Source organism: Vibrio azureus (assembly GCF_002849855.1).
In the GTDB taxonomy this organism is placed as follows: Bacteria; Pseudomonadota; Gammaproteobacteria; order Enterobacterales; family Vibrionaceae; genus Vibrio; species Vibrio azureus.
The window spans coordinates 2074479-2189821 of sequence record NZ_CP018616.1 but is presented as its reverse complement, the minus strand read 5'-3'; the positions used below and the strand labels follow the sequence as shown (position 1 = coordinate 2189821).

Annotated in this window: 118 protein-coding genes and 2 pseudogenes (2 of these 120 cut by a window edge); 97 read left to right on the top strand and 23 right to left on the bottom strand. The window is 43.5% G+C overall.

Translation table 11 applies throughout. From position 1 onward, the window contains the following. The 20 genes from BS333_RS09955 to BS333_RS09860 form a co-directional block, all read left to right on the top strand. Nucleotides 1–476: the 3' portion of a MinD/ParA family protein gene (locus BS333_RS09955; protein WP_033003472.1), read on the top strand. 412 nt of this gene lie to the left of the window's left edge; only the last 476 of its 888 coding nucleotides appear in the window; its start codon lies off the left edge, out of view; its stop codon occupies nt 474–476. Further along, nucleotides 469–1203, top strand: a complete 735-nt coding sequence (locus BS333_RS09950) for an RNA polymerase sigma factor FliA (RefSeq protein WP_021708874.1) — start codon at nt 469–471, stop codon at nt 1201–1203. The genes BS333_RS09955 and BS333_RS09950 overlap by 8 nt, the downstream gene beginning before the upstream one ends. A gap of 45 nt (nt 1204–1248) precedes the next feature. Continuing rightward, complete coding sequence (gene cheY, locus BS333_RS09945; protein WP_033003463.1) at nt 1249–1617, top strand: chemotaxis response regulator CheY; 369 nt, start codon at nt 1249–1251, stop codon at nt 1615–1617. 111 nt (nt 1618–1728) lie between these two features. Then, nucleotides 1729–2469 carry a protein phosphatase CheZ gene (locus tag BS333_RS09940; protein WP_021708872.1) on the top strand — a complete coding sequence of 247 codons (741 nt, stop codon included), beginning with the start codon at nt 1729–1731 and terminating at the stop codon, nt 2467–2469. Nucleotides 2470–2478: 9 nt separating this feature from the next. Next, nucleotides 2479–4704, top strand: coding sequence for a chemotaxis protein CheA (locus BS333_RS09935; protein WP_021708871.1), 2226 nt, complete (start codon nt 2479–2481; stop codon nt 4702–4704). Nucleotides 4705–4740: 36 nt separating this feature from the next. Next, the gene (locus tag BS333_RS09930; RefSeq protein WP_021708870.1) at nt 4741–5871 is read left to right on the top strand and encodes a protein-glutamate methylesterase/protein-glutamine glutaminase; all 1131 of its coding nucleotides are present in this window, start codon (nt 4741–4743) and stop codon (nt 5869–5871) included. A gap of 8 nt (nt 5872–5879) precedes the next feature. Next, nucleotides 5880–6659, top strand: coding sequence for a ParA family protein (locus BS333_RS09925; protein ID WP_021708869.1), 780 nt, complete (start codon nt 5880–5882; stop codon nt 6657–6659). After that, the gene (locus tag BS333_RS09920; RefSeq protein ID WP_021708868.1) at nt 6649–7644 is read left to right on the top strand and encodes a chemotaxis protein CheW; all 996 of its coding nucleotides are present in this window, start codon (nt 6649–6651) and stop codon (nt 7642–7644) included. Before BS333_RS09925 ends, BS333_RS09920 begins: the two co-directional genes overlap by 11 nt. Before the next feature lie 35 nt (nt 7645–7679). Beyond that, nucleotides 7680–8174 (top strand): chemotaxis protein CheW, encoded by a 495-nt coding sequence (locus tag BS333_RS09915; RefSeq protein WP_021708867.1) that lies wholly within the window; start codon nt 7680–7682, stop codon nt 8172–8174. A 14-nt stretch (nt 8175–8188) separates the two neighbouring features. After that, nucleotides 8189–8680, top strand: a complete 492-nt coding sequence (locus BS333_RS09910) for a DUF2802 domain-containing protein (RefSeq protein ID WP_021708866.1) — start codon at nt 8189–8191, stop codon at nt 8678–8680. 336 nt (nt 8681–9016) lie between these two features. After that, entirely contained in the window at nt 9017–9634 is a 618-nt protein-coding gene (gene ccmA, locus BS333_RS09905; RefSeq protein WP_021708865.1) for a cytochrome c biogenesis heme-transporting ATPase CcmA, read from the top strand. Beyond that, nucleotides 9635–10303, top strand: a complete 669-nt coding sequence (gene ccmB / locus BS333_RS09900) for a heme exporter protein CcmB (protein WP_021708864.1) — start codon at nt 9635–9637, stop codon at nt 10301–10303. 108 nt (nt 10304–10411) lie between these two features. Continuing rightward, nucleotides 10412–11155: a heme ABC transporter permease gene (locus BS333_RS09895; protein WP_021708863.1), complete on the top strand. Its 744-nt coding sequence runs from the start codon at nt 10412–10414 to the stop codon at nt 11153–11155. An 11-nt stretch (nt 11156–11166) separates the two neighbouring features. Further along, nucleotides 11167–11373: a heme exporter protein CcmD gene (gene ccmD, locus BS333_RS09890; protein WP_021708862.1), complete on the top strand. Its 207-nt coding sequence runs from the start codon at nt 11167–11169 to the stop codon at nt 11371–11373. Further along, the gene (gene ccmE, locus BS333_RS09885; RefSeq protein WP_021708861.1) at nt 11370–11855 is read left to right on the top strand and encodes a cytochrome c maturation protein CcmE; all 486 of its coding nucleotides are present in this window, start codon (nt 11370–11372) and stop codon (nt 11853–11855) included. Before ccmD ends, ccmE begins: the two co-directional genes overlap by 4 nt. Next, entirely contained in the window at nt 11852–13819 is a 1968-nt protein-coding gene (locus BS333_RS09880; protein WP_021708860.1) for a heme lyase CcmF/NrfE family subunit, read from the top strand. The genes ccmE and BS333_RS09880 overlap by 4 nt, the downstream gene beginning before the upstream one ends. Then, entirely contained in the window at nt 13812–14366 is a 555-nt protein-coding gene (locus tag BS333_RS09875; RefSeq protein ID WP_021708859.1) for a DsbE family thiol:disulfide interchange protein, read from the top strand. Before BS333_RS09880 ends, BS333_RS09875 begins: the two co-directional genes overlap by 8 nt. Then, nucleotides 14363–14851, top strand: coding sequence for a cytochrome c-type biogenesis protein (locus tag BS333_RS09870; RefSeq protein WP_021708858.1), 489 nt, complete (start codon nt 14363–14365; stop codon nt 14849–14851). The genes BS333_RS09875 and BS333_RS09870 overlap by 4 nt, the downstream gene beginning before the upstream one ends. After that, nucleotides 14848–16062 (top strand): c-type cytochrome biogenesis protein CcmI, encoded by a 1215-nt coding sequence (gene ccmI / locus BS333_RS09865; RefSeq protein WP_021708857.1) that lies wholly within the window; start codon nt 14848–14850, stop codon nt 16060–16062. Before BS333_RS09870 ends, ccmI begins: the two co-directional genes overlap by 4 nt. A 195-nt stretch (nt 16063–16257) precedes the next feature. Then, nucleotides 16258–17031, top strand: a complete 774-nt coding sequence (locus BS333_RS09860) for an MlaA family lipoprotein (protein ID WP_021708856.1) — start codon at nt 16258–16260, stop codon at nt 17029–17031. A 73-nt stretch (nt 17032–17104) separates the two neighbouring features. Here BS333_RS09860 and BS333_RS09855 read toward each other — a convergent pair whose 3' ends face one another. Beyond that, entirely contained in the window at nt 17105–18361 is a 1257-nt protein-coding gene (locus BS333_RS09855; RefSeq protein WP_021708855.1) for an outer membrane protein transport protein, read from the bottom strand. A 1133-nt stretch (nt 18362–19494) separates the two neighbouring features. Here BS333_RS09855 and fadI point away from each other — a divergent pair. Together fadI and fadJ are read left to right on the top strand one after the other, a co-directional pair. Next, nucleotides 19495–20802, top strand: a complete 1308-nt coding sequence (gene fadI, locus BS333_RS09850; RefSeq protein ID WP_021708854.1) for an acetyl-CoA C-acyltransferase FadI — start codon at nt 19495–19497, stop codon at nt 20800–20802. Beyond that, entirely contained in the window at nt 20802–22919 is a 2118-nt protein-coding gene (gene fadJ / locus BS333_RS09845) for a fatty acid oxidation complex subunit alpha FadJ (protein WP_021708853.1), read from the top strand. The genes fadI and fadJ overlap by 1 nt, the downstream gene beginning before the upstream one ends. 164 nt (nt 22920–23083) lie before the next feature. On the opposite strand, the gene BS333_RS09840 is transcribed toward fadJ, so the two are convergent. Next, entirely contained in the window at nt 23084–25858 is a 2775-nt protein-coding gene (locus tag BS333_RS09840) for an insulinase family protein (protein WP_021708852.1), read from the bottom strand. A 281-nt stretch (nt 25859–26139) separates the two neighbouring features. Here BS333_RS09840 and sixA point away from each other — a divergent pair, with 281 nt between their 5' ends. After that, nucleotides 26140–26604: a phosphohistidine phosphatase SixA gene (gene sixA / locus BS333_RS09835; RefSeq protein ID WP_021708851.1), complete on the top strand. Its 465-nt coding sequence runs from the start codon at nt 26140–26142 to the stop codon at nt 26602–26604. Nucleotides 26605–26729: 125 nt separating this feature from the next. Here the strand turns inward: sixA and smrB are convergent, their stop codons facing one another. After that, nucleotides 26730–27260, bottom strand: a complete 531-nt coding sequence (smrB, locus tag BS333_RS09830) for an endonuclease SmrB (protein ID WP_021708850.1) — start codon at nt 27258–27260, stop codon at nt 26730–26732. 61 nt (nt 27261–27321) lie between these two features. On the opposite strand from smrB, the gene prmB reads away from it, so the two are divergent. Together prmB and BS333_RS09820 are read left to right on the top strand one after the other, a co-directional pair. Next, nucleotides 27322–28254, top strand: a complete 933-nt coding sequence (prmB, locus tag BS333_RS09825) for a 50S ribosomal protein L3 N(5)-glutamine methyltransferase (RefSeq protein ID WP_021708849.1) — start codon at nt 27322–27324, stop codon at nt 28252–28254. Between the two features lie 339 nt (nt 28255–28593). Then, nucleotides 28594–30390, top strand: coding sequence for a GTP-binding protein (locus tag BS333_RS09820; protein WP_021708848.1), 1797 nt, complete (start codon nt 28594–28596; stop codon nt 30388–30390). Nucleotides 30391–30461: 71 nt separating this feature from the next. Here the strand turns inward: BS333_RS09820 and BS333_RS09815 are convergent, their stop codons facing one another. Further along, nucleotides 30462–30710, bottom strand: coding sequence for a hypothetical protein (locus BS333_RS09815; RefSeq protein ID WP_021708847.1), 249 nt, complete (start codon nt 30708–30710; stop codon nt 30462–30464). Between the two features lie 324 nt (nt 30711–31034). Next, nucleotides 31035–31361, bottom strand: coding sequence for a hypothetical protein (locus tag BS333_RS09805; protein WP_152428697.1), 327 nt, complete (start codon nt 31359–31361; stop codon nt 31035–31037). 418 nt (nt 31362–31779) lie between these two features. Here BS333_RS09805 and aroC point away from each other — a divergent pair, with 418 nt between their 5' ends. Next, nucleotides 31780–32865, top strand: a complete 1086-nt coding sequence (gene aroC, locus BS333_RS09800; RefSeq protein ID WP_021708844.1) for a chorismate synthase — start codon at nt 31780–31782, stop codon at nt 32863–32865. An 85-nt stretch (nt 32866–32950) separates the two neighbouring features. Here the strand turns inward: aroC and BS333_RS09795 are convergent, their stop codons facing one another. Then, complete coding sequence (locus tag BS333_RS09795; RefSeq protein ID WP_021708843.1) at nt 32951–33574, bottom strand: trimeric intracellular cation channel family protein; 624 nt, start codon at nt 33572–33574, stop codon at nt 32951–32953. 309 nt (nt 33575–33883) lie between these two features. On the opposite strand from BS333_RS09795, the gene BS333_RS09790 reads away from it, so the two are divergent. Together BS333_RS09790 and BS333_RS09785 are read left to right on the top strand one after the other, a co-directional pair. Next, nucleotides 33884–34414, top strand: coding sequence for an elongation factor P hydroxylase (locus BS333_RS09790; protein ID WP_021708842.1), 531 nt, complete (start codon nt 33884–33886; stop codon nt 34412–34414). Nucleotides 34415–34445: 31 nt separating this feature from the next. Beyond that, on the top strand, nt 34446–34709 hold the full coding sequence (locus BS333_RS09785; RefSeq protein ID WP_021708841.1) for a YfcL family protein: 264 nt from the start codon (nt 34446–34448) through the stop codon (nt 34707–34709). Nucleotides 34710–34908: 199 nt separating this feature from the next. Here BS333_RS09785 and mnmC read toward each other — a convergent pair whose 3' ends face one another. After that, complete coding sequence (gene mnmC, locus BS333_RS09780; RefSeq protein ID WP_021708840.1) at nt 34909–36927, bottom strand: bifunctional tRNA (5-methylaminomethyl-2-thiouridine)(34)-methyltransferase MnmC2/FAD-dependent 5-carboxymethylaminomethyl-2-thiouridine(34) oxidoreductase MnmC1; 2019 nt, start codon at nt 36925–36927, stop codon at nt 34909–34911. A gap of 128 nt (nt 36928–37055) precedes the next feature. Here mnmC and fabB point away from each other — a divergent pair, with 128 nt between their 5' ends. From fabB to purF, 11 genes and pseudogenes are all read left to right on the top strand, one after another. After that, the gene (gene fabB, locus BS333_RS09775; protein ID WP_021708839.1) at nt 37056–38267 is read left to right on the top strand and encodes a beta-ketoacyl-ACP synthase I; all 1212 of its coding nucleotides are present in this window, start codon (nt 37056–37058) and stop codon (nt 38265–38267) included. Nucleotides 38268–38443: 176 nt separating this feature from the next. After that, nucleotides 38444–39577 carry a 4-phosphoerythronate dehydrogenase gene (locus BS333_RS09770; RefSeq protein ID WP_021708838.1) on the top strand — a complete coding sequence of 378 codons (1134 nt, stop codon included), beginning with the start codon at nt 38444–38446 and terminating at the stop codon, nt 39575–39577. Further along, nucleotides 39574–40587 (top strand): aspartate-semialdehyde dehydrogenase, encoded by a 1014-nt coding sequence (locus BS333_RS09765; RefSeq protein ID WP_021708837.1) that lies wholly within the window; start codon nt 39574–39576, stop codon nt 40585–40587. The genes BS333_RS09770 and BS333_RS09765 overlap by 4 nt, the downstream gene beginning before the upstream one ends. A 278-nt stretch (nt 40588–40865) precedes the next feature. Beyond that, a complete protein-coding gene (locus BS333_RS09760; RefSeq protein WP_021708836.1) occupies nt 40866–44792 on the top strand; it encodes a FimV/HubP family polar landmark protein in 3927 nt (1308 codons plus the stop codon). 158 nt (nt 44793–44950) lie between these two features. Further along, nucleotides 44951–45745: a tRNA pseudouridine(38-40) synthase TruA gene (gene truA, locus BS333_RS09755; RefSeq protein WP_021708835.1), complete on the top strand. Its 795-nt coding sequence runs from the start codon at nt 44951–44953 to the stop codon at nt 45743–45745. A gap of 196 nt (nt 45746–45941) precedes the next feature. Continuing rightward, complete coding sequence (gene accD, locus BS333_RS09745; protein WP_021708833.1) at nt 45942–46868, top strand: acetyl-CoA carboxylase, carboxyltransferase subunit beta; 927 nt, start codon at nt 45942–45944, stop codon at nt 46866–46868. Between the two features lie 43 nt (nt 46869–46911). Then, nucleotides 46912–48174, top strand: a complete 1263-nt coding sequence (gene folC / locus BS333_RS09740; RefSeq protein WP_021708832.1) for a bifunctional tetrahydrofolate synthase/dihydrofolate synthase — start codon at nt 46912–46914, stop codon at nt 48172–48174. Nucleotides 48175–48188: 14 nt separating this feature from the next. Next, nucleotides 48189–48408 (top strand): annotated as a pseudogene (locus BS333_RS22595) (cell division protein DedD); the annotation flags it as partial. Between the two features lie 80 nt (nt 48409–48488). Next, nucleotides 48489–48779 (top strand): annotated as a pseudogene (locus tag BS333_RS22590) (SPOR domain-containing protein); the annotation flags it as partial. 61 nt (nt 48780–48840) lie between these two features. Next, complete coding sequence (locus BS333_RS09730; protein WP_021708830.1) at nt 48841–49332, top strand: CvpA family protein; 492 nt, start codon at nt 48841–48843, stop codon at nt 49330–49332. A 36-nt stretch (nt 49333–49368) separates the two neighbouring features. Beyond that, the gene (purF, locus tag BS333_RS09725) at nt 49369–50883 is read left to right on the top strand and encodes an amidophosphoribosyltransferase (RefSeq protein WP_021708829.1); all 1515 of its coding nucleotides are present in this window, start codon (nt 49369–49371) and stop codon (nt 50881–50883) included. Nucleotides 50884–50990: 107 nt separating this feature from the next. Here purF and BS333_RS09720 read toward each other — a convergent pair whose 3' ends face one another. Further along, nucleotides 50991–51866 carry a LysR family transcriptional regulator gene (locus BS333_RS09720; protein ID WP_033003455.1) on the bottom strand — a complete coding sequence of 292 codons (876 nt, stop codon included), beginning with the start codon at nt 51864–51866 and terminating at the stop codon, nt 50991–50993. A gap of 293 nt (nt 51867–52159) precedes the next feature. Between BS333_RS09720 and BS333_RS09715 the strand changes: the two genes are divergently transcribed. The 7 genes from BS333_RS09715 (at nt 52160) to recR (ending at nt 58014) form a co-directional block, all read left to right on the top strand. Then, nucleotides 52160–53266, top strand: coding sequence for a response regulator (locus tag BS333_RS09715; RefSeq protein ID WP_021708827.1), 1107 nt, complete (start codon nt 52160–52162; stop codon nt 53264–53266). A gap of 308 nt (nt 53267–53574) precedes the next feature. Beyond that, nucleotides 53575–53706: a hypothetical protein gene (locus BS333_RS22495; protein WP_021708826.1), complete on the top strand. Its 132-nt coding sequence runs from the start codon at nt 53575–53577 to the stop codon at nt 53704–53706. Continuing rightward, nucleotides 53670–54125 carry a YbaN family protein gene (locus tag BS333_RS09705; RefSeq protein ID WP_081638496.1) on the top strand — a complete coding sequence of 152 codons (456 nt, stop codon included), beginning with the start codon at nt 53670–53672 and terminating at the stop codon, nt 54123–54125. Before BS333_RS22495 ends, BS333_RS09705 begins: the two co-directional genes overlap by 37 nt. A gap of 167 nt (nt 54126–54292) precedes the next feature. Then, complete coding sequence (apt, locus tag BS333_RS09700) at nt 54293–54838, top strand: adenine phosphoribosyltransferase (protein WP_021708824.1); 546 nt, start codon at nt 54293–54295, stop codon at nt 54836–54838. An 8-nt stretch (nt 54839–54846) separates the two neighbouring features. Next, nucleotides 54847–56973, top strand: a complete 2127-nt coding sequence (gene dnaX / locus BS333_RS09695) for a DNA polymerase III subunit gamma/tau (protein WP_021708823.1) — start codon at nt 54847–54849, stop codon at nt 56971–56973. 81 nt (nt 56974–57054) lie between these two features. Next, nucleotides 57055–57384 (top strand): YbaB/EbfC family nucleoid-associated protein, encoded by a 330-nt coding sequence (locus tag BS333_RS09690; RefSeq protein ID WP_005380618.1) that lies wholly within the window; start codon nt 57055–57057, stop codon nt 57382–57384. A gap of 30 nt (nt 57385–57414) precedes the next feature. After that, a complete protein-coding gene (gene recR / locus BS333_RS09685) occupies nt 57415–58014 on the top strand; it encodes a recombination mediator RecR (protein ID WP_021708822.1) in 600 nt (199 codons plus the stop codon). 68 nt (nt 58015–58082) lie between these two features. On the opposite strand, the gene BS333_RS09680 is transcribed toward recR, so the two are convergent. Continuing rightward, nucleotides 58083–58331 carry a YkgJ family cysteine cluster protein gene (locus tag BS333_RS09680; RefSeq protein WP_021708821.1) on the bottom strand — a complete coding sequence of 83 codons (249 nt, stop codon included), beginning with the start codon at nt 58329–58331 and terminating at the stop codon, nt 58083–58085. Nucleotides 58332–58502: 171 nt separating this feature from the next. Between BS333_RS09680 and BS333_RS09675 the strand changes: the two genes are divergently transcribed. Further along, nucleotides 58503–58943: a YcgN family cysteine cluster protein gene (locus tag BS333_RS09675; RefSeq protein WP_021708820.1), complete on the top strand. Its 441-nt coding sequence runs from the start codon at nt 58503–58505 to the stop codon at nt 58941–58943. A gap of 100 nt (nt 58944–59043) precedes the next feature. Here the strand turns inward: BS333_RS09675 and BS333_RS09670 are convergent, their stop codons facing one another. From BS333_RS09670 to BS333_RS09660, 3 genes are read right to left on the bottom strand one after another with little or no spacing between them, the layout of a single operon-like run. Then, complete coding sequence (locus BS333_RS09670; protein WP_021708819.1) at nt 59044–60078, bottom strand: phage integrase; 1035 nt, start codon at nt 60076–60078, stop codon at nt 59044–59046. Beyond that, nucleotides 60078–60899, bottom strand: coding sequence for a hypothetical protein (locus tag BS333_RS22240; protein WP_021708818.1), 822 nt, complete (start codon nt 60897–60899; stop codon nt 60078–60080). The genes BS333_RS09670 and BS333_RS22240 overlap by 1 nt, the downstream gene beginning before the upstream one ends. 21 nt (nt 60900–60920) lie before the next feature. Further along, nucleotides 60921–61526: a phage repressor protein CI gene (locus BS333_RS09660; protein WP_021708817.1), complete on the bottom strand. Its 606-nt coding sequence runs from the start codon at nt 61524–61526 to the stop codon at nt 60921–60923. A 203-nt stretch (nt 61527–61729) separates the two neighbouring features. On the opposite strand from BS333_RS09660, the gene BS333_RS09655 reads away from it, so the two are divergent. The 9 genes from BS333_RS09655 to BS333_RS09620 all read left to right on the top strand — a co-directional run bounded on the left by BS333_RS09655 (nt 61730) and on the right by BS333_RS09620 (nt 67302). After that, a complete protein-coding gene (locus BS333_RS09655; RefSeq protein WP_021708816.1) occupies nt 61730–61930 on the top strand; it encodes a hypothetical protein in 201 nt (66 codons plus the stop codon). After that, entirely contained in the window at nt 61927–62073 is a 147-nt protein-coding gene (locus BS333_RS22175; protein ID WP_167330399.1) for a hypothetical protein, read from the top strand. The genes BS333_RS09655 and BS333_RS22175 overlap by 4 nt, the downstream gene beginning before the upstream one ends. A 9-nt stretch (nt 62074–62082) precedes the next feature. After that, a complete protein-coding gene (locus tag BS333_RS09650) occupies nt 62083–62622 on the top strand; it encodes a phage regulatory CII family protein (RefSeq protein WP_021708815.1) in 540 nt (179 codons plus the stop codon). 9 nt (nt 62623–62631) lie between these two features. Then, the gene (locus BS333_RS09645) at nt 62632–62961 is read left to right on the top strand and encodes a hypothetical protein (RefSeq protein ID WP_021708814.1); all 330 of its coding nucleotides are present in this window, start codon (nt 62632–62634) and stop codon (nt 62959–62961) included. 62 nt (nt 62962–63023) lie between these two features. Continuing rightward, entirely contained in the window at nt 63024–63578 is a 555-nt protein-coding gene (locus tag BS333_RS09640) for a hypothetical protein (protein ID WP_021708813.1), read from the top strand. Further along, nucleotides 63575–64117 carry a class I SAM-dependent methyltransferase gene (locus tag BS333_RS09635; protein ID WP_021708812.1) on the top strand — a complete coding sequence of 181 codons (543 nt, stop codon included), beginning with the start codon at nt 63575–63577 and terminating at the stop codon, nt 64115–64117. The genes BS333_RS09640 and BS333_RS09635 overlap by 4 nt, the downstream gene beginning before the upstream one ends. Next, nucleotides 64114–64410, top strand: coding sequence for a hypothetical protein (locus tag BS333_RS09630; protein ID WP_021708811.1), 297 nt, complete (start codon nt 64114–64116; stop codon nt 64408–64410). The genes BS333_RS09635 and BS333_RS09630 overlap by 4 nt, the downstream gene beginning before the upstream one ends. Further along, a complete protein-coding gene (locus BS333_RS09625) occupies nt 64407–66989 on the top strand; it encodes a replication endonuclease (RefSeq protein WP_021708810.1) in 2583 nt (860 codons plus the stop codon). The genes BS333_RS09630 and BS333_RS09625 overlap by 4 nt, the downstream gene beginning before the upstream one ends. A 127-nt stretch (nt 66990–67116) precedes the next feature. Then, nucleotides 67117–67302: a hypothetical protein gene (locus tag BS333_RS09620; protein ID WP_021708809.1), complete on the top strand. Its 186-nt coding sequence runs from the start codon at nt 67117–67119 to the stop codon at nt 67300–67302. Here the strand turns inward: BS333_RS09620 and BS333_RS22585 are convergent. The 3 genes from BS333_RS22585 to BS333_RS09605 form a co-directional block, all read right to left on the bottom strand. Next, nucleotides 67299–67739 (bottom strand): ogr/Delta-like zinc finger family protein, encoded by a 441-nt coding sequence (locus tag BS333_RS22585; RefSeq protein ID WP_021708808.1) that lies wholly within the window; start codon nt 67737–67739, stop codon nt 67299–67301. The genes BS333_RS09620 and BS333_RS22585 overlap by 4 nt on opposite strands. 66 nt (nt 67740–67805) lie before the next feature. Continuing rightward, nucleotides 67806–68837 (bottom strand): phage portal protein, encoded by a 1032-nt coding sequence (locus BS333_RS09610; RefSeq protein WP_021708807.1) that lies wholly within the window; start codon nt 68835–68837, stop codon nt 67806–67808. After that, nucleotides 68834–70612 carry a terminase large subunit domain-containing protein gene (locus BS333_RS09605; protein ID WP_021708806.1) on the bottom strand — a complete coding sequence of 593 codons (1779 nt, stop codon included), beginning with the start codon at nt 70610–70612 and terminating at the stop codon, nt 68834–68836. Before BS333_RS09605 ends, BS333_RS09610 begins: the two co-directional genes overlap by 4 nt. Nucleotides 70613–70788: 176 nt before the next feature. Here BS333_RS09605 and BS333_RS09600 point away from each other — a divergent pair, with 176 nt between their 5' ends. From BS333_RS09600 to BS333_RS09440, 36 genes are all read left to right on the top strand, one after another. Further along, entirely contained in the window at nt 70789–71637 is an 849-nt protein-coding gene (locus BS333_RS09600) for a GPO family capsid scaffolding protein (protein WP_021708805.1), read from the top strand. Then, nucleotides 71638–72663 (top strand): phage major capsid protein, P2 family, encoded by a 1026-nt coding sequence (locus tag BS333_RS09595; RefSeq protein WP_021708804.1) that lies wholly within the window; start codon nt 71638–71640, stop codon nt 72661–72663. An 8-nt stretch (nt 72664–72671) separates the two neighbouring features. After that, a complete protein-coding gene (gene gpM, locus BS333_RS09590) occupies nt 72672–73388 on the top strand; it encodes a phage terminase small subunit (RefSeq protein WP_021708803.1) in 717 nt (238 codons plus the stop codon). Nucleotides 73389–73461: 73 nt separating this feature from the next. Then, complete coding sequence (locus tag BS333_RS09585) at nt 73462–73959, top strand: head completion/stabilization protein (protein ID WP_237359101.1); 498 nt, start codon at nt 73462–73464, stop codon at nt 73957–73959. Continuing rightward, nucleotides 73956–74480: a phage tail protein gene (locus tag BS333_RS09580; protein ID WP_101903920.1), complete on the top strand. Its 525-nt coding sequence runs from the start codon at nt 73956–73958 to the stop codon at nt 74478–74480. The genes BS333_RS09585 and BS333_RS09580 overlap by 4 nt, the downstream gene beginning before the upstream one ends. Continuing rightward, entirely contained in the window at nt 74467–74853 is a 387-nt protein-coding gene (locus tag BS333_RS09575) for a phage virion morphogenesis family protein (RefSeq protein WP_033004623.1), read from the top strand. The genes BS333_RS09580 and BS333_RS09575 overlap by 14 nt, the downstream gene beginning before the upstream one ends. After that, the gene (locus BS333_RS09570) at nt 74831–75109 is read left to right on the top strand and encodes a hypothetical protein (protein WP_021711936.1); all 279 of its coding nucleotides are present in this window, start codon (nt 74831–74833) and stop codon (nt 75107–75109) included. The genes BS333_RS09575 and BS333_RS09570 overlap by 23 nt, the downstream gene beginning before the upstream one ends. A 3-nt stretch (nt 75110–75112) precedes the next feature. Next, nucleotides 75113–76222 carry a DUF2586 domain-containing protein gene (locus BS333_RS09565; RefSeq protein WP_101903884.1) on the top strand — a complete coding sequence of 370 codons (1110 nt, stop codon included), beginning with the start codon at nt 75113–75115 and terminating at the stop codon, nt 76220–76222. Continuing rightward, nucleotides 76223–76678, top strand: a complete 456-nt coding sequence (locus tag BS333_RS09560; protein ID WP_021711892.1) for a phage protein — start codon at nt 76223–76225, stop codon at nt 76676–76678. Between the two features lie 11 nt (nt 76679–76689). Further along, a complete protein-coding gene (locus BS333_RS09555) occupies nt 76690–76905 on the top strand; it encodes a TraR/DksA C4-type zinc finger protein (RefSeq protein ID WP_021711893.1) in 216 nt (71 codons plus the stop codon). Then, a complete protein-coding gene (locus tag BS333_RS09550; protein WP_021711894.1) occupies nt 76902–77393 on the top strand; it encodes a hypothetical protein in 492 nt (163 codons plus the stop codon). Before BS333_RS09555 ends, BS333_RS09550 begins: the two co-directional genes overlap by 4 nt. Then, the gene (locus tag BS333_RS09545) at nt 77390–77638 is read left to right on the top strand and encodes a hypothetical protein (RefSeq protein WP_021711895.1); all 249 of its coding nucleotides are present in this window, start codon (nt 77390–77392) and stop codon (nt 77636–77638) included. Before BS333_RS09550 ends, BS333_RS09545 begins: the two co-directional genes overlap by 4 nt. A 2-nt stretch (nt 77639–77640) precedes the next feature. Further along, on the top strand, nt 77641–77886 hold the full coding sequence (locus BS333_RS09540; RefSeq protein ID WP_021711896.1) for a hypothetical protein: 246 nt from the start codon (nt 77641–77643) through the stop codon (nt 77884–77886). After that, nucleotides 77883–78146 carry a putative phage tail assembly chaperone gene (locus BS333_RS09535; RefSeq protein ID WP_021711897.1) on the top strand — a complete coding sequence of 88 codons (264 nt, stop codon included), beginning with the start codon at nt 77883–77885 and terminating at the stop codon, nt 78144–78146. The genes BS333_RS09540 and BS333_RS09535 overlap by 4 nt, the downstream gene beginning before the upstream one ends. A 41-nt stretch (nt 78147–78187) precedes the next feature. Further along, complete coding sequence (locus tag BS333_RS22580) at nt 78188–78325, top strand: DUF6890 family protein (RefSeq protein ID WP_371860810.1); 138 nt, start codon at nt 78188–78190, stop codon at nt 78323–78325. A 5-nt stretch (nt 78326–78330) separates the two neighbouring features. Beyond that, nucleotides 78331–80706, top strand: a complete 2376-nt coding sequence (locus BS333_RS09530) for a phage tail tape measure protein (RefSeq protein ID WP_101903883.1) — start codon at nt 78331–78333, stop codon at nt 80704–80706. After that, on the top strand, nt 80703–81029 hold the full coding sequence (locus tag BS333_RS09525; protein WP_021711890.1) for a DUF2590 family protein: 327 nt from the start codon (nt 80703–80705) through the stop codon (nt 81027–81029). Before BS333_RS09530 ends, BS333_RS09525 begins: the two co-directional genes overlap by 4 nt. Further along, complete coding sequence (locus BS333_RS09520) at nt 81026–82216, top strand: baseplate J/gp47 family protein (RefSeq protein WP_101903882.1); 1191 nt, start codon at nt 81026–81028, stop codon at nt 82214–82216. Before BS333_RS09525 ends, BS333_RS09520 begins: the two co-directional genes overlap by 4 nt. Beyond that, nucleotides 82203–82784 (top strand): phage tail protein, encoded by a 582-nt coding sequence (locus tag BS333_RS09515; RefSeq protein WP_101903881.1) that lies wholly within the window; start codon nt 82203–82205, stop codon nt 82782–82784. Before BS333_RS09520 ends, BS333_RS09515 begins: the two co-directional genes overlap by 14 nt. Before the next feature lie 2 nt (nt 82785–82786). Further along, on the top strand, nt 82787–85432 hold the full coding sequence (locus BS333_RS09510; RefSeq protein WP_021711833.1) for a phage tail-collar fiber domain-containing protein: 2646 nt from the start codon (nt 82787–82789) through the stop codon (nt 85430–85432). After that, entirely contained in the window at nt 85432–85608 is a 177-nt protein-coding gene (locus BS333_RS22045) for a hypothetical protein (protein WP_021711834.1), read from the top strand. Before BS333_RS09510 ends, BS333_RS22045 begins: the two co-directional genes overlap by 1 nt. Further along, nucleotides 85605–86489, top strand: coding sequence for a hypothetical protein (locus BS333_RS09505; protein WP_021711835.1), 885 nt, complete (start codon nt 85605–85607; stop codon nt 86487–86489). The genes BS333_RS22045 and BS333_RS09505 overlap by 4 nt, the downstream gene beginning before the upstream one ends. Then, nucleotides 86486–87034, top strand: coding sequence for a baseplate complex protein (locus BS333_RS09500; RefSeq protein WP_021711836.1), 549 nt, complete (start codon nt 86486–86488; stop codon nt 87032–87034). Before BS333_RS09505 ends, BS333_RS09500 begins: the two co-directional genes overlap by 4 nt. Continuing rightward, nucleotides 87031–88611 (top strand): hypothetical protein, encoded by a 1581-nt coding sequence (locus BS333_RS09495; protein ID WP_021711837.1) that lies wholly within the window; start codon nt 87031–87033, stop codon nt 88609–88611. Before BS333_RS09500 ends, BS333_RS09495 begins: the two co-directional genes overlap by 4 nt. Further along, nucleotides 88611–88808: a hypothetical protein gene (locus tag BS333_RS09490; protein ID WP_021707978.1), complete on the top strand. Its 198-nt coding sequence runs from the start codon at nt 88611–88613 to the stop codon at nt 88806–88808. The genes BS333_RS09495 and BS333_RS09490 overlap by 1 nt, the downstream gene beginning before the upstream one ends. A gap of 293 nt (nt 88809–89101) precedes the next feature. Further along, nucleotides 89102–89908, top strand: a complete 807-nt coding sequence (locus BS333_RS09485; RefSeq protein ID WP_050568065.1) for a protein kinase family protein — start codon at nt 89102–89104, stop codon at nt 89906–89908. Continuing rightward, nucleotides 89909–90652, top strand: a complete 744-nt coding sequence (locus BS333_RS09480) for a PP2C family protein-serine/threonine phosphatase (protein ID WP_021707982.1) — start codon at nt 89909–89911, stop codon at nt 90650–90652. An 884-nt stretch (nt 90653–91536) separates the two neighbouring features. After that, nucleotides 91537–91998, top strand: a complete 462-nt coding sequence (locus BS333_RS22235) for a toll/interleukin-1 receptor domain-containing protein (protein WP_218927351.1) — start codon at nt 91537–91539, stop codon at nt 91996–91998. Nucleotides 91999–92066: 68 nt separating this feature from the next. Beyond that, the gene (locus BS333_RS09475) at nt 92067–94097 is read left to right on the top strand and encodes an NACHT domain-containing protein (protein WP_218927350.1); all 2031 of its coding nucleotides are present in this window, start codon (nt 92067–92069) and stop codon (nt 94095–94097) included. Nucleotides 94098–94621: 524 nt separating this feature from the next. Next, the gene (locus tag BS333_RS09470) at nt 94622–95500 is read left to right on the top strand and encodes a hypothetical protein (protein ID WP_033003105.1); all 879 of its coding nucleotides are present in this window, start codon (nt 94622–94624) and stop codon (nt 95498–95500) included. A gap of 36 nt (nt 95501–95536) precedes the next feature. Continuing rightward, a complete protein-coding gene (locus BS333_RS09465) occupies nt 95537–95704 on the top strand; it encodes a hypothetical protein (protein ID WP_021707979.1) in 168 nt (55 codons plus the stop codon). Beyond that, the gene (locus BS333_RS09460; RefSeq protein WP_021707978.1) at nt 95704–95901 is read left to right on the top strand and encodes a hypothetical protein; all 198 of its coding nucleotides are present in this window, start codon (nt 95704–95706) and stop codon (nt 95899–95901) included. Before BS333_RS09465 ends, BS333_RS09460 begins: the two co-directional genes overlap by 1 nt. A gap of 308 nt (nt 95902–96209) precedes the next feature. Continuing rightward, the gene (locus BS333_RS09455; protein WP_021707977.1) at nt 96210–96737 is read left to right on the top strand and encodes a DUF4765 family protein; all 528 of its coding nucleotides are present in this window, start codon (nt 96210–96212) and stop codon (nt 96735–96737) included. 372 nt (nt 96738–97109) lie between these two features. Beyond that, the gene (locus tag BS333_RS09450; RefSeq protein WP_021707976.1) at nt 97110–97721 is read left to right on the top strand and encodes a hypothetical protein; all 612 of its coding nucleotides are present in this window, start codon (nt 97110–97112) and stop codon (nt 97719–97721) included. Nucleotides 97722–98598: 877 nt separating this feature from the next. Continuing rightward, a complete protein-coding gene (locus tag BS333_RS09445; RefSeq protein WP_152428705.1) occupies nt 98599–98838 on the top strand; it encodes a hypothetical protein in 240 nt (79 codons plus the stop codon). Nucleotides 98839–98879: 41 nt separating this feature from the next. After that, nucleotides 98880–99770 (top strand): cytotoxic necrotizing factor Rho-activating domain-containing protein, encoded by an 891-nt coding sequence (locus BS333_RS09440; RefSeq protein WP_021707974.1) that lies wholly within the window; start codon nt 98880–98882, stop codon nt 99768–99770. Nucleotides 99771–99962: 192 nt separating this feature from the next. Here BS333_RS09440 and BS333_RS09435 read toward each other — a convergent pair whose 3' ends face one another. Continuing rightward, nucleotides 99963–100868: a LysR family transcriptional regulator gene (locus BS333_RS09435; protein ID WP_033003118.1), complete on the bottom strand. Its 906-nt coding sequence runs from the start codon at nt 100866–100868 to the stop codon at nt 99963–99965. A gap of 96 nt (nt 100869–100964) precedes the next feature. Here BS333_RS09435 and accD (BS333_RS09430) point away from each other — a divergent pair, with 96 nt between their 5' ends. The 4 genes from accD (BS333_RS09430) (at nt 100965) to BS333_RS09420 (ending at nt 104104) form a co-directional block, all read left to right on the top strand. After that, nucleotides 100965–101828: an acetyl-CoA carboxylase, carboxyltransferase subunit beta gene (accD, locus tag BS333_RS09430; protein WP_021707972.1), complete on the top strand. Its 864-nt coding sequence runs from the start codon at nt 100965–100967 to the stop codon at nt 101826–101828. Nucleotides 101829–102183: 355 nt separating this feature from the next. Beyond that, nucleotides 102184–102345, top strand: coding sequence for a hypothetical protein (locus tag BS333_RS22170; RefSeq protein ID WP_021707971.1), 162 nt, complete (start codon nt 102184–102186; stop codon nt 102343–102345). A 188-nt stretch (nt 102346–102533) separates the two neighbouring features. Beyond that, on the top strand, nt 102534–103592 hold the full coding sequence (locus tag BS333_RS09425; RefSeq protein ID WP_021707970.1) for a trypsin-like serine peptidase: 1059 nt from the start codon (nt 102534–102536) through the stop codon (nt 103590–103592). Between the two features lie 122 nt (nt 103593–103714). Further along, the gene (locus tag BS333_RS09420; protein WP_021707969.1) at nt 103715–104104 is read left to right on the top strand and encodes a hypothetical protein; all 390 of its coding nucleotides are present in this window, start codon (nt 103715–103717) and stop codon (nt 104102–104104) included. A gap of 69 nt (nt 104105–104173) precedes the next feature. On the opposite strand, the gene BS333_RS09415 is transcribed toward BS333_RS09420, so the two are convergent. The 6 genes from BS333_RS09415 to BS333_RS09390 all read right to left on the bottom strand — a co-directional run bounded on the left by BS333_RS09415 (nt 104174) and on the right by BS333_RS09390 (nt 112323). Then, nucleotides 104174–105241, bottom strand: coding sequence for a hypothetical protein (locus BS333_RS09415; protein ID WP_033003103.1), 1068 nt, complete (start codon nt 105239–105241; stop codon nt 104174–104176). Nucleotides 105242–105373: 132 nt separating this feature from the next. Beyond that, nucleotides 105374–106984, bottom strand: a complete 1611-nt coding sequence (locus BS333_RS09410; RefSeq protein ID WP_021707967.1) for an FAD-binding protein — start codon at nt 106982–106984, stop codon at nt 105374–105376. Between the two features lie 116 nt (nt 106985–107100). Beyond that, nucleotides 107101–108942 (bottom strand): carotenoid oxygenase family protein, encoded by a 1842-nt coding sequence (locus BS333_RS09405; protein ID WP_033003102.1) that lies wholly within the window; start codon nt 108940–108942, stop codon nt 107101–107103. A gap of 260 nt (nt 108943–109202) precedes the next feature. Continuing rightward, nucleotides 109203–109859: a hypothetical protein gene (locus BS333_RS09400; RefSeq protein WP_033003100.1), complete on the bottom strand. Its 657-nt coding sequence runs from the start codon at nt 109857–109859 to the stop codon at nt 109203–109205. Between the two features lie 266 nt (nt 109860–110125). Beyond that, complete coding sequence (sodC, locus tag BS333_RS09395) at nt 110126–110647, bottom strand: superoxide dismutase family protein (RefSeq protein ID WP_021707964.1); 522 nt, start codon at nt 110645–110647, stop codon at nt 110126–110128. A gap of 488 nt (nt 110648–111135) precedes the next feature. Then, nucleotides 111136–112323, bottom strand: a complete 1188-nt coding sequence (locus tag BS333_RS09390) for a hypothetical protein (protein ID WP_021707963.1) — start codon at nt 112321–112323, stop codon at nt 111136–111138. Between the two features lie 532 nt (nt 112324–112855). On the opposite strand from BS333_RS09390, the gene BS333_RS09385 reads away from it, so the two are divergent. Further along, the gene (locus tag BS333_RS09385; protein WP_021707962.1) at nt 112856–113224 is read left to right on the top strand and encodes a hypothetical protein; all 369 of its coding nucleotides are present in this window, start codon (nt 112856–112858) and stop codon (nt 113222–113224) included. A gap of 117 nt (nt 113225–113341) precedes the next feature. Here the strand turns inward: BS333_RS09385 and BS333_RS09380 are convergent, their stop codons facing one another. Then, nucleotides 113342–115343: the 3' portion of an LTA synthase family protein gene (locus tag BS333_RS09380; RefSeq protein ID WP_021707961.1), read on the bottom strand. The gene runs 29 nt beyond the window's last position; 2002 of the gene's 2031 nt are visible here — the last part of the coding sequence; the start codon falls outside the window, past its right edge — the gene reads right to left on this strand; the stop codon is at nt 113342–113344.

Here is a 115343-nt window from a genome sequence, read left to right as displayed (position 1 = left end):
TCGATACGGCTGCGGGTATTTCTGATATGGTTGTCAGTTTTTCGCGTGCAGCTCAAGATGTGGTTGTTGTAGTATGTGATGAGCCGACGTCGATTACCGATGCGTATGCTCTGATTAAGCTTTTGAGCAAAGAGCATCAAGTACAACGCTTTAAAGTCGTCGCGAACATGGTCCGAAGCTACCGAGAAGGTCGAGAGTTATTTGCTAAGTTGACCCTAGTGACAGAGCGTTTTTTAAATGTCAGCCTAGAACTTGTCGCCTGTGTACCATTAGATGACAACGTAAGACAAGCAGTGAAACGTCAAAAAATTGTCGTCGATGCTTTTCCTCGTTCACCAGCCGCTTTAGCGATCAGCTCTTTGGCGAACAAAGCACTGACATGGCCGTTGCCAAAATCGCCTAGTGGTCACTTGGAATTTTTTGTAGAGAGACTGCTTAATCGCACTGAATTCACAGAGGATACATTTGGTGAGTAGCCCGATTACATATGATCAACATGGTAAATTGAATAGCCAGCAAGCCTTTATTCAGCGTTACTCTGTGTTGGTTAAACGTATTGCTCACCATTTGTTGGGTCGTTTACCTCCTAGTGTTCAGGTGGATGATTTAATCCAAGCTGGTATGATTGGCCTTTTAGAAGCTCAACAGAACTATGATGGTTCTAAGGGTGCGAGCTTTGAAACCTACGCTGGGATTAGAATTCGCGGTGCAATGCTGGATGATATTCGCAAGGGTGATTGGGTTCCTCGATCTGTACACAAACACAACCGCGAGGTTAATCAAGCGATTGCTGAATTAGAAAGTCTCTTAAATCGAGACCCGACTGATGCAGAAGTCGCCGCACATCTCGAAATGTCTCTAGAGCAGTACCATAGTGTTCTGACCGACATAAACGGTGCAAAGTTGGTGGGTATTGAAGATTTAGGTGTCTCTGATGATGTAATATCACCAGTAGACGATAGTGATGACAGTAATCCTTTCCAAGGGGTTGCAGATGAATCATTCCGCCAAGCGCTTGTTGATTCGATCAAGCAGCTGCCCGAGAGAGAAGCATTAGTTCTTTCGTTGTACTATGACGAAGAGCTCAATTTAAAGGAAATTGGTGAGGTATTAGGGGTGAGTGAATCTCGAGTAAGCCAGATACTGAGCCAATCAATGCAACGTTTGCGCACCAAGCTGAGTGCGTGGACACAAAATGACTAAATACACTGATTTTACGCTTCAGTGGAGGCAACTTTGAATAAAAACATGAAGATCCTTATTGTTGATGACTTTTCAACAATGCGACGTATTGTAAAAAACCTACTTCGTGACTTGGGTTTCAATAATACCCAAGAGGCGGATGATGGCTTGACGGCATTACCTATGCTGAAAAAGGGCGATTTTGACTTTGTCGTTACGGATTGGAATATGCCAGGAATGCAAGGGATCGACTTACTTAAGCACATTCGTGCAGATGCATCTTTGAAGCACCTTCCAGTTCTAATGATCACCGCAGAAGCGAAACGCGAGCAGATCATTGAAGCTGCCCAAGCTGGGGTTAATGGATATATCGTTAAACCCTTTACAGCTGCGACATTGAAAGAAAAACTAGATAAAGTGTTTGAGCGTTTATAAACCTCAGTTATTAATTTAAAACCTTTTAACTCTGAAGGTATTCAGAGTTTTTTCGTGTCAGCGATATCAAAGTAACAAAGAAAGCAATAAACGTAAAAGGGTCTAACAGGCATGATCTCAATAGAGCAAGCGAGGTCACTCGTTAAAATGCTAGAAAATGGGGAACAAAACCAAGCAAATGCTTTGGTAGCATCGATCTATGAAAGTGATGGGAACCCAATGTTTAATGAAATTGGAGCACTGACTCGAGACCTTCATGATTCATTAAAGCAGTTCAGCATTGATCAGCGTATGAGTGAAATCGCGCAAGCAGAGATCCCCGACGCCAAAGATCGTTTACAGTATGTGATTGATAAAACAGAACAGGCCGCAAATAAAACCATGGATGCGGTCGATTGTTGTTTTCCAATTGCAGACAATTTGCACAACTGTTTGCTGCAAGTCCGTCCTCAGTGGAATTCTCTTATGCATGGCCGTATTGAACTGAATGAGTTTAAAGCACTTTGCCACCGCATCGATGAGTTACTGACTCAGGTCGAAGGGGATAGCACTGAACTACGTGGGCAGCTAACGGATATTCTTATGGCGCAAGATTTTCAAGATCTCACTGGTCAGATTATTCGTCGCGTCATTACTTTGGTTAATGAAGTTGAAGATCGTTTAATTGAGATTTTAACCGTATTCTCTAGCTCAAAGCTGGAATCTAAAGCGCAAACCACGCTTGAACCGTCACAAACAACACTTAAACCCAAAAGCGAAGCAGAAGGGCCAATCCTTAATCCTGAATTAAGGGAAGATGCCGTCTCGTCGCAGGACGAAGTCGACGACTTATTGTCCAGTCTTGGATTTTAAAGGAAACGTATGAGCTACGATTTAGATGAAGATATTCTTCAAGACTTTCTGATAGAAGCAGGAGAAATCCTTGAGCTTCTCTCTGAACAGCTAGTTGAGTTGGAAAATAATCCGGAAGACAAAGATCTCCTCAATGCAATTTTCCGCGGCTTTCATACAGTAAAGGGCGGTGCAGGCTTTTTGTCGTTAGCAGAGTTGGTTGATACCTGTCATGGTGCAGAGAACGTCTTTGATGTACTGCGAAATGGCCAGCGTTCAGTTACCCCAAGCCTAATGGACACAATGCTCAAAGCACTAGATACGGTTAACTTGCAATTCCAGGCGGTACAAGAACAGCAACCACTTGAAGCTGCAGCCCCTGATTTATTGGATGAATTACATCGCTTGTGTAAACCAGAATCTGAGGATGAAGTTGCAACGGTCGTAGAAGCATCAGTCGTCACGCCAGAACCCATTATCGCTGAAACACCATCCGAGCCTGTTGTCGCGCAAACGAGCAGTAGCGTCAGTGCGCTTGATGAGATTACTCAAGACGAATTTGATAAGTTATTAGATGAGTTACATGGTAAAGGCAGTGGACCCATTGGTTCATCGCCCGTTTCACCAAAGCCAACCGAGACGAATATCCCGGCCGAAATTGACAATGGCGATATTACCGATGATGAGTTCGAAAATTTACTCGATGAACTTCATGGCATTGGTAAAAGCCCTTCTAATGCGAATAGCTCACCAGCAGTACCTGTGGATGAACCGAAAAATCATGCAGCACTAGACAGTAGCTCAAGTGATAGTCATTCCGGTGACACTGACTTAATGTCGGACGACGAATTTGAAAAACTGTTAGATGAGTTACATGGCTCAGGTAAAGGGCCATCTGTGGAAGAGTTGGAATTTGCAACCAAGCCAGCATCGGCGAATTTAGCTCCTCAACCTGAACCTAAAACAGAGCTGTCTCAACCCGTTGCAAAAGAAGCGCCTGTCGCTAAGGCTGCGCCTAAAATAGTGGCAGCAAAAGAAGAGGCAAAAGCGACGGCTTCACCAGCGAAGAAAACACAAGCTGAAGCAACGGTTCGTGTTGATACATCAACGCTAGACACAATCATGAATATGGTCGGCGAGCTGGTTTTAGTTCGTAACCGCCTGCTGAGTCTTGGTTTGAACAGCAATGATGAAGAAATGTCTAAAGCAGTGGCCAACCTTGATGTCGTCACGGCGGATCTCCAGGGGGCTGTGATGAAAACACGCATGCAGCCAATCAAAAAGGTATTTGGGCGTTTCCCTCGTGTTGTTCGTGATTTGGCGCGTAACTTAAATAAAGACATTGTTTTAGAAATGCGCGGTGAAGAAACAGACCTAGACAAAAACTTGGTTGAAGCCTTAGCCGATCCCTTGATTCACTTAGTGAGAAACTCTGTCGATCATGGCATTGAAATGCCTGATGACCGCGAAAAAGCAGGCAAATCTCGCACCGGTAAAGTCACGTTATCTGCTTCCCAAGAAGGTGACCATATCGACTTGGCCATTGTTGACGATGGCGGAGGCATGGACCCAGAAAAATTGCGCGGCATTGCAGTGAAACGCGGTATGATGGATGAAGATGCCGCTGCCCGTTTAACCAATAAAGAGTGTTTTAATCTGATCTTTGCACCGGGTTTCTCCAGTAAAGACAAAATCTCAGACATTTCTGGTCGCGGCGTAGGTATGGACGTTGTAAAAACAGCGATCAATACTTTAAATGGCTCGATTGATATTGATTCCGAGTTGGGTAAAGGAACCAAAATCACCATTAAAGTACCACTGACTCTTGCTATTCTACCAACACTTATGGTCGGTGTGGGTGGCAATCCTTTTGCGTTACCACTGGCATCTGTGAATGAAATCTTCCATTTAGACCTCAGTCGAACCAATGTGGTTGATGGGCAGCTAACAATCATTGTGCGCGATAAATCCATACCATTGTTTTATTTACAGAACTGGTTGACTTCTAAGTCGCCTCAAGTAGAAAAACGACAGGGTCATGGCCATGTTGTTATTGTCCAAATCGGCAGTCAACGTGTTGGGTTTGTTGTAGATACATTAATCGGACAGGAAGAAGTCGTTATTAAGCCGTTGGATAATCTTTTACAAGGAACTCCAGGAATGGCTGGAGCAACAATAACCAGTGACGGTCACATCGCATTGATTCTTGATGTGCCAGATTTACTCAAGCAGTACGCTGCAGCTTCGCGCATTTAAGCGAAATCGAAGATTAAAGGTAACAAGAGGACAAAAATGGCGATTAAAGTACTGGTTGTTGATGACTCAAGTTTTTTCCGTCGTCGGGTGAGTGAGATTATTAACTCAGATCCACGCCTTGAGGTGATGGATGTCGCAGTGAATGGCAGAGAAGCGGTAGAAAAAGCCAAGTCACTGAGGCCTGATGTCATTACGATGGACATTGAAATGCCAGTGATGGATGGCATTACTGCTGTACGTGAGATCATGTCATCATCCCCTACGCCTATCTTGATGTTTTCTTCTCTGACACAAGATGGAGCCAAGGCAACGCTAGAAGCCTTAGATGCTGGGGCTTTGGACTTCCTACCCAAGAAGTTCGAAGATATTGCTCGAAACCGTGACGAAGCAACATCGCTGTTACAGCAGCGTGTTACCCAAATCGCAGCGAAACGTGCTTTCATGCGTCGACCAATAGTAAAGCCGACGATTACCACAGAAAAAAGCGCGGTCGACCGCCCAATGATGGAGCGTTCCATACCACGCTCCAGCACAACGCCTGCTGCTACGCCTCATCGTGCAGCGTCGAATAAATTTAGAGCATCAGGTAAAAAATATCGCCTCACTGCCATCGGGACATCAACAGGTGGGCCGGTCGCGTTGCAGAAGATACTGACACGATTGCCAGTCAACTATCCGCACCCTATTTTGCTGGTCCAACATATGCCTGCCACTTTTACTGAGGCGTTTGCGAGCCGTTTGAATTCATTATGTAAGATTCAAGTGAAAGAAGCTTGTGATGGTGACGTGCTTCAAGCCGGTGTTGCCTATTTGGCCCCGGGCGGTAAGCAAATGATGGTCGATGGAAGAGCAGGAGCCGCTCGGCTGCGTATCATCGATGGCGGTGAACGAATGAATTACAAGCCTTGTGTTGATGTGACCTTTGGTTCAGCAGCAAAAGTGTTCGGCGAACATGTCTTGTCGATGGTACTGACTGGTATGGGTGCAGATGGGCGTGAAGGGGCGAGAATGCTAAAAGCAGCAGGCTCGACCATTTGGGCGCAAGATGAAGAAAGCTGTGTTGTGTATGGTATGCCACAAGCTGTAGCGAAAGCTGGGATCTCATCTGAAGATCTACCGCTTGAACGTATTGCTGAGCGTATTTTAGTTGAAGTGGGCTTGGGATAGGACATCGCATGATCGTTTGGAGCGTTGCTAACCAGAAAGGCGGTGTGGGGAAAACCACATCAACGGTGACATTGGCTGGTTTGCTGAGTCAAAAAGGCCATCGTGTTTTGATGGTTGATACTGACCCGCATGCGTCACTGACAACTTACCTTGGTTATGACTCAGATGGTTTAGACTCCAGTTTGTTTGATTTATTTCAACTGACTGTTTTTTCTCGAGATACGGTTAAACCATTGATCATACAAACCGAGTTAGAGGGAATGGACCTGATTCCTGCTCATATGTCACTGGCGACTCTGGACCGTGTGATGGGTAACCGAGGTGGAATGGGGCTTATCTTAAAGCGAGCGCTTGCCGCAGTATCACAAGACTATGATTACGTATTGATTGACTGTCCACCTATTCTTGGAGTGATGATGGTCAATGCATTGGCCGCCAGTGATCGCATTTTGATTCCAGTTCAAACGGAGTTTCTGGCCATGAAAGGGCTGGAGCGAATGATTCGAACGCTAACGATCATGCAAAAATCCCGTCCCAGTGGCTTCAAAGTGACCATTGTGCCAACGATGTATGATAAACGAACCAAAGCATCGTTACAGACATTACTTCAGTTGAAACGTGACTATCCAGAGCAAGTGTGGACGTCAGCTGTTCCAATTGATACTAAATTTAGAGATGCAAGCTTAAAGCGCTTACCGGCCTCACATTTTGCTTCAGGCAGTCGAGGCGTATTTGCCTACAAGCAGTTACTGATCTATTTGCAGAGGTTATCGTTTGATGAACAATAACGATATCCTTTCAAGTGAACAGGCTCTTGATGATTATTTTCATGCCCTATTGGATGAAGAGACAATCATGCAAGAAGAGCTTGACGTGGATGCTCTGCACCAACATGCGCCAGAGCCAGAGCTACAAGAACAACGGCAACATTCTACACTTAACCGGAAGTCATACGATGAAACCTACGCACCTGAAGTAGACCGACCAAACTTAGAAGGTGTGCAGCGTTTACTAAAACAGCTTGAGTCGCAAGACTCTGTGGCTGAAAGTAAAGTGGACAATGTTCCTGTACAAAGCAAGACCGAACTGAAAAGTAAACAGGATGTGGATCTTGTAAGCGTCGCAGAAGAAATCCAAGAATGGGATACGTCGGAGGTTGAGCTTTCGACTGCATCGTTAGTTCAACCTGAAACTTCCACTGTCCAGCATGAGGCTGAGTTAGTCGAAGTAAGCTCGTTGGATTCAGATGACTCAGTTGCGACGACTTTGGAAAAGCAACCGGAAGCACAAGCAACACCCGTTGAAAGCTGGCAAAGTACTCATCGAAGTGAAGATTTTCAAGTCTTGTACTTTGAAGTAAACAGCATCACGTTTGCTGTACCACTCGATGAGTTAGGCGGTATTCACCAGATAACAGAGCTGAGCCACCTTATTGGCCGACCTGCATGGTATTTAGGTCTTCAAACGAGTCGAGAGCAGCAGTTTGATGTTGTCGACACGGCAAAATGGGTCATGGCAGACAAGCTTGTTAATGAAGACTATAAAGATAATTACCAATACATTGTTATGCTCGGTGAGAGCATGTGGGGGTTAGCGAGTCACCAACTTATGGGAACTGAAAAGCTCAGTGCTGATAATGTTCGTTGGCGAGAGAAGGCCGGTAAGCGACCTTGGCTAGCAGGTATGGTGAAAGAAAAAATGTGTGCTTTGATTCATGTTGAAGCACTCATCGACATGCTGAACGCGGGTTTAGATGTCAAAGCAATGAATTAAAATTTGGTCGGGAACGATATTAACGAGGATTAATTATGTCTCAAGCTTTTGAAGTAGAAATGAAGAAAAACGCATCGAATGATGAGGTACTTCAGTGGGTAACGTTCCAACTGGAAGAGGAAACGTACGGTATTAACGTAATGCAAGTTCGGGAAGTACTTCGTTATACTGAAATTGCTCCAGTACCAGGCGCACCAGACTATGTCTTAGGTATCATTAACCTACGTGGCAGCGTAGTGACGGTTATTGACACTCGCTCACGCTTTGGATTGATGGAAGGTGAAGTGACAGATAATACTCGTATTATTGTTATCGAGTCTGAGCGTCAAGTTATTGGTATACTAGTAGACAGCGTTGCTGAAGTTGTTTATCTGCGTTCTTCAGAAATTGACACAACACCATCAGTTGGAACTGATGAAAGTGCTAAGTTTATTCAGGGTGTGAGTAACCGAGATGGCAAACTACTCATCTTAGTTGATTTGAACAAGCTGCTTAGCAATGATGAATGGGATGAAATGGCTCATCTTTAATGGTGTGAAAGATAATGTCTGACTACTCTTCTTTGAATCTACCGTTTATCGTTGGCGGTCTATCATTGGTATTCATCGTGCTCCTTCTATTTATGTTACGCATTAAAGCAGGGCTACGAAAACAGCTAGAGCAGCAGCGTATCAAAGCACAACATAGTGACAAAGAATGCCAGAAGCTGGGTAAACAGCTGTTGGAATTACGTTCTGTCGTTGTGGGGCTCGGCCATAAGATCACAGAACAGCAAAATGAATTGCAGCACCTAAAAGAGCGTACTCGAGAGCTCGAACATGCGGATACAGATGGACGTCTTTATAGCAGAGCTTCCAAAATGGTCCAATTGGGTGCCGACATCAATGAATTGATAGAGGAGTGTGAGCTGCCAAAAGCAGAGGCAGAACTCATGCTTTCTCTTCAAAAGAAATTAGCTGGTGAAGAAAAAATTCCTCCTTTAAGTGGTCAACCTTTTGACGACTCTCCTCGGCGCCCCAGAGGACGACGTAAATAAAAAGAAGCGAAAATTTCTCAGACTGACTGATGACGAACCCTGCTTTTTCAAGTGGGGTTCTTTTTTGTTAGTTACCATTTACCGAATTAATAGGCCCCCAAACGTTGTCTCGCTGAATAAAGTATCTTGAGGTTTCTCGGCTATGAGATTACTTGGGTATGGTTGTATTTTTTATTAAAATTCAGTTTGATATCTGCATGGCATTCATTTGTCTAATTTGTGATGTTGAATGAGCAAAAAGCCATCGTGTCAGTCACTTCCTGACTTTGTTATTCTATTTTGTCTTCATAAAGCTGTGCTAGTATAAGTTCTCGTTCACTTTTTAGTTGAAGTTTTATGTTAGAAGTCTCTAACCTTACCGCGATTCGTGATGAGCGGGTTTTATTTGAAGACCTACAATTTGAAGTTAAACTAGGTGAGTTAATTCAAATTGAAGGACGTAACGGTACAGGCAAAACAACATTATTACGAATCATTGCTGGTTTAGCAGACAGAGATGACGGATTCATCAAGTGGAAAGATGAGCAGATTGAACAATGCCGGGATGTTTTTCATCGAGACTTGCTCTTCTTGGGTCATCAAACCGGTGTTAAGCGAGATTTGACAGCATTAGAAAATTTGAAATTCTATCAAGCCATTCATAATACTCCGACCTCTGATGAATCACTATTTTCCGTATTGGCTCAAGTGGGGCTCGCAGGGCGAGAGGACGTGTTGGTTGGTCAACTTTCTGCAGGCCAACAGCGCCGCGTTGCTTTGGCCAGACTTTGGCTAAGTAATCAGCTTTTATGGATTTTAGACGAGCCTCTTACAGCAATAGATAAACAAGGCGTTCAAGTGTTGGAGTCTCTCTTTGTCGCACATGCGAAGCAAGGAGGAATCGTTATTCTTACTACCCATCAAGATATGTTCGCAGATAACCCTCTTCTTAGAAAAATTAAGCTAGGTGACTAGATGATTTCGTCGATGATGACCATTATTCGGCGCGAATTGCTGATCGCATTTCGTCGTCAAGCCGATATCCTCAATCCTCTGTGGTTTTTTATTATTGTGATCACTCTTTTTCCTCTCGGAGTTGGGCCAGCAAGTGATTTGTTAGCACGTATTGCAGCGGGCATCATTTGGGTTGCAGCCTTGCTATCGGCTTTATTATCATTGGAACGTCTATTTCGAGATGATTTTCAAGACGGCGCATTAGAACAAATGATGCTGATGCCGATCCCTTTACAACTTGTTGTTATTTCAAAGGTGATGGCACATTGGCTGTTGACTGGTTTGCCTTTAATTTTAATCAGTCCACTCATCGCGATTTTATTATCCTTAGATTTCAATACTTGGTTAGCGGTTGTATTGACACTAATGATTGGGACGCCTACGTTGAGCTTCATTGGGGCTATTGGCGTCGCTTTAACCGTGGGCTTACAAAAGGGGGGAGTACTATTGAGTTTACTTATTCTCCCTTTATTCACGCCAATTCTGATCTTTGCGACTGCTGCAATTGATGCCGCTGCATTGGGTATGGCGTATAACGGTCAATTGGCAATTTTAGGTGCGATGTTGGCCGCAGCAGTAACATTGACTCCATTTGCCATCAGTGCAGCATTAAGAATTAGTGTTAACTAGCACGCAAAATGCAAATATATGGTGCTTGATCAAAGAATTATTATCTAAGCACTGCTACGGTCTTTGCCGTCTTAGATTGTATCCCTGAAGTAAAAGCGAGAACTTAACATGTGGAAATGGTTACATCCTTACGCCAAGCCTGAAACCGCTTACCAATTGAGTGGTCAACTCCTCCCTTGGTTTGCTGGATTAGCACTTGTCTGTTTGTCGGTTGGAACTATTTGGGGATTAGCTTTTGCCCCATCAGATTATCAACAGGGTGACAGCTACCGAATTATCTATATCCATGTTCCAGCCGCGATTTGGTCGATGGGAGTTTACTTATCCATGGCCATTGCTGCTTTTATTGGTTTTGTATGGCAAGTACGGCTTGCTGAGTTAGCGGCTTTAGCAATGGCTCCAATTGGTGCAGTGTTTACTTTCATCGCTCTTTTGACGGGAGCGATATGGGGAAAGCCAATGTGGGGAACCTGGTGGGAATGGGATGCTCGCTTAACGTCAGAACTCATACTTCTCTTTCTCTATCTTGGCGTTATTGCTTTGTATCATGCGTTTGATGATCAAAAATCGGCAGCGAAAGCCGCGGGAATTTTAGCGATGGTTGGGGTAATTAATTTACCGATCATTCACTTTTCGGTGGAATGGTGGAATACCCTTCATCAAGGAGCAACGATCACAAAATTTGAGAAACCATCAATTTCACCCAGTATGTTTTGGCCTTTATTACTCAATATTTTTGGCTTTGCTTTCTTCTTTGCCGCTGTCACCATGATTCGCTTCCGCAATGAAATCATTAATAAAGAAAGTCATCGTCCTTGGGTACGTAAACTTGCGATTGAAAAAACTCAGTGAGGTATTACATCATGCATTTTGAATCTCTGAGCGAGCTATTGAGCATGGGAGGGTACGCTGCTTATGTATGGAGTGCATTTGCCATCACCTTTGTATCGATGTTTATTCTAGCGGGTGTGAGTCTTCGTCGCAGTCGCACTTTGCTAAAAGAAGTGAAGGTCAAAATGGATCGTCAAGCGCGTATTGATGCAGCGAAAGATATGGAGAACACGCTATGAACCCAAGGCGCAAAAAACGGTTAGCCATCGCATTAGCGATTATCCTAGGGATAGGAACAACAATTGGCTTGATGCTTTACGCTTTAGGTCAAAATATGGATCTTTTTTACACGCCTAGTGAATTAGTTAACGGCAAACCAGATGGCACCAAGCCACAGGTCGGTCAGCGTTTACGCATTGGAGGCATGGTTGTCGAAGGCTCAGTGCGCCGTGACCCTGAATCACTAAAAGTGAGCTTTGCTCTGCATGATGTCGGCCCTAAAGTAACGATTGTCTATGAGGGCATTCTTCCTGATCTATTTCGTGAGGGGCAAGGTATTGTTGCACAAGGCGTTCTCGAAAACGCCACAACAGTGAAAGCCAGTGAAGTGTTGGCGAAACACGATGAAGAATACATGCCGCCAGAAATAGCGGAAGCGATGCAGAAATCCCATCAGCCGTTGCAATATACTGAAGAACAAAAACAAGGAAGTGATGAATGATTGCTGAAATAGGTCACTTTGCTCTGATTCTTTCTCTAGCGATGGCGGTATTGCTCAGCTTTTTACCTCTATGGGGTGCTGCGAAAAATAACACTATGCTGATGAATACAGCTCGACCGTTGTCTTGGTCGATGTTTCTCATGCTACTCTTCTCTTTTGTGATTTTATCTTGGTGCTTCTACAGTAACGACTTTACAGTCCAGTATGTCGCCAGCAACTCAAACAGCCAATTACCTTGGTACTATCGCTTGACAGCAGTATGGGGGGCGCACGAGGGCTCTCTATTACTTTGGGTGTTGATTCAAGCAGGCTGGACGGTGGCAGTTGCAACGTTTAGCCGCGGGATGCCGCAAGAGTCGGTTGCTCGTGTACTGGCTGTGATGGGGATGATTTCAGTTGGATTCTTGCTGTTTATTATTCTTACGTCTAACCCTTTCTTACGTACCTTACCGTATTTTCCAGTGGATGGCCGTGATTTAAATCCATTGTTGCAAGATCCTGGGCTCATCGTACACCCTCCTATGTTGTATATGGGGTATGTGGGTTTCTCGGTGGCGTTTTCTTTTGCCATTGCTTCATTGATGACAGGTCGCCTTGATACTGCCTGGGCTCGTTGGTCTCGTCCATGGACAACGGCTGCGTGGGTTTTCCTTACTTTAGGCATTGCTCTTGGCTCTTGGTGGGCTTATTACGAATTGGGCTGGGGAGGCTGGTGGTTCTGGGACCCAGTTGAAAATGCTTCCTTTATGCCATGGTTGGCGGGCACAGCTTTGATGCATTCGCTGGCGGTGACAGAAAAACGAGGCACATTCAAAGCGTGGACAGTATTGCTGGCTATTTCAGCATTTTCATTGAGTTTGCTTGGAACCTTCTTGGTGCGTTCCGGTATTTTAGTATCCGTGCACGCGTTTGCTTCTGATCCTTCACGGGGCATGTTCATCCTTGCTTTTCTTGTCTTTGTTATTGGTGGCTCTTTATTGCTGTTTGCCGTGAAGGGGGCATCGATCCGTGTCAGAGGAAACTTTGCTTTGCTCTCACGTGAAAATGCATTGCTTGGCAATAACATCATTCTTATTGCAGCCTTAGTGGTGGTGCTCGTTGGGACACTACTGCCTCTAGTACACAAACAAATTGGGCTGGGTTCTGTTTCTATTGGCGCGCCATTCTTCGACATGCTCTTTGCATGGCTCATGATGCCTTTCGCTTTCCTCATGGGCATTGGGCCATTAATCCGTTGGAAAAGAGATAATTTATCCAAGTTACTCATTCCGATGATGACCTCAGGCATACTGGCCTTTGGTTTAGGGGCCGTGTGCGTCTATCTGTTCGCTGACTTCTTTTCCGTCATGGCTTACATTGGGTGGACGATGGCCATTTGGATCATTGCGATGCATGGCTTTGAGCTGTATGAGCGAGCAACACATAGGCATGATTTTGTCGATGGAGTAAAGAAATTACCACGAAGCCACTGGGCAATGATGCTAGGCCATATTGGATTAGCAGTGACCATTATTGGCATCAGCATGGTGCAAAATTACAGTATTGAGAGAGATGTTCGATTAGCTCCTGGAGAGTATTTCCAAGCTGAAGGCTATCAGTTCTTTTTTGCTGGGGTTCGTGACAAAGACGGTCCTAATTATGACGGCTATATTGCAGATTTTGAAATCAGCCACGACGGCCGTTTTATTAACACGTTACATGCAGAAAAGCGCTTTTATCGCACCGCAAAATCGATGATGACGGAAGCGGCGATTGATCGTGGCGTTACTCGAGATCTCTACATTGCAATGGGAGAAAGGCTTGATGATGGTCGCTCTTGGGCTGTTCGCATTTATTATAAACCTTTTGTCCGTTGGATCTGGGCGGGTGCGCTAATTATGTCTTTGGGAGGAGCTCTGGCCATTTCTGACCGACGCTATCGCTTCCGTAAGCCCGCTAAGCAGGAGGCATTAGCCAATGAGTAAGAAAATATTGTTTATTCCGCTTCTCGCTTTTTTAGTGCTTGCTGGCATTTTTGCGGCACAACTGCTTCGTAATCAAGATGGCGATGATCCAACCAAACTTGAGTCTGTTTTGATCGGAAAAGCGGTCCCTAAGTTTCGTCTGGAAGACTTAGCTGAGCCAGGTAAAGAATATGATCAGGCGATTTTTAAAGGTGAACCTCTATTACTGAATGTTTGGGCCACATGGTGTCCTACCTGTTATGCCGAGCACCAATATCTTAATGATTTAGCTGGTCAAGGGGTTAAGATCATTGGAATGAACTATAAAGATGATCGTAATAAAGCCGTTGGCTGGTTAAATGAGCTAGGCAACCCTTATTTGATTAGCTTGTTTGATGGCAGCGGCATGCTAGGCCTTGACTTGGGAGTGTATGGTGCGCCCGAAACTTTCATTATTGATTCTAATGGTGTGATTCGTTATCGCCACGTTGGGGATGTGAACCCACGGAATTGGTCGGAAACTTTAGAGCCACTTTATAATCAATTGCTTGAGGAGACAAAACAGTGAAAAAGTTCCTCTTAGTCATCTTCACTGCTCTATTCTTGTCTTTCATTGCGCAGGCTGCGATTGAAGTGTATGAGTTTGATACCCTTGAGCAAGAGCAACAGTTTAAGGAATTAGGGCATACTTTGCGTTGTCCTAAATGTCAGAACAACACGATTTCAGATTCGAATGCTGAGCTGGCGCAAGACTTACGCCATAAAGTCTATGAAATGACGAAAAATGGCCAGTCAAAACAAGAAATCGTTGATTATATGATTGCTCGTTACGGTAACTTCGTGACGTATAATCCACCATTTACCTTCGCCACCGCGATCTTATGGTTGGGGCCTCTTATAGTCGTTATAGGCGGCTTTGGACTGATTATATGGCGCAGTCGCCGATCCAAACAGCACAGCAAACCAGATCCCAGCACACAATGGAACGAGGAAAAAGAAGCGCGTTTAAAGTCTTTGCTTGAGGAAGAAAACAACGGAGAATCGAAGTCATGACTCTATTTTGGATTTCTACCGTTTTACTTACGTTGGTTGCTTGTATTTTAGTGGCATTGCCATTCATCAAAAAAAAGAGCAACAATGACGATGTGTTACGTGATGAACTTAACAAAGCACTCTATAAAGACCGTCTATCAGAGTTGGCTGAAGAAACTAACGAAGGCTTAGTTGAGAGTCAAGATGAGCTTATTTCTGACTTGAAGCAGTCATTACTTGATGATATTCCTCATGATAAGCAGCGTAAAGAAATTCATATCTCGCCTAAGGCCGTGCTAATACCTGCATTATTATTAACTGTTTTGATGAGTTACGGTTTGTATTTCCGCTTTGGTGGTGCTCAAGAGGTGGTTCAATGGCAAGAGGTAAACTCGAACTTACCGCAGTTGTCTAAAAAGCTATTATCCTCATCGGCAACGCCTTTGAGTGAGGATGAGCTAGCCGATCTGGCTTTGGCACTTCGCACTCGGCTACATTATCAGCCAAAAGATGCAACGGGGTGGATGTTGCTTGGGCGTGTTGCAATGGCGAATCGTGACGTAACAACTGCGGTAGAAGCGATGAAGAAGTCATACGCGCTAGACTCTGAGAATGCAAATATTCAATTAAGCTATGCTCAGGCTTTGATGTTATCGCAAGATGAGATGGACCGAGATATGGCTCGTTCTGTTCTTGGTCAACTGATCCAGCAAGATTATGTCGACGTAAAGGTATTTTCACTGCTGGCTTTTGATGCGTTTGAGCGACAAGACTTTCCTGCTGCGATTAAGTACTGGAGTCTCATGCAGCAAATGATTGGTGCTGACGATCCTCGTTATCAAATGTTGCAACGCAGTATTGAAAGTGCTCGTAAGCAGATTACCGGTTCAGACTTGAGTGATAAAAGTATTGCTGTCGAAATTAGCGTTTCGCCTCAAGCCCAGTTGAATCCTGATGCTGCATTGATCGTTTCTGTTCATCGAGCCGATGGTTCACCGATGCCTGTTGCGGCAGCTCGATATCCACTGGGATCATTTCCGCGCACCGTTGTCTTAGACGATAGGAATTCCATGCTCGAGGGGCAGAAACTGTCCTCATTAGAGCAGTTTATTATTCGTGTTCGAGCTGACTCGGACGGCAATGTCGCCACCCGTGATCATGACTGGTATGGAGAAAGTGCAGTACTTGAATTTGGTCAACCGGCATCCGTAATGATTGATCAGCAGTATTAATTGGGTACACCACCTCACGTTTACCCAACATTATTCTAACTGCGCTGGTGGTATGCAGCCCCACAATAAAGTAGAATGAAAAATGCCAGTTCAAGTACTGGCATTTTGTTTTCTTACCTAAGTGCTTTTTTGGTCGCAGTGGAATCCGCCAAATAAAGAGTGCTAAGGATATTAACCATCGTTATGGAACGAAGCATGCAGCGCAAATTTACCTCCATTTTTTTGCTGTTTCTTGTTGTTGGGCTAGTGGGTTGTTCCAGTGCTCCTCGACAGACAACAGACGCGGAAGGCAATGTCATTACCTCTGATGTTTATGACCCTTTTGAAGATTTTAACCGCACTATGTGGGATCTTAACTACAATTACCTTGACCCATATTTGGTAAGGCCAGTTGCTCTTACCTACGTTGATTATACCCCAGTGCCTATTCGGGCCGGAATTGCCAACTTTTTATCCAACTTAGATGAACCTTCGAGTATCGTAAATAACCTGTTAATGGGTAACGGTGAAAGAGCCGTCGATCACTTTAACCGTTTCTGGATCAACTCTACATTTGGCTTATTTGGTCTCATTGATATTGCGACAGCCGCAGGCATTTCAAAAGATGGCAACAAAGCATTCAGTGATGCTGTTGGTCACTATGGTGTCGGTAATGGTCCTTATTTCATGCTGCCAGGCTATGGCCCTTATACATTAAGAGAAACGACAGATACGGTAGATGGAATGTACCTGCCTTTATCTTATCTCAATATCTGGGCAGGTTTGGGCAAATGGGCACTAGAAGGGCTAGAAAAGCGAGCGTTAGTGGTTCCTCAAGAAGCACAGTTGCAAACCTCTCCAGATCCATATGTTTTAACGCGTGATGCCTATCTTCAGCGCCAAGATTTTAAAGCGGAGATTGAGTCACCGGACGAAGAAGATGCAGAAGAAGAAGCTTATTTAGATGAGTATTTAGAAGAAGAGTTCTAATCTTCGGAAAATCTTTGAACATAAAAAGGCTGGAGTTCCAGCCTTTTTTATTAGGATTGGTTATATTAACCTCTTAAAAACTGCGGCTGTACTGTAAGCCAAACAGGATAGCATCAGCACGTGTGGTTGCTTCGATAGTGCTGCCTAAGCTTGATGTTTGCTTGACTTTAACGTCTTTGCCCATTAAGTAGGTAAAACCAACATCGATATTTGAAACGTTATCTATGTGGTAGGTTGCTCCAGCGGAAAACCACTGACGTGATGAATCAGGAACCGATACCGAAGTTATAGAATCCTGAGCGCTAGTGTCATACATGTAACCAGTTCGAAGTGTCCAATCTGAGTTCATGTAATAAGTGCCACCGATGGCATAGTGCCACCCATCCTGCCATTTATATTGGTCAAAAGTATACTTCTTGCCATTTACAGTACCGTCAAGGGTCTCGAAGGTATTCCAGCCTATCCATTGGATACTGTAGTGAACAGCAAACTTAGTATTCTCAAGTTTATGGTAACCTGAAAATTCAGCCATATCCGGTAAAGGCAACTTTAATTTACCTCCAGAATCTTTTGGCCCTGCTAGGATATAAGTAATATCGCCATCACCCTCTACCTCTGGACTATGGTGGTAAGATAAGCCAAAACGATTGTTTTGGTCTAACTCGAACACGGCACCCACATTGAATCCTACGCCAAAACCTTCGGCATCAGCATTGAGCAGAGTTGTTCCTTTTGGGGGAAGAGGTATTTGTGGGGGAACATCAAATCCCTGCTTACGTTCTAGTTTTCCGATACCGTAGACAATATCAAGACCAGCACCAAAGCTCCATTGGTCATTTAGCCTATAAGAAGCAGCAACGCCCAAGTTAGCACTTTTCACATCAGTGAGCCCACCGAATTCAGACCAGACTAGATCATTTGAAAATTCAGTTTTTGTACCAAAATTTGTATAAGCATTAACCCCCCATGCGAATTTTTCGTTAACTGGTACTATAAGATGGATATTAGGGGCAACAGATGTACTGCCGATATCATCATGATCAGTATTGTCACTGACTAGGCCTGATAGGGCTGTATATTTGACATTTTTTGCCGATATATCGGTGGTTATTGTTTCGAACCCCAGAGATAACTCCATTTTATCGAAAAGAGCCATGGCGGCAGGGTTTCTTGCCATTACTGAGGCATTATCGGCGATAACGGCATCACCAGCGAAAGCACGACCAAGACCAGTTGCAGACTGAGCATTTAACTGAAATCCTGCTGCCATGGCTTGGCTTGACGCCATGGTAACGGCCACTGCTAAGAGAGTCTTATTAAATAGACGCATTATTTATTCCTTGTTAGTTTTGTCTTTTGGAACGGTAAAATTGGCGTTGGGGTAGTTAACCAATAGTGCGTTGATACTAGTTCATAAAATCTGGCTTGTTAGTCATTTTTTGCTTCAAAATGTAAAAATGCAGGTCAAATTGGCCGAAATGGCAGTTAAATTGCAATATGTAGAGTTTTAGCTCTATTTTTTGATGTGATGATATGGCTTCGATTTCTCCTCTTTTAGCGAGATTTACTTATATGTAAGCAGAGTCTTACATTTTTACCGATTTTCGTACCGATTCTGCTCATTTTCTCGTCGTTTAAACACTGCCTTTCTTCCTGAATACTTCTTTTATCTTTGAATCACTGCGCACTTGAGAATCATTGTCGCACCTGAAAGCTAAGGCCGTCTCGTTGCACACAGAATCTTGAGATTACTTGGGTATATTGAACAGAGTTTACATTGTGTACAGTTTTCACAGTGTACAGAGGTCGGTGGATTGAATTGAATATAAGCTAATGCCGTTAAAATTGATCTATTTCAAAAACTCAATTCGTGAAGCGGTTATAGTCGTCCATGTCATCTCGTTGGTCTAAATAGGCCAGCATGTTGAGCAAGATGACTTTCCTTTTTGAAGGCTGACTTTACTTTCTCTTAATCAGTAATTGATTGTTTTACAATTGGTTTTAAATTAGTTGTTTTATCATGATTTTGACCACACTTAATTGTGTGGTTTTTTTTATCTTATACCCAAGTGACTTCAAGATGCTTGATTCAGAGCGAGGTCACTGAGTCGAATTCAAGGAAGACAACGAAGCGGAATAGTATTCTATTTCCAAGTTGTCTGACGCAAGAAGTCGGCTCAGTGACACGCTCCCAAAGGTCATCTCGCTGAACACAGTATCTTGAGGTTACTTGGGTATAAACTTTCTATTTCCATTTCTCTTTCCCTTTCTCTCGTTTTTATAGGACTGTGCTTTTCTAGATGTCATAAACGAATTTCATTAGATTGCCCAGTCAATACTGTGTGGTTGCTTGACGGTACTGTAAAGCCGCCTACTGTCACGTTTATTTAAACGCATGTTTGAAACCTTTAACATTTTGATTACACTATCTTCAGGTCAGACCTCTTGTTTAAAGGAGAAAATATGGGCAAGCAGGAAGTAAGAACACGTCAAGGTGAGCGTATTGCCATTGTGGCAGGGCTAAGAACCCCTTTTGCTCGTCAAAGTACTGAATTTAGCCAAGTACCTGCAGTCGATCTTGGTAAAATGGTGGTTAATGAGTTGCTTGAGAGAACCGATATCGATCCAAAGTTGATCGATCAAGTTGTGTTTGGTCAAGTGGTACAGATGCCAGAAGCTCCTAATATTGCGCGTGAAATTGTACTAGGAACGGGAATGAACATTCATACCGATGCCTACAGTATCACCAGAGCGTGTGCCACCAGTTTCCAGGCTGCGGTGAACGTAGCAGAAAGCATCATGGCTGGCAGTATAGAAATTGGAATTGCAGGTGGTGCTGACTCTTCTTCTGTTGTGCCTATCGGCGTGTCTAAAAACTTAGCGGCCAACCTTTTAGCTTTGAGTAAGACCAAAACTTTGGGACAGAAGCTAAACCTGTTGAAAAAGTTGAGCTTCAAAGATCTGGTGCCGGTTCCTCCTGCCGTTGCAGAATACTCAACAGGCTTATCAATGGGGCAAACTGCAGAGCAGATGGCCAAATCACATAGTATTAGCCGTACAGATCAAGATGCTTTTGCCCATCGCTCTCATACGTTGGCCTCTCAAGCTTGGCGAGAAGGTAAAATTCAAGATGAAGTGATGACGGCTTTCCCTGAACCTTATAAACAGTGGATCTCTGAAGACAATAATATTCGTCATGATTCGACACTTGAGGGGTATGCAAAACTTCGCCCCGCTTTCGACCGCGAATATGGCAGTGTGACGGCAGCTAATAGTACCCCTTTAACTGATGGCGGTGCCGCTGTTATGCTGATGTCAGAAAGCAAAGCCAAAGCATTAGGCATGGAGGTTTTAGGCTTCATTCGTGGTTATGCATTTTCGGCGATTGGCGTTGAAACAGACATGTTGATGGGCCCAACGTATGCCACGGCAAAAGTACTAAGCAATACTGGCTTAGACTTAGCGGACCTCACCCTCATTGATATGCATGAAGCATTTGCTGCGCAGGCGTTAGCGAACGTGAAGATGTTTGCCTCAGATACTTTTGCTCAAAATCACCTTGGGCGCACTAAAGCCATTGGGGAAATCGATATGGATAAGTTTAATGTCCTCGGTGGATCTATTGCTTACGGGCATCCATTTGCTGCGACCGGAGCACGGATGATGACTCAAACTCTGCGAGAATTAAAACGTCGAGGTGGGGGACTGGCATTAAATACCGCATGTGCTGCAGGCGGTCTTGGCGCAGCAATAATTTTGGAGGTTGAGTGATGAGTAAGCAACAAGCATTGAATTTAACCATTGATGAGCAAAACATTGCTTGGCTGGCGATTGATGTGCCCAACGAAAAGATGAATACACTGCAGGCGGCTTTTAGTGATGAAATGGTGGCAATCTTTCATCAACTGGAAGACATCAGCGATATTAAGGGGTTAATCGTTCACTCTCTTAAGCCGGATAATTTTGTTGCAGGTGCCGATGTGCGAATGTTAGAAGCCTGTACAACAGCACATGAGGCTGAGACACTTGCCAAGCACGGACAGCAGCTTTTTCAACAGATGGCGGATCTTCCTTTTCCCGTCGTGGCTGCGATCCATGGTCCTTGCTTAGGGGGAGGATTAGAGTTAGCGCTCGCTTGTGATTATCGGGTATGTACAGACTCAAACAAAACACGTCTTGGCTTGCCGGAAGTCCAATTAGGTCTTCTTCCAGGTTCAGGAGGCACTCAGCGTTTACCTAGGCTCATTGGTTTATTACCTTCGTTGGATTTGATCCTGACAGGCAAACAACTGCGTGCTAAAAAAGCGAAAAAATTAGGGATAGTGGACGCTTGTGTACCGGAAATTATCTTGTTGGAGGTGGCGAAGAGTTTCATCGAAAAAGGTAAAGTAAGAGATCAAAAGAAACCCTCGACCAAAGAAAAAATAGTGTCAGGAAATAGCTTGGCTCGTAAGTTAGTATTTGAACAAGCTGCCAAGAAAACTCATGAAAAAACGCGAGGTAACTATCCTGCTGCCAAGGCCATTTTGGAAGTGATTCAATTTGGATTGGAAAAGGGGTTTGGCTTAGGGCAAGAGTTGGAAGCAAAACGATTTGGCGAATTGGTGATGAGCCCTGAATCGAAAGCACTTCGCTCGATCTTCTTTGCGACCACTGAAATGAAAAAAGAACATGGAGCTGAAGCTGAGCCTAGGTCTATCCACAAAGTTGGAGTGCTTGGTGGAGGCTTGATGGGAGCTGGGATCAGTTATGTATCCTTGGCCAAAGCACAACTGCCCGTAGCCATAAAAGACGTTAGCAACGATGGCGTCTTAAACGCTTTTAACTATAATTACAAATTGCTTGAGAAACAGCGTAAGCGTCGCATTCTTTCCAAGGCAAATGCCCAAGCAAAAATGTTGCAGTTGACAGGTGGCATCGACTTTACTCACTTTAGTAAAGTTGATGTGGTCATGGAAGCAGTATTTGAAGACTTGGATCTTAAGCAACAAATGGTTGCGGATATCGAAGCGCATACAAAGCAAAATACTATTTTTGCAACCAATACCTCTTCACTACCCATTTATCAAATTGCTGCACAGGCAGAACGGCCGGATAATATTATTGGCTTGCATTATTTTAGCCCAGTAGAAAAAATGCCGTTGGTGGAGGTTATCCCTCATGAAACCACTTCGGATAGTACCATTGCGACCGTCGTTGCCTTGGCAAAAAAACAGGGTAAGACTCCGATTGTTGTTAAAGATAAAGCGGGGTTTTACGTTAACCGAATACTTGCGCCCTATATGAATGAGTCTGCGTTGATCTTGTTGGAAAATGAGCCAATTGAGAAACTGGATGGGGCTTTACTCGATTTTGGTTTTCCTGTTGGTCCGATTGCTTTGCTTGATGAAGTCGGTGTCGATATCGGCGCCAAGATCATGCCGATTATGGTCAAAGAATTGGGTGAACGCTTTAAAGGTCCGGAAGTGTTCGATACATTATTGAATGATGGTCGAAAAGGGCGTAAGAGTGGAAAAGGTTTTTATACTTACAAAGGCAAAAAGAAAGACGTCGACAAGTCCGTTTATAAACTGTTGAACTTAAACCCAGAATCTAAGCTATCTGGCGATGAGATTGCACTACGCTGTGTTTTACCAATGTTAAATGAAGCGGTGCGCTGTTTGGACGACGGTATTATTCGCTCTCCCCGTGATGGTGATATTGGTGCGATATTTGGTATCGGGTTCCCGCCCTTTTTAGGTGGGCCTTTCCGCTATATTGATCAGTTTGGTTTAAGAGCACTGGTTGAGAAAATGAATGAGTTTGCTGCTAAATATGGTGAGCGTTACGCCCCCTGTGATGGATTACTCACACGCGCTGGTGAAGGTCGCTGTTTTTACGATGAATGAATCTTAGCAAGATATTCGCAGTAAAAGATTGCCAAGTGACAAATTAATTAGCGGTAAATTGTTTAGTGACAAATCGCGAAGTGAGCAACTAGGCGGCCAGCTCTGAGCCGCCTAGTTTTATTAGCGAATGCTTTAAGCGTTTGCTGTGATAAGCTTTTTCCTATTTAACCCATGCCTACATCTTTTGGTAGTAGCTGGAATGCTTCAATTGAGCCGATATCTTTTCCAAGTGTCATATGCGTTGGTTGATGTTGCGTACCTCGTGAATGCATGATTAGTCGATTAGCGGTACGGGGTTTCAGTTCATTGACGACAAAGCGGATCATATCCACCCGTGTTAATGTTTTTAGTGCGGCTAATACTTTTTCTCGTTGATTAAATTCAACATCTTTGTTACCAATTGCGACCCATAAGCGCTGTGCTCGGCCTCTTAGAGTGGTATCTGGGGTAGAAATTTGTTCCCAAAGCCCGCGTTTACTGCTGTGCCATTGGTAATCATTAAGTTCTAATAACACCATATAAAACGCATTTAAAAACTCATCGATGGAGGTTGCTAATTCTGCTGGTGAAGCCTTAGGCGATTGAACATACAGCACAATTCCAGGATGTCGGTTTAAAGGCATATTCCCCGTACCAACCATATAGCCGAGTTGTTGCTTAGTCCGAATCTCATGAAAGAAGGTGGCGGACATGAGATGATTCGTCAGCGAATAGAGAGCAATGTTGCTTGGTTCAGTATTTTCACATTGATGGTATATAACAATGGCTGAGTCGTCTTGATTACAATCGAGTTCGTATTGGAAACTACCATGTTCACCGAGCATGACGAGAGGACGCAGTGCTTCTTCGTAACGTTGTTCTTTGACTCGTAAAGTATTCTTTAACGTTGCTGCCATCTCATAAGCTTGCTCGCGTTGCCAATCACCGTAGACAAACATCTCAACGTGCAGTTCAGCCAAAATTGCCTCCACAAAAGCGGGGAGCTCATCCACTTCAATATCTGTAAGTGCTGCCAAAAGTTCGGAGTGTGGGGGGTTATTAGGTTGAAGTAACCCGGTGAGTGCATTAAAAAGCTGCGAAATTGGACGATCTTGAGTAGCATTTTGCCAATTTCTCATGAGTTGCTGTTTGATGGTGTCAAAACGTTCAGGATTGAAATCACGATCTTTAAAGCGTTTTAAGATCATTTGCAGCAATTGTGGCAAGTTTTGGCTAAACCCCGATAAGGTGAGAGTCACGCCTCCTTGATGAGCGTACATATTGTACCCCATACCAGCAATCTCTGCTTGGTAGGTTTCGGTGGCCAGTGAATCAAGAAACATTTCTACGCAGAGACGGGTTTTAACGATATTGGGTACTGACGCCACAGCGTGTGAGCTATCAATCGCGACGTAAACGACGCCTTTAGGGACTCTAAATTCATCATCTTGTAAATGCCATAGACGAAACCCTTCTAAATCTTCGATGAGTTCAGGAAGTGAGCCGTTTTTCTCTAGTGGCTTTGGGTCAAGTTCGTAGCAAATATATGGGTTTTTATCAGGCAACTGAAATGACCAATTGGGATCGGTTTGGTGGTAGAGTTTGACTTGTTCTGCACTAAAAGGGACAACCGAGTAAGGAGTAAAATACCACTGTGCGCAACGGTCATAGCTGAACCCTTTGGCAACTACAGTTGCTCTTAGGTTGTCGACGGTGAGAAGATTAAGTAATGTGTTGAGTACGGCCTCATCATACCCGACCATCTTGTAATCGCCGTAAATGATATCGTCTGGCTGATAGTGCTGCATATTAATGACAAGATGGCTGGCAAGATCCATTGGTCGAGAAGGTTCCTGAAAGCGGAAAGCAGATTCTAAGACAGCTTTTTTTTCAAGATAACGCCACGCATCCAGCCCTTTTGCTTTAATGAGCTCGATATACTGAAAAATCGCTTGGATGATCTGGTCTGTGTGTTTGATTCCCGATGGTGTCAAAGCACAACTGACCGTGAAATCGCGATAGTTGCTACCACTTGCTCCTCCTCCAGCAGTTAATGAGGTTATCCATCCTTTGTTTTTAAGCTGCAGCATTAAACTTCCTTCACCCTCATACCCGAGAAGGTTGGCAAGGTAAGAGAGTGGCTTCATCTCATAGTAAGCTTCCATACTCGGTAATGGAAAAGTAAGAATCAATTTGCGCAAATTTTTAACCGGTTCAACATGAACCATCACAGAGGTGCTACTTTGGCAACTGATGGGCTCATTGATGGTTTTTCCGTTGAGGTTATGGTTTGGGATACCACTAAACATGTTGGCTACCCAAGTCTGAAGCTCATCTAAGGACTGTGGACCAATCACGGTGAGTGTCATCAAATCTGCAGAGTATTGATCATGATGAAAAGCGACGATTTCATCACGAATGGATTGACCGTCTCTGTCACCTAACGTTTCCAAATTACCAACAGAGAATTTCGCTAAAGGGTGCTCAGGGTTAATCAGTTCTTTGTTAACTTGATAGAGACGACGCGAGTCATCGTTAATTTTTAACTTATATTCCGATTCAACGGCCTGCCGCTCTTTGTCTAAAGCATCTTCGTTAAAAAGTGGTGCGGTAAAAAATTGACTGAAACGATCCAACCCTGATTCAAATGCATCAGGCGTAATATCGAAGAAAAAACAGGTATGTTCGGTCCCTGTCCATGCATTATTACTTCCACCGTGTTGAGTAATGAAACTCTGAAATTCGCCAACTTTGGGGTATTTTTGTGTACCTAGAAAGAGCATGTGCTCGAGATAATGGGCCAACCCTTGGCGCTCAATGGGGTCATCAAAATGTCCGACATTAACAGCCAGAGCCGCAGCTGATTGTTGTGCTGTATCGGAATGAATCAGCAGCACACGTAGCGCGTTGTCAAGAGTAAGGTAACGGTATTGATTGGAATCGTTTGGGCTTTGGTGCACAGGGGCATCTCCAAATTTCTTGTTTGATTAATTATGACCTCCGAATGGTACGATGCAAAGTTTGTGCATCAATGAACCTCGTTTTTGGGCAATTTAGCTATAAAATGCTAGGTCGTCGCTTTTCTCTTGAGGACTTTGATGAGTTTTGACACTGAATATGCCTTAAACCGACTTTACTTGGGTATCTGCTTAAGTTTTTAAAGTGATTACTTTGTATTTTCGTGACTTTTTGAGTATATATACCCCAAGCATCTTTAGGTGACTTGGGTATAGGACATAACATGAAAATATTTATTTTGCGCCATGGTGAAGCCGAGCATTTTGCCGATAGCGATGAAGAAAGGCCGTTGACACCAAAAGGCAGAACAGACTCTACTGCCGTTGCCCGTCTGTGCAAAGAAAAAGGCTTTGCTCAATTTGACAAAGTTTTGGTCAGTCCATACCTTCGAGCTCAGCAAACTTGGCAAGAAATTAGTACATATTTCTCAGCTAAGAGTATCGACACATGTGATGACATCACTCCTTATGGCCAGTCAGATCAGGTGTTTGACTTCGTAAATGCATTGATTGACGTTGAAAATCTTCAATCCATTCTTTTGGTCTCTCATTTACCATTAGTGGGTTACTTAACGTCTGAATTTGTGAAAAAAATGACGCCACCGATGTTTCCGACATCGGGTTTGATTTGCATTGAATTTGACCCACAAACACAAACTGGCGAGATGTTATGGAATATTTCACCTTAACGTGTATTAGGCGGGTAAAGGGTCTTAGGCAGTAAGCTTTTTCACAAGACAACTTGAACACAATGAAACTGGGCAGTAGGTTCTGCCCGTGTTTCAAGGACATTAAATGTGATGACTTAGATAAATTACTTCTCTGGAATAGAGAGTAATACGAGAAGAGCGCCATCACCGCCAAATTCGAGTGGGGCTTGGTGAAAAGCCATCACATCAGGATGTTGGGCCAACCAAAGCGGCGCTTTTTGTTTCAGAATATGCTTACCGATGCCGTGTTGTACACAGGCACAATGAATTTCATTTTTTATGCAGTAAGCAATCATAGCGCCGAGTTCGCGTTTGGCTTCGTTCTGAGTCATACCATGCATGTCTAAGAACACATCAGGTACATATACACCTCTACGTAGACGCTTTACTTCATAGGTAGAGACATCGTCACGAGCATATCGAGTTGGACCTTCTGCATTAAGCAGCGGTACGAACTCATCAGAGAAGTAAAACTCGGCATCACTTGCCTCACGAGAAGTGCGGGTGATTTCTTTTTGTTTAGTATTTTTTTTTGGTTGCTGGATTATGGTATCCTGTCGCAACTTTTTAACGCCCTGTACTGCATCTTTAAACAAGGCGAAATCGTCATCATGTTTGGTGTCTTTTTTGCTCATTGGATAACTATTTTGTTTTTACAAGTTCATGGCAGTATTGTAGCGCTTTTCGGAGGCAATTTTGGATAAGATTTTTGTAGAAGAAGCGGTATCGGAGCTCCATACCCTTCAAGATATGATTCGTTGGACGGTAAGTCGCTTTAACGCCGCTAACCTGTTTTACGGTCATGGCACTGATAATGCGTGGGATGAAGCCGTTCAGCTTATTCTACCAACACTCTATTTGCCGATTGATGTGCCTCCGCACGTATTAAACTCTCGTCTAACGACAAGTGAGCGCCTGCGTATTGTGGAGCGTGTAGTAAAACGCATCAATGAGCGTACACCGACGGCATACCTAACCAACAAAGCGTGGTTCTGCGGCCTTGAGTTCTTTGTTGACGAGCGTGTGCTTGTGCCTCGTTCTCCAATCGGTGAATTGATCCAAGCGGAGTTTCAACCTTGGTTAGTGGAAGAACCTGCTCGTATCATGGATCTATGTACTGGAAGCGGTTGTATTGCGATTGCTTGTGCACATGCCTTCCCTGACGCAGAAGTAGACGCGATCGATATTTCAACGGATGCCCTGCAAGTTGCCGAGCAAAACGTGCAAGATCACGGCATGGAGCAGCAGGTGTTCCCAATTCGTTCTGATTTGTTCCGCGATTTACCAAAAGAAAAATACAATCTTATCGTGTCTAACCCGCCGTATGTGGATGAAGAAGACATGAATAGTCTTCCTGACGAGTTCACGCATGAACCTGAACTTGGTCTTGCAGCAGGCACTGATGGCCTAAAATTGGTTCGTCGTATTCTTGCTAATGCACCAGATTATCTAACAGAGAACGGTATTTTAGTGTGTGAAGTTGGTAACTCGATGGTGCATATGATGGAACAATACCCTGAAATTCCATTTACTTGGCTTGAGTTCGAAAACGGCGGTCATGGTGTCTTTATGTTGACATATGAGCAGCTTGTTGATTGCGCAGAAGAGTTTAAGTTGTATAAAGACTAGGCATCGCGGCTAATCTGTGATGATTCCATAGCCTATAAAGCTTGTGCAAAAAGCTGTTTTAATCGCGCTTATCCCTCTTGTTAGTCGGTTTCTATTTTAAGTACCGAGCTTTTATTTAAACACCGAGCCCAAAAGCTCGGTGTTTTTGTTTTATCTGGCTTAACTACCTAGGGTCATTAAAAGTCCTGGTTGATATTTATACAGCTTATTAATTTTAACTCTAGCTTGTCCTTTTTTTATCATTATTTGTCTTAATGTCAGTAATCGGGCGTTTGAAAGTCAGATAATATGGCACTTAAGAACCATAAAGATGAAATTATTAATAAGGGGCCCTAGATAATGCAACATGAAAATATACGGAACATCGCTATTATTGCTCATGTCGATCATGGTAAAACCTCTTTAGTTGATACTCTATTGCGCGAGACAACTTCGCTTTCACGTCAAGAGTGTAATGGAGAGTTATTATTAGATTCCAATGATCAAGAACGTGAGAGAGGCATCACGATCTTATCTAAAGTGACAGCGGTAAATTGGAAAGATCATCGAATTAATATTATTGATACTCCTGGACATGCTGACTTTAGTGGTGAGGTAGAGCGTGTTATCGATATGGCAGATGCAGCACTGATCGTCGTAGATGCAGTAGAAGGACCAATGCCACAAACCCGTTTCGTTGCTCAAAAAGCGATTCAAAATGGTCTTAAAATACTTATTGCTGTCAATAAAGTTGATCGTAAAGAAGCGGACCCACAGCGTGCATTAGATGCCGCGTATGATTTATTGATTCAATTAGGTGCAAGCACTGAACAATTAGATTTTGAGGCTGTTTTTTGTAGTGCAAGACAGCAGTTTTCTTACGATGCGTTTGGATCGTTTGATGATCAGCTCGGAATGGCGCCATTACTAGATATGATGATCAATAAAGTGAGTGCTCCTCAATTACGAGATGGCAATGAGCCAGTGGTACAAGTACATCAGCTTGATTATTCACCTTATTTAGGCCTTATTGGTGTAGGTAGAATTTTATCTGGAGAGTTTCACAAAGGCCAAAAGGTCGTCTTAAAGAGAAAAGGCTGCGTTGATAAATCTGGTGTGATCAGAGAGCTATTTCACTCGGAGGGGTTAAGTCGAGTAAATATCTCAACGGGTTTGCCTGGAGATATTATTGCTTTTTGTGGTATTGAAAATATCTCAATTTCTGATGTGATTACGACAAAGGGCAGTGATGTTGAATTATCGCAATTAAAAGTAGATTTACCGTCGGTAAGTGTTCAGTTTAGTGTTAACGACTCTCCGTTTGCAGGCAAAGAAGGAGCGGTCCTTCAGTCCAAAGCACTCGCTGAAAGACTGCATATGGAAGCAACTTACGATGCGGCATTAAGAGTAAAAGATGCACAAGATGGCATTAATATTGATGTAATTGGTCGCGGCGAATTGCACTTAGGTGTCCTTATTGAAAATATGCGTCGAGAAGGGAAAGAGTTTTGTATCTCTCGTCCGAAAGTTCTTAATGATGCATCGATTCCTGATGGACAAGAGCCATACGATAAGTGCTTTATTAACTGCGAAAGTCAGTATTTGGGGGCTGTTATTAATGAGCTTGGAGCACGGGAAGCGAATTTGCTATCCAGTGAGCGTTCGGATAATGGGCAAAATGAGCTTATCTTCAGAGGCTCTAAGAGAGGCTTTTTAGGTTTAAGGCATGCCATTAATAACTTAAGCGGAGGAACCGCAAGTCTCCATACCGAAGAAGATGGTTTTGATAAAAAGTGCGGGGCAAAGGTTGGTCAGCGTAAAGAGACTGTGATGGTTTCTAACGGTACAGGCAAAGCTCTTAACCACTCTTTAGCGCATTTACAAGACAGAGGTCGGATGATGATTAAGCATGGAGAGCAAGTTTTTGCAGGCCAGATAATCGGAACTGCAAATTCTCCATCAGATTTGTGGGTAAACTGTCGTCAAGGTAAACAACTTGCTAGGGTGTGGCGCACAACTGCAGATAAGCATTATGCGATGAAAGCAACGTTTAGCATGAGCTTAGAGCAAGCAATGTCATGGATCAATGACGACGAGTTAATCGAAGTCACTCCGCAAAATATTAGGCTCAAGAAAAAAGCTTTAATCGCAAGCTAAATTGAGCACTAAAACACCGAGCCTAAAAAGCTCGGTGTTTTAGTGAGATGAACCTACAAGTCGTGCTTAATTCACCCTTTTATCATTTTATCTAGAGATTCAATCACGCTACCTTTATGTTCAAGAGATGACTTCAAGTCCATCTTTAAAGAACGTAATGCTCCGACCGCTTTAATTTCTTTCCCTAAGTTTATCATCCTGTCTACGTGCTTTTCACGGACTTTATGGATTCGTAACCCTTCCTTTTTAGCTTCAGCTTTTTCTTTGTTGAGCTTTGACAGTACGTTTTTACCATTCAGTTGACTCTTAACGTTCTTCATAAACTTTTCGTTGAGAACAGGTGTTGGAGCCCAAGCGTAATCTTTATGGATCTTGATATCTTGAGCTTCATAGTATTTTTTTCTCGGTCCCAGAGTGATTCTATTTTGTGTTCAGACTTATGAAGCTTATCATATTTATCCATCATACTTTTGTGATACTGATTAGCTTGTCTCGATGTAAGTTCTTTATTTACTACTCTATCTTTTGGGCGTCGGCTAAATGCACTGTCTTCAGACAAGACTGCAGGCCCTGTTGCCCAAGCATCCATTATGATACGTTGGTCTCCTGCTAATTTTACTTCAGCCCAAGCATGATCAAAGCCATCAGCGCCATTGACTCTGTGTAACTGCTGTCCCGCTTTGAGTGTTGCAGCATGATTGGTGAAGGTGGTACTTGTTAGTGGTTACATTCCCTTGACCATGAAACAACTGAGCTCGCGTTTTATTGACACTGTCATTTGCTTTCTTAAGGTCGTCTAATAGCTTGTTATCAACCTCTTCTCCAATTGTGAGTTTTCCAGTTAAATAGACAGCAAGGTCAACCTTACTTTTCGTTTCTTCTTTCTTGAGTTTATTCTCTATATTTTCGTGTAATGTATGGAGTTGTGATGCCGTAATTTTTTCAGGGTCAGATTGTACTTCCTTAAGCATATTCTTAGCTTCAGTAGCACTGCACTTGTACTGATTTTTTACCGCATCTACTATCTTTGTTATTGCCTTCATTTGCTGTTGAGTATGAGTGACTTTCGAGACCAGAAGTCTGCTTGGCTCGGTTAGGACTAGTCTACTACCAATATATGCGATCTCTTTATCGCTTTTATCTAGGGACCTACACAGGCTGCGGAGAGTTTCTGATTGAACTCTGGAGGATGATTAAGAGCTACCGACTCGGTTAAAAGTTCTCAAATTGATCAGCCTCTGATTCTAGGCACTGCTTGAAAGTATTTGTTACTTCCATCAAAAACGGGCTTTACATCATAACGTAATAACGCCACTATGAATCCATGAAGAATTGATAAAACGCTACGCTTCAAATTGTGAGTGTGGCGGTAAGGAACTTGAGGAAGTAATGGCAGGAAACAGTATCGGACAGCATTTTCGGGTAACAACATTCGGAGAAAGTCACGGTATCGCACTGGGATGTATCGTAGACGGATGTCCTCCAGGTCTAGAAATTACAGAAGCTGATCTTCAAACGGATCTCGACCGTCGTCGACCAGGGACGTCGCGTTACACTACCCAACGACGTGAACCGGATGAAGTTAAGATTCTCTCTGGTGTATTTGAAGGGAAAACCACAGGTACCTCGATTGGTCTTATGATTGAAAATACCGATCAACGCTCGAAAGACTACTCAGAGATCAAAGATAAATTCCGTCCCGGCCATGCAGATTATACATACCATCAAAAATACGGTGTTCGTGATTATCGTGGAGGCGGTCGTTCGTCTGCGCGTGAGACTGCTATGCGAGTTGCGGCAGGCGCGATTGCTAAAAAATACCTCAAAGATGAATTTGGTGTTGAGATCCGTGCTTACTTATCACAAATGGGCAATGTATCTATTGAGAAAGTTGACTGGAATGAAATCGAAAACAATGCCTTCTTCTGCCCTGATGTCGATAAAGTGGCTGAATTTGATCAACTGATTCGTGACTTAAAGAAAGAAGGCGATTCTATCGGAGCAAAAATTCAAGTTGTTGCGACTTGTGTTCCGGTTGGGTTAGGTGAACCTGTTTTTGACCGCCTTGACGCAGATATTGCCCATGCATTAATGAGTATTAACGCAGTGAAAGGGGTTGAGATTGGGGATGGCTTTGAGGTCGTTAATCAGAAGGGCAGTGAGCATCGCGATACGCTTTCTCCACAAGGCTTTGGTAGCAATCATGCTGGTGGTATCCTTGGTGGGATTTCGACAGGGCAGGATATTGTGGCTAACATCGCGCTTAAGCCAACGTCTAGTATTACGGTACCAGGTGAGACGATTACTAAAGAAGGCGAGTCGACTCAATTAATCACCAAGGGTCGTCACGATCCATGCGTTGGGATTCGTGCGGTACCGATCGCAGAAGCTATGCTGGCCATTGTTGTTATGGATCACTTGCTACGCCACCGTGGTCAAAACCATGGCGTAACAACGCAAACTCCGGTTATCTAACCAAACATTTGGCCAAATAATGGCGGATAATGATAAAGGCTGCGGGTGCAGCCTTTTTTTATCGGGAAGCTTTTTAATCAGTAAGTTAATGCAGTGAGCTTTCATTCTCTAGGTGGAACGATGGTAGGCGCCATTTAAAGCGAACTGCTGCCATACGCAGTAGGTAGCCTGCAATCAGAGTAATCAAAGTTGCAGTCACATCAGGGATATTAAACTCAAGTAATATTAAGTACAGACCAGAAGCAATGAGTGCCACAGAAGCATAAAGCTCTTGGTGAAGAACCAGTGGTGTTTGACGACAAATCAGATCGCGTAATAACCCGCCAAACACGCCAGTGACCAGAGCTGAAACCAAACAGATGCCGGGATGTAGGTCCATATCCAACGCAACCTTTGTACCTATAATGCTAAATACGATTAATCCTAATGCATCCAAACGGATAAAAACGCCTTTAAATTTGATCACCCATTTGGCTAATCCAGTGGTGAGAACACCAGCAATACAGGTAATGGCAAGGTATTCTGGATTTTTTACCCACCCGATCGGGTAGTGGCCAAGTAAAATATCTCTCACGGTTCCACCACCAATCGCAGTGGCACTGGCAACTAACATCACTCCAAACCAATCCATTTTCTGCCGACCAGCACTTAATGCTCCCGTCATGGCTTCTGCTGTGATACCGATGATATACAAAACACTTAGTAGCATAATAAGACACTCAAACTCATTACCGCATGCTGCAAAAATAATATTGAGGTATTGAAGGACCTCATAATAACGGCAAGAGTTTAGAGGGAAATAAACACGCTGACGAATGATTATTTATAGGGTTAACCTTGTTTTCAGATAAACATAACTAATAACACCGCAATCTCTAACATACTCTAACATAGCATTCAGGGATGATACCCAGCATCTTGAGGTCACTGGGTTATCGTTGAGTATATCTCCCTTTACCTGATAGCGAAAAACAGCGACAATGCGCGATGCAGTTCCATTTGAAGTACAGAAGCGATAATGATCCATCAATACCAAGACCTTGTGACTATTTTTAATGATACTTTTTTAGCGTCTTTTAATACTCAATTAGTGCTTGGCGGTGATGAGCCTATCTACTTACCTGCCGATGAACAGCACCCTCATCATCGTATTATTTTTGCGCGTGGCTTTTATGCATCGGCGCTTCATGAAATTTCTCATTGGTGTGTTGCTGGGCCAGAACGTCGATTATTAGAAGACTTTGGCTATTGGTATGAGCCAGATGGACGAACGGCGGAGCGCCAAGCTGAGTTCGAAAAAGTAGAAATACGTCCTCAAGCTTACGAATGGATTCTCGCTAAAAGCGCAAACTTTCCTTTTACCGTGAGTTGTGACAATCTACACGGCGATTTTGAACCGGATAGACTGGGATTCATGCGCAATGTTCACCAAGAAGTGATGAAGATTCTGGCCTCAGGCCTTCCGCCACGGGTAAAGATGTTGTCTGAGGCCCTGCGTGATTTTTATCAGACCAAGCCGCTGGAAACATCGGACTTCATCGTAAAATAGGCCCTAATGTAAAATAAACCTAGAGAAAGCCATGATTATTGAATTTGAAGAAAAACTACTAGAACTGATTGATACTCGAATTGAAACCGCTTCAGATGATGAGTTGTTTGCTGGGGGTTACTTGCGTGGTCATATTTCGCTTTCTGCTGCGGCATGTGAAGAAGAAGGCATCAACGATGTAGCAGAACTTAAATCGCGAATCGAAAACAGTTTAGATGCGGCACGCTCAGAATTGACGCCTGCTGACCGTGTGATTGTCAGTGATTTGTGGCAGTCACTTCAAGCTCAAGTGTAAGGACAGTTCATCGAACTAAGAGCAGCAAATCAGCTTTGCTGCTCTAGGGTTGTGTACAACGCTTATCAAACAATCGATCAAACACATAATCAAACCACTCAAACCACTCAAAGTACTTTTGCTAACGTGTTTTATCAGCGTCCTCTTGATAGGGAAAGTTTGATTAATCTTTCTTCCTCCCAATGGTTGTATACTAGGCCTATAACTCTGTAATTGCCTTGCCTTTACGTAACCTTCTTACCCACATTCGGCTTGGGTGCAATTCCGTAAGTACATCGACAGGCAATGGTAGTGGGTCTCCACAAATTTGAGAAGCCAGTAATTCAGCCATCAAGGGTGCTGAACTCAAACCGCGAGAGCCTAAACCTAACAAACAAAACAGGTTTGGGTACTGATGGACGGGGGAGGCCTCCTCTACGCGTTGTTTATGAAGCTCAGCGTATTGCGACTTTATGGTGTTAGAGTCTCCTACGTTACCAATAAAGGGCAGGTGGTCACGGCTGACGCAGCGAATGCCTTGGCGTGATAGGTTCCCTGAAGTATCCACTTCTTTAGCCCATGCTTGATTTGGTAAGCATTTGACCAATTTTTCTGCGTTATCCTTTTGGGCTTGTTCGTCAAACTCGTTGTCTAAATGACTGCGGTCGTAGCTTGCGCCGATACACAAATGCTGATTACTTGGGTTCACGGGCGTCATGTAGCCATCGTAACACAATACGGTTTTGAGTTTAGACAGAGTGTCAGTCGCTGGCGCATGGCTGACTTGCCCTTTAACCTGTCCCATGGGGAGATCGGCCGTTTGGCTTAGAGTCCGGAATTCACTTCCATTTGCGACTACCACGGTTGAATGTTCAAAGTGTTGGCCATTTGCCGTCAGTGTCCAAACTCGGCGAGATTCATCCCATTCTAATGCGTCGACTTTATGGCCTAATTTTGTGGTTAAAAGGTCCGTTTTCTCAAGTTTTGCGATTAACCCACGTGTTAGCTCAGCAGGGCATAGCCAACCGCCCATTGGGTAGTGAACGGATGCCATATCAATGGGTAGGCCAATCTTTTCAGCAGTTTCTTCAGCAGATAGCTTATGAACTAATTCAGGAGTAAAGTGGCCAGAGAGCATTTTTTCTAATTTGCCTGAAGACTTCTCATCCCACATTAACTGTGTGATGCCGCACCAGTCATGATCAAATGAGATGTTTTGAGCAGCTTGGTCAACAAATTGGCGGGCAAATAAAAAGCCAGGAGCAAAGACACGTGACACCCCTTTGTGCTCGCCATTCAAGAGAGGATAGACCGCTCCCTGACGGTTACCAGAGGCCCCTTCAGCAGGCTGATTGTCTTTGCAATAAAGGGTCACTTTTTGACCACGACGTATGAGTGTGGTTGCGAGGGCTGCACTGGCAATGCCACCGCCAATGATCGCAATCGAATCGTGATTGGTCGCGCTTGTTCTGTTAAACCAAGGCAGGTGATTTGAATGCGCTTTACGTTGCTCCATTGTGCCTGCAATCATTTCTCTTTTGGTGCCAAAGCCCTTCACTTTCTTCATGGCAAAACCTGCTTCATTTAAGCCTCGGCGAACAAACCCAGCTGCGGTAAAGGTGGCTACGGTGCAATCTTGTTTGGCTAAGTGAGCCATGCCATTGAATAAGTTTTGGTTCCACATTTCTGGGTTTTTACTCGGTGCAAAACCATCTAAAAACCAAGCATCAACCAGCCCCTGTTCGCCATAAGGAACCAAAGGTAAGCAGTCTTTAATGTCACCAAACCATAAATCGAGCGTAATGGCTCCTTCCTCTAGCACGATCCGATGACACTCAGGGACTGCAATTGGGTAGTGTTGCTGTAATTGCTCTGCAAAAGTGGCCAACTCTGGCCAAGAACGGTGAGCTTGGATCAGGTCATCTTTGCTCAGAGGGTATTTCTCAAAGCTGATGAAGTGCAACTCTTTTAACTTTGCCTCTGGATATTCATGACGAAATTCGGTAAACCTTTGCCAGGCGGCTAAGAAGTTTAAGCCTGTGCCAAATCCGGTTTCACTGATGATAAAGCGTCGTTGGTCAAAATTCTGCCATCTTTGTGGTAGATGATTTTGTTCGAGGAAAACGTAACGAGTCTCTTCAAGGCCGTTAACGTTGGAAAAGTAAACATCATCAAATTGGTCAGAAACCGGAGTACCAGCTTCGTTCCAACCAAGTTCTGCGTTTTTAATCGAAGTCATAATGGTATAAATATGTGGTTTGGCGCGGTTAGAATTCGATGATTGTACGAATTTATGGGAAAGCTGACCACTTTTGTTGATTATCTTAGTTATCATTTAGCTGATTTTTGAATTATAGGAATGTCATAATGAAACGAGTCGTAATCACCGGTATGGGTATTGTTTCAAGTATCGGTAACAACGTCGAAGAAGTTTTAATGTCTCTTAAAGCGGGTAAATCTGGCATTACTGCATCGGAGCAGTTTAAAGAACAGGGTCTACGTTCACAGGTTTGGGGTGATCTTAAAATCAATCCAGCTGAGTTCATTGACCGTAAACAGATGCGTTTTATGGGTGATGCGGCTGCTTATGCATACCTATCAATGCAGCAAGCCATCGAAGATGCAGGCTTAACAGAAGAGCAAGTATCTAACGACCGTACTGGTATCGTTGCGGGCTCAGGTGGTGCATCTGCTTACAACCAAACCGTTGCTACTGATACAATGCGTGCAAAAGGCGTGAAACGAGTTGGCCCTTATATGGTTCCTCGTACCATGTCATCGACTGTATCTGCTTGTCTTGCGACCCCATTTAAGATTCGTGGTGTGAACTACTCAATGAGTTCTGCATGTGCAACGTCAGCGCACTGTATCGGTCATGCAATGGAGCTTATCCAACTGGGTAAACAAGACATCGTATTTGCTGGTGGCGGTGAAGAACTTGATTGGTCTCAAACCATGATGTTTGATGCGATGGGTGCTTTGTCGACGAAGTACAATGAAACTCCAGAGCAAGCATCGCGTACATATGATGCAGATCGTGACGGTTTCGTTATCTCTGGTGGCGGCGGCATGCTGGTTATCGAAGAACTAGAGCACGCACTAGCACGTGGCGCGAAAATCTACGGTGAGATCGTAGGCTACGGCGCAACTTCTGATGGCTACGACATGGTTGCTCCATCGGGTGAAGGCGCAGTCCGTTGTATGAAGATGGCCATGCAAGATGTTGACGCTATCGATTACATCAACACTCACGGTACTTCTACTCCTGTAGGCGACGTGAAAGAGCTGGGTGCTATCCAAGAGCTATTTGGTGACAACAGCCCGGCAATCTCTGCGACTAAAGCGATGACAGGTCATGCTCTCGGTGCGGCAGGCGTTCACGAAGCGATCTACTCAACGCTCATGTTAGATAACAACTTCATTGCACCAAGTGTGAATATCTCTAATTTGGATGAAGCGGCACAAGGCCTAGATATCGTAACGGAAGCGCGTGATGCGGAACTCACAACCGTGATGTCAAATAGCTTTGGTTTTGGTGGCACTAACGCGACCCTAGTTATCAAAAAGTATCAAGCGTAATAGTTTAGCCTAGTCTGAACTGGTTGATACTCCGAGCACAGTCGTAGGTGACTGGGCTCTAATATATGCCCGGCTTTTTCGCCGGGCTTTTCTTTTGAGTATATTAGTTGAGATTTCTCAAAAAAACGGCACAATCTGTTTTGAACCAATCCCCCAAATGGACAAAAGCGGGCGTTATGAAAATTATTGTTGATGAAAATATGCCGTATGCTGAAGTGCTATTCAGCCAACTCGGTGAGGTGATTCTAAAACCAGGTCGTACGCTAACCGCTGATGATTTGGTGGATGTTGAAGCTCTTATGATTCGTTCAGTGACGAAAGTTAATGCGGAACTACTCAGTAAAGCGAATAAGCTGAAATTCGTTGGAACCGCAACCGCAGGTATGGATCACGTTGATCAAGCGCTTCTTAAAAATAAAGAGATCTTTTTCACTGCGGCCCCCGGCTGTAACAAAGTCGGCGTAGCAGAGTATGTGTTTAGCGTCATGATGGTGCTTGCACAGCAGCAAGGCTTTTCCGTTTTTGACAAAACTGTGGGTATTATCGGTGCAGGCCAGGTCGGCAGTTATCTAGAGCAATGTTTGCGAGGAATGGGGATTAACGTTCTGATCAACGATCCACTCAAGCAAGCAGAAGGTGATCCCCGTAGCTTTACGCCACTAACAGAACTGATTGAAAAATCAGACATCATCACGCTGCATACTCCTATTACCAAAGAGGGGCCATATCCAACGCATCATTTGATGAATGAAGCGGTTTTAAACGATCTTCGCAGCGATCAAATTTTGATTAATGCCGCGCGTGGCCCGATTATTGATAACCAAGCACTCAAGCAACGTTTGTTGAAAAACGATGGCTTCACCGCAGCCTTAGATGTGTTTGAATTTGAACCAGAGGTTGATATGGAGCTTCTGCCTCTGCTAGCATTCGCAACCCCTCACGTTGCAGGCTATGGTCTGGAAGGGAAAGCTCGCGGTACGACGATGATTTTCAACAGCTACTGTGAGTTCTTAAATAACGAATTACGTGCGCATGCTAGCGATTTACTGCCAACTGCGCCTGTTCCTACTATGGTATTGGACAGAGCATGGGATGAAGCAACACTGCACAACATCACGCAGTTAATCTATGATGTGCGTAAAGATGACGCTCTTTTCCGCCGTGAAATCAGTAAGCCAGGCTCCTTTGACCTGATGCGTAAAAACTACTGGGATCGCCGCGAGTACAGCGCTGTCACGCTAATGGGTAACGAAACATGCAATCTTGCACCATTAGCAAAACTAGGTTTTCAGGTTGAGGTAAGTCAATGAGTCAGCAATATAATGTTGCCATATTAGGTGCGACCGGTGCGGTCGGTGAAACCATTTTAGAAGTGCTTCAAGAGCGCAAATTTCCGGTTGGAGAACTTTTCTTACTGGCCAGTGAGCGCAGTGAAGGCAAGACCTATCGTTTCAATGGTAAAACAGTACGTGTGCAAAATGTGGAAGAGTTTGATTGGTCTCAAGCCCATATTGCTCTATTTTCTGCTGGTGGTGAGCTTTCTGCCAAGTGGGCACCTGTCGCTGCAGATGAAGGAGTGATTGTTATCGATAATACCTCACACTTCCGTTATGAGTATGATATTCCTCTTGTCGTGCCGGAAGTTAATCCTGAGGCGATTGCTGAGTTCCGTAATCGTAATATTATTGCCAACCCGAACTGCTCAACGATTCAAATGCTTGTTGCTCTGAAGCCAATTCATGATGCGGTTGGTATTGAACGAATTAACGTCTCAACGTATCAGTCCGTGTCTGGTGCGGGTAAAGCAGGTATTGATGAGTTGGCAGGTCAAACGGCAAAGCTGCTTAACGGCCTTCCTGCCGAGACGAATCAATTCTCTCAGCAGATTGCCTTTAACTGCATTCCTCAGATTGACAAAATGATGGACAACGGTTACACCAAAGAAGAAATGAAAATGGTGTGGGAAACGCAGAAGATTTTTAATGATCCTTCAATTACCGTTAACCCAACTTGTGTGCGTGTCCCTGTATTCTATGGCCATGCTGAATCAATCCATGTTGAAACCTCTTCTCCGATTGATGCACAAGAAGTGATTAACTTGCTTGAACAAACAGACGGAGTAGAAGTTTTTCATGGTGAAGACTTCCCAACTCAGGTTCGCGATGCTGGCGGTAAAGATCATGTCATGGTGGGTCGTATCCGAAATGATATCAGTCATCACAGTGGCGTTAATTTGTGGGTTGTGGCAGATAACGTCAGAAAAGGTGCAGCGACTAACGCAGTACAAATTGCAGAAGTTCTGATTCGTGATTACTATTAACTGACTGAACTAAAATTTAAAACCTCGCAATGCGAGGTTTTTTTATGTGGCACTTAAGAAAGAAACGGATAAAAAATGCCCTCGGGTATTTTGAAGTCACGTTGGTATAACTGGTGGTATTTTAAACAAATCATGTGAGGTTTATGCGAATATCATGCGAGCTACACATTTTTTTGTCTCAAAGCTATAGTTTTACATGTGTTATCCGATATATTTAAAAGAGTACTTTTCAAAATTGTTATTAGGTCAACAGACCCTAGCACCAAACTGAGCCTTCTATGCATCAAAATTATAAGCGTTTGTTAACTTCTCTTTTGTTAATAGGCGCAACTCAGATTTCATCAATGGTTCAAGCCGAAGGAATTCGACTTATTGGTCCCTCTGGTGAAGTTCGCAGCTCGCCAAGTTTTACTGAAGTAGAACGTGCTTCATCTACCCCTTTAGGCAGTGATCAGCCTTCACGTTTCTTCGGACCAACCCGTAGTGATGAAACATTGTGGTCGATTGCTTCTCAGTTACGTCCTTCTTCTCGTGTTTCGGTGCAACAAACGCTCCTTGCCTTTTATAAAATAAACCCTCAAGCGTTTGATAATCAAAATATTCACGAATTGATCCCCGGAAGCCGTCTGAGAGTTCCCTCTTTAGAGCAAATACAAAGTGCATCGACAGAGCAAGCGATTGCCATAATGAATGCTCATCAAGCTCGATTGGGTAAAACTTTATCTGTGGGTAGCGCTACATCTGTGGGTAGAACTGCATCTGTGAGTCAAACAACGCCTGTGGTTAATCCTTCACAGGAAAAAGCACCAGTTGACTCTTCAACCGATGTGCCCTCGAAATCTGCTCAAACAGGCAATGCTAAGTCACTAGCACCAACAGATAAAAAAGTAGCTTCAGTAAAAGCCGTGGACTCTCCTGCGTCGCTTGAAGCTAAGCCTTCATCGACGCTACCAGAGCTAGCGACGTCCGCAGAAGGTCAACAACAGGTTGTTAAATTAAAGGATAAGTTACAAGCGACTGCTAATAATACTCAGCCACCTGAGACGGAGCTCAGTGCTCTCGAAGAAAAAAATCACCGTTTGCGCTTGATGTTATCTGAAGTTCAAAACGAGGTTGAAAGCCTTAAATCCTCTCTTAATGATCAAGACCGTATCCGAGCTGAAGTTGAGAAGCTCTTAGCTGAAGAACGGCAGAATATGCAAGAGCAGCAACGTCTTCAGCCTAGTGCAATGGATGATTTCTTATCAAACGGATGGCTGGTAGGGCTGGTTGGTATTATACCGGGAGCACTGCTTGCTTTACTGCTTATTTGGATCATTGGGCGGAGAAAACAAGCAACATCAGATACTCCACAGAATTCACAAAACCTAGAATCCCTGGCTGCGCCTGCTGGTTTAGCTGCTGCTGGTGCAATGAGCAATGAGCTTGCCATCGATGACGCTCTATTGAATGAAGATGATGAGCAAGGAACTGAACAAGGCGCTGCTAATGAAGTTAAAGGTGATGCCGAGGATGTGTTTGCAGACCTAAATGAGGACGAATTCGACTTCAATTTAGATGACGGTGATGACCCATTTGCGAACATTAGTGATGATGGCAACCTCAATCTTGATTTAGATGAGCAGGGTAAAACAAATGATATTCAAGATGATTTAGAGGCAGATATCGAAGCTGAGATCAAGGCTAGTGATGCTGAGACTGAACTCGACGAAGAAGATGATCCTCTCGGTTTTGATTTATCAGATGAAAGCCCTTCAGACTCACTGTCCGCTGAAGCCTTCTCTGAGTTACTCGCCTCGGATGAACCCGAACAAGAATTACAGGGTGGGGAAGTTGAACAATCAATGTTGGACGACTTACTGGCGAGTGTTGCTGATGATGAGATGACGTTGGCAACGAGCACAGAAGAAGTGGACAATGAAGATAAACCCAATGAGCAAGATCTTGATGTACAAGACTTTGACGAACAAAGCTCTGACGTACAAAATACGGCTACTGTCGACTCTCCTTCTATTGAAACAACCGCTGAGCAAGATATCGATGACCTTTTAGCGGAGTTTGAAGCTACAAACACGCAAGAGGCGGATTTGCAGAGTGATCCTTTGCAAGAAGAGCTTTCTACACAGAGTTCAATGCCCGAAACATCCGACCTAGAAAACAGTTCGGACGATGAAAGTCAGTTTGAAAATATCAATGACGATGCAACGGCTCTACTGGATGAATTACTTGATGAACACAATGACGATTCATTTGATGAGCTGGATTCTTTACAAGAGCTGGAAGATATTGCGGGTTTAAGTGAAGAGCCTAGCCTAACGGACGATAGTACTGAATTACTCGATGAACTGCTTGATTTTGAAGAGGATGTTTCATTAGACCAAGAATTTGATCCTCTTGATGAATTAGAAAGCTTGACTCATTTTGATGAAGAGAACTCGAATACTGACCTCGATGAAGATAGTGTTGATCTTTTGGATGAACTTCTCGATGAAAGTGCATTAGACAGCCATTTGAATGCCCCTAATGACACTCTGTCTTCACTGAATGACCCTCTGTCTCCACTGAATGACGAGCCGAGTGAACATTTACCTGAACCAAATGAGCCATCAAAATCCAACTTTATTGATGATGATTTTGCGGCTGAACTTGATGCTTTGTTAGATGAAAATGCTGCGAGAGACGATGAGCTTTTTCAGGTTGCGGAAGAGCCTGAACTTCAAGCGCAAGATATAATGGCGTCTGCTTCTGCTGTTGATGAACGTCAATCCGCTGATGTGGCTCAATCCGTCGATATGCCTCAAGTAGAAGCGACAGATGACATAGCTGAAGAGACCCAGAGCTCTATTATTCCTGAGCCTGAAGCGTCGCTATCTGAACAGTTAGAAGCTGAACTGCCAGAAGTTCAGCAACCAGAACCTGAGGAACTCCAGGCTTATACACCGACCCCCAATACCATTGAAAATGAGTTTGGTATCCCACAAGAGGAAGACTGGTCGTTTGATGATTCTAATGTCGAATCTGCCGAGAATACACCAGCTCAACCAGACCGTTCTGAACAAGACGCGGCAGTTCAAGAAGATATGGCCAATATTAATGATTTGCCTGAGCTTGAACCCGTTAATGCGCGTGACACTATCAGTGATAGTAATATTGATGAATTGGACTTACCGGAGTTCAATGAGCAAGATGCATTGGACGCGATGTCTGATGAGCCATCATGGTCAGAGCCAGATGAGCCTGTCGCAAGCCTTGAAAACGATGAAGAATTGAGCTTTGATGAGCGCGAATTGCCTGAGTTTGATGAAGAAGATGCATTAGCGTCGATGACTCAGAATAAAGATATTAGGCAAGACTCATCTCAAGCCTCAGCAGTCATACCAGAGCTTCATCAATCTGTTCAGCAAGCAGAAAATGATCAAGACGCATTATTCGAAGTGTTCGCCCATAACAGCGAGCTTCCTAGTTCTTATGCTCAAGATACTCAGATTTCAGAGCCAGAACTTGATCAACCAAATAATGAAGCTCTAGGTCTTGAGTCTTTCAATCCATCGGATAATGTAAACTCATCGGATAATTTTGATGAGTCTGCAATGGCGAGTTTATTATCCGAAACGGATGATATCGACGCTTTTTCTGGTACGTTAGACAACGATACAATCGCAAGTGGCGGCCTTGATCTTGAAACCATGCTAAATACTGGCGATGATTGGGATGGTTTCTTATTATCGCCAGATGACAGCACATCCGAGCTTGATATTCCACAAGATGAACGCGATGTTTGGACCACCAAAGAAGGGCCTGCACAGCCAGAAATTGCTGCAGAAAACTGGGCAGATCAAGATGAAGTGGCTGGCTTGAAGTCAGAAAAAGGGTTACCTGAGCAAAATACAAACAGTCAAGCCAATAAGTTCATGACGATCGATGAACTGATGGCGAAAGTTGATAAGGATGGCGGAGAGTTCGAAGAACAAGACCTCAACTTAGATGTGGGCTTGAACGAGTTTCCTGATGTGATTGGAGATATTGGTGACATTGATGTGGATACCAATGCAGAAGCCTCTGGCAAATTAGACTTGGCAAAAATTTATCTTGAGATGAACGACTATAAAGGTGCTGTGAAACTGCTAGAAGAAGCGATTGTCTACGGAGAAGATGACATTCGCCGGGAAGCAAAAAGCTTGATTGATGCCATCCACGGCCGATAAACCTTTAAAGGATAACGAACTCCAACCTCTGCCCAATGATTTATGGTGACGTGGGTAGAGGTGCTTCGGGTATACCTGGTGTCATTTGTGCGCAGACTGGTAACAAGAGGTCACTTAGGTATATACTGCCCGACCCATTTTAGAGTCCGAAGGTTAAAATGAGAATCGCATTAGGTATCGAGTATAACGGTACAAACTACTATGGCTGGCAGCGCCAAAAAGATGTAAAAAGTGTTCAAGAAGAGCTAGAGAAAGCGTTGTCTATTGTTGCTAATCACCCTGTTGAAGTGCAATGTGCAGGACGAACCGATGCTGGCGTGCATGGTACAGGTCAAGTTGTACACTTTGATACTAATGTGAATCGTAAGATGGTGGCATGGACAATGGGCGCTAATGCCAATATGCCTAGTGATATTGCGGTTCGCTGGGCAGTGGATGTGTCAGATGAATTCCATGCTCGATTCTCTGCAACAGCGCGTCGTTATCGATACATTATTTTCAATCATGCTCTTCGTCCCGGCATACTGAATTCGGGTGTGAGTCATTATCACGGTGTACTCGATGAGAAGAAAATGCACCAAGCGGGTCAGTATTTATTAGGGGAAAATGATTTTAGCTCTTTTCGTGCAGCACACTGCCAGTCCTTAAGCCCTTGTCGTAACGTAATGCATTTGAACGTGACGCGTCATGGGGATTATATTGTGATTGATATCAAAGCCAACGCCTTTGTTCATCACATGGTACGCAATATAACGGGCAGTTTGATTAAAGTCGGACGAGGTGAGGAAAACCCAGAGTGGATCCAGTGGCTACTGGCTGAGAAGAACCGCAAGTTAGCGGGTGCAACAGCTAAAGCTGAGGGCTTATATCTTGTGGATGTTGATTATCCAGAAGTTTTTGGGCTACCGTCTCAACCTCTTGGTCCGCTATTTTTGCCTGATAGTTTGAACTAGGTGAGTGAATTTCATCCAAAAACTCGCTAACTTAACACGATAAAGCCACACGTTAGTCGGTAATTTAAAGTCCGCTAAAATAGGTACAACCAGTTTTTTATCTACAGTTGCGGGAAGATATGTTTTAATCTTTCTGTAATGTTCCGAATTTATCTCTTTCGCAATAAGGCGAAAGAACTGAGAGAAAAGGTCTTCCATGAGTTGGCTTGAAAAGATTTTAGAGAAAAGCAATCTTGTAAGTTCACGTAAAGCGTCTATTCCAGAAGGCGTGTGGACAAAATGTACTTCTTGTGAGCAGGTTCTATATCATGCTGAGCTTGAACGTAACCTAGAGGTGTGCCCTAAGTGTAATCACCACATGCGTATGAAAGCGCGTCGTCGTCTAGAAACATTTCTAGACCAAGACAACCGCGTGGAGCTTGGTGCAGAACTAGAGCCACAAGACAAACTGAAATTTAAAGATTCGAAACGCTACAAAGAGCGAATTTCAACGGCTCAGAAAAACAGTGGTGAAAAAGACGCTTTAGTTGTGATGAAGGGTGAACTGCTCGGAATGCCATTGGTTGCTTGTGCATTTGAGTTTTCCTTTATGGGTGGTTCAATGGGCTCAGTCGTTGGTGCTCGCTTTGTCAAAGCGGTAGAGGCTGCCATCGAAAACAACTGTGCTCTAGTGTGTTTTTCTGCTAGTGGTGGTGCACGTATGCAAGAGGCATTGATGTCTCTTATGCAAATGGCAAAAACCAGTGCGGCACTCGAACGCCTATCTGCTCAAGGTCTACCGTTCATTTCTGTACTGACTGACCCAACAATGGGTGGTGTTTCAGCGAGTCTTGCGATGCTAGGTGATATCAACATCGGTGAGCCGAAAGCACTGATTGGTTTTGCTGGGCGCCGTGTTATTGAACAAACGGTACGTGAAGATCTTCCTGAGGGCTTCCAACGCAGTGAATTCTTATTGGACCATGGTGCGATTGATATGATCGTAGATCGCCGTAAAATGCGTCAGTGCATTGGTGGCCTGGTTGCGAAACTCACGGCTCAAGAGTCTCCGCTGGATGCTTCGGTTAACGAATCTCTAAATGAAGAGTCATATTCTGTACCAGTAGCGGACGAAAAAGGGTAAAGTACTCACTAACGCAAACCTAGCAATTTATGGTTAAAGTTAGATGACCCAAAACTCTATTCCTCAAGCCACATCCTCTCTGACGGTGTGGCTTGACTATTTAGCAAATATTCATACTTCAGCAATCGATCTTGGCTTAGACCGCGTTCAAGCCGTCGCTCAAAAAGCCAATTTAACCAAACCTGCACCTACCATTATCACTGTGGCAGGAACCAATGGTAAAGGCTCGACTTGTGCCTTAATGGAAGCCATTCTGCTCGAGGCAGGTTACTCAGTTGGTGTTTATAGCTCCCCCCACCTTATTCACTATAACGAACGTGTTCGGATTAACGGCAGAGATGTTTCAGATACTGTGCTTTGCGAATCATTCGATTACATCGAACAGCAGCGAGGCGCTATCAGCCTGAGTTTCTTTGAATTCGGCACTTTAGCGGCATTAAGAGTTTTTCAGACAGAAAAAGTCGACGTTGTATTGCTTGAGGTCGGTTTAGGAGGGCGATTAGATGCAACCAATGTTGTTGAACATGATATCTCTGTGATTACAAGTCTCGCCATCGACCATGTTGATTGGTTAGGAGACGATATCAATGTCATTGGCTATGAAAAAGCAGGTATCTTCCGTGCTGGAAAACCTGCGATTTGTGGTCAGCCCTTGCCGCCTGCCAGTGTGGCTGCGTACGCAGATGAGGTTGGCGCTGAGTTTTTTCAAGTCGGGATTAACTTTGAATATCAGCAGACGGAAGAGAGTTGGGAGTGGCGCTGTGGTGCGTTTGATCTTAAAGCTCTGCCATTGCCTACATTACCCCTTCCCAATGCTGCAACAGCGTTAATGGCATTAGGTGCCTCTGAGTTACAAATTTCAGACATCAATATTGTTAATGGCTTAAAAAATGCCTGCTTAGCTGGTCGTATGCAAATCTTGCAGAAGAACCCTACTGTTGTTCTTGATGTTGCACATAACCCGCATTCCGCAGAATACCTTGTTGATAAAGTGACAAACCAATACGGTGAGAAAAATATCCATGTGGTGATTGCCATGTTGCATGATAAAGATATCAAAGCAACGCTGGAAACCCTGTCATCGATTGCGACGCAGTGGTATCCCGCTTCACTGACTGGGCCAAGAGCGGCAACAGCGAAAGAGCTTTGTATGTACTTACCTCAAGGGCAAGTGTTATTTACTCATCCCGTTGAGGCATTTCAAAGCGCGCTGAAAGCGGCAACGCAAGACGATGTGATTTTAGTTGTGGGCTCATTTCATACTGTGGGTGAGGTACTGGCTTATTGGCAAAAAGACGATAAATAATCAAAGGTAATGTGATGTCAAGTAAATTCCAAAACCGCTTAGTCGGCACTGTGATTCTTGTTGCGGTCGGCGTTATCGTACTGCCTGATCTGCTCGATGGAAAAAAACTGCACTACAAAGAAGAGTTTGCTAGCATTCCGATCAAACCGGAATTGGATCGAGATGTTGAAGAATTCGAAGTTTTAGAACCTGTTGAAGATGAGGTAGCACTGCCTGAGTCACCTGTGGTCGCAACGGTAAATGAAACAGAGGCAGTAAAAGCCCCCGTTAAGCGTAAAGAGCCTAGCCATCATGCAGTGCAAAAAGCACCCGATGTGGATAAAGTTTCGACTTCTGTGCGACCGGTGGAAGAAAAGAATCAATATCAAGATTCAGCATGGATTATTCAACTGATGGCGTTGAAGAACCATGATAATGCAGTTGCATTGGTTGAAGACTTGAAAAAGCGTGGCTACCAAGCTCATGTAAAAAAAGAAAATACCTTTACTCGTGTCATTGTTGGTCCTGATGTATCAAAAACAAAACTTGAACAACAGGTCAAAGAATTGCAAAAGATTACAGGTTCAAAAGGTCAATTGCTTAAATTTAAGCCATTAAATCCATAAGAAAACGTTTGCGTCAGCATTTTTTCTGTTAAAATGCGCGCCAACTTAAGATGAAGAAAATATGAATTGGTTAGATTTTGTCATTTTAGGTGTGATCGGATTTTCAGCTCTGATCAGCTTAGTTCGCGGCTTTGCAAAAGAAGCCTTGTCATTGGTGATTTGGTGTGGAGCGTTTTTCATCTCCAGTAATTACTACGCTAAACTGGCGGTGTACTTCTCCAATATCCAAGATGATATGTTTCGCAATGGAGCTGCGATCGCTGCGTTGTTTATTGCAACGCTAGTCGTAGGAGCGGTAGTGAATTACGTCATAGCTCAACTGGTACAAAAAACGGGATTATCGGGTACAGATCGAATTCTCGGCATTGTATTTGGTGGCTTACGTGGTGTGCTGATTGTTTCTGCATTGCTGTTTTTTATGGATGCATTTACGGCATTCCCAAGCTCAGATTGGTGGCAAAACTCACAGCTGGTTCCAGAGTTTAGTCGTATCATTGCCCCGTTCTTTGAGCATTTAAAAGCAACATCAAGTTTTCTGTCTGGTGCTACCTAGTAGTACCAGCTACTGTCGCAAATCGAGGATTAGGACATGTGTGGTATTGTTGGAATCGTGGGCACAACGCCTGTAAACCAGTCAATTTATGACGCGTTAACAGTGTTACAGCATCGTGGCCAAGATGCCGCGGGTATTTGTACCATAGAAAGCAATCGTTTTCGTCTGCGTAAGGCGAACGGTTTAGTGAAGGATGTGTTTGAAGCAAAACACATGCAACGTTTACAAGGAGAGGTTGGGATAGGGCATGTTCGCTACCCTACCGCAGGCAGTTCTAGTGCCTCTGAAGCACAGCCTTTTTATGTTAACTCTCCATTCGGTATTACGCTGGCACATAATGGTAATTTGACTAATGCTAATGATGTTCGCCAGAAATTGTTTGAAAAAGATCGTCGCCACATCAACACGACATCCGATTCTGAAGTGCTGCTTAATGTCCTAGCACATGAAATTGACACCGTAAAAGGCAATGTTGGTGTCGAAGATGTTTTTCGCGCTGTCACGAATGTTCACCGTACGATTCGTGGCGCGTATGCTGTGGTCGCAATGATTATTGGGCACGGCATGATTGCTTTCCGTGACCCTCATGGTATTCGCCCTCTTTGTTTAGGCAAGCGTGAGGAAAACGGTCGAACAGAATATATGGTTGCTTCTGAGTCTGTTGCGTTGGACGCTGTTGGCTTTGATTTTGTGCGAGATGTTGCGCCAGGTGAAGCCGTGTATGCAACGTTTGATGGCCAACTGTTTACTAAACAATGTGCCGATAACCCAAGATTGAACCCTTGTATCTTCGAATTCGTGTATTTTGCTCGCCCCGATTCGTTCATTGATAAGATCTCGGTGTATAGCGCGCGTGTTGAAATGGGCAAGAAGCTGGGACAACGTATTCGTGAAGATTATGCCGATCTCGATATCGACGTTGTTATCCCTATCCCTGAAACATCATGCGATATTGCCTTGCAGATTGCTCAAGCATTAGAGAAGCCTTACCGCCAAGGTTTTGTTAAAAATCGTTATGTTGGCCGAACTTTTATTATGCCGGGTCAGCAGCAACGTAAAAAATCGGTTCGTCGTAAATTAAATGCGATTCGTTCTGAGTTTAAAGATAAAAACGTTTTACTGGTTGATGACTCTATCGTGCGTGGCACAACATCCGAACAAATCATTGAGATGGCACGTGATTCTGGTGCTAGCAAAGTGTTTATGGTGTCAGCAGCACCGGAAGTACGTTTCCCTAATGTGTATGGGATTGATATGCCAAGTGCTTCTGAGCTGATTGCCCATGGACGTGACAATGAGAGTATCTGTAAACACATTGGAGCAGATGCACTTATATATCAACGCCTTGATGATCTAGTGAGTGCTGTTGGCTCAGGCAATCATGATATTAGCCAATTTGATACCTCAGTCTTTAACGGTGAATATGTCACTGGTGACATCGACCAAAAGTACCTAGATTTCTTGGATGGTATGCGTAACGATGACGCAAAAGTTCAACGTGAAATACAACAAGATTTAGCGAACCTTGAGCTTCACAACGAAGGGGTTTAGGTTCGTTTTTTGTGCAAGTTGTTTGCTTTTTGCTTGCTCACCAATTTGAGCGCTAATAAAAAACCAGAGTAGGTGTACTCTGGTTTTTTTATGCTGTCATTACTGGGCTAGCTCAATTTATTTTCAATAACAAAATCAATAAATAAGCGTACTTTTTCTGGTAAATGATCTTTATGATTGTAGAGCATATAGATATCACGAGGGTTGGCACTCCAGTCTGGTAGAATACGCACCAGTTCTCCACGCTCGATGTACTCTTCTATCATCACATCTGGCATTAGGGTAATACCAAGCCCCTCTGAGCAGGCACTACGGACGACATTCAGTGCATTCGCTTGGAATCTCGCTCGTTCGTTATTCACTACGGTTTCGCCTTTGCTATTGAGTAGGGTCCATTTTAATAGAGGATAGCCTTTCAATAACGCATGATCTGAGAGCTCTTCTGCATGGTGAGGAGAAGGGTATATGGCAAGGTAACCAGGGCTGGCGACGAGAATATCTTTTACTTCACCCACTTTTCGAGCAATCAAGCTTGAGTCACGTTGTGGACCGACTCGAAAAATAACATCCCATTCGGTGGGATCCAGTTGGTCTGCATTGCTTTCTGTGGTTAGCTCAATATTGATATCAGGAAACTGATGCATGAATACGTTCAGCATCGGCATCATCATGCGCTTTGTCAGGTTGTTTGGGGCAGAGATTTTAATTCTACCTGAGGCACCTCGGCAATTATCAGTGATTTCTTCGGCAGTGGAGGTTAACTGTTGAAGTAGAGGAGAGCATTCATTAAAAAATCGTTCTCCAGCTTCCGTCAAAGAGAGCTTTCGAGCGTGACGATTGAGTAAACGTAGGCTTACTGAATCTTCAAGGGCTTGAATGCGCCGAGTGATGGTCGCCACAGGGATCATGGTTTTTCTCGAAGTTGAGGTGTAGCTTCCATTTTCAACAACTAGTCGAAACAGGTTTAAATCATCTAGTTTCATATTTCCGGGCACGTCACTTGATCGTTTATGGATAAATTATTATTAATTTTGTGATAAGAATTCACTTTAAGCCAGTTTATGACGATATTTGAACACAGCAAGAGGCTTCGAGCAAATTATTGTGCCTTGCTCAATATTTGTATAAACCTCAATTTAAGGCTAGGGTTTATAACAAGGTTAATAAACCTTCTACCTTGCTATGCACCGCATTGCTGTGATGTTCCTTAGCAAGGTAAACAACAAAAATAATAATGTATAAACAGTTCTGTCTGAGCTTTGTGAGGTACAAAAGTATGTTTAACACTCACGATCAAATGGCAAAGGTCTCGGCGCAAAAAGTGGTTCACGCAAAACGTATCATGCTAGTTGACGATGACCCTGTCTTTCGTAAAGTAACCAGCACTTACTTAGTCGGTCTTGGTTACACGGTTTCTGAAGCCGAAAATGGTCTAGAAGCACTTCAGCTTCTAAGACAATCCTGCCCTGATCTGGTCCTTTGTGACTTGTCCATGCCCGTGCTCAACGGTATCGAGTTTGTTGAGGAAGTGAGCCTCGAATATCCTTCATTGCCATTGATTGTGGTTTCAGGAACCGACGACATGTCGGACGTCGCAAAAGCCCTTCGCTTTGGTATCAAAGATTTTTTACCAAAGCCTATCAGCAATTATAAACATCTATCGCAAGCCATTGAAACAACATTGGCCAGCTCTGACTGTCATTTTCCTGAGCAACGAGATTTTGCTAGCCAATGGTTTCGTGTTGATGACGGTGGGGAGTTGCCCGCAGAGCAAGAGCTTTATTGGCATCTTGAACATTTACGTGAAAACCCAAGTGCAGCACGAGACTTACTGAATGCTTTATTGCCTGATAAAGATACTTCTCAAGGTAATTGGGCGTTTAACTATCGACTACTGCAATCAACGGATATCATGCCGTTGGTGTTTGATTATCGATGGTTGATCAATGGTCAGTTTGTTTTCTATCTAGTGGATTCTTCCTCCTTGGAGCGAGATGGGGTAGCCACCACCTTGTTGGTTAGAGCTTTATTTGATGATTATTTACGTAACTTGAAAAGTTTTAGCGCCGATCTAAAAGACATGGTTGATGTAATTGAAAAAGGCATAAAATGCTCAAAGTATGCCGGACCGGTTAACGCTATGTTTGGTGTCGCTGATCTCGCTTCTGCTGCGGTGTCTATTCTACCTGCAGGCCTTGACAGTAATTGGTCAAGCGAGCATATGCAGCATCATATCTCGGGTTACAAAAAACTCGGTGAGGGGTGTTTGAAGAACTTCATCACTCGGGATTTGTCGATGGATAAAGTCGGTCAGCTTTCTGTTGGGCGCATTGGTGCAGCAAGTTTTAACCTTCGTATTACTCGCAAAATCCAAGTCACTTAACATGCCTACCCAAGTAATCTTAAAGAAGACAGTTCTCAATCGAGCTCTTTGAAATCACTTGTGTATTATCACAGGGTTGATACTTTGTGTATTGGCAAGACTTAAAACAGCGTACACCGCTGTTTTTTCGTTTAGGAACGATAGGCCGCGGCAGTATTGAGCAGAACGACTTTAATTGCCTTACTTTTGTTAGGTGTTTTGTGATAATGATTTAAGGTATAGTGAACGCTTAACGAGATTGAGTAACACTAAGTTAACATTTTTAGTCAGTATTAACGACATCGCACGATTGATTCAGGGAGAACATCATGGCAGACAAAGACTTCAAAGAACCTTATAATATCTTTTATTTCCTCGGCTTCATTGCTGTACTGTTACTTCCTACTTTACCTGCCATCATTACATGGCTTCGCGTGGCCAACGGCTATGCAGGGTTTTAAGTAGTCAATCACTTTCGGAGTTCACCATTCGCATTCATCGTTACTTTTTCAATTTTGCTGGTGGGCTCTTTTTGATTTTGGGCATCCTTGGCATTGCTTTGCCATTATTGCCTACAACACCATTCATCTTATTGTCCAGTGCCTGTTTTATGCGTGGCAGCCCTAAAGTCCACCAGTGGTTACATCAACATAAAACTTTTGGTCCCATCCTTCAAAACTGGGCACAGCATCGTGCCGTCACGAGTAAGGTCAAACAACGTGGTGCAATATTCATCGTATTGAGTTTTGCTGTTTCTATCTATGTTGCGCCACTCATGTGGGTGAAAATTATGCTATTAGGCATGCTAATCGTCGTGTTAATCGGCTTTATGCGTATCCCTGTGATAGAGCTAGTTGATGACAGCAAAGAAAATCACTAAGATTGTAGAGAACAGTATGCCTGCTCCTAGAGTGGGCTTTATATTTTCAGAAGCTGTGCTTTATCTTAAATCATTCACAGTGAAGATAACCTATTGTTTATTGCCCTTTGCTCTCATCTCATCGTGATAGAAAAAGAGCAGTAACCCAATCTGAGTAAATCGGTATTATGACTACAGAAACCATTTCATTGATCCAATCTAGTATTAAAAGCATTCCAGATTACCCAAAACCAGGCATACTATTTCGTGATGTCACCAGCCTTTTAGAAGACTCAAAAGCTTATCAAGCGACGATTAATCTTTTGGTTGAACGTTACAGAGATATGGGCTTTACCAAAGTCGTGGGTACTGAAGCTCGTGGTTTCCTTTTCGGTGCTCCACTTGCGCTTGCTTTAGGCGTTGGCTTTGTCCCAGTTCGTAAGCCGGGTAAGCTTCCTCGTCCAACGATTGCTCAATCTTATGAGTTAGAATATGGTTTAGACACACTTGAAATTCATACCGATGCCATTGTCGAAGGCGATAAGGTCTTGCTTGTTGATGACTTGCTGGCGACAGGCGGAACCATCGAAGCAACCACGAAACTGATTCGTCAGCTTGGCGGTGAAGTTGAGCATGCGGCATTCGTTATCAACCTACCAGAGATTGGCGGTGACAAGCGTCTAGAAGGCCTAGGTTTGAACGTGTACAGCATTTGCGAGTTTGAAGGACACTAATACATTCAATGAGTTATTTAGCTTTGGCGCGAAAGTGGCGCCCTCATACGTTTGATCAAGTGGTTGGCCAAGGCCATGTGCTGACGGCGTTAGAAAACGCATTAGCGCAAAACCGCTTGCATCATGCGTACCTTTTCAGTGGCACCCGAGGTGTGGGTAAAACGACGATCGGTCGCCTGTTTGCTAAAGGTTTGAACTGTGAAACGGGGATTACCGCGACACCATGTGGACAATGTGATACCTGTCGTGAGATCGATGAGGGTCGTTTTGTTGACTTGCTCGAAATCGACGCGGCTTCGCGTACCAAAGTTGAAGACACTCGAGAACTGTTAGACAACGTCCAATATAAACCCGCTCGCGGACGATTTAAGGTGTACCTTATCGATGAGGTACACATGCTCTCTCGTCATTCTTTCAACGCGCTCTTAAAGACTTTGGAAGAGCCACCAGAATACGTTAAGTTTCTTTTAGCAACGACAGATCCACAAAAATTGCCAGTAACGATTTTATCTCGTTGTTTGCAATTTCATCTTAAACCAATCAGTGTTGATGAGATCCATCAGCAATTAGACCGTATTCTCGAGAAAGAGCAGGTCGCTGCAGAAGCTCGGGCAATTGGCATGATCTCTCATGCTGCAGATGGCAGTATGCGGGATGCTTTAAGTCTCACCGATCAAGCCATTGCTTTGGGTAATGGTGCGATTCAAACCGATAGCGTGAGTCACATGCTTGGCACCATCGATACTGATCAAGCGATTCATCTACTGGAAGCGATCAGCAGCAAGTCGCCTCAACAAGCGATGGATAAAATCGAACAACTTGCAGCTAACGGTGTTGATTGGGATGGATTATTACAGCAACTGTCGGCTCAGTTACATCGTGTTGCAATGTGTCAGGCATTGCCATCGACATTAGACCGAACCCGGCCAGATGCAGAAAAAATCGAGCTGTTGAGTAAAAATCTGACGCCACAAGATGTGCAGCTTTACTATCAAATTACATTAAAAGGTCGAGATGATCTGCCATTAGCGCCGAATGGACGTACTGGCATTGAGATGATTGTTTTGCGCATGATGGCGTTTAGACCTGCAGAACATCGCGGCGCTAAGGCTATTTCCACCGTTTCGCAGCCACAAACTGGGTCAACGACGTCGCCACAGGTAAATGCGCAGGTAACGAAACCCTCGCATCCTAGCGCTACAACACAGGTGCCAATTCAAGCGTCTCAACCTGCTTTTCAGTCCAATCGCCCCGCGATGGAACCACAAGTACAAAACCACGAGCCTCAAATGGCGCCTGAGTACTCAGAAAGACAAAACATGGTGCCACCGCATGCACCTCCAGTGATGGAAGAGGGCAACGCTCGGGTTGAGCACAATGCTCTCCCTACACAAGATACCCCCCCAGCACGCAGTAGCGTGAGTGGGTTGCGTCATCAACTGCGTTCCCAGCGTCAAGGACAGCAACAGCCATCAGTGGCTAGTGGTGGGCCAAAAAAGTCTAGAGCGACATCTGCTCAGAAAGAATCGGTTATTGACCGCCTTTCTCAATTGCACAGCAATACTGCACAGGTGTCGCCTAAACTGAATTCTAAAACAGAAAATACCAGCGCAGACGAAGACGAAGACGAAGCGTATCGTTGGCGACCGATGAAGCCAGTGGAACAAAAGCCCAAGGTCGAGCTGACACCGACGCAGATTAAACAAGCACTCTCACATGAGAAAACGCCTGAAATGATCCAAAAGCTTGTTGATGAATCATTAGAAAAAGATTCATGGGCGAAGCTAATCAGCCAAATGCAGATGCCGAAGCTGGTCGAGCAGTTAGCCCTTAACTCTAGCTTCACAAAAGAGGGCTCAAGCGTATCTCTGCATCTCAGAAACCAACAAGCGCACTTAAATACTGACAAGGCGCAAAGCGAGCTACTTCAAGCGTTAAATACGACGCTGGGTGAAACCTGTCATTTGAGTGTGGAAGTTGGCGAAAGTGGAGAGACTCCATTAGAGTTGAGAGATAGGCTATACCAAGAAAAATTACAACAAGCTGTGCTCAGTTTAGAGAACGACCCTCACGTCCAATTTATTGAACGTCGGTTTGCAGCACAGCTTGATAAAGATAGTGTAAGACCTATCTAAAAATCGGACGCAATGGGGTTGAAAAGACTGATTTACAGCCCCATTAACAGAGATAACACCTAGTAAACCAGAGAGATGAACATGTTTGGTAAAGGCGGTATGGGCAACCTAATGAAGCAAGCCCAGCAAATGCAAGATCGCATGCAAAAGCTTCAAGAAGAAATCGCGAATATGGAAGTCACAGGTGAATCTGGTGCTGGTCTAGTAAAAGTGACCATCACAGGTAGCCACAGTGTACGCCGTGTCGACATCGATGAAAGCTTGATGGAAGACGACAAAGAGATGCTTGAAGACTTGATTGCAGCAGCATTCAATGATGCAGCTCGTCGCGTAGAAGAAACGCAAAAAGAGAAAATGGCTTCTGTGACTGGCGGTATGCAATTACCACCAGGCATGAAAATGCCATTCTAATCGGCTGAATTTTAACAAAGCGGATTCTTAATGCGTACCAGCCATATGCTGGAACAATTGATGGAGGCCTTACGTTGTCTACCTGGGGTTGGCCCCAAGTCGGCTCAGCGTATGGCCTTTCATTTGTTACAGCGAGACAGAAAAGGCGGTCTGCAATTGGCAGATGCGCTAAGTCAATCAATGACTGAAATTGGCCATTGTTCCGAGTGTCGAACCTTCACGGAAGAAGACGTTTGCCATATTTGTACCAATCCTAAACGGCAAGAAAACGGCCAAATGTGTGTCGTAGAAAGCCCAGCAGATATCTCAGCGGTAGAAGCCACCGGGCAATACTCTGGTCGATATTTTGTCCTGATGGGGCACTTATCACCGCTAGACGGTATTGGTCCAAGTGATATTGGCCTTGATGTTTTGGATTACCGTCTGCGCAGAGGAGACATCACTGAGGTCATTCTGGCGACCAACCCAACAGTAGAAGGGGAGGCGACGGCACATTACATTGCAGAGCTGTGTAAAGAACATCAAGTGGATGCGAGCCGTATCGCTCATGGTGTCCCCGTAGGGGGCGAGCTTGAGCTCGTAGATGGTACAACGTTGTCACACTCGCTGTTAGGTCGACACAAGATTTAATCATTGAATCGAATGCAAAGCCGCTGGAATTCAGCGGCTTTTTTTATGAGAGTTATGGATGGTTCAAGCTAGGTAAGTAACTCAAGCTCTGTAATATTAGTCAGTGCTTCTTGATTGGTCTGACCGCAAACCACGGGGCAGGGCTTAAACTCATGGCACACTTTGGGACGCTCTGGTTTGCCAAACAGTTTGCACAGATTATCATCGTTGAGTTGAATACAACGTTCACCAGCAGGTTTACCATTGGGCATGCCTGGTATCGGTGAGGAAATGCTTGGGGCGATGCAGCAAGCACCACAGCCTAATCGACACTCCATTTTAAAGCCCTCATAAAAAATAAGACGGCAATTATGAGCATTTTTTGCCAGATTGGAAGTATTGATTGATGGCTCAACGAAATGGGTTGAGCAGCAAAACTTGAAATTATTGCATCATAAGGGTATAAAACGCACCCTATTCACTCCCACTCAGCAGTAAGTAATAAGCGTATGACTTCTCCATTTTGGCAAACTAAATCACTCGAGAACATGACAGAAGAAGAATGGGAATCGCTATGTGATGGTTGCGGTAAATGTTGTTTACATAAACTCATGGATGAAGATACCGATGAAATTTATTACACCAATGTGGCATGCAGCTGGTTAAATAGTAAAACCTGTTCTTGTAAAGATTATCCGAATCGTTTTACTTCAGGTGAAGAGTGCACCAAACTCACTCGTGAAGACATCGAAGATTTTACTTGGTTGCCTCACACGTGTGCGTACCGTTTGTTAGCAGAAAACCAACCTTTACCTGAGTGGCACCCTCTTATCACTGGCTCTAAATCAGCCATGCATGCAGCAGGGGAGAGTGTAAGAAACAAGATCGTATATGAAATCGACGTAGTAAATTGGGAAGATCACATTTTGAATCATCCCAATAGGAGCTAGGTTTTTCAAGCCTTTTCAAATGTTTAGAATTTGTTGCTTAGTCAAAAAATGCCATATTTAATCAGTTTTGTGAAAATCTGTCGCCATTTTGTCGCCACATTTAAGGCGACACTTCTAGGCTAGTTAGAGGATTTTTGGTGACCACATCTTCTAGATGATCAGGGGCTAAGTGGGCATATCGCATAGTTTGCTTGATATCGCTGTGGCCAAGGATTCGTTGCAAGGCGATTATATTTCCACCATTCATCATATAATATGATGCAAATGTGTGGCGTAATACGTGTGCTGCTTGTTGTTTTAATCGTGGTACATGCTTAACTATAAATCGATAGACTGTACTGTAGCCGATATTAAACAATGGGCCTGAACCTTCCTTGTAAATGACATCATATAGTTCTGGGCTTATTGGTACTGAACGATTCTTTTTACCTTTCGTTTGAGTAAACGTAACTTTATATTTTGTTAGCTGTGCACCTGTGAGGCGAGATGCTTCACGAAAACGAGCACCTGTTGCTAAACAAAGTTTGATGATCTTGTGTATGTCGCCGTGGAACTCATGCACTTCAGACTTGAATATCAAGTTTTGCATTTCTTCAATAGTTAAAAATTCCATTTCTGTTTCGTGCAATTTAAATTGCCGAACAGACTGCAGTGGGTTATCACCCTTCCATTCGCCCATTCGTTGCAGCTCGACAATAACAGCATTGAGTAGGTCTTGTTCGTTGTTGCAGGTACGAAAAGTTACCTTTACCTTTCTGCCGTTTAGGTCTGCGACTTCTCCTGCAAGACGTCGAGTTCGATAGTCAGTGAATAGAGCTGGAGTTAGTCTGTGATAGAGTGGATCGCCCATAGCTAATCCCATAACTTTTAGTTTGTTATAGGTATATTTAGAATGAGCCAGTGATTGACCATGACGCTCTTGCCAAATATCAATCATATCCATTAAGCTTTTACGCTCAACTTTCTCACCAAGCCAAGGTTTGGTGTCGACTTCTTGCATAGTAAACTTTTCAAAAGCGAGAGCCTCACCTTTTGTTGCAAAGCGCTTTCGAATGCGTTTTCCTTTTCGGCCCTGCGGGTAACACTCGCAGAGCCATTGCTTTTTGTTATCGTCTTCTACTTTACGAACGCTCATTATTTCTTTGGTAACCTACCGCCACTGTCAATACAAGTTTCAATATCTTGGAATGTCGTATAGTTTTTAGTTCTGTTATACCAAGAGCTGCCTGGTGAATGACAAATACCTGATTTACTCTTTTTTATTGGAAGTTTTGCAGGGACAATCTTTGCTGTTTTCACAGGCTGTTTAATTTGCTCACATTGCTTTATGTAAAGATCGCCGACTTGCTTCATTATTTGCCATTGTTTTTGAATGTCGGATTTATCGCCACCATTTTTGGCTTTAGAGTAGATCGCTTGAACCAGTAAATTGGAACGTATAACAAAATCATTGTGAACTTGTGAAGAGAGGCTGCGTCTAGATGAAGTCATTTCTTGGGGAGTGAGTCTATATTTATTCTCAATTTCAGCTATGGTCGAATTAAATGTAGCTACACGCCATTGTGCTATTTTTTGGTAATCTGAACTCTTATTGAGAGAAATAGCTTTAGATATTAGAGGCTCTGTTTCATCAAGCATTAGTTTAGATAATTCACAATCACCTAAGTTTGCGAGTGGACTTTTAGGAGCTGGTTTACTGTCAGCTAAACTTTTTTTAAAAACTTCCTGTGGAGCTGATTCAATTTCTTTTGAAGCCTTATCTATATTAGTTGAGAGAGTTGGAGATTCGTTGTCATACGGAATGGCGGCAAACAAAACAACAACTAATAACGACCATCCAAATGAGAGGATTCTGGATTTACGAGAGTATCCCTTTCTTAAGGTAAACCAAGAGAATATGAGAGGATAGAAAATTATCCCAATACCTAGCAATTTGCTGACTTTTCTATTTTTCATCATTTATCCTAGCCAATTATATTATTTTTTCTTCATTTCCATCGCAACACGACCAAGCACCTTTATATCCTCTTCAGGCACCTCAATAGTGGATGTGTCAAATGCAATTGCTAGCTTTCTACCTGGTATGCGTTGTAGGTAGTTAATTGATAGAACCCCATCAATATCTAATAAGTACTCTCCCGATGCTGGCTGAGATTCGGCTTTATTGATGTATAGATGACGTCCATTCTGTTCAATAACGATTAAATCTTCTTTTAAAAGGTCGAAATCATCAAGGGTAGATAAACCTATTTCAACAGTACCTATTTTCTTGAGCTCACCATTAACAATTGAAAATTTTTCAATGCCGCTAGTATTCGGTAGTGCTTCATTTTTTGGGAATGCTTCGCCTTGGCCTAGCGCTAAGTAGCGAACTGAGGCTCCTGAGGCCAAATGTTCTCGAACAATCAACTCAAATCCTGTTCGATTGTGTGTATGCCAGGTGAAAAACGTAGATTTAGGTACGCCATAATGGTCAGCTACTAAGTCAAATGTAGAAGATCCCGTTACCTCTTTAAGTTTTTCCGTAAAATCTCTGCCTTTTAAATAATCAAAAGCTGGTACTTTTGCTGGAACCCTGCTCATTTCGATTCTCTCTCATCTAAATAGCACACAATTAGTGTGCATATGATCACATTTGCGATATTGTTTTATCGTTTTTAACATAGTTCCGTAAGTGACTGGTTGACTATATCGATTTTACGATCAAGAATTTGTCATATACGAGTTGAAGCTCTCATCTACTACCAATAAGCATCAACAAAACTCAATCGAATAGGATACCACTTATGGCAAGCATTCAAATAGCGTTAGACGCACCTTTTTGTACAAAAAAAGAGTTTCTTCGTCGCACTGGTTGGTCAGCATCTTCACTCAATCGGGCAATCTCTTGCGGTGATATTCCAATTCTTCCTAAAAAGGGAGAAAAAGGCTCAGTTCTCATTAACTTAGTTAAGGTCTTCGAACGTACAGCGGAACAGCAAGTATGAAATTTTTCAATTTAATTAAAGCTGATTCTGCTCAAGTGGAAGAAATAGATAGCACTTGGGAGGATAAATACCCCGAGCATTGTCCACTTTGGCTAAACGTTATTGGTTGGTCGTTTGTTTTGGCCCCTTTCTTCATTAATTGAGTATTGGTTATGGACGGAAATAACACAATGTACGTCTTACGTGAGCTCAAACAGCAAAGTTATGATGCTGCTTGCTGTGATTTTGTTGTCAATCACGATATTGAGGCAATAGCACGAAAGTTAAAGATGAGCGGAGGAATGTTAAGAAACAAGCTTAACCCAAATCAGCCGCATGTACTTAAACCTATTGAATTGGCATTAATCAGTCGTGTATCCAAGGACTACTCGATCGTAAATACACTTTTTGCCAATGATGGTGTTGTAACCGTCCCACTCCCCAACCAAGAGAACCAATTAAGCACATTAGAGAAAATACTCCAGCTTAATAGCGATTCTGGTGAGCTTTCTCGCGATGCAATTGCAGTGTGTACCGCAGAGCGTTTACCACGCTCTAAGAAACGTAAAACATTAGCTAAAGCCCAAGCGGCTTTAGGCAACCTAGTTTTGCTTATCAATGACCTTGAACAGAGAACCACTGGCCTTCAGCCCCTTATACAGATGGGTACGGATTTTATGGCCAATGGTTCTCCACTACCTGGTTTGATTTAAGGAGTTCTCATGAGTCAGTTAGCTATTAATCAAAAACAGCCTATACCCAACGCCAATGAAAGCATTGCGGCATGCAAAGCGCTTTTTAATGGTGCCGTTACACGTGGCAAGTTGAGAAAGATGTTTAACGAACTACCAGACAAAAGTCGTGGCTTAGTTCTTATTGCAGGTGGGTTACCTGCCAGAGATTACACAAGAGATTTTGAATCATTCGATGATTTGGAACTGCAAAAAATTCGTTGTGGTATGAAGTATTTAAAGCAGATGGTCGTCGCATTCGATAACGAGCTGGGCGATGTTCGTCGCCTCAAACATTACCAATTCAGTGAAACCCATTAAACCTAGCCATTTTGCCCCTGTCACAGGGGGCTTTTTTTCGTCTCAGCGTAGGAGCAAGGAAGATGAATGAATTACAACAAGCTATTGAATTAAATGAAGAGTCTAAACAACTCAGAGCTGAAGCAACACAAGCACTAAGCGCATCACGAGATTTGTTTGATAAGACCGTTCGTTTTAGTGAGCAAGCCAGTATTAACCAACGTCGCTTAGCGTTTGCAGTCAGTTCTCTAATGCCAAAGTCTCTCAGAAACGATTTTAATCTGAATGAGAGCGATATTGAAAACACATCAACAGTTTCACGTGAGAATGTAGAAGTTATCCGTAAGCGTGAAATGTTAGATATTTTGCATGCCGTCAATGTACTGGCTGTAACTAATGCTGATGTTATCCATATTTTTGTTAGCTACTCAGCTCATATTAATTGCTTACAGGTATATGCACGTAAAGAAGATTATGAATATCAACAAGGTGACACGGATCAGCGCCTTTTTGATCGAAATATCTGGCTAAATGATGACGATGCACTGAAGCAGTTGCTTGAAGTTGAAAGCCAACTTACAGAGCTAATCATTGATGCGCGTGAAAAGACTGAAGCACAAGAGGGGGTGGAAGCATGAGCTCTACCAATGGAAAAGTGCTACCTCGTGAGCTCTACCCAACACCGCTAGAAGTCGTCGACGCATTGATATCAAAGTTAACCGTTCGCCCAACCGACAAATTCTTAGAGCCTTGTTATGGGACTGGCGCGATCTTTGAAAAGATAGCTTTGCCGCAAAGCCAAAAGTCATTTGCTGAAATCGAGAAAGGTATTGATTACCTAACAACTGATTTCGGTACCCAAGACGTCATTATCACCAATCCACCGTTTTCACTAACGGAAGAATTTATTCGCAAAAGCCTAAGTGAGTTAGCACCAGACGGGACAATGGCATACCTGCAGCGTGTTAACTATTTAGGCTCTAAAAAGCGTTTACCTTTCTGGTTTGAAATCGGCTTTCCGCCAAAGTGTCCAATCATCGTTCCTCGCCCTCGCTTTGTGGGCGGTGGTTCAGATTCGTGTGAATACGCTTGGTTTATCTGGGATAACGGCAACCGTTTCGATATTCCTCAAGGGCTAAGCCATATCGTTTCAGTTGGTCATGAGGTGGCTGCATGAAGTTGAATAAACAAGAAGTAAAAGCGGTTGAGGATATGCAGTCTATCCTTGATGCAATAAAGCACCCCGAAAGCAAAGGTTGTGTGTGCTTGTCTAGTGGTGACATTACAAATATTGAGCGTGTTTTAGGTATCGATCTCTGGAAAGCAACATTAGGCAATTGTGATATTCAGAAAGTTGTTCGTGGTAAAGAACACCTGCTGATGAAGATTTGCTTCAAAGCAGGTGGTCAATATCCTGCTGAAAGGCACTGTTTCTTTCCATTTCAGGTTAGAGCAAAAGCCACTAAATGAAAACCTTAAGCGAGCCAACCGAAATCAAGCAATACGATTTTCCATGGCAAGTCCCTCTGAATCCAATCGATGAGAGGGACGCTTGTATTGAGAGGACTTGCCGTACTAGGGCCATAAAAGAGCCTGACGACTTAAGTGTCCTAGAACGAAAGTTATTTGATACTAACCCAGAAGACTTTGAGTGGCTGAGAGGGAGAATTAAAGACCTACCTGACTATCTAACCAAGTACTTTGTCACTCGTTATATTTCAATTTTTGAAAAGAAAGGCTCAAAAGAAGCAAACACCTTTTTACGCGTAAAAGTGCAACCAGCGACAGAGCGTGTCCAAAAGGTGATGCAGAAATACAGCAACTTACCAACTACACAAAAAATTGCTCTATTGTCTAAAGAATTTGGAGATGATGAAGACCCATTTCATCCCGTGTTCTTTAAAGAATATGGCAATCCAGAAGATCTCCCCACAAAGCAAATCTCGTTTGATTTTGAACAAGCTGAGAAAAACCGCAAGCCAGTGAAAAGCCGTATTTTGGCGGAGTTGGAGCTGGACGAAATCAAAGATATGGCATTCAAGATTGGCAAAATCATGAATGCGCGTTTTCAAGTTATTTCTTCTAAGTTGGCAAGTATTACTGAAGTCGAATTGGAAAAGGACCAGTCGTTTTGCCCTGTTATTGAGGGCTACCATCAGTTGGCCGCTTTCACTTACCAGCTCGGCATTAAACCACCGTGTAAATACAAAATACAGAATGAGCTCTCTGCACTGCAAGATATCTCCCGCATGATTAGTGAGAAGTGGTGGCTTGGTCGTTTGGTAAATGCACGCAAAATTATGCGTGAGCACCTAGCTATTGCAATGGGGCAAGTCTCTTCAAAAGCCTCTGCTTATGCGTCTTGGGATTGTGTTCGTGAGCACCAAGAGCAGCAAAAAAGCAATTGGGAATACATCAAGCAACGTGAAATCTTTGATGAAGAAAGTGGAGAGAAAGCTGATCTTGAAGAGATGTTTTTGAAAAGCGTTTCTAACCCTGCTATTCGTCGTCATGAATTGATGGTGCGTTGCCGTGGCTGTGAAGACATTGGCAATGATCTTGGTTTGCAAGGTCTGTTTTTAACGTTGACCGCTCCATCTAAGTATCACAACTCGTACAAGAGAGGCGGTTTTATTGATCACTGGAATAGTGCTAGTCCCCGTGATGCTCAGTCTTACCTTAACAATGTTTGGCAGCGAATCCGTGCCAAGTTAGGTCGAAAAGAAATTCGCTGGTTTGGTGTTCGTGTTGCTGAGCCACATCATGACGGCACACCACATTGGCATTTACTGATCTGGGTTAAACCTGAAGATGTGATGGAAGTGCGTGACATCTTCATTTCTTACGCCACTAAAGAAGACCGTGGCGAACTGCACCCAGAGTTTGAGAAAGAGAAGGAAAGGCCATTCCGTAAAGGTACTTATATTGGGCCACTAAACTATCGTCCTCGGTGTGATATTGGTTTTATTGACCCAGAGAAAGGCACCGCAACGGGCTACATCGCCAAGTACATTTCAAAGAACATTGATGGTTATGCAATGGACGATGAGATCTCGGACGAAACAGGCAAGCCAGTCAAAGATATGGCCAAGAATGTGAGTGCCTGGAAAAGCCGTTGGAACATCCGCCAGTTCCAGTTCTTCGGTGGCGCGCCAGTCACGACTTACAGAGAACTACGCCGATTTGCTAATCAGAACAAAAAAGCGTTTATGGAATATCTTTTCATGCAAAAGCGTGTCGACCTACTCACTATTTACTCAATGCTACAGCGTGATCTTGTTGGGCCTATAAAACCTAGCAAGTTAATCACCAATGAAGAATTAATGAGAGTGATTGGTGAGAGCTACCAATCACGCATGAAAACCGAAGATACAAGCATTACAGATACTTTAAAAGCCGCTGACCATGGTAACTGGCAAGGCTACATCATGGGGCAGGGCGGTCCATTCGTTAAGCGCGAGGATTTGCTGATCGTGAATTCCTATGAAGTGCTGCCGTTTGCCTCGCCTCATGGTGAAGACGTTCGCAAAATTCAGGGCTTCACTACACCACAAGAAACCATCAAAACACGCACCAAAGTTTGGACGATTCAAAAGAAATCAGAGGTTAACGATGAAGCTGAAGCATGCGCTCTTGGGAGCGAAGCGACCGCTTTTGGAGCCTCTGGCTCCTCTCGGAGTTCTGTCAATAACTGTACGGACCCCAAAGAGGTACAGGTCAGCGATCAGCTAACTCGATTATTAGACCCGGTTAAGGGGTGGGTGAACAAACCACCAAATATTGATGAAACGGCAATGGCCGCACTGCTAAAAGGCAGTTCAATTCGCATCGATGATGCAATCAGTATTCAAATCCGTTCGGCGGAGGTGGATGAGTACGGCAATAAACGCCCAGCTCAGTTGGTAGAAGTGAAACGTCAACGTTCGGACGACACCAATTGGATGGATTTTGAAGGTTGGGACAACCTATTTACCCAACCAGAAAAGCAAGAATATCAACAACCGGACCTGTCGATTTTCCCTGATGGGGACGACTGGCCGTTAGTTTAAAAACAGAGTTTATATTTTTTGGTTAGGTGAATAAATTAGTGCCTAACTCAGCATAAATTCATAATTAATTTGAATAAATCAAACCACTGTAATAATATACAGTAAAGTCACAGGTTAGGGAGGCTAAATGTCTGAATTACATGATAATGCAGAGACGTTTGTTTTATGTGCTTTGGCTGATGATACAAGTAGCAACCAAGATAAAAATTATGAGATTGGTATGTTCATAAATGCACTAATTCTTGCACACAAAGAAGGGCAGATTAATGCTGCCCAGTGTGCTAAGTGTAAGACTGAAAAAGGATTACCTTAAAACAAAGAAAGTTGCTGCTTTAAGTTTTCACGTAGGTTAGGTTTTAGAACCTTGATTAAGCAATTTGCTAAATGCTCAGTGTCCTTTGAGGATGGACTCAGTGTGTAATTAAAATATAACGACATAACAAATTGATGCCCACATTCCGAGTTTTTACACTCGCAGTATAAATCCGCACAATCATTGGATAGGCGGTTGGTTTTGTTAATCACCGCCCGTTCTCCACATCCACAGTAAACTCTTGTACCTATCATTTTAGCGCCCATACCAATATGGATTTTAGACGGCTTTAATGAGTGACGAAAACCAATTGAGCTCACGAACGTATGACCACACTCTGGATCGGTACAAGAGCAAGAAAAATCTGCGCAATTGACATCTTTAGTGATGCTTTTACTTACAATCGCGCGTTCACCACATTTGCAATAAACTCGCATATTTTGACCTAACGTAACTGACTGACCACAACGATATTACGTTAGTAACTGTGTTTTTGTACAGTTTTATGGTGGTGTTTCTTTTTGAGTTGAGAAATTTAAATACAGTTTTTTGGGAACTTCAGGGTCGCTGTTAACCTCATCCATGATGAGTTCACAAACAGGAATGATTTCGTCCTTATCGTATTCACTACCAATCTTAATAGGGTCCCCTAAACTTGTTGTGCCTTGAGGAATGATCCCTGCTTTACCAACAGGGAAGCGATGCCCTACAAGGATATCTTGAGCCGTAATATTCTTAATCCTTTCAAATTCATCTTTTGTGGCTATGTCGCCCACAGGAATTAATTGAATTCCTTTTTCTTGGCCATTTGGAATGTTCACAAACATGCTGCGAAAGTTACCCACGCCTTTTGAGCTTGCAATCTTCTCTTTTAACATTTGTTCATCTTGTTCACTGAGGTTTGGATCGGTGGCATAAAAGATAAAACCCATATGAGCGCCGTTTTTGTAATAGCGGCGACGAAAGAGAGTGGCATCTTTATTTAATAAGCTACTTTGTATACTTCCTAAGTAATCTGCCAAGCCATAGACTTGTTGTTGTGGGTCATACTGAGGCAAAAAAATCACATCCTCTTTGCGGTACTCCCGTTGCTGGCTATCACGTTCTAATACCACGAAATTTCCATTTTTGCGTTTGCGTAAATACATGCCAGGTAAAGGATGTAAACGCACAACGCGCTTGAAACCATCGCGGATTTTTAAGAAAGCGGCATCACCAAAAGTGAAATAATCGCGGCAAAAGGCTTGGATATGTCGACGGCGGGTTGCTCCTCCTTGTAGAAATCGCCCTGCCACATAATTGGACCGAGCAATTAACAGTGAACCATGATAGGAGTTGGCTCTAGCTATATCAGCCAAACCATTACGTGAAATAGGTGGCTCCCAATAATCGTCTGTATCGTTGTAAAACAAGTCTGAGTAAGAAGTCATCCAGCTATTAGAATCGATAGCTTCCACGGATGCATCGATGTGATAGACAGAATCAGGTATTTGTTTTTTATCTTGTATTATTAGAGTGTGATTTTGCTCGGTCATGCTGCAGTTGCCCAAGTTGATTTAGTTGGTGTGGAATGGTCCAAAGGCTCATTGATAATGGCGTGAGAAATTGCCCAAAATGCATCAGCGTGCCCTGTTGTTTGGCTGCGTTCTGCTTTGAACGTCATAGCATTACCGCTTGCTGTCGGGACTCGTTTTATAGCCATAAAAGCCATTGCAATGTCTTTGTGTTCGGCATCAAACTGAAGCCGTTTGGCTTCTACAATGTCGATCATCTTCATTACCAAGCGGTTTTTGTTTTCGTTGCTGTAATGGATAGCATTAGCCTCACGTGGATACTTCTTAGAAATTAAGTCCCAAACACCACCGCCAATTCCAGTGGTGTCCACGCCAATGTAGGTAACTTTGTAACGCTGAAATACTTTTTCGATCTCTGAAACGTGGTATTGAAAGTTGAGTCCTTTCCAATAGTGTTTTTCTAATACACGGAATCGCTCACCTTCGATAATAGGTGGAGCGACAACCACCAAACAGGCGTTGTCCCGAGTTCGGCTTGGGTCATAACCTAACCAAACCTCTCTTTGTTCGAAAGGATGCTTGTTGTTTGGGTTGAAGTCTTGCCAGTGGGTGGCATCGACCATCGATTTTTCAAGGTCAGAGAACCGGAAGACAGACAATGAACCATCAACAAATACGCACATGAATAGGTTATTAAAATCGTCTTGGCTGTATTCTTCGCGTAGTTCCTCAATGTCGAAAAGATCACAGCCACCATTCGCGGCGTCTTCAATGGTGACCACATAACGCCACTGCTTATCTTCACAAAGGCGTCCCCCATCGCGATACTCCTCAAAGGTTGGAAACTCAATGTTAGCGCGAGAGTCTTTGCCTTTTCGCCATTGGTCCCCCGTCCAAAATGGGTAAGCCTGGTGCATTTTTGATGAGGGTGTTGAAAAGTACGTTTTGCGCCATTTTTTATGTGTGGCCATTGCTGAAGCGAGTTTGTTTAGTTCATCAAACTTAGGGATCCAGAAATACTCATCGATATAAACATGGCCATGGTAACTTTGTGCAGTTTTGCTGTTGGTCGAGAGAAAGCGCAACTCGGCGCCATTAGGTAAAATGATAGGGTTGCCTGTTAACTCAACACCTAAGAACTCTTTACCAATAGCAATAATGTAGCTTCGAAAAACCTCTGCTTGAGCGCGCGATGCTGAAAGAAAAATTTGATTATCTCCCGTTAGAATGGCGTCTTCTAACGCTTCTCCACTGAAATAGTAAGTTGCGCCAATTTGACGCGATTTTAGAATATTGCGAGTGCGTTGTTTAATGTTGTTACGCATGACATGTTGATATTCGAATAGAGATTCATGCCAACCTTTAAAATCCTCTTCAGATATGTGCTCAATATTATTTTTCTTACTTTTCTTTTTACGATTGCTATTACCACCTCGATTTTGCTTTGTAGGGCTTGAGCTTTTTTCTTTCGAGCTGACTTGAGAAAGCTGACGTTCAGCTTTGGCTTTAGCGTCTGCATTCGCTTTGAGTAGCTTAACGTGATGGTCGATAAGTTTGTCCATCTCTTTAAGCTGCTGATCGGTTTTCTCGTCTTTATCGATTAACACAGCCAATCGACGGTTAATCATTTCCTCAACCGAAAGCTCATTCAACAATAAAGCCCAGCCGAATTTCTCCGCCCAGGTATAAATAATGCGGTCACTATTTAGGTTAATTTGTGCCGCTATGTCTTTTGGAGGTACTCCGCGCAAATAAAGCTTTTTCGCGGCCTCTTTGATTTCTTCTGAATATGCCATAGCTGCATGATACGCCCTCAAATAATTCAAATGACTAACGAAAATTCGGATGAATTCGGATTTAGCTTAAATCCGAATTTTTCGGAATTGAAGTGGCTGAAAGTATTACGTCAAAGGCGTATCTTTTGCGTGAATTCAAATGTTAATGACAAAATTTTGAGCGTGTGAGTATTGAAATGCCAAAGATGAGTGACTGGAAAATCATAGCGACAGAAGGGCCGACCGTTGACGGGAGAAAAATAACTCGTGAATGGTTAACCCAAATGGCCGAGAGCTATTCATTAGATGAGTACCCAGCCTTAATTTGGCCAGAGCATCGTCGATTTTATGGTTTTGGTGAAAACTGGGGCAAGGTTGTTGAGCTTAAAGCAGAAGAAAAAGACGGCAAGATGCGTTTGTTCGCAAAGTTAGAGCCAAACGATTTCATGCTTGAAGCCAACCGTAAAAAACAAAAGCTGTTTACCTCCATAGAGCCAAACCCTGATTACAAAGGTGAAGGACGTTGCTATCTAATGGGCCTAGCTGCGACTGACTCCCCAGCATCAACAGGTACATCGCTCCTTCAGTTTTCTCGTAAAGAGGGGGAAACCACAGAATTAGAGTGCAGCGCATTGGAAGAAATTGATTTCTCCGCTTGCTTTACACGCAAAGACCGCTTTTTCGCGGCATTTAATGAATTCTTCTCTTCTGGCGATGAAGTGCCAGAAACACCATCAATAGACGAGGATCCCGAAGTGACCGAAGAGCAACTTAAGGCCGAATTGCAAGAGCAGTTGTCCGCATTTAAATCTGACTTCAAACAAGAGCTGCAACATGAGTTCAGTTTGCAAACTGTACCCGAAAAGCCAGAGCCAGAAGAACTCACGATGACTGAGCAATTCTCTGCAGAGTTAGATAAAAAGCTAAGCCCTTTGTTTGAAAAAGTAGATGGCTTGGAAGAAAAGTTCAGCGCACTTTCACAGGAAGTACCAGGACAAGAGCCTCAAGGTGAAGGTAGTAGTCAAGCAACAGTGGAGGCACTTTAAATGGCTTTAAGTTCAAGAGCTGCTGAGTTTATTGAGCAATACTCAGTCAATCTATCTAAGACCTATGAAACGGTTAACCCTGAAAAACGTTTCTCCATTTCTCCTGTGATTGAAACAAAATTACGCCAAGCGATCTTAGAATCGGACTCATTTATTCGAATGCTAAGCATCCTGACCGTAGACCAAATATCGGGTCAAGTGGTTGATGTGGGTACAGGTGGCCTGTTGACAGGGCGAGTTAAAAATGGGCGCCACCGTGCGAACCTTGGGCATGATGGCAATACATATTCACTTGTTGAGACGGATTCTTGTGCCTGTATTGCATGGGAAACCATGACTCAATGGGCGAATAGTGGCAAACCAGGTGAATTTATTAGGCTAATGAACAACGCCGCAACGAGGAACTTTGCCTTAGATATGTTGCGCATCGGTTGGCATGGTACATCGATTGCTGAAACGACCGATCCTAAGTCAAACCCGAACGGTGAAGACGTTAATAAGGGTTGGCTCCAAATCGTAAAAGAGAAACGTCCAGAGCAAGTTTTGGGAAGTGCTCAATTAGATCCAACAGGCAAAACGCCAGGTAGTTATAAAAATCTTGATGCTCTCGTTAATGATTTGGTGAATACCACCATTCATGATGTGTTCAAAGAAGATGCCGATTTAGTTGTTCTTGTCGGGCGTGATCTTGTTTCTGCCGAGCAACATCGTCTACTCAGTGCTGCAGATACGCCAACAGAACATAAAGCGGCGCAAAGCTTGGCAAAGACCATCGATGGTAAGAAGGCTTATATCCCTCCATTTTTCAAGCGTGACCAAATCATGGTAACGACGTTGAAAAACTTACAAATTATGGTTCAAAAAGGGACGCAATGGCGTAAAGCGCGTAATGAAGAAGACCGCAAACAGTTTGAAAATTCTTATTTGAGAATGGAAGGTTATGGGGTGGGTAACTTCGATAAATTCGCGGCGATTGAAACCGTAGAGGTTCTTGACCCGAATACAGAATTAGACGCTGAGGTTTAACTTAAATCATGGTGAGCCCTTTAGCAAAACAGCGCAAACAATTACTTGAGAGGCAGGCTAATCGGACCTCGTCAGACAATCACTCTGGCGTTGTCAGCAACAGTCTACACATCAAGCTGATTGACTTTGAAGCAGATCGTAAGCATCTACGCACATTTAATGCGATTGCAGATCGCGTTGAGCACAAACGTAATGTTTTAGTACCGAAATACAAACCGTATGTTCAAAACTACTTAGACAGCGGAGAGCAGTTTGAAAACCCCATTTTTACTAATTTGGTGATTTGGTTATTCGATATTAAAGAACTCGATACCGCGATTGATTGGTGCATGAAAGCCATTGAGCGAGATTTACCAACACCTGAAAACCTGCGACGTGACTGGCCGACATTTTGTGCTGATGAGGTTTTGGGATGGGCCGAAAGTGAGTCGGAACGGGGCCATTCTATTGAGCCTTATTTTTCTCAAGTGTTTGAGAAAGTAGATAAAGAATGGCGCTTGCACGAAAAGGTGCAAGCCAAGTGGTACAAGTTCGCGGGGCTTAGCCTGATCTTGAATGAAGAAAGACAACCGCAAGCGACGGCTATTGGTGATATAGAGACACTTCAAAAAGCACTTAATCACCTTCACTGTGCGCAAGAGAAAAATAAAAAGGTCGGCGTTGGGACCCAAATTAAGAAGATAGAACAACGTATTCGCGCCTTGAAAGATGGCATTAATTTGTAAAGGCTCCTACACCCGTCGGACTTCGGCTGGCGAGGTCTGAGTAGCTATTAGCTAACTCAGGACCGTCGACCCAGTGGGCAGAAGTCCACCTATTAAGGAAAGTACGATGTTTGATGGCAAACCCAGCCCCGCTTATCAAGATACCGACATCACCAACGATGGCTTTTGGCCCAATTTGAATGTGGGGGATTTTGAGAAGCGCCGCGGCATTCCTGCCCAGCTCGACAGTGAGGCGGTGGCGATGGCCTTGGTGGCCGCGATGAGCCAAATCAACATCGAACTGAGCACCGTCAAAGCGCATTACCAAGCGCGAGGCGTTGAAAAGGCCAGCTTATTGGAAAGGCTGCCAATGGTACTGGGCAAAAATAGCGTGGTGGTGCTGTATGAAAAAGCCGTGTTTGCCAGAGCCAAGTCGGCCATGGTCGCGGAGTTTGCCAGCTTAACCACCAAGGATGCGGGGGACCGCTTAGCCGAGAATGAGCGTGACATTACCGACCGTTTACTGGCGGAGAGTCAGCAACATATCCGAGCGTTAGTGGGTGAGCGTCGATGTGGGGTGGCCTTGTTATGACCGAGCCGCTTATCCAAGAACAAGCGGGGTACCTGCTGCAAGGGCTAAACCAGCACTTTAGCCGCACGATAGACCCACGTTTGCACCAGTATTGTGAATGTTGGATGGAAGACGTTGAACTCAAATTTGCCCCTAAAGACCAAGGGCTCGGGCGCGACATTGGCTGGATAGAATACACCGCGGTATTCAGTTTTGAGCGTTTCCCATTCAAGCAGTGTCATCCATCGGTGCTGATGGCCAACACCTTGGCTTGGCTGGGTGATCATGATGAGTTTCGCGAGCAGCACAACTTGAGTGATCCCAGCTTTGATATTGAGCCTGCAAGTGACGACACGGTGATCATGACCATTGAGGTGGTGATGACCGAGCCCTTGATGCTGGTTGAAGACGAGCAAGGGCCGATTATCTGGGATGGCAAGCGATGGAAAAACGCCCCCTATGAGATTTGGTGTGCAGAGCACATTGATGTGTTAAGCGGTCATAACCCGCCCAGCTCGGTGACGGCAGATGATAAAGATTAAGGTCGATAGCCACTCTCAGCGCACGGTGATGGATGCTATCCAGGCGATGACGCTGAGTAAAAGCCGCCGTAAACGCGTGCTCACGGCCGCGGCAAAAGCCTCGGTCAAAACGTCCCGACAGAACCAAAGGCAACAAAAAACGCCGTCTGGAAAACGTTGGCCATCCCGCGCCGACAAGAGCAAGAAAAAGATGCAAGTGCGTTTAGCCAAGTTTCTCACGGTCACGGCAAGCGATGACAGCGCCGCCACCATCAGTTGGCGAAAGTCCCGCAGCGCACGTGTGGCAGCCAAGCACCATTATGGCCACCGAGAGAGGCACACCCGAGCGGCAGCAATAAAGAGGTTAAGAAATGGCAACGCAAAAGCTCGCTAAAGCACTTAAAGCAGAGGGGTTTAAGGTGTTCGCTCGAAGACTCAACCCGAATGCGCCCGCCGGAAAGCTGCGCAAGCCCACGCTGAAGTGGATACGTGAGCATCTTAGTAACAAACAAGCAGGGCTGATTTTACGCGAATTACGCGGCAAACCGACCTCATCATGGGAAACCGTTTTGCCTGCTCGGCCGTTTGTCACGGTGGACCGAGAGCAAGCACGGGCCGCACTGAAAAAAGAGTTAACAAGGGGAAGATAACCAATGGCTTGGCCAATCATCAATGTAAACGCCTTAAACCAAATGCAAGGACCCGTGACGGAAGTCGAACGTCATTTCTTATTCCTTGGTTTAGGCACAAAGAACGCGGGCAAACTGGTGTCTGTGAATACACAATCGGACTTTCACGCCTTGTTTGGTGAAGGGGTATTAACCGATACCTTGCAAGCCGCCATGGTCAACGCCGGACAAAACTGGTCTGCCGCCGCTTATGTGCTGACCGCGCCAGAAGATTGGACGCAGGTGGTCAAAGAAGCGCAGAAGACCCAGAGCTTTGAAGCCGTGGTGCATACGGTCCCAACCACCGACCAAACCGCCATCACGGCGGCCCAATCGCTCTATCATGAGCTGATTGCCAAGTATGGCCGCTGGACTTTCTTCATGCTCAGCTTACCTGGCATCGATGAGCAAAGCCAAACGTGGGCCGACTACGAAGCGCAAATGGTTGCGGTTCAGGACACGATCGCCGCCGATGGGGTGATGCTGATTCCTGACTTGTTACCTGCGGCAATTGGCAAGCTGGCAGGGCGCCTATGTAACCGCGCCGTGTCGGTGGCCGATACGCCCATGCGGGTCAAAACGGGGGCCCTCGTTGGGGATGTAACCCTGCCCGTTGACAGTGACGGTGTGGCGCTTTCCACCGCCACTTTGCAAACCCTTGAGCGCAACCGCTTATCGGTGTGCGCTTGGTTCCCAGATTACGATGGCATTTATTGGGCCGATGGTCGGATGCTGGATGTGGAAGGTGGGGATTTTCAAGTGGTTGAGAATCGTCGAGTGATTGACAAGATTGCCCGTCGCGTGCGGCTGATTGCCATTGCTGATATTGGTGACCGCTCATTTAACAGCACCCCAAGCAGCACCGCCAGGGCCAAATTGCGTTACACCCGCCCCATGCGAGAGATGGCCAAAAGCACCACCATTGGCCAAACCGTCATACCTGGTGAAATTGAAAGCCCCAAAGATGAGGCGATAGCCATCACTTGGAAGAACAAAAACACCGTCGAAATCTACATGACGGCGACCCCGCTCGATTGCCCTAAATCGATTTCAGCGGGATTAATGTTAGACCTGAGCGGTCCGGAGAGTGCCTAAATGAGCAAACGAATTTCAGGATTAAGTTTTGATGTCGACATTCATGACGTGTTGGTCCATGTCGAGAAAGCCACCGTATCAATCACCGATGACAGCCAAGCCGCCAAAACCCGAGGTGTGCCGGATGGCCATACCGATGGCGCCGTCAGTGCTGATGTCGAATACGAGCTTGATACCAAGAACTTTAAACACCTCTTGGCTGCGGCTAAAAGCGCGGGCAGCTTTCGCTCGATTGAGCCTCATGACTGCCTCTTTTACGCCAACACAGGTGGGGAAGAGCTGGAAATCAAAGTGCATGGGGTGAAATTGATGATTGATAGCTTGCTCGACATCGATCCCAGCTCGTCAGATAAAACCAAACACAAAGTCAAAGGGGTGGTGACCAGTCCGGACTTTATTCACATCGATGGGACGCCTTATTTGAGTAAGGAAGATACCCGCGATCTACTTGGCTAACAGGAGCGACTATGGATGTGTTTGACCGTGCCAGTGCGCTTGAAGCCCAACAGAATGAAGTGGCGCTGGCCAATCATTTCGCCAAGCAAGCACAGGGGACACCGCAAGTCAGTGCCTCAATGTGTCTGGAATGCGATAGGCCAATCCCAGAAGGAAGACGTCAGGCCATGCCCGGCTGTCAATATTGCGCCACTTGCCAAACGTTAATGGAGAAACGAAACCGATGAAATTAGGACCTTTACTGAAACGGGCTGTGATTGAGCCCACCTTAGACCACTTAGCGGCGGCAAGCGCCTCACAGGGGTACATCAACTCGCAGGCGGCCATCAATCTCATCTTGATGATTATGGCCCACGAATCGGGGCAGTTAACGTATACCCGTCAAGTGCGTGGCCCTGCGCTTGGGTTTATTCAGATGGAGCCTGCAACCTATCAATGGCTGGTCAAATGGCTGGGTAAACACCGCCCACACTTTCTGGCCGTGTCACACAGCTTTGTGGATGAGCCAAGCGCCGAGCAGATGATCATTAACCCTCAGTATGCGGTGTGCATGGCCAGATTAAACCTGCTGCGTTTTCCTGAAGCCTTACCGGATGCAGAGGATTTGCCTGCCCTGGCTGCATACGCCAAAAAGTATTGGAACACCTCGGCCGGCAAAGCAACGGAAAACGACTATCTCACCGCCTATCAACGCATCATGGAGCAGAAACAATGACACTGTTTAAAGGGATTGTATTAAAAGGGGTTTGGGAGCTGCTGACCAGTTTGGTGGCCAAAATTACTTGGGAAGTGGTGCTAGAGCGTTTTGCCACCCGCTTAGTGGTGTGGGGGCTGGAGACCTTAAAAAGACTGAGCACCAATGATGTATTGCAAGATACGGTCGAAGACATTTTGCTGGCTTTGCAAGGTAAGCGCCTTAAAGCGTTGCCGCTTAGAACGGGCTCAGTGAAAAAGGAATAGCCATGGCTTTTGATGCAAATTGGATCCATGCCCTTGTGGCGGTCGCCAGCTTCTTAGTGCTCGTAAGCAGCATTTTAATTGGCTACCTATTCCGACTGGCCAAAGAGCTTGCCGAATTTAAGTTGTACGTGGCGACGTATCACGCAACCAAAGACGAAGTAGAGAAACTGGGTGAAAAAATTGATAACCGCCTAGAAACCCACTTTAACCGAATTTACGACATTCTCAATCAAAGGAACATCGCATGACAAAACCAGTGATCACCATCAATGTGAATAAAACCGCCATTCGTTTCGAGCCTTCTTTGGAAGCGTTTAACAAACTCACGAATGAAACCTTGCCGTTCGATAAAGTCGCGCCAACCACTAATTATCTGCGCCGCATCGTGGTGAAAGACGATAAAGCCGCGTTGGATGAAGCCTTGAAGCTGCCTGGTGCCGTGATGACGATCGCCTCTCTGGTAAACAGCGAATACCAAGGCGATTTGGACATTGAAGTAAAAAACTGATCCGTCACGCCAAGGCGATTGAAGACAACGAATTGGAGCAAGTGTTTGCCTTAAAAGCGCATTACTTGCCCCATGCCCCCGATACCACCGAGAGCTATGCCAGAGCGTTATGGCTGTCTAAATACCATGCCCAAGTTGTTGCTAATGGCATACGAGAGGCGTTTGCACCAGGAGACTGACCACTATGAATGCCGTGGATAAATTGATGATGCAAATTGGGTTGCAAGACTACGCTACCCAGCCGCTCAAAGGGATCCAGAAAACGGTTACCCAAACGGCAGACGTGAGTCGACAATCTTGGGAAAAAATGGCGGGAGGCGCCGCGACCTTGGTCGGTTCGGGCTTGGCCATTCAACAAGCCCTGATGCCCGCGATTGAAATGGATAGGGTATTGGGTGAAGTCAAATCCCTTGGCGTGATGGATCAGGATTTAAAAATACTCGAGCAAACCGCGCTCGGCTTTTCGTCTGCCTATGGCAAATCGGCCACGGAAGTGGTCGGCGCGGCGTACGACATAAAATCTGCGATGGGTGAGTTGTCGGGTCAAGAGCTGGCAGGGGTAACCGAAAGCTCGGCCATCTTAGCGGCGGCCACCAAAGCCGATACCGCTGTGATAACCAGTTACATGGGCACGCTTTATTCTATTTTTGAGCAAGATGCCGAGCGGCTTGGCAAAGGGAACTGGGCGGAGCGCATTGCCGGAATGACGGCCAAATCGGTGGAGAAATTTAAAACCACGGGCCAAGGCATGGCGGATGCGTTTAAAGGCGTGGGCGCACTGGCGAAAACCCATGGCATTGAAATTCAAAACCAAATGGCCATTTTAGGCATGCTGCAGGGCTCGATGTCGGGCTCTGAGGCGGGTACCCGTTACAAAGCCTTTTTGGCGGGGGCGGTCAAAGCGCAAGATAAATTGGGGCTTAGCTTCACCGATAGCAACGGTAAGTTGCTGCCCATGTATGACATTTTAGAGAAAATCAAAGCCCAGTTTGGTGATTTAGATTCCACCGAGGTGGATAGGCTAAAGACCGCTTTTGGCTCCGATGAAGCCATTATGGTGGTGACGGATTTGATCGGCAAAACGGACGCACTGAAGCGCAATGTCATGGATTTAGATAAATCCGGGCGTTTAGAAGTGGCCAGCACAATGGCGGGGGCGATGACCGACCAATGGGAACGGCTCGAAGCCAGTTGGTTTTCGGTTCGCGCCAGTGCGTTTGGGCTGATCCTGCCCACGATTAATGGCATTGCGGGGGCGATGGCCGATGGGTTAACCACCTTGCAGCGTTACACCCAAGAATACCCCGAACTCACTAAAGGAGTGGGGTATTTTGCTCTGGCCGTGGCAGGCGGCGCGGGCGTGATGGGCGCGTATCACCTGACATTAGGAGCGGGACGCTTAGCCATGAATGCACTGCAAGCGCCGTTACTGATGAGCCGAGTGGGGGTGTTAACCCTGAGCGGCGCCTACACCAAAGCCAAGTGGTCCTTGTGGGCGTGGAACTACGCCATGTTAAAGCAAGGCGTGTACAGTCATCGCGCCTCTCTGGCTTCAAAAGCCTATGCGGCGTCGACCTTCTTAGTCGATAAGGCCTTAATGGTCGCCTCCGGTGGCATCAAAGCCTTTGGCGTCGCATCGCTGAAAAGTGCCGCAATGATGATGGCCAACCCGTTATTTTGGATCCCTGCCGCGATTATGGCGGTGGGCACGGCGGCGTATATGCTGATTTCCCATTGGGATGACATCGTGAACACCTTGGGCCAATGGTACATCTTCCAAAAACTAGGCCAGTTGGTGTCGTGGGTTGGCGAGCAATTTGAAGTCTTTGGTCATGCAGCCATGGGTGTTTGGACCAACCTTATCACCACGCTGCGCAGTGTGCCATTTTTCAATTACCTGACCACCCATTTTCAATTGCTCTTTGAGAAAGCCACCGGAGTGTTTGAAGGCATCGCACTTGTAGGGCAAGGAGCGTGGCAAGTGCTCGGGGGCGCGGTCAGCTTTTTTATGTCGCCTTTCACCGTGGCTTGGACCTTGGCCAAAAGCTTTTTCAGTTTACTCAAAGACGGCCCCAGCGCGGCGATGGAAGTGCTCGGCACCATTCCTCAGCACTTTATCAACATTGGCCAGAGCATTAGCTCGGGACTTGGGATCGGCTTTGATGGGGTGACGCAATTTGCTTCCTCGGTGATGGATGTCATGGGCCAACATTTTTCGATGATAAGTGATGGGATTGATTGGCTTATCGACAAGTTCAGCCTCATTCCTGGTCTGGATTGGTCGTCAGAGACGGTCGATGAATTAAAAGTGCAGCGAGCCGCGCCTGCTGTGCATCCTCTGATGAATCCTGCGCGCCCGTCCGTGACTCAGCCGATCTCGGAATATCTGCAAGGTCAAGGGGGCCCGCGACAATCGGTTGCCACTTACATCAAGCAAGCCACTGGCACAGGGTACACCGATAACAGTCAAACCATGCACACCGGAGACATTGTGATCAAGCAAGAGCAACCTTTTACCCCTGATCAGTTAGCCGAATGGCAGGAGATGGCGACCCCATGAGCCCTCAATACATCGATTTATTAGTCAATGATGGCGGGATTGATTTTGATGCAGGTCAGCAACCGATTTACACCAGTGACCGTAACAGCATCGCTCAAGACATCAAGCACGCGATCATTGAAAGTGGTTTGCTGCGTGAAATGCAAGCCGAGAGAAACCGAGCCCTACGAGCCGACGTGTTGACGCGCATTGAAATGCTGGTTGAACAAGATAAACGCATTGTGCCAGGCAGCGCCGAAGTGACCGAACAAACCAGCGAGAAGATTTGGATCTTTGCCGAAACCGAGGTGTATGGGGCGATTCAATACGGAGTGACGTTATGAGTGTCAGACCCAGTGTGAACTTTCGCCAGTTATTGGCACAAGAAGGCGTACCCACCACGGAAGAGGCCATGGCCATTGAACTTCAAAAGCATGTGGTGGCCGCAGGCAGTCAGGTGTCCAATGACAGTCGAATGTCGCCTTTTTGGCGCTTAATCAAAGCGGTGGTGATTGCGCCTGCGCTTTGGTTGATTGATACCTTGCTGGCGGGGCATGTACTGCCCAATACCTTTGCGGCAACAGGCAAAGGGCGTTATCTCGATTTAAAAGCTTGGGATGTGGATTTGGTGCGAAAAGCCGCCACCAAAACTCGTGGCGCCATCACCTTTTACAAATCAACGCCAGATAACCCGCTGGTTGTACCCAAAGGAACGGTGATTGAAACCGAGCAGATAGAGCAAAAAGTGTATCGCCTGATGGTGGTTGAAGATGCGCTTATCCCTGCAGGTCAAGCACACGGCTTGGTTTTGTGTGAAGCCCAAGAGGCAGGCAGCGGGTTTAATCTGCCAGCGGGGTATTTTGCCATCATGCCCAAAGGCGTATCGGGCATTACGCATGCGGTCAATGAAGCCGATTGGATCACCGCGCTGGGCTCGGATTTGGAAAGTGATGAAGCCCTTTCTCTGCGAATTCGTAATCAATTCAGTGTGGTGGGGCGTTATCACATCGATGCGATATACCGCTCAATGCTGGCCTCAGTCGCAGGGGTGCGCAGCGATCAAGTGTACTTTCTTCATGACGCGCCGAGAGGACCAGGCAGCGCGAATGCCTATCTATTGATGGATGTGGGCCGCACACCAAGCCAACTGTTAAGGCAACTCAATCATTATGTGATGGGCGAAGGCCACCACGGTCATGGCGATGATTTGCTTTGCCTGGCATTACCAGAAACCGAGCATGATATTGAAGTGACCGTGACGGCCAAACCCAATACCTCGTTAGCACGCCAACATCAGTTGCATCGAGAGGTAGAAAATATGGTCCGTGCGGCGTTTCGTGAAAGCGATTCCTATCGCCAAGTGACGCGCACTTACCCCAAAAGCACGTTTTCATTCAGTAAATTGACCGAAGAAATTCACACTGAGCTCAATGCGGATTTGCTCAGCCTGAATTTTAACTGCAGTGACATTGTGAGTGCCTTGAGCATTCCGCGTTTGGCCAGCGTCGAGGTGATTGATGGAGGAGCATGACAAACAAGCGCCCACGCTGCCCAGTCGACAAATACCATGGTGGATGGACGGGAAGACGTTAGCGAAAAGCCTCAAAGAGCCGCACTTTCTTGCGGCCGGCTTACAACAATTTTGGGGCAAACTGCGCCGCGTGATGCTCTACCCACTGGCGCAGTTAGATCCAATGACCTGCAGCGAGCGATTGCTTTCGGTGCTGGCGTGGGACCGAGACATTACCCGTTTTTACCAAGAGCCGACGACCCTGTTTCGCAAGCGGGTGAAATACGCGTTCGTGAATGCCCGCGATGCAGGGGAGACGCACGGATTTATTGAGATCTTTAAACGACTTGGTGTGGGCGTGGTGGAGATTGATGAACGCACCCCAGGGCGGGATTGGGACATCATCACCATCCGTCTCAGCGACAAACAACTGGCCAATAATCATGATTTATTAGCCACCTTACTGCAGCAATACGGCCGAACGTGCCGACGTTATGAATACCAGGTGATCGACACAACCCCGATGTGCCTCACCGTCTCACCGCTGGATTGGGATCACCAATGCACGGTGGCAACGCTAAAGGAATAAACATGGCCCAGAGCATCATTACTCGTGAATTTGAAGCCTACAAAGCCCAGCAAGACGCGCTTGAGCAGCCTGTCATTTTAGATGAATTTGTTTTGGCGAAGGTACCAGGACTCGACCCTGATGAGCCGATTGACCGAGATGAAACCCTGCCAGAGCGCGAGCACATTGTGTATGTGGCTGGCGTCACTCAATCTGGCTACGTGAACCCCAACGCGGTGGTGTATTCGCTCATCATGGACACCAGAGTGGGGGATTTTCAGTTTAACTGGGTGGGGCTGCGCAACAAAGAAACGGGCCTGCTTGGGGCCATTCTTCATCTGCCCGAGCTGACCAAGTATCAATCCATTGCTGGGGTGCAAAACGGCAACGCCATCACGCGCTCAATCTTAATGAGTTATGAGGGCGCGCAGCGCATCACAGGGATCACAGTCGACGCGTCAACATGGCAAATCGATTTCACCGCCCGTTTATTTGGTCTCGATGAAATGGACCGTTTGGCTAATTTGGATGTGCTCGGCCCTGCTGCCTTTTTGGATGAAGGGTTTAAAGTGGTCCCGACGGAGCAAGGCTTTCAGGCCCTTGCAGGATGCGGCTATGTGGGTGGGCTACGGTGTTATTTAGATGAACCTCACGCACTGCCCGCGCTGACGCTGCCGTGTAGGCTCTATCTTGATGCCACTTGGAAAGGCCAGCCAACCAGCCAATGGCACTGTGAGTACGTCATCAGAGTGGCAGAAACGTTAACTGACTTTCACGATGAGGACGGTTACGCGCATTTTGTTGCGCCGATTGCCGAGATTAATGCACAGGGTGAAGTCACCGACCTGCGCTTTCTTGAAGGCTTTGCGCAATATTATCGGCAGAAACACGTCGACCGATTGCTCGATACGAAAATTGATAAAGCGGCCATCACGGACAGCACCAGCGACGCATCCAGCGAAAAAGTGGCCTCAGCCAAAGCGGTGAAAGACGTCGCTGAAAAAGTCCAAGAAGCCATAGCGCAGACCGAAACCAAACTGCCCAAAGCGGGCGGGACCATGACCGGAAATATCCGCTTTATTGATAATCAACAAGGCATCGTTTGGGAGCGCAATACCGATGGCGCGTTCATTAGATTTAAGAACGACAGCGATCAAGACACCGATTCGTTTTTGGAGTTCGGCACGCTGGATAATGGCAACGAATTCTTTAAATGGACCATTGATGGCATCGAGCGCGCCAGCTTAAAAAGCGATGGTTTTCGGGTGGCCAACACCATTTTTGAAGGGGGTACCGCACTCAGTAATAAGTATCTTGGCAAAACAGGCAAAGCCGCCGATGCTGATAAACTCGATGGCGTGGACTCAAGTGGGTTTGCTCGGGCGTACTCCTCCAGTCATGGCACAGGGGGTGGACACTGGAGCACTGCGCAGTTGGTCAGCTGGCTGAAAAGCAAAGGCTGTTTTAACCACCCGTATTGGATGATGAAAGCCTCTTGGGATTACGCGGGCAATCGACTGATTAGCGATACGGGCTGCGGCAAAATTCATCTGGCAGGCTGCGTGATTGAAGTGATGGGGCGTGAAAGTGCCTACACCATTCGAGTGACGACCCCAACCACCTCATCAGGAGGGGGCACCACCAATGCGGTGTTTACCTATACCAACCACGGGCCCGGTTATCATCCGTCATGGCGACGGGATTTTAATACCAGGCAAAAGCCAACTGCGGGTGATATCGGTGCTCTGACGCAAGCGCAAGGCGATGCCAGGTACTTAGGTAAAACCGCCAAGGCCAGCAGCGCGACGATCTCCGATAAAATAAAAATATATCCTTCTTCGACCACCAACTTTCACCCCATTGTGTGGAACAGTGTCAATATGCTCTACACCACAAACTCAGGCAGTGGCATGTCTTACCGCCCGAGCGATGGGTTTTCGAAAATCAAACATGGCCAAATGGCCGGATATTATTTAACCCATGACACCTCGGGAAAGATAAAACCTGCCAATGATAATAGGCGCAGTGCGGGCATGTATGGTTTGTATAACTCACACAAAATTGCCCACATTTGGTCGATGGGCGAAGCGTATAAGATTCATGACCGAGGGGCCAACTTTGGTAACTTACACGGCCTAGCTTACAAGCACACCAACAATGGCACAGGCGGCACCATGGCAGGAGGCCATCAAGCGGTGTGGTGTGAAAACGGCAGCCCGAAAGCGGCCATGGGTAGCCACGGGCTTTGGGGGCAACAGGTGTTTGATGGGGCAGGCAATAATCGTCAGCGGGTCTACAGCCCAAACAATCCGCCACCTGCACCGCCGCCAGGAGTCAAATGGGTAAAAGTGGCCTCTGGCTCACTCAATCATCGCCTTTTGAGCCATTCTAATGCTAAGCGTGAAACGGTCGTGACAAATTTCCCTTGCTCAGGTGGGCGACATCATACGAACCGATTTAAAGTGGTTATTACTACTTCTGGCAGCGGCGTTGTGACCCACGACATTCCAAATTGTTGGTGGAGTGCGAAAGCCGTGATACATGAAGAGCGCACACGCTGGAGTGGTGCCGCTTATGTGACGTTTGATGTCTATACCACCGGAGCCAATATTTTGAATGGTCCCACTTGGGGCAAAGTGACTGGCTGGGAACTGTGGGAGCTAAAATAATGAGTTATTATCAAGCGCTGATTGCGCATCAACCGAAATGTTATTACTTACCAAGCCACAAAGCGTTTGCCAATGTCACGGAGACCCCTGAGCACTTGCCCTCTGATGCGGTGCTTATCACGATTGAGCAGGCGATCGCCTTATCTGAAGAATGGCGGCAAGAGGCAAGCGAATGAATTGGCAATCAGGTCAATGGCGTTTACCGCCTTGCACGCAAGCCATTAAGGACGCTGCGCAGTCGGTGACCCAGCAAATCCCTGCCGAGCAAAATCAAGCGTTAGCCCGTTTGCGCGCCCTTGGCTCTAAAGTGGCGTTTACCCCGCCAAAACTCAGTGCCCAAGCCCAGCAACATGAGGGGCTAAGAGCAGAGCTAGATAGAGTGATGGCCAAAGGGCAAGCCTTGTGCGTGCATCCATATCAGCAAGACGTTGGCAGTAAACATGGCCGTGAGCATCATTTGACGGCGCGAACGGCAATACACGTTTTGGCAAAAAAATTACGAGATACCCACGATGGGCATCACCCCAAAGGCACCTTATATGGATTGGCTTGGATGCTCAGTGAAGCCAATTTAGCCGCGTTCGCCAGTGCCACGCGTCGTGCCTATGCGCAAACCGGATTACCCGAATTAGGCATGGTGAGCCGCCGAGCAAGCTGGGAACAAACCCAGCAAGCCGATAATTTGACTCAGCCACCGACCATCATTCAGCCGCGCTTGTTGCCCCGCGCTGATTTAAACGTGACACCATGGCGAGTAACGCGCCGTCAGATAAGCGGCCAGTTAGCCCAACTTGAATCCTTATCTCAAGGACAAGCCACGCCCGTGGATAAATTGGCGGCGCTGGCCCAAAAGCGCGAGCAACATCTGCAGCAGTTACAAGCGATGCCCACCTTTGGTGACGGCTCATTACACCGATTGCTCTATCAAGGTGAAGCGGGGGTGCTTGCGACGGTGCTCGAACAGTCCACACTGCCGAGCATCACAGGGCCTTATACCTTTGCGGTGCTGTTTTTAAGTGCGCACCCTCTTAACTATTTGATGGAGGTATTAGGATGACCCAAATTGCCTTAGATGCGGAAATCATCCCGCTTAATTCACCGCGTTTGGATTTGTCGATGGAACTCAAAGAAGAAGACATGAGCGGCCAAACCTCCGGCACGGATGGCAGTGAGCAAGGGGACAAAGGCATGGTGCTGTCGGTGACGGGCCTGATCCCGTTTAAAGAAGCCAAAACCCTCAAGCGTTTGATGGTGCTATCGAGACAAAAAGAAGGCGGCAAACGCAAGATTTATCGGATAGGAAACGAGCTGGCAAAGAGCATGACCATTCGCCAAGTGCGCTTTGTAGGGCGTGTGACCGCCGATGAACAAGAGCGATTGATGTCGTGGAAAGTGAGCTTCCAGCTTAGAGAGCATTTATCGGTTTCGGAAGTAAAAGAGCAGCGCGAGCAAGCAAAAGCCAAAGAGGCCAGTGTACAAAGTAATGACAGCACCAAGCCCGTGAAGCCTAAAGCCCATGCCGCGATTGATAATAACCAAGCCTCAGAGACGACCACGCGATTTGAGCAAGCTTTAAAGCAAGAGGAGCGGGAACTGCGATGAAATTAAACCAACGATTGACCATCAACGGTGAGCCTCAAGTGTTAGTCGATGCGCAGGTCATTCTTGAACTGTGCGCCGGAGGCCGAGCGACCTTTGTAGTGAAAGGCAAAGTAAAACCCAATGACTTGGTGCTGTTTGATATCGGCTATGAAGCGGAATTGGTGCGTTATTTTGATGGTTACGTGAGTAAAGCCCAGCCCGCGCAAAATGGGTTTACTCGGTTTATTGCCAGAGAGCGTTCGGGACTGTTGGCGTCAAGGTGGCCTGTCAGTATTCAACATGCGACCATCAGTGAAATCATTGAGCAGCTTAGTTTTGATACCGGCTTAGATTTTGTGTTACCAGAGCAAGATTATGTGTATGAACGCATCGCAAACTTTACCTCTCAAGGCAGTGGTTACCAATTACTGAGCCATCTTGGCCGAGCGTTTCAACTTGAAGACTTTGTGTGGTTTCAGCAATCTGATGGTCAAATCTATTTAGGCGAGTTTACAGAGAGTCGCTGGCACTCAAGGCCAATTACCATCGATCCTGCTTTGGCCAAGCGCGCAAAAAATGGGGAGAGCATGACCTTAGCGGTGATGCCTTCGGTTCGTCCAGGTGTGGTTTTCAATGACAAACGCATCACTCAAGTGCATTTGCAGCAGGGCAACATGACGCTGTACTGGGCGCAAGGGCCAACCAGTGAAAAGCGCAAAATGCATTACCTATTCCCTGAATTGGCCGCAGGTCATCACCTACCTAAATTGGCGCGAGTGGTGGCCATCACTGACCAAAGCCAAGCAGGCCAAGAAAATCACCCTTTTCGTCCCCGTTACGCGGTGGATGTTCAGCTCTTAGACCAGCATGGCCGTGATGATTCCTTGGTGCCGCTCTATAAAGCGGTCCCTTTGCCAACGGGGATTGGTGGGCCAGAGCAAGGTCAATTGGCGATGCCAACCGAGGGCAGCATCGTTGAAATTGCGTTTGCTTATGGCTGCAGTGATAAACCTTTTATTCGAACCGTGTTAGGTGATGGGTGGCCGCTGCCGAGTCTCGCCCCTGGTGAGCAAAGAACGCAGCAACGCCATGAAGTGTATTGGCATACGGATGCCGCAGGGCATCATCGCCAAAGTACAGACCAAACGCGTTTAATTGAGGCGTTTCAAATCACAGAGCGAGCCGAGCAGCACACCAGTGAATTTGGTTTGCATGAGCTTTTCACGGTGGAGCACAGCCAAGAGTTCATTGGGGGACAAAAGCGCATTGAGGCGATGGGGGCCATTGATGTTTTGGCAGGCGATGCCATGAACCTCGCCACATTAGAAAGCATGCATTTAGCCAGTGGTGGGGAATGGGCGCAAGTGATTGGCCAGTTACGTGATGTGGTGGTTGGCTTGGATGACAAACTGACGGTGCTTGGAAATCAGGTGATTAAGGTTGAGAAAGACATCGAAGCCAGTGCGAAGAACATGCGCTTTAGCGCTGACCTTATCACCATGAATGGGGGCAAAGGTGTGGTGCAAGGCGATTGTATTTGCGCATACACGGGCAAACCTCACTCTGATTTATCTTCAACAGTTAAGGCGGGTAAATAATGGCATTAGATAAAACGTCACTGACAAACAAACTCGTTAAAGAGTTACAAGCGAGAGGGTTTGAGACCAATGGCCCACACGCGAAAAGCGCCGCGATGGCCGAAGCGATTGCCCATGCAGTGATAGATGAAATCACGCAAAATGCTCAGGTTACGGTTGACGCTGGGAGTTCTGCAGGTAGTTATCAAATAGAATGATCACCATAGCTTAAAAACAAATGATGTAAAGCACCCAAGTCGGGTGCTTTGTTGTAAGTGCAACATTATCTTACAATTAGTTTAATGGTATGTAGATGAGGTATTGATCTGGCTCATTAAATTATTTTAATAAAATCTGTATAAGTGTGAGTTGATAATAATTGAATATTATTTATCAATATCTTATCGATTTATACTTATGGTTTGATTGTTATTTCATTTAGTAGAAATTATTACAAGTGAATACGATTATTCTTCTTTGATTTTGGTTGATTTCTAAAGTTGATTTATTAATGAAAAATAAAATAGTTAATGAGTTAAATGGCTATAAAATATTAGTTTTAAATAAACTAGGTTCTGGGGGGTTCGGCATGGTCCATAAGGTTTTTGCATATGGAAACTGTGAGCCATTAACAAAGCTCTGTGCTCGAAAAATATATTCTCCATCTGGAAGCAATAATGATAGTGAAATAAAAGAAATAGCTGGATTAGAGCAGAGATTTGTTCAAGAAGCGACTATTCAATATCAGCTAAGCCAAGAAAATTCAAAGTACATAGCACCGATAATTCACTTAGAGTTAGATAAAAACCCACCATTCTTTTTCATGAAACTCGCAAAGGGTAACCTAGAGGATATGATTCAAAAGGGGATGGATGAAAAGTTAAAAAAGAAGGCAGTACTTGATATATTGCATGCCGTGAAATTCATACATGAAAACCGATATGTTCATAGAGATCTTAAACCTGCCAATATCTTATATTATGCTGACTTTACGTTTAAAATTACCGATTTTGGCTTAGTTAAAGATTTGAAAGAGGATAGAGCCACTTATCAAACTGACATTAGAATAAGTAAAATGGGAAGTGGTCGCTATGTAGATCCCGATGTTGCTAATAATAAAGAGAAATTTAATTTTCAAAGTGATATATACTCTATTGGCATGGTTATACTGGATATATATGGTGGAAAGGATGCGCCTAGCTCTATTAAAAATATTACTGAAAAGTGTACGAAATACTTTCAGGCAGACCGATATAATAATATTGATGAATTACTTGAAGATTTCAATTTGACAATAAATGAAATAGGGTGCAATTAAATGATTCAGTTACTAGAAGTAAGTAGTTTTAGCTATTCAAAGCCAATGAAGGTTGAAAATGAAGATTTTCTATTACAGCCTATATACGATAGTCAATGTAATTTAGTTTTTGCGATAGCTGATGGTGTAGGGTCTATAGCTGGTGCGAGCAGCGCATCTAAAAGTGCAATCAAATCAGTCGAGAATAGTGTAAGTGAAGGTAGTTTTTCAACTCAATCCGCCTTTAATTTAGCAAAGAAAAATATTAACGAGTTATCATTAATAGATAGCAACTTTGCTACGGCGGCTACAACACTAACAACTGTATATGTAACAAGTAAAGAGATTATTATTGGACATGCAGGAGACTGTAGGGTTTATATAAAGAAAGGTAATAAATTAAAGCAGTTGACTAGAGATCACACCCGATACCAAGAAATGATAGAAGAAGGTGAGCATCCGGTCAAAAAAATTAATGAAAGAAAGGAAAGGTTATCCAGTGTTATAACAAAAGCATTATCATCTCAAATTGAATTAGACTATGAAATTACAGTGGTAAAAATAGATGAATTTATTGAAGATGGAACGCTGCTATTATCTATCATGTCTGATGGTGCTTATGATTATTGGCATCATAGGCCAAGGTTCTCGGATCTAACAATGTCAACGCCCTCTGCATTTATAAACAGTTTGCGGAAAAGAATTGAACGAAGAGGGCCAAAAGATGACTACACCTGCATGAATGTTAAAGTTGAAATCAAATAAGCTTATTACAAATCGTTAGGGGTGGGTGTCTTAATTAGTTATGTTTTTACTTAGCTGATTGAGGCGAGATAGCTCAAACTTCATCATTTAACTTTTCGACAACCTGATATTAATTGAATTACAGATTGTATTAGGCGCCCTAATAGGGCGCTTTTTTGTAAGCAAGTTACAGCAAACGTATGAAAATGAGAATAAATGAAAAGAAAATGGCGGAAATTGCACAACCTCTCCCCGCCTGCGCGCTTTTCGATCTAAGTTTTTCGCAATTCCTAAACGTCGAAATCTGCCTATCACCGCGTCTCTGAGTTTATCAAACGAAGCCTTACCCATAGCTCGATTTGGAGAAAATTAAAGCCGCTTAAAATGGCTTACAGAGCGTTTTTAAAAATTTCAAAAACTGAAAAACTTTCAGTTTTTTTGAAAAAAAAGCACAAATACAACCTCTCCTAAATTGTCTTAAGTTATTGAAATTATGTGGATGATCTTACTTTCTGTCGGTTTTTAAAAGATCTCATTTAAAGACGATGGATCTCTCTAAGGATCAGGAGAGGTAAGAGTAACGGGGCTGCAAGGTGGGTTTAAATGAATATATTTTTTCAAAATTGATCACCTCAAGAAAAGAACAGAACATCTCTATCTTAAGAGTATGCTGACAGAAAATGTGATTTTTTGCGATAGAAAGGATTTGTCGAGACGATAAATGATCTGTTTTGCGACAGAACACCCAGAATGCCATACTATAAATTGAGGGCAGAAGAAATATTAGGTAATTTATTAAAAGTTAAAGATTAGTTGCATATAATTTCTTTTGATGTTGCTCGGTAATTATTTTAGTTGTCAGTAAAAATTAATAGTACAAACAGTAGTGAGTACTTGGAGGTAAAATGAAAAAAGTATTTATAAGTTACTCACATAAAGATGAATCTCTTAAAGACGATCTCGATGAACATTTAACTATGTTAAAAAGAACTAATATTATTTCGGTCTGGCATGACAGAAAAATCTTAGCAGCAGAGGATTGGAAAGACCAAATTGACACTAATTTAGAAAGTGCAGATATAATAATACTTCTTGTCAGCCCGAGCTTTCTTGCATCAGATTATTGTTATGATAAGGAAGTAAAGCGTGCGATAGAGAGGCAAGAGCAAGGATCTGCACAAATAATTTCGATAATTTTAAGGCCTTGTGATTGGAACTCATGTGAATTTTCTAAATTTCAAGCAGTGCCTAAAGATGCAAAAGCGATTACAACTTGGGAAAATACAGATACAGCATGGTTAGATGCAATTAATCGCATTAAAGAGCATATTAATGAGTTTAAACCAAAAAAAAACTTGAGATCGTAGAGGTTAATAAAACTAATATTACGCCCCAAAAAAAAATACTAGAATGGGCCAACGATACTGAAATATCATTGACCCATAGAAAAGTAAATAAAATTACTCTTTCTAGTATATATGTATTTCCTGATCTTGATTTAGAGCCTACAACTACTAAAGATATAGATTTAGTAGATATAAAGAGTTCGAGAGTGATTCTTGAAAGACCTGCTTGTTATCTCCTATCTGGTGAAGAACAGCAGGGCAAGACATCGTTATTGAAGAATTATTATTTAAAATTTTTATTGTCTGAATATTTACCTATATATATAGATGCTAAAAATATTAAAAAATCAGATATAGAGATTTCTATAACAAAAGCAATAAATGAACAATATACCAACCTTACATATAAAGATTATTGCAGTAAAAAAAATAGAGTTATTCTATTAGATAATATCGATGAAATTCAGTTAAATAAAAGATACAGAAGTGTATTTCTTGAAAAGCTTAATGAAATATTCCCGATTTCAATTATGACGTGTCATACTTCATTCAAGTATGTATTCAGCGATATTCCTGAACTTGATTCTCATGCAAAAGCAAATATATTAAGTTTAGGTAATAAAAAAAGAGAGGAGATTGTTAGGAAATGGATTTCTCTTGGTATAGAGGAGTGTATTGAAGATATTGATTTATACTCACAATGCGATGATTTAAAATCTCGCTTGAACACTGTTATTAAAAATAATATTGTTCCTTCTAAACCTATATATGTATTAATGTTATTACAGATGTTTGAAGCAAATGCGCAATTAAACCTTGATTTGACTTCATATGGGCATTGTTATCAGCAACTCATATATCAATCCTTTGACAAGGCAAAAATAAATAAACATGAGTTTGAAAAGTATTTAAATGTACTTACAGAATTGGCTTGGTGGATTTTTGAGTCAGAAACAGAACCAAGCAAGAAACAATTAGATGATTTTTTTGTTGAATACTGCAAAAAATATCTTGGTGTAGATCGTGAAGTGGTTTTGAAAAAACTAATCACTCATTCAATTTTAAAAGAAGATGACGTTAAAGTTAGCTTTAAGTATCCATATATTTACTATTATTTTGTTGGTAAGAAATTTGCAGATTCTTACTTCGACTCTAAAGATGTTAAAGAACAGGTAAACAAGCTATTAGAACTTATACATAGAGAAGATTTTGCAAATATATTAATATTTATTACCCATCATACCAAAGATTCTTGGGTGCTAAGTAAGATAAAGCAAGTATTAAAAAAACTATTTTATGATCAGGATGTAGCTACTCTGCAAAAAGAGCGATTGTCATTTATGGATGAGTTTATGAAGAAAATTCCCGAACTCATACTCGAACAAAGAGAAATTCAAAAAGAACGGGATGAATACAACCAGAAGCTTGATGATATTGAACGAAAGCACGTGCCTGAGAAATCAGTTAAAGAGGACGCTATTGAAACTCCAGATATTCTTGCTAATATTAATAAAACTTTCAAAGGGATGGAAATAGCAGGCCAAATAATAAGAAATAGACATGCAAGTTTAACGAAAGACTTATTGGCTGACTTAGCAGAATGTAGTATATCCACTGGTTTAAGATTTCTTGAATATTTTATTAAGATATCAGATTTGTCCAAAGATGAAATTAAAAAAATGATAACTAATCATTTAGTAGAGTTCCCTAATCTAACAGATAAAGAAGTAGAAAAATTCGCAGAAGGTGCATACCTTCATTTAACTTACGGTGTAATAAGTGCTGTTGTTAGAAAAATAGCATTATCTGTTGGTTCGAAAGAAGCTCTAGAGATCTATAGCTATCTAGAAGAAAAGTCGGATACACCTGCATTTTACCTTATTAATTTAGCAATAGAGCTTCAATTCAATAGATCTTTAAAAATTGAGAATGTGACAAAATGTAAGACTAAACTTCAAGACAACCCTGTATGCACAAGAATTTTAAAGGAAATGATAGTTCAACATATATATATGTTCCCTGTTGATTATAGGGAAAAACAGCAACTTTCAGAGCTACTCGGCATTACAATTCAAAAGCAGCGTATAATGGATAGAAAAAGAATTGCTAAGGAAGCATAAATGATATTATCTGAAGGTAGTATTTAGGTTAGTATTGTGCCTTTAATGAGCATCTATACATCCAAGATCACAAATAATACATAGGGAAAGTAAAAGCTCCTCTATCTCCTAAAATTGGCTACACAGGCTTCGGTGTCGCCACTTTATCGCCAATCAATCATTTGAATGTGATTAAGCTATTGATTAATATAGATTTTGATTTTCTTGGTTTAGATGATCACATCTTAAACCATCCCAACCGATAGTTTTACTTATCAACCTCTTAAGCCTATTGGAAAAGCCGATCAGCCCTCCGTTTCTCAGGTATTCAAGTTTTACGTGGACATGCCATTGTCCACGTTAAAATCCATCTTCTAACTTTCCCAACGTGCTGCGTGATGGATGCATTTCTCACGAGCGGAATAATGAAATTGACATAATTAGCAATGATGAGTTTGCCTCACCGACGCTTTTAAAATGATTTTTAAGCGATTATAGTTGTGAAGCGATAACTCTAAATATGAAAAGGAATTCACTTGCTGCTTATGAAGAAGTTTTACCTATTGTGTATTTTTATTTTTACTCTATCAACAAAAGCTTATTCTACGGAAAACTGTAATAAAATAGAGATCCCTTTAAAACTAGATAAATTTAACCTTCCTTATTTAACTTTAACGATCAATAAAAGAGAGTATCAAGCGCTCTTTGATTTAGGCTCTTCATTTAGCATCCACATACCAAAGGAACAAGTCAGCAATTTTAATCAACTAAAGTATACTGGTGAAAAGATTAGAAGTATGAATCTTGATGGTGACATGTCATATGATAGCGAGTTTATCATCTCTGAACTATTCATCAGCTGTATGTCTTTTAAAGATCTGAAAGGTGTAGATTTTAAGCCCTGGGGAGTAACGGTTACTAAAAATGGAGAACAACCAAGCCAAGAAGCGAATCAGCTCGTTATAGGCAAAGGGCTGTTTACAGGAAAAGTATTAACGATTGACTACTCAAAGAATAAACTCGTTGTAGAAAATCATGCAGAAGTCAGAAAAAAACGCGACGAACTTTCATTTCCGTTTAAAGGTGAAGCTGAGGGAATCACGGTACCTTTGCATTCTAAAAATAAAGCTTACTCGATGGTGTTAGATACTGGGGCATCATCGTCATTCTTTGCTTCTCAAAAAGTTGATCCTAAAGAAAAGATAAACGTCTGTGATATGGATTTAGGGGAAGGTTTAGATTGCCGAAACATAAAAACAGACTTCAATATCGCAGGCAAGATTCCTTTTAAAAGTGATGCCTTACTTTATCCCTTTGATGATGAGTTTAGAATGGACGGTATATTAGGGACTGATTTTTTTAAGTCTTTTGTTGTGAAAATTAATTTCCAGTCAGGCAATATGAGTTTAATAAAGGTTGAGTAGTCATATTACTTCAGTTTTTATTTGCTTGGAAATCAGGTGATTAAGGTTGAGAAAGACATCGAAGCCAGTGCTAAGAACATACGCTTTAGCGCTGACCTTATCACCATGAATGGGGGTAAAGGTGTGGTGCAAGGCGATTGTATTTGCGCTTACACGGGCAAACCTCACTCTGATTTATCTTCAACGGTTAAGGCGGGTAAATAATGGCGTTAGATAAAACGTCACTGACAAACAAACTCGTTAAAGAGTTACAAGCGAGAGGGTTTGAGACCAATGGCCCACACGCGAAAAGCGCCGCCATGGCCGAAGCGATTGCCCATGCAGTGATAGACGAAATCACGCAAAATGCTCAGGTCACGGTTGACGCTGGGAGTTCTGCAGGTAGCTATCAAATAGAATGATCTCCATGGCCTAAGACCAAATAATGTAAAGCGCCCAATGTTATAACAAAGCGAAAATGTGCATTTCTTTGGGCGGTAGAGGTTGTCAGGATATTTCAGAAACAGTATTGTGAGTTTGCTCAAAGAGGGGGATATAATGATGAATTATGTAATTCAACGACCTTGAGATATTTATGCCCGTATCCCTTGCATCCCCCGTATCCCCCGTATCCCCCGTATCCCCCGTATCTGGGACAGTAGGTCAAAATCCTTCCCATTTTGCCTCCAATGTGAAAAGTATACGAAACAGTCCTCGTTTTTTAACAAGTATGGAAGATAATAACGTATTGCACTTGGACTTATTTTCTATAAAAGATGGTACATCAGAAGATGCATCAGATGTGGTTCCGTTTGATTTTTTTCCTACAGATGATGATTTAGTAAGGCACGCGAGCTCTGATGAATATGTGGTTTTGTGGAGAGGTACTAATCGTGTGCAGGCTGAAAATATATTGCAAAATAAAACAGCATCAGGTGTTAGTAAAAATGACGTAATCGCTATGCCTGAATTGAAACCCAAAAAAAAGATACCTTCAAGGTATGCGAAAAAATCTCGTTTTCATGATCAAATAGGGAGAGGAAGAAACTTACCTGAATATACAGCAAGTAAGGATGTGGGGAATGGATATGCACGAGATCACTATTTAGTTGTTGTTGAGGTTAAGCGAAGCTTATTAACTCAGGGAAGCCGATCTGAATCTGGTTGGATCTTGGAGCCTAATGCTAATGTTAAACCGATAGCCGTTGTAGATTGTACATTAGGAAAACCTGAGCCATTTACACCAAATGGATCATAGTAAACATAATATCCGAATTGCGATTTTTAGAAAGACCGCCAATTGGCGGTCTTTCGTCTATCTTGTTGTTACACGATCACGCTCGTTCGAGGTAGATTTAACGTAACGACACTTAGTCCGCACTCCGATTCAGACACAAGAACGGCTCCCGATTGGGAGCCGTTCTTCGCTACGAAGTCACTCGATTGAACATAACAGGAATAATAAACACAAAAAAAACAGCCCTGCTTAAAATGTGAGTTTTGAGCAGTGCTGGATATTTCAGAAATAGTCACAAATAGTCACACGACGTCAATTCTGGGATGTGGATAATAACAATGTAAATTAAATCTAAGTTGATGATATGAAAAGAAACTAATTCTGGAGTATTTTTTGAAAGTTGATAAATTGGCTTCAATGTTTGAAAATTTGGCTAGGGAAAGTGAAGGTGCTAATAATTCACTGCAAGTTAAACAAACTCGTAATGTACTCGCTTCCTCTGTAAGGGAGAGGTTTAACATGCCCGCCACACGAATAAACGGTTCACCTAAACTGGTAGATATTGGAGTAAAATTAGATTCTAAGGGTCGGGATAAGAAGATTGCTTTTATGAGTGAATTGAACAAGAAGTTAGGAAGTGGCCCTGTTCCTCCCCAAAAAAAGGAGCAAAAAAAGCCGATTACAGAGGGTGTAATTAAACAGAATGTCTCTTCTTGTTTTGAAAATTTAACAACACAAAAAATAGTGGCTAATGTTGGAGGTACACTTATACCGCCTCCACCTCCACCTCCGCCTTTATCTAAGGTAAGCACCCCAAAAAGAAAAGGAGAGTGGGCTAAAATTGACGGGAATGTACTTGATAAAGCAAATAAAGAAAAAGCAACAAATGATGCAGCTAACAAATTCAAGGCGTCTACTTATGTTGCCAATCATGCAAAGGTAACTGGTTCGTCAGGTATGATGGAAGAGCTGAAGGCTAAGATTTTATCTCGAAAAGATAATTAACCATAATGTTCGTTGTGCCTAGGCGGTCGATTTAACGTAACGTCACTTAGTGCACATCGAGATTCAGATAAAAAACACCTCCAGAACGGAGGTGTTTTTGCAAAGAAAACATATGAAAAGTTCATATTGAGCTGCCTTATGGGTATAGAACAGGTTTTAGATATGTGTAGTTTTTGCTTGAATTTAACGGGAAATAATTACTAATACGAAAAAATAATATATTTTTTAGGCAATAAGAATACTTGTGGCTCTATTTTATCGTTAAAGTGTAATTTAAATAATATGATAAATGGTTTTTTAAATAAAATCACAAAGATAGTTTCCTAGATATGTTTCTAAGCCATTGAAAGTAAATAGTCAGACTTGTTTTTGTCATCTTTTGAAAGATCTCATTTAAAGGTGAAGGATCTCTTTAAGGATTAGAAAGAGTTAGAGAGGCAGTGTCTCAAGCGGGTTTTAAGTAAATGTATTTTTTCAAAATTGATTGCTCACAAAAAGAGAGTAACGCAGGTTCCTGATCTATAAATTACAATGACAGAAAGTGTAGTTATTTATGATTTACTCATGTTTGATTCTCCGAAAGTGATTTTTACTCTATAAATCGTTCTAAAAGCGTCAGGATTTTCAAAGGGTTATGGGTTTATAGAGCTGCTCTAAACAAGCGTCCAAATATCCGCTTAGAGCGTTTTAGGAGGCCTGAGAGGGGATAGCAAAGTCGAACATTTGTCATAATAGGAATCATATACAACAAAAATCAGGATCAGAAGGTAGCTGTAGAGATTTTTCAGCATATTTCAGAAATAGTCTCGTGATATTGATGGCAGGGAGAGGATAATGATAAAAAATCTATAGTCCAATGATTTTAAGTACTTACTTCATGCCAATAATAGATTTAAATAATATACGGTCAATGTTTGCTTTAAATGTTACAAACAAGCAACCAGATAAATTTGAAAATTTAGAAAATGTTAAATCAATTAAAAATTTTACAGATAAAGAATTTAGACAAAAGAAAGAAAATCAAAAGAAAGAAAATTTAGGACACATATCCAGATTTAAAGCTAATTTCAGTAGTAGTCATGGGCGAGATAAAAAAAGTTATCTAAGGTCCCTCTAACTATTGAGCTTGTAACTAACTCATCCAAAGATGCTAAAGAAATGTGGTTACGTGATCCTAAGAGAAATAAATTTAGTACAGTTGAAATATCGCGGAAAAAAAGTGACGATATTTCAACTGTAATTCAAGGAGAATTGACACCGTTAATTGGAAAGGGGATTATCGATAATAATGGATCTTGTGATCGCTTACCTTTCTCTATCTCCCATGTACAGAATGATGCGAAAAGGCAGGAAGTTCGTGAGGAATCAGCTGCAAGTAAACCAGGACTGGCTTATTTCACAGGAAAAAATGTCACTTCGGCAGAAATGTTGCCAGGAAGCCCAATAGGCCAATATTATCATCAAACACAATTCGAAGATAATTTGAATGTTCTGGAGATCGATAATGGTGACAAAGGTACTTTTAGAATATCATTTGATTTAAATAACGTGAAAGAAGGTGAGCCGCTATTAATTCATGGTGGGGCATTATCAGGATGTTCAGTAGTTTTTGCAACTAAAATGAATAAACTATTTGCGCTGCATGCAGGTCAGCATGAAAATGAAAAGACTGTATGGGTTACTGGTGAAAAGGGGGCTGAATCAATTGCAAAAAGTATAGCGTTGTTAACCAGTGAGGATCCAAGTAATATCCAGTGTGCCAATAACCAAGAGCTCGTAAGTTACTTATCTAGCAAATTTGACCAATCTGTACTTGTATATTGTGGTGACGATAGGCCTCTTACAAGTGAACATAATGTAAAGTACTTTGATTATGACTCAACCCCTGAAAATAAAGATCCCCGAGTAGGTAATGCATTGGCTTTGGTCAGCAAAAAGCAAGGCAAAATCAATGTCCAAGTGTTAGGGGATGATATGGCTGTAGATAAAAATAGTTTTGAAACCCGCTCGATAAGTAGTGCGATGTTCAGTTTAACCCCAAAATTGTGATCCACAATCGAGAGTTACTAATTATCTTTGATGAGTAAGATTAAACTCAAGGCAGATGAAAGAGGGCGATACCCGTAGATATTCATATCTATTACCGTGCTTTTTCATCTGGTGCAGGTGGCCTATTTAAGGGTATTGTGCCCGTTTACCAGGCAATATGAGTTTAATAAAGGTGGAATAGTAATGTTTACTTCAGTTTCTATTCGCTTGATAACATAGGTGTTGTATAAAGGCAGGGACTTTTTTGGCCAGATACTTTCTAGAGGGATAAAAAGCATACAAGACGAGATCTTCAGGTTCGAGTTCGAGTGGGATAACTTGCAGTGTGCCTGATTCGATTTCTTGCCTGCATAAGTCGACAGGCAATATCGCGAATCCCACCCCTGCCAATGCACCTGCTTTCGCAAGTTGGCCGCTGTTGACTTTAAATGTCGATTTGACTCTTTGAGTTAATGGTTCACCCGTTGTGCTTTTAAATACCCAAGGTGTACCATTCAGTGCAGTAAAGCTAGTAATGCAAGGTACATTTCTTAAATCAGTCAGTCTAAATGGCTTATTGTGTGTTGTTAACAGTTGAGGGGAAGCTAGCACAGCACTTGGCCAGCGCTTAATTTCTTTAGCTATCCAATTATTGTCTTTGAGTTTGCCTCGCTGAAAACTCAAGACGACGTCAAAGCCATCGAGAAAATCTTCTTTAGGGTTGAGCGTGGTATCACAGCATACGGAAATAGCAGGATATTGAGTAAAAAAAGAGACAACGGCTTGCGCTAACTCGGGTGAATCTGGCATGAGAATATTAAGCTGTCCTACTACTTCAACAGACGGTTGTGACACTTCCTCAAGCACATTATTCAGCTTTTCTAGTATAGGCTGCGTATGCAGATAAAGGTGTTCTCCAGCCTCTGTTGGTGAGATTTTTCGCGTAGTTCGATCGAATAATCGAATATCCAACTGTGCTTCGAGTAACGCAATATGCCGGCTTACATTCGAAGTCGGCAAACATAAAAATTCCGCCGCTTGCTTAAAACTTTTATTTTCATAAACACAGAGGAAAGTCTTCAGCCATTGTTGGTCAACTTTTTCTAGCACTTTGTTCATCCCATATGGTTGGATAATAAAACCAATAATCAGCACTTTATTACTTAAAACAGCCCTTTACAATGTTTGTTCTTTAAGTTGCTGTAAAGGTTTCCAATGAGCTGGTTAGCGAATCTCCTAAATAAAAAAAATATCATCAGTACTCGTAAAGCTAATGTTCCAGAAGGGATTTGGATCAAATGTACTCGCTGTGAGCAGATCTTGTTCCACGTCACTTTAATTGAGAACTTAAATGTGTGTCCTAAGTGTCAGCATCATATGAGAATGACCGCACGCACTCGGTTAGAGAGCTTTTTGGATACTCAATTACGGGTTGAGATTGGATGTGAACTTGAGCCGCAAGATGTTCTCAACTTCAAAGATAAAAAGCGTTATCAAGAGCGACTCGCTATGGTACAAAAAACTACAGGCGAGAAGGATGCTCTAGTCGTAATCAAAGGTGAGGTATTAGGAGTACCTGTTGTCGCTTGTGCCTTCGAGTTTGCTTTCATGGCTGGTTCAATGAGTTCGGTGGTGGGGGCTCGTTTTGTCGCTGCAGTGAATGCGGCTTTAGAAGCGAATTGTGGATTGGTGTGTTTTTCTGCGTGTGGCGGTGCTCGAATGCAGGAGTCTCTAATGGCGCTCATGCAAATGGCAAGAACAAGTGCGGCTTTAAAACAGCTCTCTGATGCAGGTTTACCTTATATCTCTGTGTTGACTGATCAAACGTTTGGCGGTGTTTCCGCTAGTTTAGCGATGTTAGGCGATATTAATATTGGAGAGCCTGAAGCGAGAATTGGTTTTGCTGGCCGTCGTGTGATTGAACAAACGGTGCGAGAAACATTGCCAGACGGCTTTCAGCAAAGTGAGTTTCTTATAGAGCATGGCGCTTTAGATATGATTATTGATCGTCGAGATATGCGGCAGACAATTGGTAGGCTGATGGCGAAAATGACCAATACAACATTCAGTAATATTTAAAAGAGCAGCAGAAGAAAAGTAATACGGAGCATACCCTAGTGACTTCTCTGGTTGGTTCCAGAGCGATGTTGTGAGCCAAATTCAGGTAAGCTAGTGAAGCAGAATAGACGATACCTTCCAAGCTAGTGTAGAGTGAATTGAAATGCGCATAATTTTATAAATCATTATCAGAACATCGTAAATTTCTGTTAGCTTTTATCTCATTACTAGGATATTGTCAGATAATGAATATTTTATGTATTGTCTTTTTTTGTCGTCTTTATTGAAGCACATAGTGATATTTATGTTTCCATAAAGATGGAATTTAAAGCTACCGCACATCATTAATGTGAAGATAATAATTTGGAGATTTAAAATGTCACACTGGACCGATTTTTTCCCTTACTTTGCTATGGCTATTAAGCTAATTGCTCTTGGTATAGCAGGCTTTTTTGCGATTAAATGGCATTTTGATCAAGAAAAAATAGCTCAGGCTAAGAAGGCAAAAGATTCTGCTGAATCACAGAGCTCTGTATGAGTTTATGCCTAAGTGATGACTCCAACCGCCCAATAGTGGCGGTTTTTGCTATTTTAAGAGACAACAAATTTAAGAGACAAAAAAATGGAAATGTATGTTTGATAAAATATTGTCTTTTTATATGAGCTAACATTAGCTATTAATGTTATAAATCCTGCGAATTTAAATCCAAAGAAGATAAAAAATAGATGAAATTAATAAGGTTCATGCTTGTTGGTGTGACTTTGTGTGTTGTTTATACTGGCAATGCTTGGGCAATTATTAGTGGGGAGCCCATCGTTTGGGCTGAGAACGACAACCTGGTGTCTTTGTTTGAGTGTAGCGGAACACGAATAGGCCGTAACCATGTACTGACGGCGGCACATTGTTATGATCATGGTCATAATCCCCATTTTTTAGCGGATGCCTACCATCAATATGCGCAACTCCTTGTTGACCGTGTCGCCATTCATCCTAATTACACTGCAGAGTCTCTCAGTGAGGATGTTGCGATAATTACGTTATCGAAAGTAACAGATGTAGCAAGAATACAGTTTTTTAAGGATCTGACTTTACCAACCGATGTCGAGAGCGAGAATATAACCATCGATGGTTTTGCAGGCACCCTTGCCCCCAAGCGTGCAGATTATACTCTATATAAGAGGGATGGTAACTTTCCATTCAATATCGAAGCGGTAAAAGGAGGAGTAGCGCAGACTGAAGGTGGGGACTCTGGCGCTGCATGGGTCAATCAACAAAATGAAATTGTTGCCGTTCATCAATCGATAGGGACGGAAACAATTACTGCAACTGACCTACATTTTGCGGCTGATTTTATTTTAGACACAATCAATGGCTGGCATTACCCTACAATCGCAAACATCTCTGGACATACGACGATTGAAGTTCAGTCTTTACACCGTGATATCATTTCAGACAGTGCTTATACCGTGGGTGGTGCGATACTTAATGTTGAGGACAGCACTTGCTTAAAAGGGCCGATTAAACCTTTTCAACGTTGTACTTACGTTCTCGAAAGCACAGGCAATAAAGGGTTGCTGTATTTATCTGACTCAGAAGTGATTCGATTAAAAAGGGGAGTTCCTTTAAATAATGGCTCCATTGACAGTGTTAAGCCCGCTCCAATCGAGGAGGTTCAGCAACCAAGTGCGAAACAACCTCATAGCAAGTCTGGTGGTTCAATAAGCTTTTTTCCTCTGGTGGTTTTGCTAGTGTTTGGCCTTGTACGTAAAAAATTAGCTCTTTAATTTCATTGTTGTTTATTGACTTTTATGGATTTTCTACCATATTAAAGATTTTGTAAAATGAGCATCAACCCAAGCACTTGGAAGTGACTTGGGTATATTAATCAAGTTAAGGAAAACACAAAATGAAAGTTAAGAGTTGGTTACTTATCGCATTACTACCGATATCCTCCTATGGATTTGCAGAATCAACACATGTTTATTGTGCCGATTTAGAAGCAAATGTGTGGGAGTGGTTATACGACGAGAACGGCGATTATGTTAGTATTGAAGGCCAATGGGGCGCACACATCCTAGATGAAGATAATGCTTTCGGATATTTCTCCGTCTCTGAGCCAGATTATCGTGAAGTGGCAGCAAAGTGTTATCGATTAGGTAAGGTGGCTCACCCGGCCGACAATAGATTAAGTAACTGGTACTTATTTCAAGTTCAACTGTCGGAAGGTGGGGTGATGTTCTCCCGTGGATATTTTACTAAGCTCGATCCACCATTTGCACCTTCGAAGCCACTTTAGATCTGTCGAGAGGCATATTATCCAGCTAATATGCTTAGCAATACTAGAGCTGTACCCAAGTAGCCGATGTTACTTGGGTATATTTGAACCCAATTTATCGAGATCATCACAATAGAAGGGACCACTGAACTCTAATAGTGCTTGCGGCATAGTGATAGTTTCTACGAGTTGTCTGTTCTCGAATAACGTTACGTTGACCTTTGCTTTCATCGATTTCATGTATTTTTGTTCCCCACCAAAAATAATGACAGATGGAAAAGCAAGAGGATAGAAGTCAGAAAGGTCGGACATAACTTCCATGACCATGCTTTGGTTGAATTTATTCATTTCGACTTTCAAATAACCCGCACAGCTATCGATCTCTCTCTTTACTGAAAGGTTGCCTATAGCAGGGTAAAAAATCAGATCGTATTGATCTGAAATATACCGACCTGCCCATAATTCAATCGATGAGGTGCCGATTTGAGCTCCGGTGAACATATAATAGAGTTCATCTGAGAGTCCCATGGTATAGACCATCCCTGCACTGGATTCTTTGTCATACCAGCCTTTATCTAACTGTGCATAGCCTCGTCCGGAGAAAGACTCTTCACCGTTAAAAAAATGGTATTGAATGGGTGTCCCAACAGTATAAAGAAACCATTTACCGCCGACACCGGGAATATCTGGAATGAAGCTAAATGGAGTTTGTCCTGGGTTTCTTCCCGGCCAGTAATGTGCATGTTCACCATCCCAACTCATGGAAAAGTGGAACTGATCATAATTGACATTCACTGTGTGCTTATTGGCGCTAATAACGCCGGGGATCTCGTAATGAAATTGTTCTGCATCGTCAAAGCCCTCTAGGATCAAATCATCACTGAATATGTCGTACTTGATGGTTTTGCCGTTAATCGGTGTAAAAGCGAGATGAACATAACCTTTTGGTGTGGGTTCAGTAAAATCAGGAGCGATGTAAGTCTGTAAACTGATTTTAAAATAACCCACCTCAGGAACAGAAATATTATAGAACCATTGCTCAGCCCAAGTTTGCTCTGAACTAGGTTGGTGAGGACGAATGTCGTCGAGAGTCGTTGCTAAGCTGTTCAATGATAACAATGAGCACCACAGAAAAAGCAGGGAAGATAATATGCGCATATATAAGATTGCCTTGTTTAGCGGGTGGGTATTCAAGCGTCGAACTCCTGTCAACGCTTGAATAAATGATGATGAGTTATTACCCATCATTAACTTTTTATAATTAGCAGTTTATAAGGGGTAGTTTTAATATTAACGGCAAATCCTTGCTTCAGTGAAGTGCAAGCCAGGTTGACAGGTGGTGCCTGTTTGACAGTGAGAATCTTCTTGGCAATAACATTCTCCACGCAGGTTACATCCTGGCTTTAAGCTATCTGCTTGTGGAATTTCTCCACTCGCTCGACGCCAGAATGGATTGCTAAACACATCATAAGGGTCGAGCTCGGCCTTCGCTTGTAAGAATTCTGACCACATAGGAAAACGTGATGGCATTTCTTCAAAAATGGCGACCGAGTTTTTGCCCCAATGTGGTCGAGCATCGTATTTACGTAGTGACATTTGCTCGATTTCAAGGTTCACAAAATAATTCTTAGGCTCTCTGTTGCCTTCTTGTCTTAATGTGTACTCGATGCCGACAAATGCGGTTTCACGACCTGCACTCATACCTAGGTAACTCTTAGAGGCTTTACCAAATCTAAAATAGATACCATTGAGCGGGAAACAAGTTCGTGGGTGCTTAGCGACAATTTGGCGTACGTCTCGAATCCAGTCAGGTAGGCGTTCGATGTCTATGGCCACCTCTTGAAGGGCGATGGGTAATCTATCCCAAATACATTGATTGGGATCTTTGCATTTGAAATATTGCATTTGATCCGAGTAGCCAACAGGTTCTGCAACTAGGTCACCAGATACGCTATCACGAAAGTAAGATTTCGCTCTTGCATTGTATCGTGCGGTTGCAGCCAGACATTGTAGGCCGGAACCAGGGAACTCATGAGCGGCGTTAAATAGCAAACCAAAGAAAAACTCTTCAGCATCGCTGACATCAGCTTGAGCGTTATAAGCTTGACCTGGTGTCCCCGCTGGAACAGGGTTGTAGAGGGTAGTTGTATAGCGGCCAAGGCCTGGGAACCAAGCAATATTCGCCGAGTAATTATTTCTTGCGATCTCGAGTACTTTATCTTCTAAGCCGGTATCATCCCGATAGCCTTTGACCTCGGCACTGACTTTAAATGCATCTTCTAGCGCTAAGGTTGCTTCGACAACGACCCCTAAGACTCCTAGATTGACTCTTGCCGCATCGAGTAAATCGCCCTTTAGCACTCTGACATTGCCTTGCCCATCGACGACTTTGAGTTCGGTGACGTAATCCGCCAACATATTACTTGGCTTTGCTAATGTAGAGCCATGAGTGCCACTCCCTAGCATGCCCCCAATAGTAAAGATAGCCAGTTCGGTCACCATATTAATCGCATAGCCTTGCTGACGGAGGAAGTCATTGAGATCGTTAAATCTTAGACCTGCCTCGACGGTGATGCGTTTGGTGTTTGAATCGAAATGGAGAATTTTATTCATCTTACTCAGCGTGATCTGAACTTGATCATCACCAGCGCAAGCCGCATCAATTTGGCTGGCAAATTTGCGGTTGCCAGTCATCACTTTTTTGCCTCGAACTAAGGCATCTTTAACAATGCTTTGTACTTCTTCAATGTTATTGGGCTCATAAATCGCCTCAGGGTAGCAAGTATAAGTCCCTTGATAGTTCGAGAGAGCAGGACCAACCGTTGATGATGCTTGAACAGAGGTGCTGCCTAAGCCCATAGAGAGAAGAAAAGCACTCAAGGCCGTGGTTGTTACGTTCATTAAAAACTTCCTTATTTATTTTGCTGTTGTATTTATGGTGTTGCTTCTACATTGTTGTGTTTGTTGTGTTCAGCTATGTTTAGAGTCTGCGCTATGGCAAAATTTTGAAAGTAGTGTCAACCAAATCTCGGTAGGATATATTGTTCGATTACTTCTTTTACTGAGCTCCGGTGGTTGCTGGCTTTAGAGCGAAAGAAATCCCCTACATTGGCGTTATATACATCGAAGGGCCTTGGTCCTATATTGGCGACCCAGAGAGCATGATTGGTTGTGGCAAAGTTCAGTTGTGGATGACCTAAAATTGCGAGTGGGCCTTGCGCAAGGTGTTGGGCATCAAAAATCCAAATTTCTTTGCCATTACCGGTAGCATGGGTGGGACTATTGCGTACGACAGCGGTGAAAATGTAACCATCATCTTGAGTGTGGCTGTTTTTTCTCGGCATAAATTGAGGTGTTCTCATCACGCAATCGGCAGGAAACTGATATGCATCCGTTAGGCGCATGGTTAAGCAATCCATATGTACTAAAGCCGAAGGTTGATCGTTCTGCGGTAAGCTATCATTCGTGTATAAACGGTTAGGATAATCTTCGTAGGCATCAGCAACACGTTGAAGTACATGATCTCTTCGGTATCCAACGGCGGCCCAATAAATATGTTCAAATTGTTCAGGGAATTGAAAATGTCCGCGATACGCTGGGTCGTTCATATCCCAGAACAATTGATCGTCGCGAATTAAACGAAAGTCACTGGTGATCTCTCTTACTGAGAGAGGTTGGACGTCGATTCTTGCTCTGACCAACCCACCAACATCAATGGGGGCCGCTGGGTAACCCGCTAATTGATCGGGAACTCTTCCACCGAAGGTGCGTTTATCTCTCGAATATTGAGGTTCAGATTTGTCCATCGCTCCGAGATATTGACCATAAAGGGTGATTTCATTGTCTGAGTCGTCGTAATTGCACATGATGTCAGATGTATCGAAGTCCAATTCGAGATAATCGGCAATGACAAACTCTCGTCCTAGTTGTAAATCGGCTTTACGAATGACCCAAACCGGGGTTCGATGTTGCTGCGGTTGAACGGAGCGAATTCCCATCATTCGAAGTGGTTCAACTTGAGCTGCAGTTTCAAATACGAGTACATGGTGACGGGTTACTCCGAGTGAGTGTGCTGTTGCAGCAATAAAGGCTGGGTGACCATCACGGCCAAATATACGCCAGCTTTGGAGTGGGTGGTATTTGTCCCATTTAATTAAATGAATAAAGCCGTTTTTTGTTCCCGTATTCGCGACATTGCCACCGTAATTAATCGTGAAGCATTCGTCAGATTCTAGGTCAAAATATGGGTGACCTGTGGTTCTAATTTGTGGGAAAAGCCACTTATCGGGTATAAAACTATCCATCCATGGGGGAAGGCTACTTTGCCACTCGTTATAGTGCCCAATTGGGGTAATAAGATCCAAGCTTAAGGCGTCAAATTCATAGGGAACCCCGCCTTCGTAGCTGAGCGCAAAACGGTTATTACCTAAGTAATTTGGTGCTGTATTACAGTAGTTAACAAAGCCCATAGAGGGGCTGTAATAGGCCAATCCACCCAGTAATCTGAATTTATCGAACCCCCAGTCAATGTGCTGCTGCATAATTGCAGAGGGGGTATCAATCATTTTACGTAGAAATGTCACTTTCTCAGGTGAGAAATCAATTCGAGTTAAGGCGCCACGTCCACTTGGGCTTAAATGGTCAGGCTCCAGAGGGATACCCTCAGCAAAAAATACGTGACCATGAATATCATTTGGTACCTGCCCGTAAATCAGGTGGAGCTCTCCAGAAGATGGCTCTAAACTTCCCTGCATAATGGATGTGGGAAATACACTGCTGTCTGTGCTGGGGTTTGCAAGTAATTGATGAGGGAAAAAGCTCGCCCCCGCCATGCCTTTAAGGAATGTCCGTCTCTTCATGTTTTTATGATTTTTTATTAACGATGACTTTAAAAATAGAAGAGTTTTATATTGTGAAATGATTAATTTTCAAAACTATGAATTGCAGCAGATAAAAATTGCAAACATTTAAACTAATTACAATGAGTTTGATCAATAGTATTGAGTTGAGTTGAGTTGAGTTGAAGAGACATCATTGACGCACAGATGCTCAGGCTAAGTCAGTTTTGCTCCGAGCATCGTGCTGCTGAGATGAGGATAAATAGGTTGGCTCAGAGCCTTTAATTGCTTTCCAGTTTCAGCTCACCGGTGACTTTTGTTAAGCGAAGAGCGACAGCAAAGCAGACTAAATAAGGACTGATATACCAAAAAATGCGCTCTAATGGATGTTTGATCTGGGCAAGTTTGGTTTGTTCATATTGTGTTTTCTGTTTTTGATATTCGTCAACCATACCTTGAACCCAAACCACATCATCTTTTGCCCAATCACTATTAGGGGCAGAAGCGAAAAGTTGATTGTGGCTGATCTTAGGGAGTTGCTTGAACTCAAGAGATTTTAGATATTTTGCTACCGATAAATACCAACGACATGCCTCATTATAAGTTTGTTGCTCTGTCGCAGGGATTAATCCTGAGCAGAACTCACTTTTGATTTGTTGGACTGAGTAGTCTTGAATCGCCTCGAGAATGGTGACTGCTCGTGTTTGTTCTGTTTGAGCCCAATTGTCAGCAACAGAGGAACGAATTTCGGAGACTGCGCCTAACATGCCGACCCCTGCGATAATGGGCCAAAGGTAGTCAACGTATTTCCATTTTCTTTTACAGAAATTTCGTCCACACCAAATTGGTAAATGAAAAATAAGTGCAAGAGCAAGGGTCAGTAAAACAAAGTGGACCGAATCTGAGAGCATGAACTCACTCTCGTAAAAGCTTTCCATAGGTAAATGATAACCTTAAATTGTTGGATAAAGTCAGTTTTTTTAAGAGAAACTTAAGCGGTCTGTATCATGCCGTTTTCTTGGCGGTTCTTCAACTTTTACTCAGTGATCTACAAGTGCGGGATTAAGAGGGATAAGGGTATATATTTCATTCTCTCGGTTGGGTTTTCTTCAAATTTATGAAAGTAAAAATTAGGGATGGCCTAGCAGCTATCCCTATACTGAATTTGTTACGCTAAAGTGTTAATACCAATACATTGACTCTTTTATTTAGCACTCATAACGCCACATACCATTCTTGCACCGCCGCCGCCAAGTCGGGCTGGGTGATCGGAGTGATTATCACCACCTGCATGAATCATCAATGCACGATCTTTCAGATCACTGAGTTTAATTCGAGGTGCCAATACTGGTTGTGATGCTTTGCCATCTGCGTCGACAAATAGCGGTGGCAGATCGCCTAAATGGTTGCCCTCTGTCCAAGGTAGTCCATGCTTATTGGTTTTAGCTGGATCATAATGACCACCAGCTGCGCCACCCATGACAGTTTTACCATTTTTTTCAGCTGATTCACACGAAGGGTTTGTATGAATATGGAATCCATGTAGACCTGCAGTTAAGCCTTCAAGATTTGGAGTAAAAACGGTGCCGTATTCCGTTTCTGTCGCTGTAATAGAACCGGATACTGTTCCACTATTCAAGTCAATCATTTCTACTTTGATTTGTTCAGCAAGAGTACTGAAAGAAGAGGTTAAGCATAAGATCGAAAGTACCGCTTTTAGTTTCATTTTTTGGTTACCTTGTGTAGTTGATACATCACGTAAAGTTATAAAAAGCCAGCAGGTCAGCTCTGCTGGTAAAGCATTTGGGCTTATTGTTTATAGGGGTTGATGTAGGTCTGCCGCTGGTTATTATACAACAGTGATTAAAGTATTTCAAGTTTCATAAATTGCCACAGCTCTGCGTTAACTATAACGTTATCAAAATATTTAAAGATAATTGATTGTAACTATCTTATTGATAGGTACTTTCTATTTCAAAATGAGTTAGTTAAAACTAAGAGCAATTAAAGCATCTTGAGGTTACTTTATGGTCAACTAAAATTGGTTATACATCGGGCTTTTGACGGGGCGGGTGGGAGAGAATTGGCCTATTGTTTATTTTTTGTAAAGCCACCCCAGCAGAGATGGCTTTGATTTAAGGATATCGTTTTATATTTCAGTCATGATTTCATGACTCTTCATAAGCTTTATGAGGCTCAATCTCTGAACGTTACTTACTCAAACCAATCGTTAAGGTCGACCATTTTCACGCATTGTGGCCATTTATTAAATCGGTCTTTGTTACCACAACCATGAATAGGGTTACCGGCGAGATCGATGGGGGTGTTTGCTTTATTGACATCGCAGTCGCCGTGTATATTCGCGCTCATATCATTGACAACAGGGCTATTGTATCGGTTAACCCTAACATTTCTTGCTCGTGGTAGGCCGTTATTCATCGTATTTGAGAGTAAAGTGGCTTGGCTAAATAGTGGAGTCACCGCTTTTTTACCATTGGGCATTGTCTTCGCACAGTCACCTAAGTAGGTTATCTGATAACTGATTGGGTTCGCTTCGGGGATGAGACCAATCGAGAAATCGTCTTGGCTACATACTCCACTTTTGCTGATTCTTTGACATGATAGTTTGGAGTTTTTACCAAGCCATAAGCCAGTGTCGACATGAATCGTGTAGTCCTTGCCTACTTGTAGGCTATTGGTATCAATACCAACGCCGCTGTAGTAATAAGGTGTGAGTGGGAAACCATGATCTTCAATGCGAGCATAATATTTATGTGAGACACCATGTAAGATCCCTGCACCACTCCCTTGTAGGGCATTACCGACCAGCCCCCCAGATAAATCAGCTAGCTTAGAATCTTTAGGATGCTTTGTAGATTTAGGTTCGATTTTGGGTGCGAAAACTGCGAGCACTTCGCTCTCATCTGGGACATTGTAAATTGCCCCGCAAGAATGCATATTGTTAGCAACAAGGTATACGCCATAGCTTTCTTCACTGCCGCATTGGCCTTTTTCGTTCAGGTCCCAGTCGTTATTTGCACCTTCGCCATTAAAGTGCGACTCGGTATTGAACTGAGCAACAATGTCATTACTTTCTAAGTCACGTACTGTCCAATTCACGGCTACCTTACCATTGACATAAATATCATGAGAAATAACCTCTGTATCGCAATAAGTGCCGTGGCTACCACTATTAACAATGAAATTGGTATCTTGAGTATCAACGTTAGTCGTATCCCAAATGGTTTGCTTTATTTGGACCAGTAAATCTTGAGTTGTTGGCTCAATTAAGTTGATACAAGCCTTTTCAGTTGCAGTGCCATAGGTGGATAGAATGTTTGCAGATGCGATAGAAGAAATAAGTGCCACTGGAATGGATAAAGCTATTGTTGCTATTTTCATTAGTTATCTCACTATTTGTTATGGGTATGGTCAAAACAAATCTAGCATGAGGTCTAGTGACAGGGAATTTATATAAAGTGGTTTTTATCCCAAAAAAAGAATGAATAAAATATATCTATATCACTTTTATGTTGTGTATTTCAATATTAATTAACTTTGGTTTTTATTTTTATTTGTATTATAGGGGGTTAGGTTTTTAAATATAGTTCTATTGCTAATTTGAGTTAGTTTTGATAACTGTGACTAATAAGTTTTATTTAATATGTTTCCAGTTTTTAATAAGATTTGTTTAGGTTAAATAAATCCATAGATTAAATTTAGCTCTTAGCTTGGGGTAGTTATGTTCCTATTTTAATAGAGTTATACCCAAGTAACCTCAAGATAATGTGTTCAACGTGACGACACTAACTCTCAGGTAGGGCAGCGACTTTTAAATACAGTGGTGCATCATTCACCTCCGTTTACACTACCTGAGAGCGTTCGCCCTAAGGCGATTTGGCTGTTTATGACATAATTTAATAAGGCTGTAATTATGAAAAAAAAACAAGTATTGGTTCTTTCTTTAGCATTGTCCTTTTCTTCATTGTCAAATGCATATATTAAGCCTGAAACTGGTCCGGATATTCCTATCACTCAGAAGAGAAATATTACTTCTATTTCCGTTGGCTATGATGGTAGTTGGTATATTGATTCTGATATTGGTTGGGGGTTAAGTGGTTGCCCTGATGTGAAGACGATGAGGATAATTTACAATCATTCACTTAAAAATGATTACATTAAACTGTTATCTTTGATTCAAGATTACTCGAAAGTCAAATTAAGTGCGAATGCGACATGTAATTCTAAAAATGATTTTTTGATTGATGTCCAGCAATTTATAACAGTACACAAATTTAATTGAATAAACCACCTTGAGGTAACTTAGGGATACCCAAGTTACCTAGATTTAAGCATCAAGAAATCAGGTAAAAATCAGAGCGGTTCTGTTGAGGCCTGATTTTTACCTTTTTGAATTTTATTACTTATTTGTCTTCTTTGATTTTACCCGGCAGATTTCAGACTTGTCACATCTAAACCCTTTCAATTGAGAATTGATGAATAGAGTTTGTAGAGCAATGTAATCTTTGCCTAGATCTGGATTAGGATTTGGAATCGCTTGCTTTGAGACGCTTAAACCTTCCTGTGTCTCCCAAGGGTACAGTTTCTCTATATCGGATGCATAAGTTACCCCTTGAGCCGTGAAAGTGACTCCTAGACCATAGCCGTAAGGGTGCTCAACGTCATTTGAAGCCAGTATATTTCTGCCACCTAATGAATAGTACTCCGTATTTGACAAGCTATATGAGTAAAGTGTTGGGAAGATATCGCGATGTGATCCTACTCTGCTCTTATCATAGTGGTAGTGGCTGTGCTCAAGGATCACTTTTGGGATGTACATATAAAGTGGAACTGAGTGAGCTGTCCCTAAATCTTGAGGGAAAGTAATGGAGTACTCACGTAAACGATGATCACCAGAAGCAGCGATCAAGGTTTTATCACCAAGTGGAGAGGCTTTGATTGCACTGACAAAGTTACCAAGGGAATTAGCGGCATACTGGTAAGTCTCGTGAATCTTTCTTACATGTGGCTCTTCTTTCTGCATTTTATCGATTGAATATTGGCTGACTTCAATCGGCTTTGGTGTGTACGAGCTTGGAATCTGGTAAGGAGGATGATTGGTTTGCGTTTGGATCATCAACATAATAGGCTGCTTACTGTTTTGTAATAGCTGTTCTGCAAACTGAAAGGTATGTTCATCCGCAGCGCCCCAAGTATTACTGTATTGCTTAGACTCAGGAATGGCCTGATAAATATCTCCTTCAGAATAAAACTCATCCACCCCTTGTGTTGGTAGGTAATACTTCAAGTTTCTCCATAAAGGACTGCCACCCGTAACATAGACAATCTTATAACCTGATTTTTTATAGGGTTCAAAAGCGGTATGATGAAGAACGGTCTTTTGCTCACTACCGTGACTGATGGTGCCATTATTACTATTGAACAGCATCATAACGATACTATTGATAGTACCCCCTGTACCGGCAAGAATTCGATCAAAACTAAAGTCTTGATTATAGTGAGCTCTCAGGGCACCAAGAAGATCAGTATTAGGGTTTTTATCTTCAATCAGTAAGTTTCCACCCATGCTTTCCATTAAAGCAAACACCACATGTGGCTGATGTTTTTCAAGGTAAGGGTTAGTACCTGTGCGGTATACAGGGCTATCTTGACCAAGTACCTTACTGACTTGTTGGTCGTATTGGTTTTGTGAAACAGGATGGAACTTTTGACTCTTCTTTCTATTACTGCGGGCCCAGTCTAAAGCAAGCAGCGCATTTGGGGTCGTTTTATTAAGAACCTCATAGTTTGATACATTGGCATGATATTGCTTAAGAGGAAAAGTACCGAGTGAACCACGAGCAAAGAATACGTAAACCACAATGGTGAACAAAATGGATAATGTCGTCATCAGTACACTGCGGCGTGGCCAAGTGAGTGTATCAATGCGTTTCCAAGCAAGTTGGATGATTTTACTTGCAATAATCGTAATCAGTAGAGCGCAAAGGAAAGAGCGAATGATTGGGTAATCTTGCCACATCGTTTTAAGTACGGCTAAGGTATCATCTTCCGCTAGCCCAAAAATAAAAATATCAAAATGGTTCGCGTACGTTTTGTAGTAATAGTAATTACCAATAGAAAGAGCGGCTGTAAGGAAAAAGATACAACGACTGTATCCAACAATTCCTCGAGTTATGTAATTAAAGAACCGTGTCCCCGAGAGGAGCAAGCCGACTAAAAAAAGAGGTGCGAAAGCGATGGTGGCAGCTCGCATGTCGAAGCGGAATCCGACAAAAACCGAATTAAAATAGTCGCTAAGAACATTGTTGATGGTATGCCAATCACCCACAGTAAAAGTGAAGATTAGCCTAAAAATGGAAAGTGTGAGAGCTAAAAGGCCGACTTGCAACCAGATGATTCTG

Excerpts from the sequence above, each read along its gene's own strand:
- cheY (WP_033003463.1), top strand. The coding sequence starts at position 1,249 with ATGAAGATCCTTATTGTTGATGACTTTTCAACAATGCGACGTATTGTA.
- BS333_RS09940 (WP_021708872.1), top strand. The coding sequence starts at position 1,729 with ATGATCTCAATAGAGCAAGCGAGGTCACTCGTTAAAATGCTAGAAAAT.
- BS333_RS09935 (WP_021708871.1), top strand. The coding sequence starts at position 2,479 with ATGAGCTACGATTTAGATGAAGATATTCTTCAAGACTTTCTGATAGAA.
- BS333_RS09930 (WP_021708870.1), top strand. The coding sequence starts at position 4,741 with ATGGCGATTAAAGTACTGGTTGTTGATGACTCAAGTTTTTTCCGTCGT.
- BS333_RS09925 (WP_021708869.1), top strand. The coding sequence starts at position 5,880 with ATGATCGTTTGGAGCGTTGCTAACCAGAAAGGCGGTGTGGGGAAAACC.
- BS333_RS09920 (WP_021708868.1), top strand. The coding sequence starts at position 6,649 with ATGAACAATAACGATATCCTTTCAAGTGAACAGGCTCTTGATGATTAT.
- BS333_RS09915 (WP_021708867.1), top strand. The coding sequence starts at position 7,680 with ATGTCTCAAGCTTTTGAAGTAGAAATGAAGAAAAACGCATCGAATGAT.
- BS333_RS09910 (WP_021708866.1), top strand. The coding sequence starts at position 8,189 with ATGTCTGACTACTCTTCTTTGAATCTACCGTTTATCGTTGGCGGTCTA.
- ccmA (WP_021708865.1), top strand. The coding sequence starts at position 9,017 with ATGTTAGAAGTCTCTAACCTTACCGCGATTCGTGATGAGCGGGTTTTA.
- ccmB (WP_021708864.1), top strand. The coding sequence starts at position 9,635 with ATGATTTCGTCGATGATGACCATTATTCGGCGCGAATTGCTGATCGCA.
- BS333_RS09895 (WP_021708863.1), top strand. The coding sequence starts at position 10,412 with ATGTGGAAATGGTTACATCCTTACGCCAAGCCTGAAACCGCTTACCAA.
- ccmD (WP_021708862.1), top strand. The coding sequence starts at position 11,167 with ATGCATTTTGAATCTCTGAGCGAGCTATTGAGCATGGGAGGGTACGCT.
- ccmE (WP_021708861.1), top strand. The coding sequence starts at position 11,370 with ATGAACCCAAGGCGCAAAAAACGGTTAGCCATCGCATTAGCGATTATC.
- BS333_RS09880 (WP_021708860.1), top strand. The coding sequence starts at position 11,852 with ATGATTGCTGAAATAGGTCACTTTGCTCTGATTCTTTCTCTAGCGATG.
- BS333_RS09875 (WP_021708859.1), top strand. The coding sequence starts at position 13,812 with ATGAGTAAGAAAATATTGTTTATTCCGCTTCTCGCTTTTTTAGTGCTT.
- ccmI (WP_021708857.1), top strand. The coding sequence starts at position 14,848 with ATGACTCTATTTTGGATTTCTACCGTTTTACTTACGTTGGTTGCTTGT.
- BS333_RS09860 (WP_021708856.1), top strand. The coding sequence starts at position 16,258 with ATGCAGCGCAAATTTACCTCCATTTTTTTGCTGTTTCTTGTTGTTGGG.
- BS333_RS09855 (WP_021708855.1), bottom strand. The coding sequence starts at position 18,361 with ATGCGTCTATTTAATAAGACTCTCTTAGCAGTGGCCGTTACCATGGCG.
- fadI (WP_021708854.1), top strand. The coding sequence starts at position 19,495 with ATGGGCAAGCAGGAAGTAAGAACACGTCAAGGTGAGCGTATTGCCATT.
- fadJ (WP_021708853.1), top strand. The coding sequence starts at position 20,802 with ATGAGTAAGCAACAAGCATTGAATTTAACCATTGATGAGCAAAACATT.
- sixA (WP_021708851.1), top strand. The coding sequence starts at position 26,140 with ATGAAAATATTTATTTTGCGCCATGGTGAAGCCGAGCATTTTGCCGAT.
- smrB (WP_021708850.1), bottom strand. The coding sequence starts at position 27,260 with ATGAGCAAAAAAGACACCAAACATGATGACGATTTCGCCTTGTTTAAA.
- BS333_RS09820 (WP_021708848.1), top strand. The coding sequence starts at position 28,594 with ATGCAACATGAAAATATACGGAACATCGCTATTATTGCTCATGTCGAT.
- BS333_RS09815 (WP_021708847.1), bottom strand. The coding sequence starts at position 30,710 with ATGAAGAACGTTAAGAGTCAACTGAATGGTAAAAACGTACTGTCAAAG.
- BS333_RS09805 (WP_152428697.1), bottom strand. The coding sequence starts at position 31,361 with ATGCTTAAGGAAGTACAATCTGACCCTGAAAAAATTACGGCATCACAA.
- aroC (WP_021708844.1), top strand. The coding sequence starts at position 31,780 with ATGGCAGGAAACAGTATCGGACAGCATTTTCGGGTAACAACATTCGGA.
- BS333_RS09795 (WP_021708843.1), bottom strand. The coding sequence starts at position 33,574 with ATGCTACTAAGTGTTTTGTATATCATCGGTATCACAGCAGAAGCCATG.
- BS333_RS09790 (WP_021708842.1), top strand. The coding sequence starts at position 33,884 with ATGATCCATCAATACCAAGACCTTGTGACTATTTTTAATGATACTTTT.
- BS333_RS09785 (WP_021708841.1), top strand. The coding sequence starts at position 34,446 with ATGATTATTGAATTTGAAGAAAAACTACTAGAACTGATTGATACTCGA.
- mnmC (WP_021708840.1), bottom strand. The coding sequence starts at position 36,927 with ATGACTTCGATTAAAAACGCAGAACTTGGTTGGAACGAAGCTGGTACT.
- fabB (WP_021708839.1), top strand. The coding sequence starts at position 37,056 with ATGAAACGAGTCGTAATCACCGGTATGGGTATTGTTTCAAGTATCGGT.
- BS333_RS09770 (WP_021708838.1), top strand. The coding sequence starts at position 38,444 with ATGAAAATTATTGTTGATGAAAATATGCCGTATGCTGAAGTGCTATTC.
- BS333_RS09765 (WP_021708837.1), top strand. The coding sequence starts at position 39,574 with ATGAGTCAGCAATATAATGTTGCCATATTAGGTGCGACCGGTGCGGTC.
- BS333_RS09760 (WP_021708836.1), top strand. The coding sequence starts at position 40,866 with ATGCATCAAAATTATAAGCGTTTGTTAACTTCTCTTTTGTTAATAGGC.
- truA (WP_021708835.1), top strand. The coding sequence starts at position 44,951 with ATGAGAATCGCATTAGGTATCGAGTATAACGGTACAAACTACTATGGC.
- accD (WP_021708833.1), top strand. The coding sequence starts at position 45,942 with ATGAGTTGGCTTGAAAAGATTTTAGAGAAAAGCAATCTTGTAAGTTCA.
- folC (WP_021708832.1), top strand. The coding sequence starts at position 46,912 with ATGACCCAAAACTCTATTCCTCAAGCCACATCCTCTCTGACGGTGTGG.
- BS333_RS09730 (WP_021708830.1), top strand. The coding sequence starts at position 48,841 with ATGAATTGGTTAGATTTTGTCATTTTAGGTGTGATCGGATTTTCAGCT.
- purF (WP_021708829.1), top strand. The coding sequence starts at position 49,369 with ATGTGTGGTATTGTTGGAATCGTGGGCACAACGCCTGTAAACCAGTCA.
- BS333_RS09720 (WP_033003455.1), bottom strand. The coding sequence starts at position 51,866 with ATGAAACTAGATGATTTAAACCTGTTTCGACTAGTTGTTGAAAATGGA.
- BS333_RS09715 (WP_021708827.1), top strand. The coding sequence starts at position 52,160 with ATGTTTAACACTCACGATCAAATGGCAAAGGTCTCGGCGCAAAAAGTG.
- BS333_RS22495 (WP_021708826.1), top strand. The coding sequence starts at position 53,575 with ATGGCAGACAAAGACTTCAAAGAACCTTATAATATCTTTTATTTCCTC.
- BS333_RS09705 (WP_081638496.1), top strand. The coding sequence starts at position 53,670 with ATGGCTTCGCGTGGCCAACGGCTATGCAGGGTTTTAAGTAGTCAATCA.
- apt (WP_021708824.1), top strand. The coding sequence starts at position 54,293 with ATGACTACAGAAACCATTTCATTGATCCAATCTAGTATTAAAAGCATT.
- dnaX (WP_021708823.1), top strand. The coding sequence starts at position 54,847 with ATGAGTTATTTAGCTTTGGCGCGAAAGTGGCGCCCTCATACGTTTGAT.
- BS333_RS09690 (WP_005380618.1), top strand. The coding sequence starts at position 57,055 with ATGTTTGGTAAAGGCGGTATGGGCAACCTAATGAAGCAAGCCCAGCAA.
- recR (WP_021708822.1), top strand. The coding sequence starts at position 57,415 with ATGCGTACCAGCCATATGCTGGAACAATTGATGGAGGCCTTACGTTGT.
- BS333_RS09680 (WP_021708821.1), bottom strand. The coding sequence starts at position 58,331 with ATGGAGTGTCGATTAGGCTGTGGTGCTTGCTGCATCGCCCCAAGCATT.
- BS333_RS09675 (WP_021708820.1), top strand. The coding sequence starts at position 58,503 with ATGACTTCTCCATTTTGGCAAACTAAATCACTCGAGAACATGACAGAA.
- BS333_RS09670 (WP_021708819.1), bottom strand. The coding sequence starts at position 60,078 with ATGAGCGTTCGTAAAGTAGAAGACGATAACAAAAAGCAATGGCTCTGC.
- BS333_RS22240 (WP_021708818.1), bottom strand. The coding sequence starts at position 60,899 with ATGAAAAATAGAAAAGTCAGCAAATTGCTAGGTATTGGGATAATTTTC.
- BS333_RS09660 (WP_021708817.1), bottom strand. The coding sequence starts at position 61,526 with ATGAGCAGGGTTCCAGCAAAAGTACCAGCTTTTGATTATTTAAAAGGC.
- BS333_RS09655 (WP_021708816.1), top strand. The coding sequence starts at position 61,730 with ATGGCAAGCATTCAAATAGCGTTAGACGCACCTTTTTGTACAAAAAAA.
- BS333_RS22175 (WP_167330399.1), top strand. The coding sequence starts at position 61,927 with ATGAAATTTTTCAATTTAATTAAAGCTGATTCTGCTCAAGTGGAAGAA.
- BS333_RS09650 (WP_021708815.1), top strand. The coding sequence starts at position 62,083 with ATGGACGGAAATAACACAATGTACGTCTTACGTGAGCTCAAACAGCAA.
- BS333_RS09645 (WP_021708814.1), top strand. The coding sequence starts at position 62,632 with ATGAGTCAGTTAGCTATTAATCAAAAACAGCCTATACCCAACGCCAAT.
- BS333_RS09640 (WP_021708813.1), top strand. The coding sequence starts at position 63,024 with ATGAATGAATTACAACAAGCTATTGAATTAAATGAAGAGTCTAAACAA.
- BS333_RS09635 (WP_021708812.1), top strand. The coding sequence starts at position 63,575 with ATGAGCTCTACCAATGGAAAAGTGCTACCTCGTGAGCTCTACCCAACA.
- BS333_RS09630 (WP_021708811.1), top strand. The coding sequence starts at position 64,114 with ATGAAGTTGAATAAACAAGAAGTAAAAGCGGTTGAGGATATGCAGTCT.
- BS333_RS09625 (WP_021708810.1), top strand. The coding sequence starts at position 64,407 with ATGAAAACCTTAAGCGAGCCAACCGAAATCAAGCAATACGATTTTCCA.
- BS333_RS09620 (WP_021708809.1), top strand. The coding sequence starts at position 67,117 with ATGTCTGAATTACATGATAATGCAGAGACGTTTGTTTTATGTGCTTTG.
- BS333_RS22585 (WP_021708808.1), bottom strand. The coding sequence starts at position 67,739 with ATGCGAGTTTATTGCAAATGTGGTGAACGCGCGATTGTAAGTAAAAGC.
- BS333_RS09610 (WP_021708807.1), bottom strand. The coding sequence starts at position 68,837 with ATGACCGAGCAAAATCACACTCTAATAATACAAGATAAAAAACAAATA.
- BS333_RS09605 (WP_021708806.1), bottom strand. The coding sequence starts at position 70,612 with ATGGCATATTCAGAAGAAATCAAAGAGGCCGCGAAAAAGCTTTATTTG.
- BS333_RS09600 (WP_021708805.1), top strand. The coding sequence starts at position 70,789 with ATGCCAAAGATGAGTGACTGGAAAATCATAGCGACAGAAGGGCCGACC.
- BS333_RS09595 (WP_021708804.1), top strand. The coding sequence starts at position 71,638 with ATGGCTTTAAGTTCAAGAGCTGCTGAGTTTATTGAGCAATACTCAGTC.
- gpM (WP_021708803.1), top strand. The coding sequence starts at position 72,672 with ATGGTGAGCCCTTTAGCAAAACAGCGCAAACAATTACTTGAGAGGCAG.
- BS333_RS09580 (WP_101903920.1), top strand. The coding sequence starts at position 73,956 with ATGACCGAGCCGCTTATCCAAGAACAAGCGGGGTACCTGCTGCAAGGG.
- BS333_RS09575 (WP_033004623.1), top strand. The coding sequence starts at position 74,467 with ATGATAAAGATTAAGGTCGATAGCCACTCTCAGCGCACGGTGATGGAT.
- BS333_RS09570 (WP_021711936.1), top strand. The coding sequence starts at position 74,831 with ATGGCAACGCAAAAGCTCGCTAAAGCACTTAAAGCAGAGGGGTTTAAG.
- BS333_RS09565 (WP_101903884.1), top strand. The coding sequence starts at position 75,113 with ATGGCTTGGCCAATCATCAATGTAAACGCCTTAAACCAAATGCAAGGA.
- BS333_RS09560 (WP_021711892.1), top strand. The coding sequence starts at position 76,223 with ATGAGCAAACGAATTTCAGGATTAAGTTTTGATGTCGACATTCATGAC.
- BS333_RS09555 (WP_021711893.1), top strand. The coding sequence starts at position 76,690 with ATGGATGTGTTTGACCGTGCCAGTGCGCTTGAAGCCCAACAGAATGAA.
- BS333_RS09550 (WP_021711894.1), top strand. The coding sequence starts at position 76,902 with ATGAAATTAGGACCTTTACTGAAACGGGCTGTGATTGAGCCCACCTTA.
- BS333_RS09545 (WP_021711895.1), top strand. The coding sequence starts at position 77,390 with ATGACACTGTTTAAAGGGATTGTATTAAAAGGGGTTTGGGAGCTGCTG.
- BS333_RS09540 (WP_021711896.1), top strand. The coding sequence starts at position 77,641 with ATGGCTTTTGATGCAAATTGGATCCATGCCCTTGTGGCGGTCGCCAGC.
- BS333_RS09535 (WP_021711897.1), top strand. The coding sequence starts at position 77,883 with ATGACAAAACCAGTGATCACCATCAATGTGAATAAAACCGCCATTCGT.
- BS333_RS09530 (WP_101903883.1), top strand. The coding sequence starts at position 78,331 with ATGAATGCCGTGGATAAATTGATGATGCAAATTGGGTTGCAAGACTAC.
- BS333_RS09525 (WP_021711890.1), top strand. The coding sequence starts at position 80,703 with ATGAGCCCTCAATACATCGATTTATTAGTCAATGATGGCGGGATTGAT.
- BS333_RS09520 (WP_101903882.1), top strand. The coding sequence starts at position 81,026 with ATGAGTGTCAGACCCAGTGTGAACTTTCGCCAGTTATTGGCACAAGAA.
- BS333_RS09515 (WP_101903881.1), top strand. The coding sequence starts at position 82,203 with ATGGAGGAGCATGACAAACAAGCGCCCACGCTGCCCAGTCGACAAATA.
- BS333_RS09510 (WP_021711833.1), top strand. The coding sequence starts at position 82,787 with ATGGCCCAGAGCATCATTACTCGTGAATTTGAAGCCTACAAAGCCCAG.
- BS333_RS22045 (WP_021711834.1), top strand. The coding sequence starts at position 85,432 with ATGAGTTATTATCAAGCGCTGATTGCGCATCAACCGAAATGTTATTAC.
- BS333_RS09505 (WP_021711835.1), top strand. The coding sequence starts at position 85,605 with ATGAATTGGCAATCAGGTCAATGGCGTTTACCGCCTTGCACGCAAGCC.
- BS333_RS09500 (WP_021711836.1), top strand. The coding sequence starts at position 86,486 with ATGACCCAAATTGCCTTAGATGCGGAAATCATCCCGCTTAATTCACCG.
- BS333_RS09495 (WP_021711837.1), top strand. The coding sequence starts at position 87,031 with ATGAAATTAAACCAACGATTGACCATCAACGGTGAGCCTCAAGTGTTA.
- BS333_RS09490 (WP_021707978.1), top strand. The coding sequence starts at position 88,611 with ATGGCATTAGATAAAACGTCACTGACAAACAAACTCGTTAAAGAGTTA.
- BS333_RS09485 (WP_050568065.1), top strand. The coding sequence starts at position 89,102 with ATGAAAAATAAAATAGTTAATGAGTTAAATGGCTATAAAATATTAGTT.
- BS333_RS09480 (WP_021707982.1), top strand. The coding sequence starts at position 89,909 with ATGATTCAGTTACTAGAAGTAAGTAGTTTTAGCTATTCAAAGCCAATG.
- BS333_RS22235 (WP_218927351.1), top strand. The coding sequence starts at position 91,537 with ATGAAAAAAGTATTTATAAGTTACTCACATAAAGATGAATCTCTTAAA.
- BS333_RS09470 (WP_033003105.1), top strand. The coding sequence starts at position 94,622 with ATGAAGAAGTTTTACCTATTGTGTATTTTTATTTTTACTCTATCAACA.
- BS333_RS09460 (WP_021707978.1), top strand. The coding sequence starts at position 95,704 with ATGGCGTTAGATAAAACGTCACTGACAAACAAACTCGTTAAAGAGTTA.
- BS333_RS09455 (WP_021707977.1), top strand. The coding sequence starts at position 96,210 with ATGGAAGATAATAACGTATTGCACTTGGACTTATTTTCTATAAAAGAT.
- BS333_RS09445 (WP_152428705.1), top strand. The coding sequence starts at position 98,599 with ATGCCAATAATAGATTTAAATAATATACGGTCAATGTTTGCTTTAAAT.
- BS333_RS09440 (WP_021707974.1), top strand. The coding sequence starts at position 98,880 with ATGTGGTTACGTGATCCTAAGAGAAATAAATTTAGTACAGTTGAAATA.
- BS333_RS09435 (WP_033003118.1), bottom strand. The coding sequence starts at position 100,868 with ATGAACAAAGTGCTAGAAAAAGTTGACCAACAATGGCTGAAGACTTTC.
- accD (WP_021707972.1), top strand. The coding sequence starts at position 100,965 with ATGAGCTGGTTAGCGAATCTCCTAAATAAAAAAAATATCATCAGTACT.
- BS333_RS22170 (WP_021707971.1), top strand. The coding sequence starts at position 102,184 with ATGTCACACTGGACCGATTTTTTCCCTTACTTTGCTATGGCTATTAAG.
- BS333_RS09425 (WP_021707970.1), top strand. The coding sequence starts at position 102,534 with ATGAAATTAATAAGGTTCATGCTTGTTGGTGTGACTTTGTGTGTTGTT.
- BS333_RS09420 (WP_021707969.1), top strand. The coding sequence starts at position 103,715 with ATGAAAGTTAAGAGTTGGTTACTTATCGCATTACTACCGATATCCTCC.
- BS333_RS09415 (WP_033003103.1), bottom strand. The coding sequence starts at position 105,241 with ATGCGCATATTATCTTCCCTGCTTTTTCTGTGGTGCTCATTGTTATCA.
- BS333_RS09410 (WP_021707967.1), bottom strand. The coding sequence starts at position 106,984 with ATGAACGTAACAACCACGGCCTTGAGTGCTTTTCTTCTCTCTATGGGC.
- BS333_RS09405 (WP_033003102.1), bottom strand. The coding sequence starts at position 108,942 with ATGAAGAGACGGACATTCCTTAAAGGCATGGCGGGGGCGAGCTTTTTC.
- BS333_RS09400 (WP_033003100.1), bottom strand. The coding sequence starts at position 109,859 with ATGGAAAGCTTTTACGAGAGTGAGTTCATGCTCTCAGATTCGGTCCAC.
- sodC (WP_021707964.1), bottom strand. The coding sequence starts at position 110,647 with ATGAAACTAAAAGCGGTACTTTCGATCTTATGCTTAACCTCTTCTTTC.
- BS333_RS09390 (WP_021707963.1), bottom strand. The coding sequence starts at position 112,323 with ATGAAAATAGCAACAATAGCTTTATCCATTCCAGTGGCACTTATTTCT.
- BS333_RS09385 (WP_021707962.1), top strand. The coding sequence starts at position 112,856 with ATGAAAAAAAAACAAGTATTGGTTCTTTCTTTAGCATTGTCCTTTTCT.